The organism is Polaribacter septentrionalilitoris, assembly GCF_009832745.1.
In the GTDB taxonomy this organism is placed as follows: domain Bacteria; phylum Bacteroidota; class Bacteroidia; order Flavobacteriales; family Flavobacteriaceae; genus Polaribacter; species Polaribacter septentrionalilitoris.
The window spans coordinates 178015-293357 of the sequence record NZ_VRMJ01000041.1; the positions used below are offsets into that span (position 1 = coordinate 178015).

At 30.5% G+C, this 115343-nt stretch carries 108 protein-coding genes and 1 tRNA gene (2 of these 109 only partly in view); 69 read left to right on the forward strand and 40 right to left on the reverse strand.

From position 1 onward, the window contains the following. Nucleotides 1-284, reverse strand: partial view of a hypothetical protein gene (locus tag FP421_RS10965; protein ID WP_159950566.1) — the 5' portion only. 418 nt of this gene lie to the left of the window's left edge; 284 of the gene's 702 nt are visible here — the first part of the coding sequence; its start codon is at nucleotides 282-284; the stop codon falls past the left edge of the window. A 66-nt stretch (nucleotides 285-350) separates the two neighbouring features. Next, nucleotides 351-2261 carry a molecular chaperone HtpG gene (htpG, locus tag FP421_RS10970; RefSeq protein ID WP_159950568.1) on the reverse strand — a complete coding sequence of 637 codons (1911 nt, stop codon included), beginning with the start codon at nucleotides 2259-2261 and terminating at the stop codon, nucleotides 351-353. A 290-nt stretch (nucleotides 2262-2551) separates the two neighbouring features. Between htpG and FP421_RS10975 the strand changes: the two genes are divergently transcribed. Continuing rightward, nucleotides 2552-3559 carry a 3-oxoacyl-ACP synthase III family protein gene (locus FP421_RS10975; RefSeq protein WP_159950570.1) on the forward strand — a complete coding sequence of 336 codons (1008 nt, stop codon included), beginning with the start codon at nucleotides 2552-2554 and terminating at the stop codon, nucleotides 3557-3559. A gap of 190 nt (nucleotides 3560-3749) precedes the next feature. Then, complete coding sequence (locus FP421_RS10980) at nucleotides 3750-4568, forward strand: GLPGLI family protein (protein ID WP_159950572.1); 819 nt, start codon at nucleotides 3750-3752, stop codon at nucleotides 4566-4568. Between the two features lie 77 nt (nucleotides 4569-4645). On the opposite strand, the gene FP421_RS10985 is transcribed toward FP421_RS10980, so the two are convergent. The 4 genes from FP421_RS10985 to FP421_RS11000 form a co-directional block, all read right to left on the reverse strand. Continuing rightward, complete coding sequence (locus FP421_RS10985; protein WP_159950574.1) at nucleotides 4646-6271, reverse strand: dihydrolipoamide acetyltransferase family protein; 1626 nt, start codon at nucleotides 6269-6271, stop codon at nucleotides 4646-4648. A 3-nt stretch (nucleotides 6272-6274) separates the two neighbouring features. Next, nucleotides 6275-7264, reverse strand: coding sequence for a pyruvate dehydrogenase (acetyl-transferring) E1 component subunit alpha (pdhA, locus tag FP421_RS10990; protein ID WP_159950576.1), 990 nt, complete (start codon nucleotides 7262-7264; stop codon nucleotides 6275-6277). A 117-nt stretch (nucleotides 7265-7381) separates the two neighbouring features. Next, a complete protein-coding gene (locus FP421_RS10995; protein ID WP_201288838.1) occupies nucleotides 7382-8053 on the reverse strand; it encodes a hypothetical protein in 672 nt (223 codons plus the stop codon). 79 nt (nucleotides 8054-8132) lie between these two features. Further along, on the reverse strand, nucleotides 8133-8801 hold the full coding sequence (locus tag FP421_RS11000) for a M15 family metallopeptidase (RefSeq protein WP_201288839.1): 669 nt from the start codon (nucleotides 8799-8801) through the stop codon (nucleotides 8133-8135). A gap of 227 nt (nucleotides 8802-9028) precedes the next feature. Between FP421_RS11000 and ctlX the strand changes: the two genes are divergently transcribed. Both ctlX and FP421_RS11010 read left to right on the forward strand, forming a co-directional pair. Further along, nucleotides 9029-9964, forward strand: a complete 936-nt coding sequence (gene ctlX / locus FP421_RS11005) for a citrulline utilization hydrolase CtlX (protein WP_159950580.1) — start codon at nucleotides 9029-9031, stop codon at nucleotides 9962-9964. Between the two features lie 15 nt (nucleotides 9965-9979). Further along, the gene (locus tag FP421_RS11010; RefSeq protein ID WP_159950582.1) at nucleotides 9980-10654 is read left to right on the forward strand and encodes a PrsW family intramembrane metalloprotease; all 675 of its coding nucleotides are present in this window, start codon (nucleotides 9980-9982) and stop codon (nucleotides 10652-10654) included. On the opposite strand, the gene pafA is transcribed toward FP421_RS11010, so the two are convergent. Beyond that, on the reverse strand, nucleotides 10655-12295 hold the full coding sequence (gene pafA, locus FP421_RS11015) for an alkaline phosphatase PafA (RefSeq protein ID WP_159950584.1): 1641 nt from the start codon (nucleotides 12293-12295) through the stop codon (nucleotides 10655-10657). 110 nt (nucleotides 12296-12405) lie between these two features. Here pafA and FP421_RS11020 point away from each other — a divergent pair, with 110 nt between their 5' ends. The 5 genes from FP421_RS11020 (at nucleotide 12406) to FP421_RS11040 (ending at nucleotide 16213) form a co-directional block, all read left to right on the forward strand. Continuing rightward, nucleotides 12406-13146: an MlaE family ABC transporter permease gene (locus FP421_RS11020; protein WP_159950586.1), complete on the forward strand. Its 741-nt coding sequence runs from the start codon at nucleotides 12406-12408 to the stop codon at nucleotides 13144-13146. Between the two features lie 3 nt (nucleotides 13147-13149). After that, nucleotides 13150-13917 carry an ABC transporter ATP-binding protein gene (locus FP421_RS11025; RefSeq protein ID WP_159950588.1) on the forward strand — a complete coding sequence of 256 codons (768 nt, stop codon included), beginning with the start codon at nucleotides 13150-13152 and terminating at the stop codon, nucleotides 13915-13917. A gap of 61 nt (nucleotides 13918-13978) precedes the next feature. After that, a tRNA-Lys gene (locus FP421_RS11030) sits at nucleotides 13979-14051 on the forward strand. Between the two features lie 97 nt (nucleotides 14052-14148). Further along, nucleotides 14149-14688 (forward strand): CIA30 family protein, encoded by a 540-nt coding sequence (locus FP421_RS11035; protein ID WP_159950590.1) that lies wholly within the window; start codon nucleotides 14149-14151, stop codon nucleotides 14686-14688. A gap of 52 nt (nucleotides 14689-14740) precedes the next feature. Further along, nucleotides 14741-16213, forward strand: coding sequence for a DUF389 domain-containing protein (locus FP421_RS11040; protein ID WP_159950592.1), 1473 nt, complete (start codon nucleotides 14741-14743; stop codon nucleotides 16211-16213). Between the two features lie 12 nt (nucleotides 16214-16225). Here the strand turns inward: FP421_RS11040 and FP421_RS11045 are convergent, their stop codons facing one another. Together FP421_RS11045 and FP421_RS11050 are read right to left on the reverse strand one after the other, a co-directional pair. After that, nucleotides 16226-16819, reverse strand: coding sequence for a SprT-like domain-containing protein (locus tag FP421_RS11045; protein ID WP_159950594.1), 594 nt, complete (start codon nucleotides 16817-16819; stop codon nucleotides 16226-16228). A 3-nt stretch (nucleotides 16820-16822) separates the two neighbouring features. Beyond that, complete coding sequence (locus FP421_RS11050; RefSeq protein ID WP_159950596.1) at nucleotides 16823-17503, reverse strand: SDR family NAD(P)-dependent oxidoreductase; 681 nt, start codon at nucleotides 17501-17503, stop codon at nucleotides 16823-16825. A 65-nt stretch (nucleotides 17504-17568) separates the two neighbouring features. Here FP421_RS11050 and FP421_RS11055 point away from each other — a divergent pair, with 65 nt between their 5' ends. Then, a complete protein-coding gene (locus FP421_RS11055) occupies nucleotides 17569-18849 on the forward strand; it encodes a metal-dependent hydrolase family protein (protein ID WP_159950598.1) in 1281 nt (426 codons plus the stop codon). Between the two features lie 13 nt (nucleotides 18850-18862). Here the strand turns inward: FP421_RS11055 and FP421_RS11060 are convergent, their stop codons facing one another. After that, entirely contained in the window at nucleotides 18863-20380 is a 1518-nt protein-coding gene (locus FP421_RS11060) for a hypothetical protein (RefSeq protein ID WP_159950600.1), read from the reverse strand. A gap of 42 nt (nucleotides 20381-20422) precedes the next feature. Then, entirely contained in the window at nucleotides 20423-21466 is a 1044-nt protein-coding gene (locus FP421_RS11065; protein WP_159950602.1) for a glutaminyl-peptide cyclotransferase, read from the reverse strand. A gap of 177 nt (nucleotides 21467-21643) precedes the next feature. On the opposite strand from FP421_RS11065, the gene FP421_RS11070 reads away from it, so the two are divergent. From FP421_RS11070 to FP421_RS11080, 3 genes are all read left to right on the forward strand, one after another. Further along, nucleotides 21644-21895 (forward strand): type B 50S ribosomal protein L31, encoded by a 252-nt coding sequence (locus FP421_RS11070; RefSeq protein WP_159950604.1) that lies wholly within the window; start codon nucleotides 21644-21646, stop codon nucleotides 21893-21895. Nucleotides 21896-22121: 226 nt separating this feature from the next. Further along, nucleotides 22122-23627 (forward strand): FMN-binding glutamate synthase family protein, encoded by a 1506-nt coding sequence (locus FP421_RS11075; RefSeq protein ID WP_159950606.1) that lies wholly within the window; start codon nucleotides 22122-22124, stop codon nucleotides 23625-23627. After that, on the forward strand, nucleotides 23627-24589 hold the full coding sequence (locus FP421_RS11080; protein ID WP_159950608.1) for a YpdA family putative bacillithiol disulfide reductase: 963 nt from the start codon (nucleotides 23627-23629) through the stop codon (nucleotides 24587-24589). Before FP421_RS11075 ends, FP421_RS11080 begins: the two co-directional genes overlap by 1 nt. A 158-nt stretch (nucleotides 24590-24747) precedes the next feature. On the opposite strand, the gene gcvP is transcribed toward FP421_RS11080, so the two are convergent. Then, nucleotides 24748-27633: an aminomethyl-transferring glycine dehydrogenase gene (gcvP, locus tag FP421_RS11085; RefSeq protein ID WP_159950610.1), complete on the reverse strand. Its 2886-nt coding sequence runs from the start codon at nucleotides 27631-27633 to the stop codon at nucleotides 24748-24750. 186 nt (nucleotides 27634-27819) lie between these two features. Here gcvP and FP421_RS11090 point away from each other — a divergent pair, with 186 nt between their 5' ends. Both FP421_RS11090 and serA read left to right on the forward strand, forming a co-directional pair. Then, nucleotides 27820-28647: a UbiA prenyltransferase family protein gene (locus tag FP421_RS11090; RefSeq protein WP_159950612.1), complete on the forward strand. Its 828-nt coding sequence runs from the start codon at nucleotides 27820-27822 to the stop codon at nucleotides 28645-28647. Between the two features lie 134 nt (nucleotides 28648-28781). Next, on the forward strand, nucleotides 28782-30674 hold the full coding sequence (gene serA / locus FP421_RS11095) for a phosphoglycerate dehydrogenase (protein ID WP_159950614.1): 1893 nt from the start codon (nucleotides 28782-28784) through the stop codon (nucleotides 30672-30674). A gap of 79 nt (nucleotides 30675-30753) precedes the next feature. Here the strand turns inward: serA and FP421_RS11100 are convergent, their stop codons facing one another. Together FP421_RS11100 and FP421_RS11105 are read right to left on the reverse strand one after the other, a co-directional pair. After that, nucleotides 30754-31200: a KTSC domain-containing protein gene (locus FP421_RS11100; protein WP_159950616.1), complete on the reverse strand. Its 447-nt coding sequence runs from the start codon at nucleotides 31198-31200 to the stop codon at nucleotides 30754-30756. Nucleotides 31201-31280: 80 nt separating this feature from the next. After that, on the reverse strand, nucleotides 31281-32459 hold the full coding sequence (locus FP421_RS11105; protein WP_159950618.1) for a C40 family peptidase: 1179 nt from the start codon (nucleotides 32457-32459) through the stop codon (nucleotides 31281-31283). Nucleotides 32460-32566: 107 nt separating this feature from the next. Between FP421_RS11105 and kynU the strand changes: the two genes are divergently transcribed. The 13 genes from kynU (at nucleotide 32567) to FP421_RS11170 (ending at nucleotide 47325) form a co-directional block, all read left to right on the forward strand. Then, nucleotides 32567-33829: a kynureninase gene (kynU, locus tag FP421_RS11110; protein WP_159950620.1), complete on the forward strand. Its 1263-nt coding sequence runs from the start codon at nucleotides 32567-32569 to the stop codon at nucleotides 33827-33829. Then, nucleotides 33826-35037, forward strand: a complete 1212-nt coding sequence (locus FP421_RS11115; RefSeq protein WP_159950622.1) for a S41 family peptidase — start codon at nucleotides 33826-33828, stop codon at nucleotides 35035-35037. Before kynU ends, FP421_RS11115 begins: the two co-directional genes overlap by 4 nt. Continuing rightward, nucleotides 35021-36445, forward strand: a complete 1425-nt coding sequence (locus FP421_RS11120) for an FAD-dependent oxidoreductase (RefSeq protein WP_159950624.1) — start codon at nucleotides 35021-35023, stop codon at nucleotides 36443-36445. Before FP421_RS11115 ends, FP421_RS11120 begins: the two co-directional genes overlap by 17 nt. A gap of 145 nt (nucleotides 36446-36590) precedes the next feature. Then, a complete protein-coding gene (locus FP421_RS11125; RefSeq protein ID WP_159950626.1) occupies nucleotides 36591-37112 on the forward strand; it encodes a DUF1697 domain-containing protein in 522 nt (173 codons plus the stop codon). A 1-nt stretch (nucleotide 37113) separates the two neighbouring features. Then, nucleotides 37114-37518 (forward strand): RidA family protein, encoded by a 405-nt coding sequence (locus tag FP421_RS11130; protein ID WP_159950628.1) that lies wholly within the window; start codon nucleotides 37114-37116, stop codon nucleotides 37516-37518. A 52-nt stretch (nucleotides 37519-37570) separates the two neighbouring features. Next, the gene (locus tag FP421_RS11135; protein WP_159950630.1) at nucleotides 37571-40714 is read left to right on the forward strand and encodes a VPS10 domain-containing protein; all 3144 of its coding nucleotides are present in this window, start codon (nucleotides 37571-37573) and stop codon (nucleotides 40712-40714) included. Between the two features lie 4 nt (nucleotides 40715-40718). Next, nucleotides 40719-42224: a M20/M25/M40 family metallo-hydrolase gene (locus FP421_RS11140; protein WP_159950632.1), complete on the forward strand. Its 1506-nt coding sequence runs from the start codon at nucleotides 40719-40721 to the stop codon at nucleotides 42222-42224. A gap of 11 nt (nucleotides 42225-42235) precedes the next feature. Next, nucleotides 42236-43678 (forward strand): aldehyde dehydrogenase, encoded by a 1443-nt coding sequence (locus tag FP421_RS11145; RefSeq protein WP_159950634.1) that lies wholly within the window; start codon nucleotides 42236-42238, stop codon nucleotides 43676-43678. Further along, nucleotides 43671-43889, forward strand: coding sequence for a DUF6500 family protein (locus FP421_RS11150; RefSeq protein WP_159950636.1), 219 nt, complete (start codon nucleotides 43671-43673; stop codon nucleotides 43887-43889). Before FP421_RS11145 ends, FP421_RS11150 begins: the two co-directional genes overlap by 8 nt. 2 nt (nucleotides 43890-43891) lie before the next feature. After that, nucleotides 43892-44671 carry an SDR family oxidoreductase gene (locus tag FP421_RS11155; RefSeq protein WP_159950638.1) on the forward strand — a complete coding sequence of 260 codons (780 nt, stop codon included), beginning with the start codon at nucleotides 43892-43894 and terminating at the stop codon, nucleotides 44669-44671. Between the two features lie 152 nt (nucleotides 44672-44823). Further along, nucleotides 44824-45363: a 3-hydroxyanthranilate 3,4-dioxygenase gene (locus FP421_RS11160; protein WP_159950640.1), complete on the forward strand. Its 540-nt coding sequence runs from the start codon at nucleotides 44824-44826 to the stop codon at nucleotides 45361-45363. After that, complete coding sequence (locus FP421_RS11165; protein WP_159950642.1) at nucleotides 45356-46198, forward strand: metallophosphoesterase; 843 nt, start codon at nucleotides 45356-45358, stop codon at nucleotides 46196-46198. The genes FP421_RS11160 and FP421_RS11165 overlap by 8 nt, the downstream gene beginning before the upstream one ends. A 38-nt stretch (nucleotides 46199-46236) precedes the next feature. Further along, nucleotides 46237-47325: an amidohydrolase family protein gene (locus FP421_RS11170; protein ID WP_159950644.1), complete on the forward strand. Its 1089-nt coding sequence runs from the start codon at nucleotides 46237-46239 to the stop codon at nucleotides 47323-47325. Between the two features lie 81 nt (nucleotides 47326-47406). Here the strand turns inward: FP421_RS11170 and FP421_RS11175 are convergent, their stop codons facing one another. The 11 genes from FP421_RS11175 to dnaK form a co-directional block, all read right to left on the reverse strand. Further along, nucleotides 47407-48030 (reverse strand): tetratricopeptide repeat protein, encoded by a 624-nt coding sequence (locus FP421_RS11175; RefSeq protein ID WP_159950646.1) that lies wholly within the window; start codon nucleotides 48028-48030, stop codon nucleotides 47407-47409. A 38-nt stretch (nucleotides 48031-48068) separates the two neighbouring features. Then, nucleotides 48069-48497: a DUF2141 domain-containing protein gene (locus FP421_RS11180; protein WP_159950648.1), complete on the reverse strand. Its 429-nt coding sequence runs from the start codon at nucleotides 48495-48497 to the stop codon at nucleotides 48069-48071. Between the two features lie 96 nt (nucleotides 48498-48593). After that, a complete protein-coding gene (locus FP421_RS11185) occupies nucleotides 48594-50750 on the reverse strand; it encodes a TonB-dependent receptor (protein ID WP_159951108.1) in 2157 nt (718 codons plus the stop codon). Between the two features lie 96 nt (nucleotides 50751-50846). Further along, the gene (locus FP421_RS11190) at nucleotides 50847-51767 is read right to left on the reverse strand and encodes an AraC family transcriptional regulator (protein WP_159950650.1); all 921 of its coding nucleotides are present in this window, start codon (nucleotides 51765-51767) and stop codon (nucleotides 50847-50849) included. Between the two features lie 352 nt (nucleotides 51768-52119). Continuing rightward, complete coding sequence (locus FP421_RS11195; protein WP_159950652.1) at nucleotides 52120-52425, reverse strand: hypothetical protein; 306 nt, start codon at nucleotides 52423-52425, stop codon at nucleotides 52120-52122. Beyond that, nucleotides 52426-53718 (reverse strand): NAD(P)/FAD-dependent oxidoreductase, encoded by a 1293-nt coding sequence (locus tag FP421_RS11200; protein ID WP_159950654.1) that lies wholly within the window; start codon nucleotides 53716-53718, stop codon nucleotides 52426-52428. Then, a complete protein-coding gene (locus tag FP421_RS11205; RefSeq protein WP_159950656.1) occupies nucleotides 53715-54626 on the reverse strand; it encodes a hypothetical protein in 912 nt (303 codons plus the stop codon). The genes FP421_RS11200 and FP421_RS11205 overlap by 4 nt, the downstream gene beginning before the upstream one ends. Beyond that, a complete protein-coding gene (locus FP421_RS11210) occupies nucleotides 54626-56062 on the reverse strand; it encodes an MBOAT family O-acyltransferase (protein WP_159950658.1) in 1437 nt (478 codons plus the stop codon). Before FP421_RS11210 ends, FP421_RS11205 begins: the two co-directional genes overlap by 1 nt. 33 nt (nucleotides 56063-56095) lie before the next feature. After that, complete coding sequence (locus FP421_RS11215; RefSeq protein ID WP_159950660.1) at nucleotides 56096-56632, reverse strand: hypothetical protein; 537 nt, start codon at nucleotides 56630-56632, stop codon at nucleotides 56096-56098. Next, a complete protein-coding gene (locus FP421_RS11220) occupies nucleotides 56633-57517 on the reverse strand; it encodes a metallophosphoesterase (protein WP_159950662.1) in 885 nt (294 codons plus the stop codon). Between the two features lie 157 nt (nucleotides 57518-57674). Further along, nucleotides 57675-59579, reverse strand: coding sequence for a molecular chaperone DnaK (dnaK, locus tag FP421_RS11225; RefSeq protein ID WP_159950664.1), 1905 nt, complete (start codon nucleotides 59577-59579; stop codon nucleotides 57675-57677). Between the two features lie 245 nt (nucleotides 59580-59824). Between dnaK and FP421_RS11230 the strand changes: the two genes are divergently transcribed. Together FP421_RS11230 and FP421_RS11235 are read left to right on the forward strand one after the other, a co-directional pair. Then, nucleotides 59825-60166, forward strand: coding sequence for a DUF2853 family protein (locus FP421_RS11230; RefSeq protein WP_159950666.1), 342 nt, complete (start codon nucleotides 59825-59827; stop codon nucleotides 60164-60166). A gap of 89 nt (nucleotides 60167-60255) precedes the next feature. Beyond that, entirely contained in the window at nucleotides 60256-61680 is a 1425-nt protein-coding gene (locus FP421_RS11235) for an L-serine ammonia-lyase (protein ID WP_159950668.1), read from the forward strand. Between the two features lie 33 nt (nucleotides 61681-61713). Here FP421_RS11235 and yaaA read toward each other — a convergent pair whose 3' ends face one another. Continuing rightward, the gene (gene yaaA, locus FP421_RS11240; protein WP_159950670.1) at nucleotides 61714-62472 is read right to left on the reverse strand and encodes a peroxide stress protein YaaA; all 759 of its coding nucleotides are present in this window, start codon (nucleotides 62470-62472) and stop codon (nucleotides 61714-61716) included. Nucleotides 62473-62667: 195 nt separating this feature from the next. Between yaaA and FP421_RS11245 the strand changes: the two genes are divergently transcribed. From FP421_RS11245 to FP421_RS11285, 9 genes are all read left to right on the forward strand, one after another. Then, nucleotides 62668-63207, forward strand: a complete 540-nt coding sequence (locus FP421_RS11245; RefSeq protein ID WP_159950672.1) for an RNA polymerase sigma factor — start codon at nucleotides 62668-62670, stop codon at nucleotides 63205-63207. A gap of 41 nt (nucleotides 63208-63248) precedes the next feature. Further along, nucleotides 63249-63764 carry a hypothetical protein gene (locus FP421_RS11250; protein ID WP_159950674.1) on the forward strand — a complete coding sequence of 172 codons (516 nt, stop codon included), beginning with the start codon at nucleotides 63249-63251 and terminating at the stop codon, nucleotides 63762-63764. Nucleotides 63765-63834: 70 nt separating this feature from the next. Next, on the forward strand, nucleotides 63835-64710 hold the full coding sequence (locus tag FP421_RS11255; protein WP_159950675.1) for a hypothetical protein: 876 nt from the start codon (nucleotides 63835-63837) through the stop codon (nucleotides 64708-64710). A 43-nt stretch (nucleotides 64711-64753) separates the two neighbouring features. Then, on the forward strand, nucleotides 64754-65227 hold the full coding sequence (locus FP421_RS11260) for a hypothetical protein (RefSeq protein ID WP_159950676.1): 474 nt from the start codon (nucleotides 64754-64756) through the stop codon (nucleotides 65225-65227). Nucleotides 65228-65236: 9 nt separating this feature from the next. Next, a complete protein-coding gene (locus FP421_RS11265; protein WP_159950677.1) occupies nucleotides 65237-66139 on the forward strand; it encodes a hypothetical protein in 903 nt (300 codons plus the stop codon). A 62-nt stretch (nucleotides 66140-66201) separates the two neighbouring features. Beyond that, a complete protein-coding gene (locus FP421_RS11270) occupies nucleotides 66202-66528 on the forward strand; it encodes an ArsR/SmtB family transcription factor (RefSeq protein WP_159950678.1) in 327 nt (108 codons plus the stop codon). A gap of 11 nt (nucleotides 66529-66539) precedes the next feature. Next, a complete protein-coding gene (locus tag FP421_RS11275; RefSeq protein WP_159950679.1) occupies nucleotides 66540-67157 on the forward strand; it encodes an arsenate-mycothiol transferase ArsC in 618 nt (205 codons plus the stop codon). Nucleotides 67158-67166: 9 nt separating this feature from the next. Then, on the forward strand, nucleotides 67167-67637 hold the full coding sequence (locus FP421_RS11280; protein WP_159950680.1) for a DUF6428 family protein: 471 nt from the start codon (nucleotides 67167-67169) through the stop codon (nucleotides 67635-67637). Between the two features lie 65 nt (nucleotides 67638-67702). Further along, nucleotides 67703-67954: a hypothetical protein gene (locus FP421_RS11285; protein ID WP_159950681.1), complete on the forward strand. Its 252-nt coding sequence runs from the start codon at nucleotides 67703-67705 to the stop codon at nucleotides 67952-67954. A 14-nt stretch (nucleotides 67955-67968) separates the two neighbouring features. On the opposite strand, the gene FP421_RS11290 is transcribed toward FP421_RS11285, so the two are convergent. Further along, on the reverse strand, nucleotides 67969-69003 hold the full coding sequence (locus FP421_RS11290; RefSeq protein WP_159950682.1) for an RluA family pseudouridine synthase: 1035 nt from the start codon (nucleotides 69001-69003) through the stop codon (nucleotides 67969-67971). Between the two features lie 21 nt (nucleotides 69004-69024). Beyond that, nucleotides 69025-69582, reverse strand: coding sequence for a PASTA domain-containing protein (locus FP421_RS11295; protein ID WP_159950683.1), 558 nt, complete (start codon nucleotides 69580-69582; stop codon nucleotides 69025-69027). A gap of 93 nt (nucleotides 69583-69675) precedes the next feature. Here FP421_RS11295 and FP421_RS11300 point away from each other — a divergent pair, with 93 nt between their 5' ends. The 7 genes from FP421_RS11300 to FP421_RS11330 all read left to right on the forward strand — a co-directional run bounded on the left by FP421_RS11300 (nucleotide 69676) and on the right by FP421_RS11330 (nucleotide 77760). Further along, nucleotides 69676-70656, forward strand: a complete 981-nt coding sequence (locus FP421_RS11300) for a D-alanine--D-alanine ligase (RefSeq protein WP_159950685.1) — start codon at nucleotides 69676-69678, stop codon at nucleotides 70654-70656. 85 nt (nucleotides 70657-70741) lie between these two features. Then, the gene (coaD, locus tag FP421_RS11305) at nucleotides 70742-71200 is read left to right on the forward strand and encodes a pantetheine-phosphate adenylyltransferase (protein ID WP_159950687.1); all 459 of its coding nucleotides are present in this window, start codon (nucleotides 70742-70744) and stop codon (nucleotides 71198-71200) included. Nucleotides 71201-71225: 25 nt separating this feature from the next. Next, nucleotides 71226-72194, forward strand: coding sequence for an energy transducer TonB (locus FP421_RS11310; protein ID WP_159950689.1), 969 nt, complete (start codon nucleotides 71226-71228; stop codon nucleotides 72192-72194). 4 nt (nucleotides 72195-72198) lie between these two features. Further along, entirely contained in the window at nucleotides 72199-73944 is a 1746-nt protein-coding gene (locus FP421_RS11315) for a M14 family metallopeptidase (RefSeq protein WP_159950691.1), read from the forward strand. Nucleotides 73945-74006: 62 nt separating this feature from the next. Continuing rightward, nucleotides 74007-75050 (forward strand): lactonase family protein, encoded by a 1044-nt coding sequence (locus tag FP421_RS11320; RefSeq protein WP_236548101.1) that lies wholly within the window; start codon nucleotides 74007-74009, stop codon nucleotides 75048-75050. Between the two features lie 36 nt (nucleotides 75051-75086). Then, nucleotides 75087-75554 carry a (2Fe-2S)-binding protein gene (locus tag FP421_RS11325; protein WP_159950695.1) on the forward strand — a complete coding sequence of 156 codons (468 nt, stop codon included), beginning with the start codon at nucleotides 75087-75089 and terminating at the stop codon, nucleotides 75552-75554. Then, nucleotides 75547-77760 carry a xanthine dehydrogenase family protein molybdopterin-binding subunit gene (locus FP421_RS11330; RefSeq protein ID WP_159950697.1) on the forward strand — a complete coding sequence of 738 codons (2214 nt, stop codon included), beginning with the start codon at nucleotides 75547-75549 and terminating at the stop codon, nucleotides 77758-77760. The genes FP421_RS11325 and FP421_RS11330 overlap by 8 nt, the downstream gene beginning before the upstream one ends. Nucleotides 77761-77780: 20 nt before the next feature. On the opposite strand, the gene FP421_RS11335 is transcribed toward FP421_RS11330, so the two are convergent. Continuing rightward, nucleotides 77781-79442, reverse strand: a complete 1662-nt coding sequence (locus FP421_RS11335; protein ID WP_159950699.1) for a SulP family inorganic anion transporter — start codon at nucleotides 79440-79442, stop codon at nucleotides 77781-77783. A 48-nt stretch (nucleotides 79443-79490) separates the two neighbouring features. Beyond that, a complete protein-coding gene (locus FP421_RS11340; protein WP_159950701.1) occupies nucleotides 79491-80087 on the reverse strand; it encodes an NUDIX hydrolase in 597 nt (198 codons plus the stop codon). Between the two features lie 7 nt (nucleotides 80088-80094). Between FP421_RS11340 and pyrE the strand changes: the two genes are divergently transcribed. Next, entirely contained in the window at nucleotides 80095-80736 is a 642-nt protein-coding gene (pyrE, locus tag FP421_RS11345) for an orotate phosphoribosyltransferase (RefSeq protein WP_159950703.1), read from the forward strand. Between the two features lie 9 nt (nucleotides 80737-80745). Continuing rightward, nucleotides 80746-81135, forward strand: coding sequence for an SRPBCC family protein (locus FP421_RS11350; protein WP_159950705.1), 390 nt, complete (start codon nucleotides 80746-80748; stop codon nucleotides 81133-81135). On the opposite strand, the gene FP421_RS11355 is transcribed toward FP421_RS11350, so the two are convergent. Beyond that, a complete protein-coding gene (locus tag FP421_RS11355) occupies nucleotides 81132-81863 on the reverse strand; it encodes a biotin--[acetyl-CoA-carboxylase] ligase (protein ID WP_159950707.1) in 732 nt (243 codons plus the stop codon). The two genes, FP421_RS11350 and FP421_RS11355, sit on opposite strands and share 4 nt — an antisense overlap. An 86-nt stretch (nucleotides 81864-81949) precedes the next feature. On the opposite strand from FP421_RS11355, the gene rsfS reads away from it, so the two are divergent. The 10 genes from rsfS (at nucleotide 81950) to FP421_RS11405 (ending at nucleotide 91897) form a co-directional block, all read left to right on the forward strand. After that, nucleotides 81950-82318: a ribosome silencing factor gene (gene rsfS / locus FP421_RS11360; RefSeq protein WP_159950709.1), complete on the forward strand. Its 369-nt coding sequence runs from the start codon at nucleotides 81950-81952 to the stop codon at nucleotides 82316-82318. 18 nt (nucleotides 82319-82336) lie between these two features. After that, nucleotides 82337-84316, forward strand: coding sequence for an ATP-dependent zinc metalloprotease FtsH (ftsH, locus tag FP421_RS11365; RefSeq protein ID WP_159950711.1), 1980 nt, complete (start codon nucleotides 82337-82339; stop codon nucleotides 84314-84316). A gap of 15 nt (nucleotides 84317-84331) precedes the next feature. Then, on the forward strand, nucleotides 84332-84916 hold the full coding sequence (locus FP421_RS11370; protein WP_159950713.1) for an LUD domain-containing protein: 585 nt from the start codon (nucleotides 84332-84334) through the stop codon (nucleotides 84914-84916). Between the two features lies 1 nt (nucleotide 84917). After that, nucleotides 84918-85712, forward strand: a complete 795-nt coding sequence (locus FP421_RS11375) for a phosphatidate cytidylyltransferase (RefSeq protein WP_159950715.1) — start codon at nucleotides 84918-84920, stop codon at nucleotides 85710-85712. A gap of 2 nt (nucleotides 85713-85714) precedes the next feature. After that, a complete protein-coding gene (locus tag FP421_RS11380) occupies nucleotides 85715-86371 on the forward strand; it encodes a phosphatidylserine decarboxylase family protein (RefSeq protein ID WP_159950717.1) in 657 nt (218 codons plus the stop codon). A 2-nt stretch (nucleotides 86372-86373) separates the two neighbouring features. Next, on the forward strand, nucleotides 86374-86637 hold the full coding sequence (locus FP421_RS11385; protein ID WP_159950719.1) for an acyl-CoA-binding protein: 264 nt from the start codon (nucleotides 86374-86376) through the stop codon (nucleotides 86635-86637). A gap of 11 nt (nucleotides 86638-86648) precedes the next feature. Then, nucleotides 86649-87284, forward strand: a complete 636-nt coding sequence (locus FP421_RS11390) for a YceI family protein (protein ID WP_159950721.1) — start codon at nucleotides 86649-86651, stop codon at nucleotides 87282-87284. Between the two features lie 308 nt (nucleotides 87285-87592). After that, on the forward strand, nucleotides 87593-91195 hold the full coding sequence (locus FP421_RS11395; RefSeq protein ID WP_159950723.1) for a T9SS type A sorting domain-containing protein: 3603 nt from the start codon (nucleotides 87593-87595) through the stop codon (nucleotides 91193-91195). 8 nt (nucleotides 91196-91203) lie between these two features. Then, nucleotides 91204-91389, forward strand: coding sequence for a hypothetical protein (locus FP421_RS11400; RefSeq protein ID WP_159950725.1), 186 nt, complete (start codon nucleotides 91204-91206; stop codon nucleotides 91387-91389). A gap of 58 nt (nucleotides 91390-91447) precedes the next feature. Next, nucleotides 91448-91897 (forward strand): hypothetical protein, encoded by a 450-nt coding sequence (locus FP421_RS11405; protein ID WP_159950727.1) that lies wholly within the window; start codon nucleotides 91448-91450, stop codon nucleotides 91895-91897. Here FP421_RS11405 and FP421_RS11410 read toward each other — a convergent pair whose 3' ends face one another. Further along, nucleotides 91898-92779 (reverse strand): TIGR01777 family oxidoreductase, encoded by an 882-nt coding sequence (locus FP421_RS11410; RefSeq protein WP_159950729.1) that lies wholly within the window; start codon nucleotides 92777-92779, stop codon nucleotides 91898-91900. A 63-nt stretch (nucleotides 92780-92842) separates the two neighbouring features. Next, a complete protein-coding gene (locus tag FP421_RS11415) occupies nucleotides 92843-95464 on the reverse strand; it encodes a zinc-dependent metalloprotease (protein WP_159950731.1) in 2622 nt (873 codons plus the stop codon). A gap of 204 nt (nucleotides 95465-95668) precedes the next feature. Here FP421_RS11415 and FP421_RS11420 point away from each other — a divergent pair, with 204 nt between their 5' ends. The 5 genes from FP421_RS11420 to FP421_RS11440 all read left to right on the forward strand — a co-directional run bounded on the left by FP421_RS11420 (nucleotide 95669) and on the right by FP421_RS11440 (nucleotide 102856). Then, the gene (locus FP421_RS11420) at nucleotides 95669-96793 is read left to right on the forward strand and encodes a vWA domain-containing protein (RefSeq protein WP_159950733.1); all 1125 of its coding nucleotides are present in this window, start codon (nucleotides 95669-95671) and stop codon (nucleotides 96791-96793) included. A gap of 88 nt (nucleotides 96794-96881) precedes the next feature. Next, nucleotides 96882-98348 (forward strand): MoxR family ATPase, encoded by a 1467-nt coding sequence (locus tag FP421_RS11425; RefSeq protein WP_159950735.1) that lies wholly within the window; start codon nucleotides 96882-96884, stop codon nucleotides 98346-98348. A 250-nt stretch (nucleotides 98349-98598) separates the two neighbouring features. Further along, nucleotides 98599-100683 carry an HAD-IIB family hydrolase gene (locus tag FP421_RS11430; RefSeq protein WP_159950737.1) on the forward strand — a complete coding sequence of 695 codons (2085 nt, stop codon included), beginning with the start codon at nucleotides 98599-98601 and terminating at the stop codon, nucleotides 100681-100683. 15 nt (nucleotides 100684-100698) lie between these two features. After that, on the forward strand, nucleotides 100699-101973 hold the full coding sequence (locus tag FP421_RS11435; RefSeq protein WP_159950739.1) for a glycosyltransferase: 1275 nt from the start codon (nucleotides 100699-100701) through the stop codon (nucleotides 101971-101973). Between the two features lies 1 nt (nucleotide 101974). Next, nucleotides 101975-102856: a carbohydrate kinase family protein gene (locus FP421_RS11440; protein ID WP_159950741.1), complete on the forward strand. Its 882-nt coding sequence runs from the start codon at nucleotides 101975-101977 to the stop codon at nucleotides 102854-102856. Between the two features lie 45 nt (nucleotides 102857-102901). Here the strand turns inward: FP421_RS11440 and FP421_RS11445 are convergent, their stop codons facing one another. From FP421_RS11445 to FP421_RS11470, 6 genes are all read right to left on the reverse strand, one after another. Further along, complete coding sequence (locus FP421_RS11445) at nucleotides 102902-103477, reverse strand: YdeI/OmpD-associated family protein (protein WP_159950743.1); 576 nt, start codon at nucleotides 103475-103477, stop codon at nucleotides 102902-102904. Between the two features lie 98 nt (nucleotides 103478-103575). Continuing rightward, nucleotides 103576-104193 (reverse strand): hypothetical protein, encoded by a 618-nt coding sequence (locus FP421_RS11450; RefSeq protein WP_159950745.1) that lies wholly within the window; start codon nucleotides 104191-104193, stop codon nucleotides 103576-103578. 159 nt (nucleotides 104194-104352) lie between these two features. Continuing rightward, nucleotides 104353-105156, reverse strand: coding sequence for a M23 family metallopeptidase (locus FP421_RS15275; protein WP_159950747.1), 804 nt, complete (start codon nucleotides 105154-105156; stop codon nucleotides 104353-104355). Continuing rightward, nucleotides 105147-106469: a M28 family peptidase gene (locus FP421_RS11460; RefSeq protein ID WP_159950749.1), complete on the reverse strand. Its 1323-nt coding sequence runs from the start codon at nucleotides 106467-106469 to the stop codon at nucleotides 105147-105149. The genes FP421_RS15275 and FP421_RS11460 overlap by 10 nt, the downstream gene beginning before the upstream one ends. A gap of 4 nt (nucleotides 106470-106473) precedes the next feature. Next, nucleotides 106474-107811 (reverse strand): hypothetical protein, encoded by a 1338-nt coding sequence (locus tag FP421_RS11465; protein WP_159950751.1) that lies wholly within the window; start codon nucleotides 107809-107811, stop codon nucleotides 106474-106476. 95 nt (nucleotides 107812-107906) lie between these two features. Beyond that, nucleotides 107907-108287 (reverse strand): DUF6249 domain-containing protein, encoded by a 381-nt coding sequence (locus FP421_RS11470; protein ID WP_159950753.1) that lies wholly within the window; start codon nucleotides 108285-108287, stop codon nucleotides 107907-107909. A gap of 147 nt (nucleotides 108288-108434) precedes the next feature. On the opposite strand from FP421_RS11470, the gene FP421_RS11475 reads away from it, so the two are divergent. After that, nucleotides 108435-109019, forward strand: coding sequence for an RNA polymerase sigma factor (locus FP421_RS11475; RefSeq protein WP_159950755.1), 585 nt, complete (start codon nucleotides 108435-108437; stop codon nucleotides 109017-109019). After that, entirely contained in the window at nucleotides 109006-109419 is a 414-nt protein-coding gene (locus tag FP421_RS11480; RefSeq protein ID WP_159950757.1) for a hypothetical protein, read from the forward strand. Before FP421_RS11475 ends, FP421_RS11480 begins: the two co-directional genes overlap by 14 nt. A gap of 52 nt (nucleotides 109420-109471) precedes the next feature. Here FP421_RS11480 and FP421_RS11485 read toward each other — a convergent pair whose 3' ends face one another. Beyond that, on the reverse strand, nucleotides 109472-111028 hold the full coding sequence (locus FP421_RS11485) for an NAD(P)/FAD-dependent oxidoreductase (protein ID WP_159950759.1): 1557 nt from the start codon (nucleotides 111026-111028) through the stop codon (nucleotides 109472-109474). Nucleotides 111029-111259: 231 nt separating this feature from the next. Here FP421_RS11485 and FP421_RS11490 point away from each other — a divergent pair, with 231 nt between their 5' ends. From FP421_RS11490 to FP421_RS11505, 4 genes are all read left to right on the forward strand, one after another. Next, a complete protein-coding gene (locus tag FP421_RS11490; protein ID WP_159950761.1) occupies nucleotides 111260-112114 on the forward strand; it encodes a PPK2 family polyphosphate kinase in 855 nt (284 codons plus the stop codon). Further along, nucleotides 112111-112938: a 3'-5' exonuclease gene (locus FP421_RS11495; protein ID WP_159950763.1), complete on the forward strand. Its 828-nt coding sequence runs from the start codon at nucleotides 112111-112113 to the stop codon at nucleotides 112936-112938. Before FP421_RS11490 ends, FP421_RS11495 begins: the two co-directional genes overlap by 4 nt. A 34-nt stretch (nucleotides 112939-112972) precedes the next feature. Continuing rightward, the gene (locus FP421_RS11500; RefSeq protein WP_159950765.1) at nucleotides 112973-113458 is read left to right on the forward strand and encodes an ABC transporter ATPase; all 486 of its coding nucleotides are present in this window, start codon (nucleotides 112973-112975) and stop codon (nucleotides 113456-113458) included. Nucleotides 113459-113636: 178 nt separating this feature from the next. Then, a protein-coding gene (locus FP421_RS11505; protein ID WP_159950767.1) for a glycoside hydrolase family 3 N-terminal domain-containing protein crosses the window boundary here: on the forward strand, nucleotides 113637-115343 show its 5' portion. It continues 1212 nt past the right edge of the window; 1707 of the gene's 2919 nt are visible here — the first part of the coding sequence; it begins with the start codon at nucleotides 113637-113639; its stop codon lies beyond the right edge, outside the window.

A 115343-nucleotide genomic window follows, 5' to 3' on the forward strand; every position in this document is an offset into this window, starting at 1 on the left:
TTAAGATTTTTATCTATATCTATAAATAAATGATAGGGTATTTTATATGTTATATTATTTGTTAATAATCTTCCAATTTTCCTTTTAAAACTCCTAAATTTTTTCAAATCTGAACCTTTTAAAGAATCATCTTGAAAGCATTCTGTTATTTCAATACCAATTTTTTTAGAATTTAAATTAGCAATTAAGTCAGGCTGTTCTGTGAATCTCACATTTTCTAGCTTTGAAAAAGGTGTAAATAATTTAACTTTTTCAATTAGTAGTTTTTCTTCTTTTTTATTCATGTTTTAAAGTAGCAAAAAAAACCTCATTGAAAAGCAATGAGGTTTTATTACTAACAAATATATCAACTATTTTATCAACTCGTAACTTCTTTTAATAAAGTTTGTTAACTCCTCACCATGCAAAAGGTTTTGAGATAATTTTGCCAAATCAAAAGCTTGAGAAATTAAGCCTTTTTGCTTGTCTTCATCAGCAGCTAAAATTTCAGAAACTAATGGACTATTGGTGTTTACCACCAAGTTGTACATGTCTGGCATATTGCCCATTCCCATCATTCCTCCACCTCCAGAAGCTTGCATTTCTTTCATTCGACGCATAAATTCTGGTACAGTAATAATAAATGGAGAAGAAGCAGAATCCATAGCTTCTAATTGCACTGTATATGCAGAATTGTTCACTGCACCTTCAATTACTGGCTTTAATTTCTCTTTTTCTTCATCAGAAAGTTTAGAAATTACTTCTTCGTCTTTTTTAATTAAATTGTCAATATGATCTGCATCAACTCTTGTAAATTTAATTTTTCCTTCACCAGAAGTTTCTAATTTCTGCATTAAGTGTGATATAATTGGCGAATCTAAAATTAATACTTCATACCCTTTTGCGGTAGCATCTTGTATGTAACTATGTTGTGCATCTTTGTTCGCTGCATATAAAATTACATGATTACCATCTTTATCAGTTTGTGCATCTTTTGTTTTCTCAATCAATTCATCAAAAGTGAAAAACGTATCTGCTACTGTTGGGTATAAAGCAAATTTCTTCGCTTTGTCAAAGAATTTATCTTCAGACAACATTCCGTATTCGATAATTACTTTAATATCATTCCATTTTTTCTCAAAGTCTTCACGATCTTTTTTGAATAATGATGATAATTTATCAGCAACCTTTTTGGTAATGTAACCAGAGATTTTCTTTACAGCTCCATCTGCTTGTAAATAAGAACGAGAAACGTTTAATGGAATGTCTGGAGAATCAATAACACCTTTTAACATTTGTAAAAAGTCTGGTACAATTCCCTCTACATTATCAGTTACAAAAACTTGATTTTGATACAATTGAATTTTATCCTTTTGCATGTCTAAGTTTTGAGACAACTTAGGGAAGAATAAAATACCAGTTAAATTAAAAGGATAATCTACATTTAAGTGAATGTGAAATAAAGACTCCTCAAACTGCATTGGATACAATTCTCTGTAGAAATTATCGTAATCTTCTTTTTCTAAATCTGCTGGTTTTTTTGTCCAAGCAGGATTTGTGTTGTTGATGATATCATCTACTTCAATCTGTCTGTGAGGTTCTGTAGTTTCTTTACCTTCAGCATCTTTTGTAGTTTTTGGTTCGTGAGTAGGATCGTTTACTTTTTTAGTACCGAACTTAATTGGCACTTGATTAAAACGATTGTATTTGGTTAATAAACCTCTAATTTTACCTTCTTCTAAAAACTCCGTAGAATCTTCAGCAATGTTCAAAATAATTTCTGTTCCTCTGTCAGATTTGTCAGCTTCAACTAAAGTGTATTCAGGAGAACCATCACAGGTCCAATGTGCAGCAGGCTCATCTTTAAAAGATTTTGTAATGATTTCAACTTTATCAGCAACCATAAAAGCAGAATAAAAACCTAAACCAAAGTGTCCAATTACACCAGTTTCGTTTTTATCGTCTTTGTATTTATCTAAAAATTCTTCAGCACCAGAAAATGCAATTTGATTGATGTATTTTTCAACTTCATCAGCAGTCATTCCTAAACCTTGGTCTTTAATGGTCAGTTTTTTTGCTTTTTCATCAATACTGATTTCAATTTTTGCATCACCTAACTCAGTGTTTGCTTCACCAATAGAAATTAAGTGTTTTAATTTGGTAGTTGCATCAGTTGCGTTTGAAATTAATTCACGTAAAAAGATTTCGTGATCAGAGTACAAGAATTTTTTAATCAGTGGAAAAATATTTTCTACTGATACATTAATGTTTCCTTTGCTCATAATTTTATGTTTATTTTAGTTTTTGTTGATGTCACTTCGAGTGATTTTCTTTTTTGAAAATCGTATCGAGAAGTTATAATTGTTCTCGATAAAAATTTTTCATTCTTCAAAATTCACTCGAACTGACAGACAGTTATTATTTTATAATTTGATAAGTGTATAGTCAAAAAAAATACCAAATATTGTATTGTGACAAGATGACATAAATTGATGAGTTTCGTCAGTTTTCTATCCGTATAAAATTGCTTATTTTAGCTTATTACAACAAATAATTAACTAAAGATAAATATATGTACAGCTCAAAGATAACTGGTTTAGGGTATTACGTGCCAGATAACGTTGTTACCAACAACGATTTAAAGGAGTTTATGGAAACTTCTGATGAATGGATTCAAGAACGAACAGGAATTCAAGAAAGACGTTGGATAGATCCAAAGACAGGAGATACTACAGCAGTTATGGGTGCTAAAGCCGCAAAAATAGCGATTGAAAGAGCTGGTTTAACCAAAGATGATATCGATTTTATTGTGTTTGCAACCTTGAGTCCAGATATGTATTTTCCAGGTGGAGGTGTTCAGATTCAAGATATGTTAGAAATGCCAACTATTGGTGCTTTAGATGTACGTAATCAATGTTCTGGTTTTATTTATTCGATGTCAGTTGCAGATCAATTTATTAAAACCGGAATGTATAAAAACATTTTGGTGATTGGTGCCGAAAACCATTCTGGGGGGTTAGAAAAATCAACTAGAGGTAGAGGTGTAACTGTTATTTTTGGGGATGGAGCAGGAGCTGCAGTTTTATCAAGATGTGAAGAAAAAGGCAAAGGTATTTTGTCATCACATTTGCACTCAGAAGGAAAACATGCTAGAGAATTAATGCTAGATGGACCTTCAACTCAAAGATGGGTACCAGAAATTTTAGAAGCAAATGATCCTGATGACGTTTCTTACTATCCGTATATGAATGGTCAGTTTGTATTTAAACATGCAGTAACTCGTTTTTCTGAAGCGATTGTAGAAGGTTTGCAGACTAATAATTTACAAAAAGAAGATATTGATATGTTAATTCCGCATCAAGCTAATTTACGTATTGCACAATTTATCCAAAAGAAATTTAGATTGACAGATGATAAGGTGTATAACAATATTATGAAATATGGAAATACCACTGCAGCATCTGTAATTATAGCCCTAACAGAAGCTTGGGAAAAAGAAAAAATAAAAGATAATGACCTTGTTGTTTTGGCAGCTTTTGGTAGTGGGTTTACTTGGGGAAGTGTTATTATAAGATGGTAGTACTTTTACATTAATTATAAAATATAAGAGGCTTTATAAAATGGAGCCTCTTTTTTTATAGATTAATGTCTCTAGTTTAAAATATTATTCTATAATCTTTTGAATATCAGCTAAAAAAATGTTAAATGTTTTTTTTAGCAACAATTTCTGTTTAATTTTTATGTATGTTTGTTAAACATAAAATGTTATTATGAAATCAACTACTATTAAATCATTATTATTGTCCTTTACTGTTTTACTTTCTTTAAGTGCTTTTGCTCAAGGTTTTCAAGGAAAGGCAGTCTATATCTCTAAATCTAAAATGGAACTTGGGAATTGGGGAGCAAGATTATCAGAAGGTCAGAAAAAACAGATTCAAGCTCGTTTAAAAAACAGGTTAGAAAAAACATATGTGTTAACTTTCAATAGTTCAGAGTCTATGTTTTTAGAAGATGAACAAATAGATGCTATTTCTGGAGCAACAGATAGTTGGGGTGCATATTTTTCTAGAGGAGATCAATACAAAAATGTCAAACAAAAAACATTAACACAAGAACAAGAGTTTTATGGAAAACGTTTTTTAATTAAAGATAATCTATACAAAATAGAATGGAATTTAGGTTCTGAAACTAAAAAAATTGGGAATTATACTTGTTATAAAGCAAAAGCTTTTGTGCCAAAAAACGAATTAGATTGGTATAACTTTTCTTGGAGTGATTTACGTAACAAAGAAAAAAAAGAAGGTGAAAAACTAGAAGAAGACTTAATAGTTGTAGAGGCATGGTATACAACTCAAATACCTGTAACACATGGTCCTGGAGAGTATTGGGGTTTACCTGGTTTAATTTTAGAGGTGAGTAGAGGAAATACAACATTACTATGTACAGAAGTTGTAATTAATGGAGAGGAGAAAATTGAAATAGTAGCCCCAGAGAAAGGTACAGAAATAACCAAGGTTGATTATACACAAACTATACAAAAGAAAATGTTAGAAATGAGAAACAATAGAATGCGAAGAAGAAGTCGCTAGAGTGATATATAGATTAAAAAAACCGAAATTTCATTTTCTGAAATTTCGGTTTTTTTTTATTCAAAACGAATTGAAAACTAAGCTAACATTGTTACTGGGTTTTCAATAAATGTTTTTAATGTTTGTAAAAATTGAGCACCAACAGCACCATCAACAGTTCTGTGGTCACATGTTAAGGTTAGGTTCATTGTATTACCTACAACTATTTGTCCGTTTTTAACTACTGGTTTTTCAACAATAGCACCTACAGATAAAATAGCTGAATTTGGTTGATTGATAATAGAATTAAAATTCTGAATACCAAACATACCAAGATTAGAAACTGTAAATGTACTTCCTTGCATTTCTGTAGGAGCTAATTTCTTATTTCTTGCTTTACCAGCTAAATCTCTAACACCAGCACCAATTTGAGTTAAACTTAATTGATCTGTATGTTTAATAACCGGTACTAATAAACCATCATCTACAGCTACAGCAACACCAACATGAATATGACTGTGGTAAACTGTATTTGCATCTGTCCATGAAGTATTTACTTGTGGGTGTTTTTTCAATGCCATAGCACATGCTTTAACAACCATATCGTTAAACGATACTTTAGTATCCGGAATTGCATTAATGGTTTTTCTAGAGGCCATAGCATTGTCCATATCAACTTCAATATTCAAACTAAAATCAGGAGCAGTAAACTTAGAGTTTCCTAAAGATTTTGCAATTGCTTTACGCATTTGAGAATTCTTAACCTCTTCAGATTTTTCTTCACCAGCAGCTACTACGCTTGTAGTTGAACTAGCAGCCGAAGTTTCAACAGCTTTAGTAGCAGGAGTGTAGTTTTCTATATCTTTTTTGATAATTCTTCCATTTTCTCCAGAACCACTAACATCGGCTAAATTGATACCTTTATCGGCAGCGATTTTCTTTGCTAAAGGTGAAGCAAAAACACGTCCACCATTTGTGTTAGTACTTGCAGCAGCAGGTTTTGTTTCTTCTGTTTTTTTAGCAGCAGGTTTTTCTTCTTTTTTCTCCTCACTAGATGCTGGTTTTTCAGCAGTAGGAGCAGCTCCACCATTGGCAACAATTGCAGAAACATCAGTTCCAGCAGGACCAATAATGGCTAATAAACTATCTACAGGAGCAGTATCACCTTCTTGAACGCCAATGTATAATAAAGTTCCTTCATAGAAAGATTCGAACTCCATTGTAGCTTTGTCAGTTTCAATTTCGGCAAGCATATCACCTTCTTCTACAGTATCACCTTCTTTTTTCAACCAAGTAGCAATTGTACCATCAGTCATAGTATCACTTAAACGAGGCATATTAATTACTTGAACTCCATCAGGAATTGCAACTGTTTCAGAAGTAGAATCATTAGAAGTAGTTTCTTCTTTTGTTTCTTCTTCTTTTTTAGGTTCTTCTTTTGGAGACTCTGAATCATCACCACTCAAAAGTGCAGAGATATCTTCACCTTCTTCACCAATAATTGCTAATAATTTATCAACAGGAGAAGTTTCTCCTTCTTGAATTCCGATATGTAATAGAGTACCTTCATGAAAAGATTCAAACTCCATTGTAGCTTTATCAGTTTCAATTTCAGCTAAAATATCACCTTCTTCAATTTTATCTCCAACTTTTACTAACCATTTTGCCACAACACCTTCTTCCATGGTGTCACTTAGTCTGGGCATATTTATTACTGTTGCCATATTTTAACTTATAAAAGGGTAATCTTCTTGTTCATAAACCATATCATACAATTGTTGTACTGGTGGGAATGGAGATTCTTCTGCAAATTGCTCACATTCTTTTACCATTGCTTTTACTTCTTTATCTATAGCTGCAATGTCGTCTGTAGTACCATACTTTTTCTCTAAAATAACTTCCTTTACCTGAGTAATAGGGTCTATTTTTTTGTATTCTTCTACTTCATCTTTTGTTCTGTAGTGTTGAGCATCAGACATAGAGTGTCCTCTATATCTGTATGTTTTCATCTCTAAGAAAGTTGGTCCGTCACCACGTCTAGCTCTTTGTAGTGCTTCGTCAATAGCTTCTGCAACTTTAATAGGATTCATAGCGTCTACAGGTCCACATGGCATCTCGTAACCTAAACCAAGTTTCCAAATATCAGGATGATTTGCAGTTCTGTCTACAGAAGTTCCCATAGCGTAACCATTATTTTCACAAATGAAGATTACAGGTAATTTCCACAACATAGCTAAATTAAAAGCTTCGTGCAAAGATCCTTGTCTTGCAGCACCATCACCAAAACAAGTTAACGTAACACCACCTGTATTATTATATTTATCACCAAAAGCAATACCAGCACCTAATGGAATTTGTCCACCAACAATACCGTGTCCACCATAAAAACCAAACTCTTTAGAGAAAATGTGCATAGAACCTCCCATTCCTTTGGATGTTCCAGTTACTTTTCCAAATAATTCAGCCATTACGCGTTTAGGATCTTCTCCCATACCAATTGGTTGTACGTGGTTTCTATATGCAGTGATCATTTTATCTTTTGATAAATCCATTGCATGTAATGCACCAGCTAGAATAGCTTCTTGACCATTATACAGGTGTAAGAAACCTCTAACTTTTTGTTGAATGTAAACAGAAGCAAGTTTGTCTTCGAATTTACGCCAAAAAAGCATGTTTTTGTACCAATCTAAATAGGTTTGTTTGGTGATTTTTTTCATTCTAGTTGTTATTGTTTGTTTTTTGATGATTACTTTAATAATCGAAAAGCAAAAATAACTGTTTTAGGTAGAATAAAAAAACGTGTTTAATGTATTTTACGCAATTTTAATGAAAACTTATTTGTCTTTAGCAACCAACAATGTTGCCTTTGCACCAGTGGCAAGATTCCATTCATTAGAGGAGATAAGCATTCCTGAGTCATTAAAGACTTTAAAAGCAGCAGTGTTTGGGCCTGAAGTGCCTTGATTTAATGCTTCAATGGCTATTTTATTAATGCCAACTTCAAGCGGAATGTTAAATTTTTGATAGTGCTGTTGTAGAGTGATATTTACAATAACAGGGATGTCATTTACATAAATAGTAACTCTGTCTCCATCAGGGTATTGAAAGTCTCTGCAGATGATGTTTACACTTTTGGAGTTAGTTCTAATACTTCCTAAATCTTGATCTATTTTTGGATAAATATATTGTCCGTTTATTTTTTTAAAAGCTTTTAAAAAACGTTCTTCTGTTATTTTAGCTTTTGTTAAAATACCTTTGTTGTTTAGTGAGTTTTGAGCTTGTTGTTTCTTTAACTTTTCTTGTTCTTTTTTATAAGCATCTTTGAAACCATTATTATTTTTTGTGTTTAAAGAATTTGGTTTTTTAACTTCTTTTGAGTTATTTAGAACTAAAGCCTTAATCTTTCCTTTTTTGGAGTTATCAGAATTTTTATCTAATTGAGCGTACACGCTAAACATACAGAATACGCTAGCAAACAAAAAGATTAATTTAATTTTTGATTTCATTTTGTAAAACATTCTGATAATTATTGTACAAATATAATGCCGATTTATAATGGAGTCGTTGAAGTTTTGTTAAAACTTACTATTCTACTGGAAAATTAAAGTATGTTTTAGGAAAAGGTTCTTTTTTTAGTGTAAAATGCCACCATTCATTGTCATAAGGCTTAAAACCATTTTCTAACATTATTTTTCTTAAATAAAGTCTATTTTGTTTTTGTTTAGCTGTTATGTTTTTATAAAATGGATGAGATTGAACTCCGAAAAAATCATAAAGACTTCCCATATCCAATTCTTTTTTTGTTTTAAGATTCACTATGGTTAAATCAACAGTGCTACCTCTTGTATGTCCAGATTTTGATGCAATATATCCTAATTGAAATAGTTCTGATTTTTGAACATCAGGATAATATTCTTGCTTCATTAAAGTATCATTCAAAACTTTTGCCCATCTTACAAAATGATCAACTGCTTGTTGAGGTCTGTATGCGTCAAAAATTTTAAGACTTAGCTCTTTTTTTAATAAAAGTTGTTGGATTTTTTTTAATTGATTGGCTGTTTCTTTTGTAACAATAATGCAATCGTTTTTATATCCATCAATAGGTTTTCCAATAAAGTTATCATTACTCAAATACCTGAGTTCAGATTGAATGGTACTATCAATATCAGATAAATGAACAAATCCATCAGCTAAATTTTGACAGATAAATACATTTGATAATAAAAGAAAAACGATACTAAATATAACTTTCATGTTTGTAAAAATACAAAAAGCTTTAAAACTAAACTGACAAGATTAAAAGGATTATAATGTCTAATCAACAACCTGAAAATAAAAAATCAAGATAAAAAGGATTTTGAATAAAAATTCAATACTAATCATTTTAATAAAAAGTTTAACAATTTAAAAACAAATGAACTAAAAAGAAATACCGTTTCGAACTTAAAAAAAGAGTAATTTTGCTTTCCAAATTTTTATAAATGAGTCAGACTACAAATACAATTTTGATGATTCGTCCTGTTAATTTCAGAATGAATGAACAAACTGCTGTAAATAATTTTTATCAAGAAGAGCTTCATTTAGAGCATTCTAAAATTAATGCAAGAGCAATAGAAGAGTTTGATCATTATGTAACTACTTTAAAAAATCATGGCATACATGTAATTGTGGTTTCTGATAATAAAGAGTTTGATACACCAGATTCAGTTTTTCCAAATAATTGGATTTCTTTTCATCATGATGGAACAGTGGCTATTTACCCGATGTTTGCAGAAAATAGAAGGTTAGAAAGAAGAGAAGATGTATTGGTGACTTTAGAGGAAGAAGGTTTTATCATTAATAACGTTGTAGATTATACGTCTGCTGAAGAAGAAGAAATTTTCTTAGAAGGTACAGGAAGTATGATTTTAGATCGAGAACATCGCAAAGCTTATTGCGCACTTTCTCCTAGGGCAGATGAAGATCTGTTTATTGAGTTTTGTGAAGATTTTGAATATACTCCAGTTATTTTTACTGCATATCAATCTGTAGAAGATAGAAGAGAACCTATTTATCATACCAATGTTATGATGTGTGTAGCAGATACTTTTGTTGTAATTTGTTTGTCTTCTATCGACGATAAAAAAGAAAGAAAAAACCTCTTAAAACACTTTAAAGAGGATGGAAAAAAAGTAATAGATATTACTGAAGAGCAAGTTGCTTATTTTGCAGGAAATATGTTACAGGTAAAAGGTGAAAATGATGAAAAGTTTCTGATTATGAGTCAATCTGCTCATGACTGCTTAACTCAATCTCAAAAAGCACAAATAGCCAATCACTGTAAAATAATTTCTAGTTCTTTAGAAACTATCGAAACTTGTGGTGGTGGCAGTGCACGTTGTATGATGGCAGAGGTTTTTTTACCAAAAAAGAATTAAACGTATATTTCTGCTATGGAATTACTTCTGCTAGCTATTGCTCCTGTAACAATTGTAATACTCTATATTTATTTTAAAGATAAATTTGAAAAAGAGCCTATTGGTTTCTTGTTTAAGAACTTTCTTTTAGGAGCCACTGTAAGTATTATATTAACTGCAATTCTTGGTAGTTTAGGAGGAAGATTAATTCCTCTGACAAATGAAACAAGTATTATTCAGCAATTTTTACAAGCATTTATTGTGGTTGCTTTGGTAGAGGAGTTTTCTAAGTATATTATTGTTCGGTTTTATGCGCAAAGAAATATAGAATTCAATGAGCCTTTTGATGGAATTGTATATGCGGTAATGGTTTCTATGGGATTTGCAGCTTTAGAAAATGTGCTTTATGTTTTTCAATACGGATTTGCAACAGGAGTTACAAGAGCATTTACAGCGGTTCCAGCTCATGCTACTTTCGGAATATTAATGGGGTATTTTATGGGAAAAGCAAAATTTTCTAAAAACAAAGTAATTTTAAACCTAACAGGATTGATACTTGCAACACTCTTTCACGGAGCCTATGATTTTTTCTTATTCATAAACTTTATTCCTGGCATTTCAATAGGTGCTTTTATATCACTAATAATAGGGATTTTTTTATCTAAAAAAGCAATAAAAAGACATCAGCAAAACTCTATTTTTAAATTTTAATTACTTTTTTAATACTTCATCAATAACAATTCCGTTTGTACTGTTAGGTGCTTCAATACTTAATAAATTAGCTATAGTTGGTGCAATATCAGTAATGTTATATCTTTTTGTTGAAGTACCTTTTTTGATGCCATTTCCGTAAAACAGAATAGGAACATGTGTGTCATAAGAATAACCAGAACCATGGCTTGTACCTGTTCTTCCACGAATTAATGATGCAGGGTAAGGTATCATTAAAACATCACCAGATAATTTCTGATTGTACCCATTTTGGAGAGAATTAAGAATCCCACTTGAAAAATGAGTAGTCTGCATAGTTCTTGCAGTAACAGCTTTGTAGATTCCATCAAAATGTACAACTTCGTCAGCTAATTTCTGAGCAACATCATTTAAATTAAGATTTAAAGCTTCAATTTTTTCTTTATTCAAAAAAATCTGATAATTAGACACATTTTCAATTAGTTCTGATGATTTGTAATACTTTTTAGTAATTCCTAAAAGAAAATTTCTAAAATTTTTAGTGCTAAAATAATGAGCAGGAATTTTTAAAGATTGCAAATATGCAGGAACATGAACAGCGGCATGATCAGCTGTTAAAAAAACGGTATAATTCCCATTACCAACTTGTTGATCTAAGAAATTAAAAAAGTTTTCTAAGTCTTTATCCAACCGCAAGTAAGTATCTTCAATCTCAATTGATGCAGGGCCATATTTATGACCAACATAATCAGTAGAAGAATAACTTACAGCTAAAAAATCAGTAAAATCACTTTTACCTAAATTTTCTCCAATTATGGCTGCTTTTGCAAAATCTGTGGTTAAGGTATTACCAGCAGGAACTGTTTTTATAATGCTAAAATTTCCATTTTTTATTCGTAATTCTTTTAAGTTCTTAGGGAAAACAGGTGATTGCTCTCCTCTAAATTTCCCTTCAAAGACGTTGTCATCAACTCTACTTTTAGTATAAGTATCAATATCATGTAAAGTTTCCCAACCTGCATTTATATATTGATCTGCTTTGTTGTTGTTATTGAAATCAGTTACCCATTGTGGTAGCTCTTCCATATAATAAGAACTTGTAATCCAATTGTTGAAATTCCCAGCAGAATACCAGTATGCAGCATTAGCTGTATGGCCAGCAGGTAAAACAGAAGAACGATCTTTTATAGCAATTCCAATAGTTTTTCCGTTCATGTTTTGCGCCAAATGTAATTGATCAGTTATGGTTGTTGTAAATAATCGTTTAGGTGATTTTTTACCTTCATCACTTTTGTTTCCAACTGTAGTATATTCAGAGTCATCAACACAATAAATGGATTTCTTTAAAAATTTATCGTACCAATTATTTCCAATAATACCATGTTCACTAGGTGTTGTTCCAGTATAAATAGCTGAATGTCCAACAGCGGTATAAGTGGGTATGTAATTGTAGTGTGCATTCTCTAAAGAAAACCCATTTTTAAGTAAGCGTTTAAACCCATTTTCTCCATATCTATCTTGGAAACGTGTTAAATAATCATACCTCATTTGATCAACAACAATACCAACAACTAATTTTGTTTTTTCAGTTTTTTTTGGCTCTTGGTTACAAGATAAAAAGACAAATGTTATACAGAAAAAGAAAATAATTTTAAGTTTCATAAAAGTAAATACCTAAGTTAAGTACCAAAAGTAATTATTTTTTGCGTTGATGTCTTCTATTTAACTTACTATTAATGATATTTTAATACTTTAGCATAAAATTTAATTCTATGAATTATATAGAGCATATTGGTAAATATTTTTTGATGTTGAGCAGGGTTTTTAGAAAGCCACAACGTTCAAAAGTGTTTTATCAAGCTTTTATGAAAGAGGTTGAAGATTTAGGGTTAAAATCTTTAGGGATAATTATGTTTATATCCTTTTTTATTGGAGGTGTTATTGCGCTTCAAACAGCTTTAAACTTAGACAATCCTTTTATTCCAAAATCTTTGGTAGGTTTTGCAGCAAAACGTTCTATAATTTTAGAATTTGCACCAACATTCTGTTCTATTATTCTAGCAGGAAAAGTTGGTTCTTACATAACATCTAGTATTGGTACAATGCGTGTTACAGAGCAGATTGATGCTTTAGAAGTTATGGGGATTAATTCATTAAATCATTTGGTGTTGCCTAAAATTTTAGCAGCTGTTTTCTTTTATCCGTTTTTAATATCCTTAGGGATGTTTTTGGGTATTTTTGGAGGTTGGACTGCTGGTGTTTTGTCAGGCTTGTTTAATGGGTTAGATTATATAGAAGGTATTCAACTAGATTTTAAACCATTTTTACTTTTTTATGCCATTGTAAAAACCTTAGTTTTTGCTTTTTTAATTGCAACTGTACCTTCTTACCATGGGTACTATGTAAAAGGAGGTTCTATAGCTGTTGGAAGGGCAAGTACACAATCTGTAGTTTGGACTACCATTTTAATAGTTATAGCCAATTATTTTTTAACTCAAATGCTATTGACATAACCTATGATAGAAGTAAAAGACTTACATAAAGGATTTGGAGACGTAAAAGTTTTAAAAGGCATTTCAGCTACTTTTCATCCAGGGAAAACAAATTTAATCATCGGTCAAAGTGGTTCTGGAAAAACAGTTTTTTTAAAATCCTTAATAGGATTACATACTCCAGAAAAAGGGACAATTTCATTTGACGGGAGAATAAACACGCAGTTTACACAAGATCAAAAACAGCAGTGGAGGCAAGAAATTGGTATGGTTTTTCAAGGGAGTGCTCTATTTGATTCGCAAACCGTAGAAGATAATGTAATGTTTCCTCTAAAAATGTTTACAACAAAGTCTGAGGATGAAATGTTAGAAAGAGTAAACTTTGTGCTAAATCGTGTGAATTTAGAAAATTCGAATAAAAAATTACCAGCAGAACTCTCTGGAGGTATGCAAAAAAGAGTTGCCATAGCTAGAGCAATTGTCATGAATCCTAAATATTTATTTTGTGATGAGCCTAACTCGGGTTTAGACCCAAGAACTGCTATTGTAATCGATAATTTAATCCAAGAAATTACAGATGAATATAAAATAACAACAGTAATTAATACACATGATATGAATTCTGTTATGGAAATTGGAGAAAAAATAGTTTTTTTAGAGAACGGTAAAAAAGCATGGGAAGGTACTAGTGATGATATGTTTAAAACTGATAATGAAGCTGTTGTGAGTTTTGTGTATTCTTCTAATTTATTTAAAAAAGTTAGAGAAGCGTATTTAAGAGAAACAAAATAAAAAAAGGTTTGTTTTTTATAAAATAACTTATATATTTGCAGCCGCTAAAACGAAAAAGAATGACCTGGTAGCTCAGTTGGTAGAGCATCTCCCTTTTAAGGAGAGGGTCCTGGGTTCGAGCCCCAGCCCGGTCACATTTTAAGACTCCATACAACTTGTATGGAGTCTTTTTTTATTCAACATTTTTTACAACATTGAGAATCTTAATTTTTAATTTGTATTTTTAATGATATGCAAAAAATCTATTTCTTAATCATTTTACCAATTCTTATGGCTACTCAAGATAATATCATCTTCGATTTTACTACTAATGCTAATACATCAAATTGGAGGGTTGTTGATGATGTTGTTATGGGAGGAAAGTCTAATGGAGATTTTAAACTGAATAAAGATGGTTTTGGTGAATATTCAGGTAAAATTTCTTTAGAAAATAATGGTGGATTTTCATCGTTAAGATATCGTTTTAAAGAAAAAAGTATCAAAGGTTTTTCAAAAGTAATCTTAAAGATCAAAGGTGATGGTAAGAAATATCAGTTTAGAATAAAAAAAGATAGCAATGACTCCCATTCATACATTTCGTCATTTTCCACAAATGGAAATTGGCAAACCATTGAAATTAATTTATCAGAAATGTATCCTGCTTTTAGAGGTCGTGTTTTAGATATGGAAAACCTGTCATCAGACTCAATAGAAGAAGTTGCTTTTTTAATTGGTAATAAAAAAGAAGAAGATTTTAGACTTTATATCGATAAAATATCTCTTGAGAAATAATAAAATTTTCTGAAATCTTTTTTTGTATCTTTCCCTTGTAAAATAACCTTTGATGGAAGAAGATATTCAAAAAAACAATCCTCAAAAATTAGGAAAGGACGCTAAAAACAATTTGCAAGAAGAAGCAAAAGGTTTTTTTGAGAGCGTTAAGATTTATTTAAAAGAACTCTTAGATTTTAGAGATGATACAGATCACGAAGCCACAATAGATGCAATTAAAGCAGACATTCCTTTTAAAGGAGCTACAGCTTGGATTCTCATTTTTGCAGTCTTTGTTGCATCTATTGGTTTAAATGCCAATTCTACAGCAGTTGTTATTGGAGCCATGTTAATATCACCTTTAATGGGGCCAATTTTGGGTATTGGAATGTCTTTTGCATTAAACGATATCAATACATTTAAAAAGTCGTTAATTAACTTGGGGACAATGATTGTTCTAAGTTTGTTTGCATCATTTTTATTCTTTTATTTCTTTCCATTAAGCGAAGATAATTCTGAATTATTAGGGAGGGTTAGTCCAGATATTCGTGATGTTTTAATTGCTTTTTTTGGTGGTTTAGCATTAATGGTGGCTAGAACAAAAAGAGGTACAGTAGCTTCTGTTATTTTTGGTGTTGCTATTGCAACTGCATTAATGCCTCCATTATGTACAGCTGGTTATGGTTTGGCAAAAGGAAACTGGCCTTATTTTTTTGGAGCATTATATTTATTTACAATTAATACTATTTTTATTGCTTTGGCAACCTTTATTGTGTTAAAGCTTTTGCGTTTTCCTATGCATAAATACGCAAATGCAGCCAAAAGAAAACGTTATGCAACAGTAGCTACCGTAGTTGGAATTGCAGTAATGATTCCAGCTATTTTTACTTTTTTAAGAGTGTTTAATGATAATCAAGTAAATACTCAAATTAATGGTTTTATCAATAATGAAATTAAATCTAATAAGTATTTACAATTAATAGATTGGGATAAAAATTTAGATAAGAAAGAAATTTATTTGAACTTCTTTAATGAAATTACTGAAGCTACAGAAAACGATTTAAATAATGAATTAACTGATGTCAAAGAATATCCAAATTTAGGGGAGTTCAAATTAAGAATTAAAGGAAGTGATACAAAGAGTTTTGCTCTAATTACAGCAGCATATAAAGAAAAACGAGAAGAACTACAAGAAAGTAAAAATATCATAGCTGGTTTACAAAAACAAATAACAGAGTTGCAGCAAACCATTACTACTTTAAATGATAGAATAGAACAAGATGCGCTTAACAAAAATCAAAAAGTAGTTGCTTTTAGTAGGATAGCAAAAGATGCCAAAATTAGATATGTTGATATCGAAGCAATTGGTTTTGCAAGTGTTTTGTCCTCTAAAGATTTTATAAAAATAGATACTATACCAGTAGCAACTATAAAATGGAATATTAAATTACCTGATAGCATTATCAATCCAAAAGAAAAAGAATTAAGAATTTGGCTTCAAAAAGAATTGGAGTTAGATACCCTTTTTATTAAAAGAGAAAAATAAAAAAAATAATTTTTAGTGATTGTATTTAGAGACTTCAACATTTTGGTTGAATAAGTATACTCTTTTATTGGTCATGTTTAAGCATTCAAATCGAGTTCTTCTTTTCTCACCTCGCTTGTAAATGGTGTTTTTAAATTTAAACAAATTACCAACTGGAATTTCAAAAATAAAATTTTTTCCGGCTTCAGCAATGTTTCCACGTAGCGCTAAAGAGAGATTTACATCAGCATCAGTACTAGCTTTTGGGTTTTTTAGATATTTGGCAAGATGTGGTAAAATTTCATTTGGATAAATTTCTGGTCGTAAAAAAGGCAACATCAAATGCTGAAAAACAGCTTTCCATTCTTTGCCATGAGGTTGAACTCGCCCAAATTTTTGATGCGTAACATGATGAGCAATTTCATGAACTAAAGTCAATAAAAACTGAAAAGGATTTAAATTATTATTTACGGTAATTTGAAATCTTCCATTTGGAAGTTTTCTAAAATCACCATGTTTAGTTTGTCTCTGATTTACAATTTTTAATGTAAAGTGATGTTCATTAATTAAAAATTGAACAAAAGGAATTGCTTTTTGAGGTATGTATTTTTGATATTCTTGTTCCAAAAATTAAGGAGTTGAAGAGGATACTTGTAAGACTTTTCCGTTGTAAAATTTATTTCCAGTTAGTGCAAAATCATAGATGTAATTGGCCATTTCTTTTGCCGAAATTGGAGCTTGATAACCAGGGAAAGCTTCTTCTAGCATTTCAGTTTGTACAGCTCCTAAAGCTAAAACATTAAATGCAATTTGTTGTTCTTTATACTCTTCAGCAAGTAATTCAGACAATGTAATTACAGCACCTTTTGCTGATGAATATGCTGCTAAACCTGGAAACTTCATGCTTCCTTGAATTCCTCCCATACTACTTATAGTAACTACATGAGCGCTTTTGGTCATTTTCGGAATTAACAATTTTGTCAATTCAGCAACCGCAAAAACATTTACTTTATACACTTCTAAAAAATCTTCTGAGGTCAGTTCTGTAAAAGCTTTATTAATTAGTTTTCCTGCATTATTGATTAAAACATCAACATGATTCCAGTTTGTATTAATGAAATCAGTTACTTTATTAAAGTCAGAAGTTTTAGAAATATCAACAGAAAGTGAAGTGATATTTTTATGATTAATATCTGATAGAGGCTTGGAATTTCTAGAAATAGCCAAAACTTGATGTCCGTTATTCGCAAATTGCTGAGCCAATTCAAAACCAATTCCTCTGCTTGTTCCCGTTATTACAACATTCTTCATTATTCGTTCTTTAGAGAAAGCAAATTACTTAAAATTTCATACATTTAAAGACAAAATCCAATCAAATGAAAAAAATTATCCTATCACTTATTACGGTTTTCTTTTTACAAAATGTTTTAGCACAATCAACCTATATTTTATGTGGTAAATTAATTGATACCAAATCTGGTAAAATAGAATCAAAAAAAACAATCTTAGTTCAAGGTAATAAAATTGTAAATGTTTTTGATGGATATATCATGCCGAAAAGTAAAACAGCCAAAAAAATAGACTTAAGAGATAAAGTGGTAATGCCTGGTTTGATTGATATGCACGTTCATATAGAGATGGAATTTGATGCTAAAACTAGATTAAGAAAGTATATTGCTAATGAGGCTGATGTAGCTTTTAATTCAGTTGGTTTTGCAAAGTCTACTTTATTAAATGGATTTACAACCGTAAGAGATTTGGGAGGAACAGGAGTTAATATTTCTGTAAGAAATGCTATAAATGCTGGTAAAATCGCTGGACCAAGAGTTTTTACAGCAGGTAAATCTTTAGCAACTACAGGAGGTCATGCAGATCCTACAAACGGAAGTAGTAGAAAATTAATTGGTGATCCTGGACCAAAAGAAGGTGTTGTAAATTCTGTAGAAGATGCTAAAAAAGCAGTAAGACAACGTTATAAAAACGAAGCAGATTGTATAAAAATTACAGCAACAGGAGGTGTGTTAAGTGTTGCGAAATCTGGTGATAATCCACAATTTACAATAGAAGAAATAAAAGCAATTTGTGATACTGCAAAAGATTACGGAATGCACGTTGCTGCTCATGCACATGGTGATGAAGGTATGCAAAGAGCTATTATTGGTGGTGTAAAAACAATTGAACATGGAACTTATATGAGTGATGAAACCATGGACTTAATGAAAAAACACGATGCGTTTTTAGTACCTACAATTACGGCAGGAAAAGAAGTAGAAGAGAAAGCAAAAATTAAAGGATTTTATCCAGAAATTGTGGTTCCAAAAGCGTTAGCAGTTGGTCCACAAATTCAAGGGACTTTTGCTAGAGCTTATCAAAAAGGTGTTGGAATTGCATTTGGTACAGATGCAGGTGTTTTTAAACATGGAAATAATGGAAAAGAGTTTGGTTATATGGTAGAAGCAGGAATGCCTGCAATAGAAACCATTCAATCTGCAACCATTACCAATGCTAAAATCTTACAAATGGAGAATGAAATAGGGCAAATTAAAAAAGGATTTTTTGCTGATATTATTGCGGTTGATGACAATCCTACAAAAAAAATCGAAACTATGGAAAATGTAGTTTTTGTGATGAAAAATGGGGTGGTATATAAGCAATAATACAAAAGGGTTGCTAATCCTCATCCTTAAAAATAATATGTTGATACGCTCCAATATCTGGAGCATTGGTTCTGTTTACGCCTAAAATATCTAAAGAAAAAGGAGTGGCTACTGCTTTATTAATTGCATCTGAATCTTGCCCAATAATAAAATCGTTTTTTTGAGAATCTCTAAAATTAGGGTTGCCGTTTAAAATATTGTTTTGATAAAAGAAGTTTGAAAAATCCATTTCTGGTACATCTTTAAAAGTATCGTTGGTGTCGTTAAATTTAATTAAAGAGTTACTAATGTTGTAATTAAATAACACGCCTGCATCTAGTTTATCTAAAACAAACTCGATATTGTTGTTTCCATCAAAAATACAATTGGTAAAATTGGCTGCTTTTAAATCTCTTACAATAGCAGTTTCTTGTCCGTTATCATCTGTAAAAGTGATAAAATTATTTACCAAAACAGCAGGTAATTGGCGTAAACTATTATTCCAATAATTGGCAAAAGTACAATGCGTAAAATTATAAGTGCCTCCAATTGTAGCAGCTAATGAAGTTTGTCCTGCATCACCAATCACTAAATTGTGTCCCTCAACATTGGCTTCTCTAGCTAGAATTCCATAATTTGAATGATTGTAAATTTCTGAGTTTTCTAATTTTAAAGTAGGTGTTTTTTCAGCTCCAATGCTATCTACTAAAATGCCAATAATTCCGTTTTTAATAATGGCATGTTTAATTTCATTGTCTTTGCTTCCTGCTCGCATCCAAATAGTCCCCCATTGTCCTGGGATATCATCAAAACTGTTTTCTAAACGATCTCCTTGAAAGGTAACTTTTTCAGCCAAAGTACCGTTGACTTTTAATGTGGCTTTGTTGTCTATAATTAATCCTGAATTATCATGGAAATGAATGTTTGCTCCAGCTTCTATTGTTAATGTTTTATTAGCGGGTACAGCAGCAAAACCATAAATAACAGTAGGTTTTGAGTTTGTAAAGGTTAGCTCAGAATCTGTTAAAAAACGACCTTTTAAAGTGGTTGGTTGTCCGTCTAAAGTTAAACTATCAATTTTCATAGTAACTGCATCTTTATCAGGATAAATGAAGTTAGCATCATTGACTAAGGTTACTAAATCAACGTCTTGTTGGTTGTCTCCATTGTCAAATAAAATTCGATCTGTATATAAAGGGTTTGATACGGCATTAATATCAATAGTCGTTTCTACAAAAACAAAAATGCTGTCTTTGGCAAGAATATCTACATCTGTAAATTCTTTTCCAGGAATTCCATCTACATTTAAACGGTAATTAGAGCTTGTTCCGTTTTCTAACTCAATTCTTGGAATAGTAATGGCTTGATTAGTTTTGTTATATACTTTTAGGTTATAAGTTGCAGAACCAATGTTGGTGAAGACAGTATCTAAATAAACAGTGTCTTTTGAGAACTGTAATTGACCAAAACTAGGCACGGTTTCAAAATCTTTTCTACAAGAACTTATGGAAATAAGTAAAACACACGCTAAAAAAGTCAGTAAATATTTCATAAAATCAATTTGTTATAAAAGTAAAACTTTTTATGAATACAATTATTGTTTTTTTATCAATTCAATTTCGAATAATTTTCCCCAGTTTTTTCCTGTTACAAAAAGTCTATTGTTTTCAGTATCGTAAGCTATTCCGTTTAAGACTTCGTCTTGCGATACTAGTTTTTGCGTTTTTTTCATTTCTTTTTCTAAAGGTCTTAAATCAACCAAACCTTCAACAATACCTGTATTTGGGTCGATAATAGTTATCGTGTTTTTTTGATATTTGTTGGCATATAGTTTACCATTTACTAATTCTAACTCGTTCAAATCACCAACAGCATATTTATTGGTATATGCTTGAATCGATTTTTTTTCTTTCAATGTTTCTGGATCTAAAAACCAAATTTTATTTGTCCCATCAGATTTTATCAATTCAGAACCATTATGTGTCAATCCCCAACCTTCTCTACTATTATTGTATGTAAATTCTTTCTCTTGTTCAAAAGTATCTAAGTTATAAACAAAACCTTTTTTAGCTTGCCATGTTAACCAATAAATTTTATTGTTGAAGATGGTCATTCCTTCACCAAAATATTGTTTGTCTAAAGCTACTTTTTGTAATACTTTTCCTGTTTTTACTTCTACTTTACGTAAGGTTGATTGTCCTCTGCGTCCTGTAGTTTCGTATAAATAACCATTATGGTATTCTAGTCCTTGAGTATAAGCTTTATTATCATGAGGATATTCATTGATAATGTTATAGTCATACACAAGAGGCGCTTTATTGGCAACAACTTCAAAAGAATTGTTTACCTTTTTACTTTTACCATCAAAAAAAACTAACGCAGAAATAGAATGTTTCCCAATTCCGTAATCTTTAGTATTTATAGTTAATGAACTTCCTTTTGCTTTAACTTCTTTTCCGTTGACAAAAAACTGCATATTTTTTACAGGTTTGCCTTCTTTTTCTTTTAAAGTAACTGTAATATTTTCATTTAGTTTGACTTGTTTTTTATGTTGTAATGTAAATTTATACACATCAGAACAAGAAATCATCATTAAAATTGAGAACAAAAGGGCAGTTACATAGGTAGAAAGCTTCATTTTAGGCATTTTATTTTTCATACTTCAAATAAAAACAAATTATTTATTTGTAAATTAAAAATTATCGTTAAATTTGCATCCTCAAAATAGTAAATAACAACTATTTAGAGATTTGAGTAAAACCTTACCAACTTTACTCAGTGCAAACATAACATTAAAGTATTAAAATATTATAAAATGAAAAAAGGAATTCATCCAGAAAATTATAGAATGATGGCTTTTAAAGATATGTCTAATGGAGATGTATTTATAACTCGTTCTACAGCAGACACTAAAGAAACTTTAGAAGTTGATGGTGTTGAGTATCCTTTAGTAAAATTAGAGATTTCAAGAACTTCTCATCCATTTTACACTGGTAAATCTAAATTGGTTGATACAGCAGGACGTATTGACAAGTTTAAAAACAAATACGCAAAATTCAAGAAGTAATTCTTTAGAATTTTCAAAATATTTAAAACCTCAACTCATGTTGGGGTTTTTTTATTGCTTTTTTCGGGCGTTTCCTTTCAGGTCAGGCTTTTCGTTACAATCTTTTTATTCATCCTTCATAAAAAGGATTTTCACTACAATCCTTAACGCAACTTATTTGTAAGCTATTGTTATAAATTTAGACGAAAAGCGTATTTTTAGCATCCTTTACATTAAAAATTTGATAATGAGAAACACTATTTTAGCCATACTTATAATTACCACAATTTTATTTGGAGTTTTAGTTTATTTCATTCCACAGATAGGAACAATTATATTATTGTCAATTTCAAGTGTATTAACTTTGATTGCTATTTACGATAGTTTACAAACCAAACATTCTTTGTTAAGAAGTTTTCCTTTGGTTGCACGATTACGGTGGTTTTTTGAAGAAGAAAGAGAGAAAATACAACAGTATTTTATTGAAGACGATTTAAGCGGAACACCAATAAACAGAGAAAAGAGAAGTATAGTTTATCAACGTGCAAAACTAGAAAAAGAAACTATTCCTTTTGGAACACAACACGATGTTTATAAAAAAGGATATGAATTTGTAAAACATTCTTTGTTTCCAAAAGATCATCATCAAATAAAAGGAGAAAAAGTACTTTTTGGTTCAGACAAATGTAAGCAACCATATAGAAGTTCTATTATTAATATCTCTGCAATGTCTTTTGGCTCTTTAAGTAAAAATGCAATAAAAGCACTAAATCAAGGTGCAGCAATGGGTAATTTTGCACATAATACAGGAGAAGGAGGAATATCACCTTATCATTTACAAGGTGGTGATTTAATTTTTCAAGTGGGTACAGGGTATTTTGGAGCAGGAAAAACCGTAGAAGGAAAACGCGTTTTTGATGATGCAATTTTTAAAGAAAATGCTATTAGACCACAAGTAAAAATGATTGAAATTAAATTCTCTCAAGGTGCTAAACCAGGTCATGGAGGAATTTTACCAGCTCAAAAAAATACCCAAGAAATTGCAACCATAAGAAAAGTTGAACCTTTTACGCAAGTAGATTCACCTCCAAGTCATTCTGCATTTTCGAATTTTGAAGAAATGATTACTTTCATACAAAAAGTAAGAGATTTATCGGAAGGAAAACCAGTAGGAATTAAATTTTGTGTTGGAGATACCGATGAAATTGAACAAATGATTCAAACTTTTGCAAAGGCTGATAATTATCCAGATTTTATAGCGGTAGATGGTGGAGAAGGAGGTACTGGTGCAGCTCCTCCAGAATTTACAAACTACATTGGTACACCTTTACAAGAAGGATTGGTTTTTGTAAATACACTTTTAAAGAAATATAAATTAAAAAATCAAATAAAAATTATTGCTAGCGGAAAAGCCATTGATGCTTTTGATGTTATTAAATACTTAGCATTGGGAGCAGATGCCATAGCAATGGCAAGAAGTTTTATGCTAAGTTTGGGCTGTATTCAGGCTAGAGAATGTAACTTAGATACCTGCCCTGTTGGTGTAGCAACCCAAGATGATGATTTGGTAAAAGCTTTGGTGGTTGAAAAGAAAAATGTACGAGTTAAAAATTATCATGATAAAACCATAAAAGCAGTAAAAGAAATGACTGCCGCTATGGGGTTAGATTCAATTGCTGATATTGAATCTAAACACATTTTTAGAAGAGAAAAGAAAGATATAATTGAAAACTTAGAAAATATTTATACTTAATGAAGAACATTGATGTTGTTATTATTGGTGGAGGACCTATTGGAATTGCTTGCGGATTAGAAGCGCAAAAAAAAGGATTTTCATACATCATTTTAGAGAAAGGACCTATTGTGAACTCGCTCTATAATTATCCTATAAATATGCAGTTCTTCTCATCATCAGAACGTTTAGAAATTGATGATATTCCGTTTATTAGTAAAGAGGCAAAACCGAGTAGAAGTGAAGCTTTAGAATATTATAGAAGAATTGCAACCTCAAATAAACTCAATATTCATTTGTTTGAAAAAGTAGAAAAGGTAGTTAAAAACGAAGGTTTTTTTTCTGTAGAAACTACAAAAGACAACTATCAAGCAAAAAATGTAATTGTAGCTACAGGTTTTTATGATATCCCAAATAAGCTAAATGTTTTTGGTGAAGATTTACCAAAAGTAGCTCATTATTATAAAGATCCTCATTTTTATGCAGGACAAAAATTAGCGATTGTTGGTGCCAGTAATTCAGCGATTGACGCTGCGTTAGAATGCTGGCGAAAAGGTGCTGAGGTAACTTTAATTATTCGTGGAAATGAAGTTGGGCAGCGTGTAAAATATTGGGTAAGACCACATATCATCAATAGAATAGAAGAAGGAAGTATCAAGGCTTATTACAATGCGAATATTTCGGAAATTAGGGAAACAGAAATCGATATCAAAACTAAAAACGGAATAGAAACTATAGAAAATGACTTTGTTTTAGCTTTAATTGGCTACAGACCCAACTTTTATTTTTTAACCCAATTGGGTATTTCACTTTCTAACGAAACAAAAAAACCGACTTACAACCCAGAAACTATGGAGACAAATGTAAAAGGTGTTTATTTAGCTGGAGTAATTTGTGGAGGTATGGAAACTCACAAATGGTTCATAGAGAACTCTCGTATTCATGCTAAAATGGTTGTGGATGATATTCTAGAGAAAACTTAAATTTTTAATTTTGCTAGCATATCACGTTTATGATACGTTTTGTAAACGAAACTATCAAATTTCGTTTTTTTAAGTTGCAAAATCAACAATAAAAATTACTTGTTTTAATAAAAAAACCACCTCAAAAAAATGAGGTGGTTTACAATAGACTATTTGTCCTACATATAATCTTCTATTGGGTTACAAGAACAAATTAAGTTTCGATCACCAAAAGCATCATCTACTCTTCTTACAGAAGGCCAAAATTTATTATCAGCAATGTATTCTAAAGGAAAAGCCGCTTGTTTTCTTGTGTATGGTAAATCCCATTCATCAGATGTTAACATGGCTTGTGTATGAGGAGCATTTTTTAAAGGATTGTTTTCATCCTCTTTTGTAGCAACTTCAATTTCTTTTCTGATAGAAATCATGGCATCACAAAAACGATCTAATTCTGCTAAACTCTCAGATTCTGTAGGTTCTATCATCATAGTTCCACCTACTGGAAAAGATACTGTTGGTGCATGAAAACCATAATCTATCAAACGTTTTGCAATGTCTACTACTTCAATTCCATTTTGTTTAAAATCTCTACAATCAATAATCATTTCGTGAGCTGCACGACCTTTTTCTCCAGTATACAAGGTATCATAATGACCTTGTAAACGTTCTTTGATGTAGTTTGCATTTAAAATAGCATTCTTGGTAGAATTGGTTAATCCTCTAAAACCAAGCATGGTAATGTATCCGTAAGAAATTAAACAGGCTAAAGCAGAACCCCAAGGTGCAGCAGAAATAGCTGTAATTGCGTTTTCTCCTCCAGTTTCTACAACAGGATTTGTTGGTAAAAACGGGACCAATTGAGGTGCGACACAAATAGGGCCAACTCCAGGGCCACCACCTCCATGAGGAATGGCAAAAGTTTTGTGTAAGTTTAAGTGACAAACATCAGCACCAATTGTAGCAGGATTTGTCAATCCAACTTGAGCGTTCATGTTTGCGCCATCCATGTATACTTGTCCACCATTATCATGAATAATTTTGGTAATTTCTTGAATAGCACTTTCAAAAACTCCATGAGTAGAAGGGTATGTTACCATTAACGCAGCCAAATTGTCTGAATGTTCTTCAGCTTTTGCGCGTAAATCTTCTACATCAATATTACCGTTTTCATCAGTTTTAGTTACCACAACTTTCATACCTGCCATAACTGCTGAGGCAGGATTTGTTCCGTGTGCAGAAGCAGGAATAATACAAATATTTCTATGATAATCTTTTCTAGATTGATGATACGCTCTAATAGTCATTAAACCAGCAAACTCACCTTGAGCACCAGAATTGGGTTGTAAAGATGTGCCAGCAAAACCAGTAATAATATTTAATTGATGTTCTAATTTTTTTAAAACTTCTTGATATCCTTCAGCTTGATTTAAAGGTACAAATGGGTGAATATTTCCCCACTGTGGATCACTTAGAGGCAACATCTCTGAAGCTGCATTCAACTTCATGGTACAAGAACCTAAAGAAATCATAGAATGATTTAATGCTAAATCTTTACGCTCTAATTTCTTGATGTAACGCATCATGTCTGTTTCAGATTGATACGTGTTAAAGATGTCATTGTCTAAAAAGGATGTATTTCTTTGTATGTTTTCAGAAATTACTTCAAAATCAGAATGAAAAGGCTCTTGCGTTAAAATTTGAGAAAACGTATCGTAATTCTCTTCTTTCACTGGGTTTGGACGTTTTTTTACTTGACCTAAAAGTGTAAATAAGGTCATTAAGTCTTTTTGAGTAGTTGCCTCATTTAAAGAAATAGACACTAAATTATCAGAAATATAATTAAAGTTTACTTCAAAAGATTCAGCTATAGGTCTTAAACGAATAGCATCAATCTCAACTAAAAGAGTATCAAAATAAGAAGAATTCAATTGTTTAAAACCAGCTTTTTCTAAATAATTAGCAACTAGTTTTGTTTTGTTGTGTACGGTATCTGCAATGTATTGTAAACCACTTTTACCATGATAAACCGCATACATTCCTGCCATTACTGCCAATAAAACTTGTGCAGTACAAATGTTAGACGTTGCTTTTTCGCGTTTAATGTGTTGTTCGCGTGTTTGTAATGCCATACGTAAAGCTCGTTCTCCGTTTTTGTCTTTGGTTACACCAATAATACGTCCAGGAATACTTCTTTTGTATTTTTCTTTAGTAGCAAAATAACCTGCATGAGGACCTCCGTAACCTAAAGGAATTCCAAAACGCTGCGTGGTTCCAACAACTACATCAACACCAAATTCAGCAGGTGCTTTTAATTTTACTAACGATAAAATATCAGCAGCAACTGCTACTTTTATATTTTTTTCATTTGCTTTTGCTACAAAATTGGTGTAGTCGTATACTTGTCCGTGTTTTCCAGGATATTGTAAAATTGCTCCGTAAAACTCATCAGAAAAATCAAATTCTTCATGATTTCCAATAACAAGCTCAACACCAATAGGAGTAGAACGTGTTTGTAAAACCGACAAAGTTTGAGGTAGAATTTCTTCAGAAACAAAAAACTTACAAACTCCAGCTTTTTTCTGAGCTCTTTCTCGCACATCAAATAACAATGCCATGGCTTCTGCTGCAGCTGTAGATTCGTCTAGCAAAGAGGCATTTGCCAACTCCATTCCTGTTAAATCACAAACCATAGTTTGATAATTTAACAACGCCTCTAGACGTCCTTGAGCAATTTCTGCTTGATAAGGTGTGTAGGCAGTATACCACCCCGGATTTTCTAAAATATTACGTTGAATAACACTAGGTACAATCGCTTCGTGATATCCTAAACCAATATAACTTTTAAAAACTCTATTTTTTTCTGAAAGTTTTTTAATATGTGCCAAGTATTCGTATTCGCTCATAGCAGGCGCTAAATCTAAATCCTCTTTTAGGCGAATATTATCTGGCACAGTTTCTAAAATTAACTGATCTAAACTGTTAGCTTTAATAGTAGCTAGCATTTTTTCTTGCTCCTCTTTGTTAGGGCCAATATGTCTAAGTTGAAACGAATTTGTGTTCATTAAATAAAGTTTAATTTAGGCTTATTTCAATCGATTTAGTTATGTTAAATTATAGTTGGTAAATCGTTAAAATTTTGCGCAACAAAAATACGCAATAAAAGAAATATGTAAACCCTGTTTTTATGCAAAACAATGTTAATTATTAACTAAATAGATTAATTATAAACAATAGGTTATTTTTGTGAGATGAAGGGTATTAAATTAATTTTTAATTTTTACATCAACACAAGTATTCATGTTGCTTTAGCTGTGTATGCTTTTTTAAGAATTACAGAATTGTATTTTGATTTACCATACAATCAAAATTTATATTACTTTGTGTTTTTTGGAACTATTACAGGCTATAATTTTGTAAAATATGCTGGTGTAGCAAAGTTACATCATAGAAGTTTGACAAAAGGTTTGAAAAATATTCAAATTTTTTCATTTTTTTCATTTTTAGCGTTGTGTTATTATGCCTTTAAAATTTCTTTAGAAACTTTATTTTTCACCATCCCTTTTTGTTTGTTAACAGTTTTATATGCAGTTCCTTTTTTAAGTGGATTTGAAAAAAATCTAAGACAAATCAGTTATCTTAAAATCATTGTAGTAGCTTTAGTTTGGGCAGGGTTTACGGTGTTAATTCCAGTACTTGATGCAGGAAAAGGAATAGAGTTTAACACTGTTTTAATGCTTTTGCAACGTTTTTTAATTGTAGTAGTTTTAATCTTGCCTTTTGATATTAGAGATGTGAAATATGATGCGATTTCTTTACAGACAATTCCTAAGAAAATAGGAGTAGAAAAAACAAAAAAAATAGGCTTAATATTGTTGGTTTTCTCTCTAGTTTTAGAGTATTTAATGCCTTTTTCTAATTGGGTAAAAACACCTTTTATGTTGTTCTTTTTTATCGCTATTTTATTGTTAATGAGAGCAAAAATTAATCAATCTAAATACTTCAGTTCTTTTTGGGTAGAAGCACTACCCATTGTTTGGTGGTTACTTCTTTTAGGATTTGATAATTTTTCACACTAAAAGTTATTTTTTTTATGCTATTTTTTGATATTTCAGACAAATAAAACAGATATCGTAAAACTGTAAATTTACTTCTTAAATCTCTACTATATTTGTAGATTTACACACTTAAATCAACCAAGGTTTTATAAGTAATGATTACTACAAAAAGAAATTACATTTTTGATTTTGACAGCACATTAACTCGTGTAGAAGCTTTAGATGTTTTAGCAGAAATTACGCTAGAAAACAATCCTAAGAAAGATGAAATTATTCAAGAAATAATAGATATCACTAATTTGGGGATTGATGGAGAAATCTCTTTTACAGAGTCTTTAGAAAGAAGAATCAAGTTGTTAGAGGCAAACAAATCTGACTTAGATGATTTGGTAGTTGCATTAAAAAAGCAAGTATCTAAATCTATAGAAAGTAATAAAGAATTCTTTGAAGAATTTGCAGATGATATTTATGTGATTTCCTGTGGATTTAAAGAGTTTATAGATCCAATAGTTGCAGAATATAACATTCCATCAGAAAGAGTATTTGCAAATACTTTTGAATTTGATAAAGATGGAAAAATTGTAAGTTTTGATAGTGCTAATCCACTGTCTCAACACAATGGAAAAATCAAGTGTTTAAAAGACATGAACCTTGAAGGAGAAATACAAGTTATTGGCGATGGTTATAGCGATTATGTAACTCGTGAAGCAGGTGTAGCTGATAAGTTTTTTGCTTACACAGAAAATGTTTCGCGTGACAAAACAACACAAAACGCAGACCATATTGCCCCGAATTTAGATGAATTTTTATACGTTAACAAGTTGCCAAGAAATATAAGTTACCCAAAGAACAGAATTAAGATTTTATTATTAGAAAATGTACATCCAGATGCGTTTGCCAAACTTTCATCAGATGGATTTTCAGTAGAAACTGTATCTAAAAGTTTGTCTGAAGACGAACTGATAGAAAAAATAAAAGACGTACACGTTTTAGGAATTCGCTCTAAAACTAACGTAACCCAAAAAGTGGTTGATGCTGCAGAAAAATTGATGGTGGTTAGTGCATTTTGTATTGGTACAAAACAAATCGATTTAGAAGCGTGTAAAGAAAAAGGAATTGTGGTATTTAACGCGCCTTACAGTAATACACGTTCTGTGGTTGAGTTAGCTATTGGAGAAATTATTATGTTAATGCGTTCTGTGTTTCAAAGAAGTACAGAAATTCATAATGGTCTGTGGCAAAAAACTGCTGAAGGTTCAAGAGAAGTTCGTGCAAAAAAATTAGGAATTGTTGGTTATGGTAACATTGGTAAGCAATTATCTGTTTTAGCAGAAGCTTTAGGAATGGATGTGTATTATTATGATGTTGAAGATAAATTAGCCTTAGGTAACGCAACAAAAGTTAGTAATTTAGAAGAGTTATTGTCTATTTCTGATGCAGTTAGTTTGCACGTAGATGATAATGCAGCTAATAAAAACTTCTTTGGAGCTAAAGAAATTGCTGCGATGAAAGATGGAGCAGTATTAGTGAATTTAGCTCGTGGTTTTGTAGTAGATATTCCTGCGTTAGTAGATGCTTTAAAATCTAAAAAATTAGCAGGTGCAGCAATAGATGTGTATCCTTCAGAACCAAGAAAAAATGGTGAATTCATTACAGAATTACAAGGCTTACCAAATGTAATTTTAACACCTCACGTAGGTGGAAGCACAGAAGAAGCACAAAGAGATATCGCTGATTTTGTACCAAATAAAATTATGGCATATATCAATTCAGGTAATACAGTTGATGCTGTAAACTTTCCTAATATTCGTTTGCCAAGACAAACTAATGCACACCGTTTTTTACACATTCATAAAAATGTGCCAGGTGTGATGGCAAAAATCAATAAGATTTTAGCAAAATATGATTTGAATATCAATGGACAATTTTTATCTACAGATCCAAAAGTGGGTTACGTTATTACAGATTTAGATAAAGAATATAATAAAGAAGTAATCGAAAAACTAAGAAAAGTAGAAGGTACAATTAAATTCAGAGTACTGTATTAGACTTCTTAATTAATAAAACACAAAACCCTTCAAAATTAACGTTTGAAGGGTTTTGTGTTTTATTAAAATAGCTTATTTGTTAAGCCATTACTGCAGCTTTTTTAGACTTTCTATACAAAAAGGAATTGAAAATATTTCTTTTTCCAAAATTGTTTATAGATTTTGCATTTATAAATTTTCCGAAAAGAATTTTATTCACTCCAAAATATTCATATGTATTTCCATCAGAAAATGTTACTTCTAAGGTCATACTTTTGTGATGCCAATCTGCAACTTGAAACTCAGTAATTGTTTTTTTATAAGATTCTAAGTTTGCTTCTTTAGTCTCTGGAGCAATACTTACTAAAAAATGATAACCATCAATAATTTTAGTGCTTACAATTTCTGCTTCAGCTTTTTTGGTTTCATCTGTAAATTTATCTGGATGCCACTCTTTAACCAAGCCTCTATAAGTAGATTTTAATTCTTTTAGATTAATTGAACCTTCAACATTAAACAGCTTTTTGTATTCTTTTACTCGTTTCATTTTGTATTATTTCAAATTGCGGGCAAAAGTATTGTAATTAAATGGATAATGAATTGAATTTAAGCTAAATAATTATAGTATTATTTCTTCTTTAAATCAATAATCATTTTATCTTTAAAACCTAAATAACGTCTGCTTCCTAAGTATCTATTTTTATTGAATTCATCATAGTGAGGTTGTTTTTCATTCACAGAAGAAATATGTACATTTCCAGAAGCGTGAATAAATTCTTTTTTGTCATTTCCTAACCAAATAGCAACATGAGTTACTCTTTGTTTTTTATCTGGAGTCGCTTTTTTTCCAAAGAAGAGCAAGTCTCCTTTTTGCAAATCAGAAAAATTTAAATTTTTATCAATAATTTTTCCTGCATGTATTTGTTGTGAGGCATCTCTAGGAATGATAAATCCGTTCATTAAGTATACCATTTTTGTAAAACCACTGCAATCCATTCCTTTGGCAGAAGTTCCTCCCCATAAATATGGAAATCCACTCATTTTTTTTGCAATTAATTCTATATTTTCTTGTGATGGAATAAGGTTTTGCAACCAAGAATGATATAATACCGCTTCATTTTTTTTGATGAAACCTGTTCTGTTATCAGGATATGCTACTTCAAAATATTCATTACTTTCTTTAATAAACTTTAATTTTCCTCCAAGTGTAATATCAGAAATAATTTCTGAATCTTCGTTTTTATCTTTATAGACGTAACCAAAATTTTTATTAAAAATCACCTTTTCAGTTGAGTTCCATGCATCAAATTCGCCTTTATTCATCTTAGTAATTCCTCCTTTATCAACCCAGGAAATATAATTATCAGGAGTTTGTATTCTATAAAAATCTCCTTTTTTATCTAATACTTTTAAAGACATTCCTAATAAACCTTGTGTGCCTAATTCTGCAGAATGTTTGGGTTCAGAACGAATATTGATTACAGAATTTCTAGCGACAGCGTACATATTATTGCCAATAACTGTGTCTGGTAAAACTCTAACTTTACTGATAAAATTAATTTCAAAACTTTTTAAACTATCTAACAGTTTTTCATAGGCAGCTTTAGAGTTTGTCTCTCCAGTAAGTAAAATGTTATCATCATAACTATCAATTTTTATATCATAAATAATAACTCTTTTGTCGGGTGCAAACTCTTTTTTTATATTTTGATTTACACCCTCTAATCCAATCTCTATAATTGAACTGTTACTACAAGAAACAAGTAAAGAAAGTAAAAAAAACAAAGAATACTTTAACAATCTCATAAGTCGTTTTTTTAGTTTTAAAAAATAAAGATAGTAATTTTTGAACTCAAATAATTCATTCTCAAAATCAATTGTTTTATCTTTGAGAAAATCATTTTTCTAAATTAATGAAGTATCAAAATTCGTTGGCTTTTGCCAAACAATTAGATAAGGAGGATAAACTTTCTTCTTTACGAAATCGATTTCTTATTCCAAAAGATAAAAATGGAGATGACTGGTTGTATTTTACGGGAAATTCTTTGGGTTTACAGCCAAAATCAACCAAAGACTATATCAGTCAAGAATTAGAAGATTGGGCAAATTTAGGTGTAGAAGGGCATTTCGAAGCAAAACATCCTTGGATAAACTACCATGAGTATTTAACTGATAAAATGGCAAAAATTGTTGGAGCAAAACCCCCTGAGGTTGTGATAATGAACACATTGACAACCAATTTGCATTTGTTGATGGTTTCATTTTATCAGCCAACAAAAACAAAGTATAAAATTGTTATTGAGAGTGATGCATTTCCATCAGATAGATATGCTGTAGAATCTCAATTAAAATTTCATGGATTTGATGCAGATGAAGGTGTAATTCTTTGGAAACCAAGGGTGGGTGAAGAGTTATTAAGGATAGAAGATTTAGAAGAAATTCTTACCAATCAAGGTGATGAAATTGCAATGCTGTTAATTGGAGGCTTAAATTATTATACAGGTCAGTTTTTAGATTTGAAGAGAATTGCTGAAATTGGTCATGCTAAAGGTTGTGTAGTTGGAATTGATTTAGCGCATGGAGCAGGAAACGTTCAGCCCAATTTGCACGATTCTGGGGTTGATTTTGCAGCATGGTGTACCTACAAGTATTTAAATTCGGGTCCAGGTAGTATTGCAGGGTTATTTGTTCATGAAAAGCATGCATACAAAAAAGACTTACCACGTTTTGCAGGTTGGTGGAATCATAACAAAGAAACACGTTTTAATATGCGTCAACCTTTTGATGTGTTACCGGGAGCTGAAGGTTGGCAATTGAGTAATCCTCCAGTTTTAGCGATGGCACCTATTTTGGCTTCGTTAGATTTGTTTGAAGAAGTTGGTATGGATGCTTTAAGAGAAAAATCGGAAAAATTAACAGGTTATTTTGAGTTTTTAATTAATGAAATTGGCTCTGATGATATTAAAATTATTACTCCAAAAAAACCAAAAGAAAGAGGTTGCCAATTGTCTATTCAAGTAAAAAATGCCGACAAAAGTTTACATAAAAAATTAATGGAAAATCATGTGATTACAGATTGGAGAGAGCCAGATGTTATACGCTGTGCACCTGTGCCAATGTATAATTCTTTTGAAGATGTTTATCAAATGGTTGAAATTTTAAAGAAATATTTATGAGTAAAAAATTAATGGGTTTTCTTTTTGTGATGCAAGTATTTTTTGTGCAAGCGCAAAGTAAATACCAGCAAGATTTTAATTTTTTCTGGGAAACCATCAACATAGAATATGCCTATTTTGATGCCAAACAAACCAACTGGAAAAATGTAAAAGAAGTTTACAAGAAAAAATTAGCCTCTATAAAAGAAGATTGGGAATTTACCTATTTAATAGAGTTGATGAAACATGAACTTTATGATCCACATTTTACGTTAAATAGAAATTTAGCTTTTTCTTTTCGGTTAATTCCTAATGATTTAGATGCGCATATTACTGTAAAAAATAATAAATATTATATTGATGATATAAGACAAGATTATAAAATTACAGAATCAATATTAAAAATTGGTGATGAAATTTTAAAGGTAAATGGAGAGGATTTAGAAGTTATTTTGAAAAGAAATTATCCAGAATCCATTAAAAATCCAAATGATGAAGTAAAAGAATATTTTGCCAATTTAATTTTTACAGGAAGACATAATGAGCCTAGAAATATTACTGTGCGTCAAAATGGAAACATAAAAACAGTAGCTTTAGAAAAAGCAACGGCTATTGTAAAAAGTAATAAATTACTAGAGTTTACAACTTTAAAAAATAATATTGGTTATATAAAAATCAATAATTCTTTAGGCAATAATAATGTAATTAAACAATTTCCAAAAGCTGTAGACCAATTGCAAAATACAAAAGCAATTATTATCGATTTAAGAAATACACATAGTGGAGGTAATACAGATGTAGCAAAGGCAATTATGGGGAAATTCATTCAGAAAGAAATTCCCTATCAAATTCATGAAAGAGTTGGTTTAGAAAGAGAGTTTGGTATTAAAAGAAAATATATTGAAATTCTATCGCCCTTAAAAAAACCTTATTTAAAACCTGTGTATGTTTTAGTAAGTAGATGGACAGGAAGTGTGGGTGAAGCAATAGGACAAGGATTTTCTAATATTTCCACAGCTACAGTTGTTGGTACAAAAATGGCGCAACTTTTAGGAGCAATTAATTGTAGAACATTACAAAACTCTAAGTTGAGATATTGTTATCCTTTTGAGAAGCTTTATAGCACAAGTGAAATTCCAAGAGAGGATTTTAAACCTCAAATTCAGACGAAAAATTACAAGGAAACCTATTTAAAAGTGATGCAAATAATTCATGGACAAAAAAGATAAAATACTAATTATAGGAGCGGGTTTATGTGGAAGTTTACTGGCTTTAAGATTGGCACAAAGAGGCTACAAAGTTGAAGTTTATGAAAGCAGACCCGATTTAAGAAAAGTAGATATTTCTGCAGGTAGATCTATCAATTTAGCACTTTCAGACAGAGGTTTAAAAGCCTTGCGTTTGTGTGGAATGGAAGAAAAAGCTAGAGAAATTTGTATACCTATGTATGGCAGATTAATGCATGACAAAGATGGCAATACATTTGCTTCTAATTATTCTGGTAGAGAAGGTGAGTTTATCAATTCCATTTCTAGGGGAGATTTGAATGCCATTTTATTAGACGAAGCAGAAAAACATGAAAATGTAAACATTCATTTTAATAAAAAATGTAAACGTGTTGATATAGAAAATACCATAGCTCATTTTAAAGATTACAAAACCAAAGAAGAATTTTCTGTGGATGCAACTGTTATTTTTGGTGCAGATGGTGCAGGTTCCTCTTTACGAAAAAGCTATATCTCTGAGCGTAAATTTTTATTTAGTTACTCTCAGAATTATTTAAATCATGGGTATAAAGAACTAGAAATTCCTGCTGATACAAATGGAAATCACCAAATAAGTAAAGGGCATTTGCACATTTGGCCTCGAGGCGATTTTATGTTGATAGCACTTCCAAACATGGATGGTAGTTTTACAGTAACTCTATTTTTAAGTTATGATGAAGGTGGATATAATTTCAATAATTTAACTTCCGAAGAAAAAATCACTCAATTTTTTGAGCAAGAATTCCCAGATGCTTTGGCTTTAATTCCGAATATAAAGGAAGAGTTTACAAACAATCCAACAGGACCTTTAGGAACCGTAAAATGCAGTCCTTGGAGCTATCAAAATAAAACCTTGTTAATGGGAGATGCAGCACACGCAATTGTACCTTTTTACGGACAAGGTATGAACGCTTCTTTTGAAGATGTTTTTGTTTTTGATGAAGTTCTTTGTCATTTCGAGCGCAGTCGAGAAATCTTTAATTGGGAATCCGTTTTTAAAGCCTATCAAAAAGCACGTAAAAAAGATACAGATGCTATTGCAGATTTAGCGATTGACAATTTCTATGAAATGAAAGACCATGTTGCAAATCCGTTGTTTAAAGAAAAACGAAAAATAGAAATGGACTTGGAAAAAAACTTTCCAACTCAATATTCCTCTAAATACTCTTTGGTAACTTTTAATGAAAATATGGGGTACAATGAAGCTATGAATCGAGGTAGAGCACAAGATAAAGCACTATTAAATTTAATTGCAGATGATGAAGTTCATACACATTTAAACATGTCAAAAGACGAACTAAAGGTTATTTTAGAAAAGGTAAAAGTAGAAACAGAAGAAATTTTAAGAGAAGATAAAATTGCGGGATTATAATTTTTTTTAAAGCTAATCCTGCTTTTCGCACTCGCTTTTTTTGCTGAAAAAGCAAAAAAGAGCTCAAACAAATGCTGCAATCAGGGCTAAACTCGTTTATAAAAACATTGAATAAGAATTAAGATACAGCAAGTTTATAACATTAATGAAAACATACATCATTTTACTTCGCGGAATTAACGTATCAGGAAAAAACAAAATTCCGATGGCAGATTTGCGTGAATTGTTAAATGATTTACAATTCAAAAATGTGCAAACATACATTCAAAGTGGTAATATTATTTTAGAATCAGCTTTAGACAAAACAGCCATTTGTAATCAAATTAAAAACGGAATACAAGACAAATTTGGTTTCGATGTTCCAGTTTTAGCAAGAACCATTTCAGAATGGGAAAATGCGATTGAAAAGTATCCTTTTTCAACTGAAAACGAAAAAATAGTTGCATTTGCATTTTTGAATCAAGTTTCAAATGAAAAAACAATTGATATTAAAAATATAGGAGGAGACAAATACAAAATAATCGATGATATTGTTTATTTATACTGTCCATCAGGTTTTGGAAAAACAAAGCTAACAAACAACATTATTGAGAAAAAATTAAATTTAATAGCAACAACAAGAAATTTAAGAACAACTATAAAATTACTAGAGATAGCAACAAAATAATATGTCAGAAAAAAAAGTAACACCCAGAGGCGCTTATCCACATATAAAAGTTGTGGGCGATTTTATTTTTGTTTCAGGAACAAGTTCAAGAAGAGCAGACAACACTATTGCAGGTGTTGTTATTATTGATGAAATGGGAACAAAAAAATTAGATGCATACTTGCAAACAAAAGCAGTTTTAGAAAACATCGATAAAAACTTAAAAACTTTCGGCTCAAGTTTACAAGATGTGGTAGATGTTTCTTCTTTTTTAGTAAATATGAATGATTTTGCAGACTATAATAAAGCGTACGCAGAATTTTTTGAGAAAGAAACTGGCCCAACAAGAACCACTGTTGCTGTGCATCAATTACCACATCCAGATTTGGTGGTTGAAATTAAAGTTACTGCTTATAAGAAACAATAGATGAATAAAGTTGCTTAAAGAAATATTTCTATTAATTATTAAATACCAACCAATGAAAATACTCAAACTACTTCTTATTTGTATTTTTTTTATACCATTATCAAGTAATGCGCAAAAAAGAAAAAAGAAAAGAAAAGAACCTGCTATAAAAATTACAGATTCATTATTTCACGGATTAAAATGGAGAAATATAGGCCCTTTTCGAGGAGGAAGAAGCGTAACTTCTACAGGTGTTATTGGGCAACCTCACACCTATTATATGGGTTCCACAGGAGGTGGAGTTTTTAAAACTACAGATGATGGTATTTCATGGAAAAATATTTCAGATGGATTTTTTAAAACAGGTTCTGTGGGTTCAATTGCAGTTTCTGAAAGTGATGTTAATATTGTTGTAGTTGGAATGGGTGAACATGCTGCTCGTGGAGTAATGACTTCTATGGGAGATGGAGTATACAAATCTATGGATGTAGGAAATACTTGGGAGCATTTAGGTTTAGAAAAAACACGTCATATTTCTGATGTGATTATTCATCCTACAAATCCAGATGTAATTTATGTAGCTGCACAAGGAGCACAATATGCTTCCTCTGAAGAAAGAGGAATTTATAAAACTACAGATGGAGGAAAAAATTGGGAGAAAGTATTATATGTAAATGAATTTACAGGAGCTTCTTCTTTAACTATGGATATGAATAATCCTAGAATTTTATACACTTCTATGTGGCAACATAAACGTTATCCTTGGTATATGGAATCTGGAGGAGAACATTCAGGATTGTATAAATCTATTGATGGTGGAGATACTTGGCAAAAAATGAAATCAGGATTACCTAAGGCATTTGGTAAATCAGGAATTTCTGTGTCACGAGCAAATTCTAAAAGAGTATTTGCTGTTATTGAAGCAGAAGGAAAAAAAGGAGGAGTTTATAGGTCAGACGATGCAGGTAAAAAGTGGATTCAAGTAAATAGCAATCGAGTTAATATTGCTAGATCTTGGTATTACATGGAAATTTTTGCTGATCCTCAAAATGAAAATGTAGTGTATGTGTTAAATGCACCAGTTATGAAATCTATTGATGGAGGAAAAAGCTTTACCAATATTCCTGTTCCTCATGGAGACAATCATCATCTTTGGATTAATCCTTATGATAATAAAAATATGATTAATTCGAATGACGGTGGAGTAAACATTTCTTTTAATAGCGGAAAAAGTTGGAGTACGCAGCAGAATCAATTGACATCTCAATTTTATAGAGTAATCACTGATAATTTAGTTCCTTATAATTTGTATGGTGGTCAACAAGATAATTCAGCAATTGCAATTGCAAGTAGAACTAATGATGCTGGAATTGATTGGAAAGATTGGTATTCAGTTGCTGGTGGTGAAAGTGCATTTATTGCTTTTGATCCAAATAATCCAGAAATTGTTTATGGAGGAACTTATCAAGGAAATATAAGTAAGTGGACAAAATCTTCAAGAACACAAAAATCAATTAAAGAATATCCAGAATTAGGCTTAAGTATTGCTCCAAAAGATGCTAAATATCGTTACAATTGGAATGCACCAATTATTACATCACCTCATAATAGAAAAACAATTTATCACGCAGGAAATGTAGTTTTTAAAACCACTGATGAAGGAATAAATTGGACAAAAATTAGTGCTGATTTAACAAGAAATGAAAAAGACAAACATGGTGCAGGAGGTGGACCTTACACAAATGAAGCTGCAGGAGGTGAAAATTACAATACGCTAACTGCTTTAGTAGAATCGCAACATCAAGAAGGAGTTTTGTATGCAGGGAGTGATGATGGTTTGGTACATATTACAAAAAATGGAGGTGCAACTTGGGAAAACATCACACCAAAAGAAATACAAGGTGGAATTATAAATAGTATTGATGTTTCCGAACACGATCCTGCAACAGCTTATATTGTTGTGATGCGATACAAATCTATGGATTTGAATTCTTATATCTTTAAAACTAATAATTATGGACAATCTTGGACAAAAATTGTAAAGGGTTTAAACGATCCAAATGGTTTTGTAAGAGTAGTTAGAGCTGATAAAAAACGCAAAGGTTTGTTGTATGCAGGAACTGAAACAGGATTATATGTTTCTAATGATGATGGCGCTTTTTGGCAAAGGCTCAATCTAAATTTTCCAATAGTTGCCATTAATGATTTAATTATTCAGGATAACGATTTGGTGGCAGCTACTTCAGGTCGTGGATTTTGGATTTTAGATGATTTAGCAGTCTTACAAAATATGGTTAATAATAACAAGGATGTTGAAATTTATAAACCAAAAAACACCTATAGAATAATTGGAGGACAATCTAAAGCAGTGGGTCAAGGTCAAAACCCAAAAAGTGGAGTCACGTTTGATTATTATTTGGGTAAAGATGCTGATACTTTACAATTAAAATTAGAGGTTTTAGAAGGTTCAAAAGTGATAAGAACTTACACCAATAAAAAGCCAAAAGGATTTAAATCTTGGCCTGGGGGACCCTCAAAACCTCAGGTTTTACCTTCAAAGAAAGGATACAATAGATTTACTTGGGATTTTCAAAGAGAGGCGATTCCATCAGTGAATGAAGTATTTGTTTTTGGAGGTCATGCAGGTTCAACTGTTGCTCCAGGGAAGTACACATTACGTCTGACTTTAAACCAAGAAACTGCAGAAACTGAAGTGACTATTTTGCCAAATCCTGCAATTAAATCAAATACTAAAGATTTTGCTGAACAACAAGAAATGTTAGTGAGTATTGATGCTATTTTAAAAGACATGCACAGTTCTGTAAATGAAATGCGATCTGCAAAAAAACAATTGAATCACTATGCAAAACTTTTAAAAGATAAAGACGATAACAAAGCACTTCTTGAAAAAGGAAAAGCTTTATTAAAAAGAATTAATAGCTGGGAAGAAAACTTGATTCAAGCAAAACAAAAAACATTTCAAGATGTCATCAATTTTAATAATAAATTGAATGCACAGTTAATTCAATTGAAAAGTTATATAGATGAAGCAAATCCTAAAGTTACATCAGGCGCAAAAGAACGCTATAAAGATTTACTTAAAGATTGGCAAGTCTATAAAACAGAGCGAGATGCAATTATTAAAACAGATATGAAAGCCTATAATGATTTATTTAAATCGTTGCATATTCCTGCTTTGATATTGAAGAAAAATTAAAATCATGAAAAAATATCAAATTTTAATATTGTTGTCTTTTGTATGTTCTTCATTTTTTGCGCAACAAAAATGGGACAATCAAATTGATGTTAAATTATATTCTGTTTTACAAAATCATAAGGAATTTGTAAGCATTCCCAATTTACCACAAGATGTACAAAATATGTACAAAAATATTGCTTGGGTAAAAAAGCATTATAAAAAAGTTGGTTTTTCATTCAAAACTTTAGAAGCAACAACATTACCTGTTTTGTTTGCAGAAAAAGAAGTTAATCCAAATTACAAAACGGTATTGTTTTATTTTCATTTAGATGGACAAGCTGTTGATCCTGCAAAATGGAATCAGAAAGATCCATTTATTCCAGAACTAAAAGAGCAGTCAAAGAATGGCAATTGGAATTCCATTTCTTGGGATAATTTACAAAATGAAATTAATGATAATTGGCGCATTTTTGCTAGAGCAGCAGCAGACGATAAAGCACCAATTACAATGTTTCTATCTGCTTTAGAACTCTTACAGACCAATAACCAAAACCCTAAATTCAATATTAAAATAATTTTTGATTTAGAAGAAGAGTATGGTTCTAATGCATTTTTATCAACCCTAGATAAATATAAAAATGCCTATGCATCAGATTATATGATTATTATGGATGGTCCTGCACACAATTCCAATCAGCCAACCTTAACTTTTGGTTGTAGAGGAATTGCCACTTGTAGCATTACTACGTATGGTGCAAAATTGCCTCAACATAGTGGACATTATGGAAATTACACACCAAATCCTGTGTTTACATTATCAAGACTTTTAGCAAGTATGAAATCTGAAGACGGAAAAGTGTTGATTGAAGATTATTATAACGGAATTTTCATTAGTGATGAGGTACAACAAATACTAAAATCAGTTCCAGATGATACAGAGTTTATTAATAAAGGTTTGGTGATAACTGAGGCTCAAAAAGTAGGGAATACTTATCAAGAAGCACTGCAATATCCATCTTTAAATATCCGTCAAATAGGAACGTCTTGGAAAGGAAAAGGATTAAAAACCGTAATTCCAGAATATGCCAAAGCAGATATTGATGTAAGATTAGTATCAGAAACAGATGGAAAAGCACAATTAGAAAAGATAAAAAAGCACATTAAAAAACAAGGTTTTTTAGTGTTGGATAGAAAACCAACAGATGAAGAACGATTAGCGCATAAAAAAATAGTAACTTTTATAGCAAATTCTGGAGTAAATGCATTTCGAACTCCACTAAATTCTCCTTTTGGAGAAAAATTAAGAACAAGTTTAACCACAACTTTCGGAAAACCGCCTGTAAGTATTAGAACTATGGGAGGCACAGTACCTATTATTCCTGCCATAAATAAATTGAAAATTCCTGCCATTATTGTACCTATGGTAAATATGGATAACAATCAACATAGCCCGAATGAAAATATTAGAATAGGCAATATTAGACAAGGAATAAAAATTTGTTTATCGATTTTAGAAACGGAATTTTAAAATATTTTCAAATGAAAATTAAAAACTACATCAATAGAGAATTTGTAAATCCAATTTCTAATAGTTGGTTAGATAACTACAACCCAGCAATTGGAGAAGTATATGGGCAAATTCCAAATTCCTCAAAAGAAGATGTAGAAAAAGCATATCAAGCTGCAGCAAAAGCATTTCCAAAATGGAGTAATTTCACATTAGAAGAAAGAAGTAAAATCTTATCAAAAATAGCCGATTTAATTTTAGAGAAATTAGATTTCTTGGCAGAAGCAGAATCTAAAGACAATGGCAAGTCGATTTCTTTGGCAAAACAAGTTGATATTCCAAGAGCAGCAAGTAATTTTCGTTTTTTTGCAAATGCCATTACTCAATTTTCATCAGAAAGTCACGAAAGCGTAGGATTAAATGCCATCAATTTTACTTTACGACAACCAATTGGTGTTGTAGGTTGTATTTCTCCTTGGAATTTACCACTCTATTTATTTACTTGGAAAATTGCACCAGCCATTGCAGCAGGTAATTGTATAGTTGCAAAACCAAGTGAAGTAACACCAATGACAGCCCATTTATTAGGAAAAATTTGCAACGAAGTTGGTCTCCCAAAAGGCGTTTTAAATATTGTTCATGGATTAGGTACAACCACAGGTCAAGCAATTGTAGAACACCCGAAAATTAAAGCAATTTCATTTACAGGTGGCACAAAAACAGGAGCGCACATTGCACGAGTTGCAGCACCTATGTTTAAAAAATTATCTTTAGAATTAGGCGGAAAAAACCCAAATATCATATTTGCAGATTGCGATTATGAAAAGATGTTAGCAACGACAGTGCGTTCTTCATTCGCAAATCAAGGACAAATTTGTTTATGTGGAAGTCGTATTTTAGTTGAAGAAAGTATTTATGAGAAATTCAAAAAAGATTTTATTCAAAAAGTAGCTGACTTGAAAGTTGGAAATCCATCAGATTCATCAACAGATATTGGAGCATTAGTTTCTAAACAACATTTAGAAAAAGTGAAAAGTTATATTGATATTGTTGAGCAGGAAGGCGGAAAAATTTTATCTGGTGGTTTAGAAGTAACCTTACCTAATTATGAAAACGGATATTACTTTCAGCCAACTGTCATAGAAATAACAGACAATAAATGTCGTTTAAATCAAGAAGAAATTTTTGGTCCAGTTGTAACCATAATGTCTTTTAAAACTGATAAAGATGCCTTAACTTTAGCCAACGATGTAAAATATGGATTATCGGGAACTCTATGGACAAACAATCTAAATAGAACGATGCAAATTGCAAAACAATTACAAACAGGAATTGTTTGGGTAAATACATGGATGTTACGCGATTTAAGAACACCTTTTGGTGGGGCTAAAGAAAGTGGAGTAGGACGTGAAGGGGGTTTTGAAGCACTCAGATTTTTTACAGAACCTAAGAATATTTGTATCAAATATGAATAAAGAAATAAAACAAAAAATCATCCAAGTTTGCGATGAAAAAATTGCTAAAAAAGGAGAAAATGTTGGGTTGTCATTCTATGCGTTTTTCAAGAATAAAAATGACAATCCTAAATTATTAATGGAAGTTGCCACTTGGTGGATTGAAACACATGCGTTAGATCACTTTGAAAAAGCTGTTAAGATTAAACAAATGATTTTAGAAAATTTATAAACATGAATTTAAACATACAAAACAAAAACGTATTAGTCTGTGGTAGCACACAAGGTATAGGCAAAGCAACTGCAATTTTATTGGCAGAAGAAGGAGCAAACGTAACTTTAATAGCCAGAAATGAAGAAAAGCTAAAAAAAGTTTTATCAGAATTAAAAAATAATGGACAACAATGTCATGGTTATTTGGTTGCCGATTTTTCAAAACCCAATGAGTTAAAAAGTGTATTAGCAAATTCAGAATTACAATTTCATATTTTAGTGAACAATACTGGAGGTCCTGCAGGAGGCCCTATTTTTAATGCTAAAATAGAAGAGTTCGAAAAGGCATTTACTCAACACTTAAAGTGCAATCATATTTTAGTACAAAATTTAGTTCCGTTTATGAAAACGCAATGTTTTGGACGCATCATTAATGTCATTTCAACTTCTGTTAAACAACCTTTAGACGGTTTGGGAGTTTCCAATACCATTAGAGGTGCTGTGGCTAGTTGGTCTAAAACCATGGCAAACGAGTTGGGCGAATTCGGCATCACCGTTAACAATGTATTACCAGGGGCAACAGCCACAGAACGTCTAAAAGAAATTATGAATAACAAAGCTCAAAAAACAGGGAAACCTTTTGATGAGGTTGTAAAAGCTATGAAAAATACAACACCAGCAAAACGATTTGCAAAACCAGCGGAAGTGGCTGCTGCTATCGTGTTTTTAGCAAGTGAACAAGCAAGTTATATCAACGGAATTAATATTCCTGTAGATGGCGGAAGAACAAAAAGTTTGTAAATTTATAACAAAACTTGCGTTAGGGATTGAAGTGACATCCTTTTTATGTCAGTTCGAGTTAATTTGTGAAGTATGAACAAATTTGTATCGAGAACAAATAAAAAGATATAACGAAAAGCCCGACCTTTAGGGAACGCCCAAAAAATAATAATATGAGCAAACTAGTACAGCCTTTAAATTTTAAAAAGTGGATTGATGATCATCGACATTTATTAAAACCACCAGTTGGTAACAAACAAGTTTGGGACAATGGCGAATATATTGTAATGGTGGTTGGTGGACCAAACAACAGAAAAGATTATCACTACAATGAAACTCCTGAGTTTTTTTATCAAATAGAAGGAGATATGATTTTAAAAATTATAGATGATAAAGGAGAAATGATTGATGTAGAAATTAATGAAGGAGACATTTATATGTTACCTAGTAAAGTGCCGCACTCACCTCAAAGAAAACCAAATACAGTTGGCTTGGTAATAGAATATCCAAGATCTGAAGGCATGTTAGATGCCCTAGAATGGTATTGCGAAAATTGTGGAAATCAATTGTATAGAGAAGAATTTAAACTAGAAAATATTGAAATAGACATGCCAGTAATTTTCGATAAGTTTTACTCTGATAAAGAAAAATGCACTTGTAATAAATGTAGAACTTTTATGGAAAAACCCCAAAAAGTAAAAATAAATGAATAGAAAAACTTTTTTAAAGAAAAGTATGTATTCTGTTTTAGGACTTGGTCTTTTTACCGGTTTTTATTCATGGCAGTTAGAACCTTTTTGGTTAGAATTTGTTACCCTTAAAATGCCCATTAAAAATTTGCCCAAACATTTAATTGGTAAAAAATTAATGCAAATTAGCGATATTCATGTAGGTAATCGATTTGATTATAATTATTTAATAGATTCATTTAAAAAAGCTCAAAAGTTAAACCCAGATTTTGTGGTTTATACTGGTGATTTTATAGATTATGAAAACCAAGAACAGTTTACGCAATTACGTACTGTCTTTAAACACGTTGTAACAGGAAAATACGGTACAATTGGCGTTTTAGGGAATCATGATTATGGAAAAAATTGGGCAGAAGAAAAAGTAGCTCAGAATGTAATTTCAATTTTAAAAGAACATAAAATAGATGTGCTTAGAAATAGTAAAACTAGTTATCAAGGTTTACATTTTATTGGAATAGATGATTATTGGAGCTTTAATTTTTATCCTAAAAAAGCCACAGCCAACTTAGATAAAAACAAACCTTATGTAGCGCTATGTCACAACCCAGATGTATGTGATTTAGACGTCTGGAATGGTTATGACAGTTGGATTCTTTCTGGGCATACACATGGTGGTCAAGTAAAACCCCCTTTTCTGCCACCACCAATTTTACCTGTAGAAAATGAAAAATATTCGGCTGGTAAAATAGATTTAGATGATGGTAGAACTTTGTATATTAATAGAGCTCTTGGTTGTTTAAGACAAGTTAGATTTAATGTTAGGCCAGAAATTACCTTATTTGAATTAGAACAAGCCTAAAAGAAATCCTTTTTTAGTAACTTCATAATCAATTAAAGATGAAAAAAAGAAAATTACGCATTAACGGTCATTCTCATTTATTACCTTATCCAGAAGAAATTCCACAGTTTATGAAAGACAAGGAGATTTTTTGGGTAGATGATGAGCGCAAGCATATGTTGCAAAAAGGATGGAAACGCCCTGTAACCGATTCTAGTTTTTTTTTGGATGAAAAACTAAAATGGATGGAACGCAACAAAATAGATCATGCAGTTGTGTTGAATTTGTCTCAACTGTATGGAAATGGTTTGCGTTTAGAAGAAATGAAAAAAGCGTTACGTTTTCAGAACGATTTTAATGCAAAAGTGCAAAGAGAACATCCTTCTAAATTTACTTGTGGTTTTGTGGTGCATCCTGGTTTTATTTATGGGGCATTAGATGAAATGAAACGTTGTGTAGAAGAATTAGATTTAAAAGTATTGTGTTTACCAACCCATTTTATGGATTCAATAGGGCAATGGCGTTGCGTTTTTGATGAAGAAAATGATCGGATTTTTGAGCTCGCAGACAAATACAAACTAGCTATAGAAATTCATCCTTATGATGGAGATAAAATGATAAAATTAGAAAATACCAATTGGCGTTTTCATTTAATTTGGATGTTGGCACAATGTGGAGATGCGTATCATTTTTATACGTTAAATGGAATGCAAGAGCGTTTTCAAAATATTAGAACTTGTTTTGCTCATGGTGGTCAATTGGCTCAAATGAATTTAGGAAGACGTATTCAAGGTTTTGATGGAAGACCAGATTTGTTTGAAGGAAAATCACATCCAAGAAAAGCAGTAGGACATAAAAATATCTTTTTTGACACTTTGGTTCACGATACAGATTCATTAGGGTTAATGTTTAAAAGACAAGGTCCTAAACAAATTTTAATGGGATTAGATGATCCTTATCCATTAGGTGAAATGGAGAGTGACAAACAATCTTCTTATCCTGGAAAAATTTTAGATTTAGCGATTGAGAGGAATATTCTCTCTCAAGAAGAAAAAGACGAAATCTGGGAAGATAACGTCTTACAATGGTTATTTGGTGATGATGAAGTTGCAAAACAAAATCTGGTGAATAAGATTTTGAAAGTATAATTGTCATTTCGATAATAGGAGAGATCTCTTTGTAAATTAATTAAAATTTCTCCTCATTATTTATTCGAAATGACAGATTTATTACCCTTGACACTGTTTTAATACTTCTTTAGCTCTTTTTTGTTGAAATTTAGGGTAAAATTCGGTTTCAATTTTCTCTTTTTTTCCTAGTTCAATGGCGCGTTTAATTTGCTCACAATATGGTTTTGTTGATTTTCCAAAGAATTTAGCTGCACCCATTTCCCATTCCGCTTTTCCTAAAATAACTCTTGGATTATTTGGTGCGATTTTTAAAGCCTTTGCATATAACATATTGTTTTTTCCAGACAATGTCATTCCATATTTTTGACCATCAAAAGCGATATATCCTAAGTTTAATAAAGCTTGAGTAATGATGATTTCTGGATTATTCTCAGAGTTTGCCTTGGCTTCATCTAAAAACGCTTGTGCTTTGTTTAGTTTTGCCGTTAATTTAGCTTCATCTTTCAAACCAAAGCTTCCTAAAATTTCTACTGTGGCAGCATAGTATGCAGGCAACCATTTTGTAGGTTCTGCCTTTGAGATTCTTTCAAATAATTGAGAAGCTTCAGTAAGTTGTCCTTTTTCCCATAATCCGAATGCTTTTTGCATTCCTTTCTGATATTTTGTTTGCGCATTTACATTTAAGGACATAACTATCCCAATGAATAAAAGTATTTTTTTCATAATTAATTGATATTTAAAAAGTTAAACTTTTTTTTTATTTAATCTACAGAGATTGAAATTGTCTTGTCTGAATTAAGAATAAATTTGGCATCCTTAAATTTTGGAGGCCCCATAAAGCCAGTTGCATCATTAGAAAAACCATAAGGTTCTTTTGGAATCCCAAATATTCTAGTGTCCATTTTATTGTTATCATTTTCATCATGAAACAAAGAGACTGCATATTCACCTTTTTTTAATCCTTTAAAATAAGCAACTGCTTTTTTGTTTTTAACAACTGCATTTGTTCCTTTTGTGTCTTTACTAGATTTTAAAAAGTTCTCTTTATTGTTGTATAATGCAATAAAAACTTTTCCTGTATCTGTATCCATTCCTGTGATTTCAATAGTTAAATCGAAAGTTTCTTCTTGAGCTTGGGTAGAGAATACACCACTCAAAATAAAAATTGTAATTAAAAATAATTTCTTCATAGTTTGTTTATTGATGATTCAAATATCTGATGTTTTTGTGAGTATTACACAAGAACAATACCGAATTGTTGTTTTTTGTTTCTGAGTTGTAAAATACTATAAATTATCTAACTGATTTGATTTTTTATCATCACTAATTGTCCAGAAAAATCCAACAAAAAAGAACGTATCTGCATTAGGTACTATAGCTTGTCTATCAAAATTTCCGTTCATATCTGGTGTGTTTTTATAATTATAACCAAAGACATTTTTTCTCCCTAAAGCATTGTTTACAGAGAAATACAAAATCTTTTGTTGATCAATTAAATATGCCCAATTTAGACTCACAGAATGATAAGGTGCTGTTTTGTTGTTTAAAAAACCTTGTTCATTTGGGTTGGTATAGGTTCTTCCAGAGGCAAAATTATAAGTAATTCCTAATTGACTTTTCCAATCTTCTACCCAATGTTTTGCTACAAAAGAAAAGTTATGAGTTGATGCAAAATTTGGTGTTGCTGTAGTTGTGTAATTTCTGTAATCTCTCTCAGTGTCTAAATAAGAATATGAAATCCAATAATCTGTATTCTTTATTTTACCATTTTGTCTCCAAAAAACATCAATTCCTTTTGCATACGCAGTTCCATCATTTGAGAAATTCGAATTGAAATTAGGCATATCAGTATCATACTTTACCAAATCATTATAACCTTTATAATAGGCTTCAATTCTAAAGATTTGATTTTTTTTGGTGTGTTGAAAGTTTGCAATTAAATGTGATGCATTTTCTGCTTTAAAATCTTGATTAAACTTCAAATAGTTATTACTAGGATTTTGATAAAACTGTCCATAAGCCAAGGAAAACTGTGAGTTTTTACTTGATTTGTAAGATAATGATGCTCTTGGAGATAACGTAAATTCATTAGAAAAACTTGAATGTTCTGCTCTTAAACCTATTTTTGTAGCTAAATTTTTAGAAAAAAAGAGATCTGTTTCTGCAAAAGAAGCAAATAGTTTATTATCAAAACCATAATCAAAAGATTGACTGTTAATAGGAGTATAGTTTTCATTGAATTTGGTAATAAAATATTCTGATCCAATAGCAACTCTAAATCTGCTTGAAAATTGCTTTCTTAAATTTACTTTAAAATGAGCTGAATTTTCATTGTTGTTAATCTCGTCATCAATTATTTTTACAGTTGAATTGTCGTTTGTAAAACTCATTCCAGTTTCAATTTTCCAATTGTTGCCAAATTTGTTTTTATATGAACTATTGATGTATAGGTTTCTGTTTCTTAATCCAAAACGGAATCCATCAATAAAATTAATATCATCTTGAATAACATCTAAATCCGTGTAACTGAATGCACAATAAACTTTTAGCATAGAATCATCTTTAAAACTATGCCTGTAAACAGCTTCACCACTTGCAGATTGAAAAGGACTTAACCATGTATTTCTATCAGGAAAAAGTTCTGTATACGGTTGTAAGTTGATATAAGATGTGTTGATGCTCAATGAGTTATTACCCCAAATTTGTGTATTACCAACACCAACACCAACTGTCATTAATGAAATATCAGTTTTTTCTTGATCTGGTTTGTCAATTGTGGTTAAGTCTAATACTCCTGAAAGTGCTTGTCCGTATTCAGCAGAATATCCTCCTGTAGAAAAAGTAATTCCTTTGAATAAAAACGGAGAATAACGTCCACGAGTTGGCGTATTATTTGGTGATGGGCTATAAGGTGTAAAAACACGCATACCATCAATAAAAATTTGCGTCTCTTCAGCATTACCACCTCTAACAAATAAGCGTCCATCTTCAGCAGCAGCTGAAGTTCCTGGTAGTGTTTGTAGAGCTCCTAAAACATCACCAACAGCACTTGCAGTAGTTACAATATCTAAAGGTTTTAAAACGGTAACTTTAGCTTTATCTCCTGCTCTAAATGTTCCTGCATTTATAGTTACTGCATCTAAAGTATTGACATCTTCTCTTAGTTTTACTTTTAAATTACTGAGTTTTGAAACATCATCCATTTTTACAAAGGGTTCAAAAGAGACAAAAGAAATGACTAAAGTTTGTGTTCCTTTTTCTTCTGTTTTGAATGAAAATTCACCTTTGTTATTTGTTGTATCACCATCGTAAGTGCCATCTAAATAAACATTTGCTCCAGTGACAGGTTTGTTTTTTGCATCAATTACTTTTCCTGAAATGGTAGTTTGTGCAAAACTTGAGATTTGACTAATTATAAATAGTAAAAATAAAATTCGTTTCATCATTATTGATTTTTTGATGATACAAAGATTTGACGATTATCTCTTTTTGAATAAAAAGAAATACCGAGTTGTGAATTTTAAACGATGAGTTGTACGTTAAAGCACAGGAATACATAAATCTACAATAAACCTATTTTCTGGATGTTCATTGCCGTTATTGTAGTAAATTTCAAAAGGATCAATATCTGATTTTTTATAACCATTTTCTGTCATCCAAACAAAAGAAGATTCCCATGCTTGTTGAAATTCTTGAGACTCAATTTCAAGACGATTTACAATGCATTTACCAGGGTTAATTGATTTTAAATTTACTTCTCCTTCAACTTTAATAGGAGCATTTAAAACAATTGCAATACTAGTTCTAATGTTTTCTGGACTCGTAATTTTAGGGCTATCGTGGTAAATGGTAAGCAATCGTAAATTTTCTTGATTCATTAATCCTTTTGGAGTTGCCCATTGAATTAAGCGATTAAAAACCATTCCAATTTTTTCTAATTCTCCTTGATGCGAAATGCAAGCAATATTTAATTCTTCAATTTGTTTAACCTCTGTTTTAGCATTCATTTGTAACCATTTTAGTGCGTTATTGATATTACAAATGTATTGCTCAAAAGTAATTTTGGGTTGACCATTCTTGCTTTCGTTTTTACAAATCTTGCTATATTTCTCTGGGCTTTCTTTTTTAAATTGATTGGGTGAAAGTCCGTAAAATTTTTTGAAAGCTCTAGAAAATGAAGATAAATCACCAAAACCAACTTGCTCTGCAACTTCTGTAATTGTTACTTCTTTATGATACAATAAATGTATAGTAGCTTTTTCAATTCTCTTTCTAATGATATAATTGGTTAAAGTTTCTCCAACTGCAACAGAAAATAATCGATGAAAATGATAAGGAGAAAAATAGGCTTGTTTTGCAATGATAGATAATGTGAGTTTTTGAGATATATTTTTTTCAATAAAATCGATAGCTTTATTTAATCTTGCAATATTTTCCTTAGTAGTTGTTGAAAAGTTCAATGTGTTGATTTTTGTAATCGATAAAATAAGAATCCGCTTGCAAAATATAAAAATACATCTATAAAGTCTTTGGTATATCTTGCTAAATATTTAGGTAAAATAAACTCAAAAAATAAACTGTATAAAAAACAGATATATAGAATTATAGATAACGAAAGCATATATTTTTTATCATTTTTAGACCATTTTAAAACCTGCAAACTGATAAAAAGAATAATTGGAATAATTAAAAAATCATTCAAGTAAAATTGAATAATATTTGGAAGTTCAACAGAAAAATACTGTAAAAAATAGACAATTGTCCCTGTAATAAAACAGAATATAAAATAATATGTGAGTTTTGTGTTCAATGTTAACCAGCTGCTACCATTGCTATAAACCAAGCTAATCCTGCTCCAATAGCACTAACTACTAGTATAGCTGAGTATAGAATCCAACCAAAAATTCGATATATTAAGAATGGATGTTTTTTGAGACGTTCAGCTAAATTTGGGTTTTCTAACTCTTTTTTAACCTCCTTAATTTGAGCATTTTTAACTTCTTCCGCTTTTAATACTCTCTTTTTAGCATCAGAAATTAGGCTGTTACAAAACGAACAATAATCAGTGTTTGTATTGATTGTTCCGCATTCAGAACATTTTATAATTCGTGTACCCATTTAAAAATTAATCTGCTTGTTTTTGGATTTATAAGGACGAATAATTAATCGAGTTTCTCTATCAAAACGAATGTAATTATACACCCAGTTTAGAAAAACAATAGCCTTGTTTCTAAAACCTATTAATGAAAAGAGATGCACAAACATCCAAACAAACCAAGCAAAAACACCTTGAAATTTCCATTTAGGCAAGTCAACTACCGCTTTGTTTCTACCAATTGTTGCCATGGATCCTTTGTCATTATATACAAAAGGTTTTTGCTTTTTCTTTCCTAGTTTTAAAAGAATGTTTTTAGCAGCTAATTTTCCTTGCTGAATAGCAGGTTGCGCCATCATTGGATGTCCATATGGGTTTTCTATAGATGACATACAAGCTACATCACCAATAGCATAGATATTTTGATAATTGATGACCTGATTGAATTCATTAACTTTAATTCTTGCAGCTCTTTCAATAATACATTCTGTATCTAAGCCATCAATAGTTTCTCCCTTTACACCAGCTGCCCAAATAACTGTTTCTGCTCTAAAATGATCTACACCATTGGTTTTTACAATTTTACCATCATAGTCTAAAACACGTAAGTTTTTCCAAACATTTACCCTTAGTTTAATTAGGAAATCTTCAGCTTTTTCTGATGCTTTGGCACTCATTCCTTTTAGTAAACACTCAGAACTTTGAATCAAATTAATTTGCATTTGACGAATATCTAAATCTGGATAATCTTTAGGTAAAATCCCTTTTTTCATTTCTGCTAAAGCACCAGCTAATTCTACACCTGTTGGTCCACCACCAACAATTACAAAATTCATTAAAGCATTTCTTTCTTCAATATTTGAAGTTAGCAAAGCTTCTTCAAAATTTTCTAAAATAAGACTTCTAATATTTAAAGATTGTGGAACAGACTTCATTTCCATAGCAAACTTTTGGATGTTTGTGTTTCCAAAAAAGTTTGTGGTTGATCCTGAGGCTATGATTAATTCATCATAATCTAAGTCTCCTATAGAAGTTTCGATTAAATTTTGATCAGGATGAATTTTCATTACTTCAGCTAACCTAAAATAAAAATTTTCTACATCGTTAAATCGTTTTCTAAGCGGAAAAGCAATAGAATCTGGTTCTAAACCACCAGTAGCAACTTGGTAGAGTAGAGGTTGAAATGTATGGTAATTGTGTTTGTCAATTAAAACAACTTGTAATTCTTGTTCTTCTAATCCTTTTGCTGCAGCTAAACCAGCAAATCCACCACCAACAATAACGACTCTTGGAAAACTTGTTTGTGGTATGTTCATTCTTTTTTGTTTTTATAATTGGTAGTCGTAATTTTAGTTTTTAGATTAAAATCTCTGATTAACATTTTAGTGAATTTATCAGCGCCATATTTGTTTAAATGACCAGCATCTTTAAATAACTTAGGGTTTGTAACAGAATCAATATAAGGGAAAATATTTTCTTTTTTTAATACTTCTTTAAAAGTTGTTTCATTTTTAACATTGTAGTAAGGTGAGGTATAAAAAATTAATTCTATTTTTTTTTCTTTTGCAAAAAGTGAAATCTCATTTAATAATTCAGTATCATATTTTTTCTTAAAATCACTACTGATTGTATCAGTTTTTAAAACATTCTCAAGTCCAATATAAAACTTTTTTACTCTTTTTTTATTACCTAATTTCAATAATAATTCTCGATAACCAATCTTATATCCATAATTCATATATCTATAAAAAGGAATTTTTGTGTCTTTAAAATAATCTAAATCATATTCTTTTAAATGATTATTAATTACTTTATTTTTAATAAATGGTAAAAAATAACTAACTCCACTAAATCTTTTTTTAGATTTTTCTACTAAGTCAGCCTCATCAATATTTATAAAATATTTTTTAGCACTAATATTTTGTTGCTTTAAAAGTTTTAGTGTTAAAAAAGTTTCAGGTAAATTCTGTCCAGAGATACCAAAATTAATACTTTTTTTACCTGTTTCTTTATCTATCATAAAAGTATTAATGTGAAACTCAACCCTAGAAGAGCCTAAAAATATATAATCATATTTTTTACCTTTATTTTGAAATATATATTCAATTTTTGTTCTTATGGTATCTTTATTTACATAAATATAAGTGTAAGAAAAATCTAGTACAATTAATATTATACCAAAAATCAGAATTCTTTTAACTAAATAAATTATAAATTTTTTCATTAAAACTGAAAGTATATGAAACTTGAATGGTTTGTAAACTGACCAAAAACTAGTAGCATTAGAATTATTATTAATTCATTTAAATTTTTAAACCTCCCTTCAAAAGGAGTTTCATTAACTCTATAAAACCACTCAAAACAACAAAAGATGGGTATTAAAAATAAAACTTCAAAAGAGAATCTTTCTAAACCACTTATATAGTCTATTTTAAAAGTATTTTGGTTATTAAAAATACCTAAAATATATTTCCATGCATGATTGACGGTTTCTGCTCTAAAAAATATCCATGCGAATGTGGTAAATATAAAAGTTGAAAATATTTGAAATATTTCTTTTATGTTAGGGATATAGTTGTTTTTAGCAACAGAATCTGTATGTATTCTATTTTTATTTGTTAGTAATAGCGGTAAAAAGAAAAGAGCATTTAGCCCACCCCAAACAATAAAAGTCCAATTAGCTCCATGCCAAAAACCACTTACTAAGAAAATAATAAATACGTTTCTTAGTTGTTTCCATTTTGGCCCTTTTGATCCTCCTAATGGGATGTATAAATAATCTCTAAACCAGGTTGACAATGATATATGCCATCTTCTCCAGAATTCAGCAATATCTCTTGAAAAATATGGGTAATTAAAGTTACGCATTAAGTTAAATCCAAATAATCTTGATGTACCAATAGCGATATCTGAATAGCCTGAAAAATCACCATAAATTTGAAATGCAAAATAGATGGCTCCTAATATTAAAGTTAAACTAGATTGATCTTGATAAGTATCAAAAATTTCATTCACATAAATTGCACAATTATCTGCAATTACAATTTTTTTAAAGAGCCCCCATAAAATTAACTTAATCCCAGAAACGGCTAAATCGTAATCAAATTTCCTTTTTTGATAAAACTGAGGAAGTAAGTTTGTTGCTCTTTCTATAGGACCAGCAACTAATTGAGGGAAAAAAGAAACAAAGCTTGCAAATGCAATAAAGTTTTTTGTAGGTTCTAGTTTATTTCTAAAAACATCTATAGCGTAACTCAATGTTTGAAACGTATAAAATGAAATTCCTACTGGCAGAATAATATTTAATGAACTTTTATTCATTTGTATCCCTAAATTAGACCAAGCAAGAATCCAATTATCAACAAAGAAATTATAGTATTTAAAAAAGCCTAATATACCAAGATTGAAAAGCAAACTACACCATAATAAATATCTTCTTTTCTTTTTGTTATCTGTTTTTCTTAGGAGTAAACCAATTGTATAATCAAGTATTGTGCTTAAAAAAATTAAACCTAAAAATTTCCAATCCCACCAACCATAAAAAATATAACTAGCAATTAAAATAAGTGAATTTTGTAATTGTATTTTTTTAAATACAAACCAATAAAGAAAAAACACTATTGGTAAAAAAAATAAAAATTCAAAAGAATTAAACAGCATTTAGAAAGTTGTTTTTTTACAAAAGTACATTTTTTATTGGCTATGTTTTCTTTTTATTTCTTGTAGTATTTTGTTTGAATTGATGAATTTAGAGATGACTTTATATTGTAATTCTTCTTTTTTGATATCAAAATAGTGTGTCCATTTATCATCTTTAAATAAATGATGTATTTGTTGTATTCTTTTTTGAGCCTCAGAATAGGTGAATAGATGTTGATGAAGTTCTTTTCTAAGAGGATGAATTTTTGCAGATTTTAATTCGTAATCAACAGTTATAAAAAAGTTTTTTTGTGATGAGTTGATGGGGTAGAAGTCTATCCATTTTGCAAAACCAATAACTGTTTTTTGATTTTTATATTTCTGATTTGTGATTAATTTCCATCTACAATTGGCAACTCTTCCCCAATGATTGGATTTTCGATACACACCTTCATCATTATAAAAATACAAGCTATCAGATTTACTTTTATAATTGGTGTCTTCAGGAAAATCAAAATCATCAACTTGTGTATATTCACAAAAAGTGTGTTTAAAAAAGTTAGTGGAATTATATTTTTTAAATCCAGGCATTTATTTGATAACTAGTTTTCTAGAAGGTTCTCTTTCAAATCCTTGAACAAATATAGTGTCTTTTGTAAATTTAACTTTAGCAAAAGCAGAAGTGTTTTTGGTATCTACCATTCCTTTAAAAGTTAAATAATGCACTTTGTCTACAAGTTGATAAGCACCATTATGATTGTGACCATTAAAAAATATTTTCACATTTTTATAAGGTTTGATCAATTTTAAAAATTGATCTCTATTCCATAAGTTATCATTATCTATAGGATAAATAGGAAAATGACAGTAAAAACCTACCTTTTGATTTTCTTTAATAGCTGTATCTAATTCCGTTTTTACCCAATTAATTTGTGCATTACTTAAACCACCATTCCATTTTTTTAAATAGGGTAAATTTTTATCTTTTAAAAGATGAAACAAAGAATCTGTTTGTTGTTCTTTTACTATTGATGTTGTTCCGTAAAAACTTAAATCATTACCGTCTAAAACAATAAAACGCCAATCATTTTCCACAAAACTATAATATCTAGATGTTAAGTTTAATTTAGAAATGATTTTTTCTTTATTGGTTTGACCAACATCAAAATCATGGTTTCCTAAAACATGGTATTTTTTTGATTTTAGCTTGTTCCAAGTGGGTAAAATACTGTCTAAACTCCAAATTTGTTTGTCAATGAAGTCACCTAAATGAATGGTATAAGTTAACGAATCTTTATTAAATGTTGTAACTGCTTCTTTTAGTCTTTTAGGAGCTTTTTTATAATGTCTTCCCCATTTTGCATCACAATTACAATATTGACAATCTGCTATGATTCCTATTTTAAATGAAGAACATGAATTTTGCCCATAATTTGACAATGAGATAGATAACAGTAAAAAAAGGAACTTTTTCATATTTGTAAAAATAATCAAAAAGTTGACTTTTTTTATAAAAAAAAACGCAATCAATTTAATGATTGCGTTTTAGATATATATAGATTCTGAACACAGTTCAGAGAGTGGACTTATTTCAATTCCTCAAAATCTATACTTCGACTTTGCTTAGCAAAGGCTACTTAACTTCTTCAAAGTCTACATCTTCAACATTGTCTCCTTGATCAGCATTTCCTTCAGGTTGACCTTGTTGTGCTCCTGCATCTGCACCAGCAGCTCCTTGTTGAGCAGCATACATTTCTTCAGAAGCAACTTTCCATGCTTCGTTGATTTTCTCCATAGCAGCATCAATTTGAGCTAAATCTTTAGACTCGTGAGCAGCTTTTAACTCTACTAAAGCAGCTTCAATTGGTTCTTTTTTATCCGCAGATAACTTATCACCAAATTCTTTTAATTGCTTTTCTGTTTGAAAAATCATGGAATCTGCACCATTTACTTTTTCTGCAGTTTCTTTTGCAATTTTATCAGCATCTGCATTTGCTTCTGCTTCTTGTTTCATTTTTTCGATTTCCTCTTCAGACAAACCAGAAGACGCTTCTATACGAATATCTTGAGATTTTCCTGTAGCTTTATCTACTGCAGAAACTTTAATGATTCCGTTTGCATCAATATCAAAAGTTACCTCAATTTGTGGTACACCTCTTTGTGCTGGTGGAATATCAGTCAATTGAAAACGTCCAATTGTTTTGTTATCAGCAGCCATTGCTCTTTCTCCTTGCAGTACGTGAATGTCTACAGAAGGTTGATTATCTACAGCAGTAGAAAATACTTGCGATTTTTTAGTTGGGATAGTTGTATTCGCATCAATTAATTTTGTGAATACATTACCCATTGTTTCAATACCTAATGATAAAGGTGTAACATCTAATAACAATACATCTTTTACATCACCAGTTAAAACACCACCTTGAATTGCAGCACCTAAAGAAACAACTTCATCTGGGTTTACACCTTTACTAGGTGCTTTTCCAAAGAATTTTTCAACAGCTTCTTGAATTGCAGGTATTCTTGTAGAACCACCTACTAATATAATTTCATCAATATCAGAAGTTGATAAATCAGCATTTTTTAATGCAGTTTTACAAGGCTCAATTGTTCTTTTTACTAAATCATCAATTAATTGCTCAAATTTAGCTCTACTTAGTGTTCTTACCAAGTGTTTTGGTCCGCTTGCAGTAGCAGTTACATAAGGTAAATTAATTTCAGTAGATGAAGAGCTTGATAATTCAATTTTTGCTTTTTCAGCAGCTTCTTTTAAACGTTGTAAAGCCATTGGGTCTTTACGTAAGTCCATATTTTCTTCAGACTGGAATTCATCTGCCAACCAATTGATGATTTTTTCATCAACGTCATCACCACCTAAATGTGTATCTCCATCAGTAGCTAATACTTCAAAAACACCATCACCTAATTCTAAAATAGAAACGTCATGCGTACCACCACCAAAGTCAAAAACTACAATTTTCTTATCGTCATTAGCTTTATCTAAACCATAAGCTAATGCAGCAGCAGTAGGCTCGTTAATAATTCTTTCTACTTTTAAACCAGCAATTTCACCAGCTTCTTTAGTAGCTTGTCTTTGTGCATCGTTAAAATATGCAGGTACCGTTACTACAGCTCCTGTTACATCAGTTCCTAAATAGTCTTCTGCGGTTTTCTTCATTTTTTGAAGAATCATTGCAGAAATTTCTTGAGGTGTATATAAACGACCATCAATATCTACTCTAGGAGTATCATTATCTCCTTTTACTACTTTATAAGGTACTCTTTGTACTTCTTGAGAAGATTCAGAGAATTTATTACCCATAAAACGTTTAATTGAATATACTGTTTTTGTTGGGTTAGTTACTGCTTGTCTTTTTGCAGGATCACCAATCTTACGTTCTCCTCCTTCTACAAAGGCAACAATAGATGGTGTAGTTCTTTTTCCTTCAGCATTAGGAATTACAACTGGCTCATTACCTTCCATTACAGAAACACACGAGTTGGTTGTTCCTAAATCTATTCCTATAATTTTACTCATAATATTTATTTTTATTAAATTCTATTTTTCAATTTTACACTTTGTATTAGTCAAATGCTGTGCCAACAGGTTTTTAGCAGTAAAATGTCAGTTTTTTTAAAAAATAAAAGAATTCATGTGACATATTGACACAAAATGTATCTAATAAAATAGAAACACTCTTAGATTTGAAAACAATCAATATTTTCTTATATTTGAGAGGTTCAACAAATAATGAATAATACTTAAAACTAAAAAACAAAATCATGAGTAAATTTGACGAAAAAGTTGCTTTGTACAAAAAATTTATGGACGATAGAAATCTACGTTCTAACACTGAATTATTAGCAGCCGTTACTAAAGGTTTAGGACCTTCTATCTACAAAAAAGATGCAGAAACAGTTTCTGGTTCTGATGCTAAAGAATTGGCAACTGTTAAAAATAACTTTTTAATTAAAAAATTAGGATTAGCTGATAGCAAAGAACTTGACGAAGGAATTGAAGAAGTGATGGAGAGAATTGGAAAATCTGAAAGAAACAAGTACAGAGCATGTGTTTACTATATGTTAGTGAAGAAATTTGATAAAGAATCTGTTTACGGATTCTAAAAATTAACACTTTATTAATACTATAAAAAATCCAGCTCATTGAGTTGGATTTTTTACATTTACAGCAAAATATGTAATCAACTTTAAGAATGTCGCAATTTATTAGTGTTTTTGATATGTTGAAAATTGGTGTTGGTCCATCAAGTTCACATACATTAGGTCCTTGGAGGGCTGCCCAAGAATGGATTCAGAAATTAAGAGACACGTCTCTTTTTGTGTTTATTGATGCTGTTAAAGTTGATTTATACGGTTCTTTGTCTTTAACCGGAAAGGGGCATGCAACAGACTTGGCTATTTTGTTGGGATTAAGTGAAGCTGATCCAGAATACATCCCTATTGAAGATATTTATACGATTGTTGATAGGATAAACGTACAGAAAGAATTGCATTTTAAAGGAGGAAAAAACATTGTATTTCCAAACGATTCAATTCAATTTCATAAAGAGTTTTTACCATTTCATGCAAACGGAGTAACCTTTAGAGGGTTTTCTGAGGGCAAAGAAATTTCAACAGAAACGTATTATTCAATTGGTGGAGGATTTATCATTCAAGAAAATGACAGTTTAGAAGAAGAAATAGAAATCAACAAGCAAAATTTTCCTTATCCTATAAATCGTGCTAAACAATTGGAAGAGTATTGTGAAAGAGATGGTTTATTGATTTCAGAAATTGTTTTTAAAAATGAATTGGAAATCAATTCAGCATCAAAAATCGATCTAGAGTTAGATCGTATTTGGGACACCATGCTAGAGTGTATGTATATTGGTTGTCATACTAAAGGAATACTTCCAGGAGGATTAAATGTAAAAAGACGTGCTTATGATACACATCAAAAGCTTATTAAAGATGGCGAATACTCAAACCCAAAAGAATGGATTACTGCTATTAGAAGTATAGAAGTAAAGTTTAGAGAGATTTTAAAATGGGTGAGTTGTTTTGCTCTGTCAGTTAATGAAGTAAATGCTTCTCTAGGAAGGGTTGTTACAGCACCTACAAACGGAAGTGCAGGTGTAATTCCTGCAGTTTTAATGTATTATTTAGTGATAGAAAATCATGATGCAGATTTTAAAGAAATCAAGCAGTTTTTATTAACAGCTGGAGAAATTGGCAGTATTTTTAAAAAGAATGCCACAATTTCAGCGGCAATGGGAGGCTGTCAAGCAGAAATTGGTGTTTCCTCTGCAATGGCAGCAGGAGCATTAACAGAATTGTTAGGAGGTACACCTGCACAATCTTTGGTGGCAGCAGAAATAGCAATGGAACATCACTTGGGTTTAACTTGTGATCCTATTGGAGGTTTGGTACAAGTACCTTGTATTGAGCGAAATTCTATGGGAGCCATTAAAGCCATAAATGCAGCAGAAATGGCGTTAGAAACTGATCCAAAAGAGGTAAAAGTTCCTTTAGATAAAGTTATTGATACCATGTGGGAAACTGCAAAGGATATGCACAAAAACTACAAAGAAACCTCTGAAGGTGGTTTAGCAATTAATGTTGGTTTAGCAGATTGTTAAAATAATTACGAATTCGTAATTATCAATTTAAAATTACCTCGTAAACACCAAATCAGTTTCAGTAGATAGTTCCTCAGAAAAACCATAACCCTCAACATTAAAACCTTTTAAATCTTCTATGGTTTCCACATTATTTTCTACAATATATCTAACCATATAACCACGTGCCATTTTTGCATACGTCATAATGGTTTTATATTGTCCGTTTTTAAAATCTTTAAAAACAGGTGTAATCATGGGTGCTTTTAATGCTTTTTTAGGTAATGCTTTAAAATATTCTGTACTCGCCAAGTTAATAAGTAACTCATCATCTTCTAATTCTTCATTTAAAGATTTTGCTAAAGTATCGTCCCAAAACTTGTATAAATTATCTCTTCTTCCTACTTTTAAACGTGTTCCCATTTCTAAACGATAAGGCTGAATTAAATCTAAAGGTTTTAATAATCCATACAATCCAGAAAGAATTCGCAAGCGATCTTGTAAAAGAGGTAATTTTTCTTCTGCCAATGAGTTGACATCAATTCCTTGAAAAACGGCACCTGTAAATGCATAAATTGCTTGTTTTGCGTTTTCTGGAGTAAAAGGTGTTGCCCAGTTTTGGTTGCGTTCGTAGTTTAATCTTGCCAAGTCATCAGAAATAGACATTAAATCTGATAGTTTATTTTTTGATAATGTTTTTAACTTTTTGTTCAGTTTTTCTGATTGGTCTAAGAAACGAGGTTGTGTGTGTAAATTTGTAGGTACTTTGCTTTCAAAGTCTAAAGATTTCGCTGGAGATATGATTATTTTCATTAGAAATAAGGTGCTTTTATATTGTGATATAAAAATACAAATGATTTCAAAAACAGGTAAGTGATATCGCAAATTAATATCAATAAAACTATTTATAAAATTGATACAATCCTTAGAAATCAAATTAATTTTATAAATTCATCAAACTAATGTGAAAAATTAGGGTCAAAAGAATAGAAACTAATAACCCAATACTTGAGTAAAGACGCTGAACTTGTAAAAAAGTTAAAAGATCCTACACTAAAAGATAAAGCTTTTAGTGAGTTGCTAGACGTCTATCAAGAGCGTTTGTATTGGCATATTAGAAAATTGGTAACTACACACGAAAACGCAGATGATGTCTTGCAAAACACCTTTGTAAGAGTGTACAAAAGCATCCATAAATTTGAGGAAAAAAGTACATTACATACTTGGATGTATAGAATTGCTTATAATGAATCTATGCGTTTATTAGAGAAAAACAATAAGAAATCGTTTGATGATATTGATGAGATTTCAAGCAGTCATTTAGAAGTTTTATTTGAAGACGAATATTTTGATGGAAATGAAATTCAGCGAAAATTACAACAGATTATAGACGGATTAAAAGAAAAGCAAAAAAGGGTTTTTCAAATGAAATATTTTGATGATTTGAGTTTTCGGCAGATATCCGAAATTTTAAGTATCTCAGAAAGCACATTAAAATCGACCTATTATACAGTGGTCAAAATTATAGAAGAAAAAATAGTGATATAAATCCAAACTATTTTTAAAAAGTAGGGTCTAACTATTAAATTATGGAAAAAACATCAGAAAATAACAACAAGAACAACTTTCTAAAAGAAGGTATGCAAAATGATGTTTCTAAACATCATAAAGATTATTTAGGAACAACAATTCCAGAAGGATACTTTGTAAAGTCGAAACTTTCGATTTTAGAGAAAATCAAAGAAGAAGAAGGAACTGAAGTTCCTAAAAAGAAAAAAATATTTTGGATGCATGCTAATTTTAAATATGCTGTAGCTGCATCTTTGGTTTTTATATTGAGTTTAACCATTTGGTTACAAAGTTCTAATACAAGTAATGAAACACAAGTTCAAGTAGAATTATTGTCTTTTAATGATGATGTTTTAATCAACTCATTATTTGTAGAGGATGACGAATTAGAAGCGTATGCAAAGACTACTTTAATAAATGAAGTAGTGATAAAAGCAGAACTATCTGAACAAAAAATGGATGACTTAATCTTAGATTCTATGATTTTAGACGACTCATTATCAGATGGTAAGTTTATTGAAACATTAATTTTATAATTTTTTTCAAACTATTTTAGAAAATGCAGTTCTAAGAAATAGAAACAATTATTAATTAAACATTTACATTATGAAAACTTCAATTTCAAAAGAGAATATCTTAAAATCTAGTATTTTATTTTTCTCAATTACAGCGTTTGTTTTATCAGCTTTAGTATTTACCTCTTGTTCAGAATCAGAAGGATTAGAATCTTCTTCTAGTGACGAGGTATTAATATCAAAAATTGAAACAGCAGCAAAAGTAGCGGTATCTGAATCAGTTTTACCAGCAACAACTCAATCAAGTTTTAACGGAGAATTGGCTGACAGTACTCCTGAGTCCATTCAATTCGCAGAGGGTTTAGGTTACAAAGTTTCATTATATACTTTTAATGAATCTAGAGAAGAATTTAATAGTGATGTCTATTTTTCTTTACAAGGAAGACAATTAGAGGATACAAATGAAAAAAGAGGAAAAAAGAGACGTAAATGTTTTGAGTTTGTTTTTCCAATTGATTTTATCATGCCAGATAATTCATCAATCACTTTAAATAGTAAAGAAGACTGGACTTTAATTAGAGATTGGGTAAAAGCAAATCCAGATGCTACAGAACGTCCAGAATTGGTTTTTCCAATAGATGTTACTTTAAAAGATGGCACAGTACAAACTTTGTTAGATAGAGATGAGTTAAAAGCAGTGAAAGAAGCATGTAGAAAAGGAAAAGATAAAAGAAAATGTTTTAGATTGGTATTGCCTGTAAGTTTCACTATGCCAGATGCTACTGTTATAACAGTAGATGAAAGAAAAGATTTTAGAGAAATTAGAAGATGGCACAAGGCAAATCCAGATGCAACAGAAAGAGGAATGTTAAATTTTCCTGTTGACATTACTTATAAAGACGGAACTACTGCAACAATTAATGATGCAGATGAAATGAAAGCAGCCAAACAAAGCTGTAGAGATTAATTAAAATTTAGTATTTTAGTAGTTGAGCAAATTAAATAAAAAAATGAAAATCAAAACCATCATTTTACAAGTTAGCTTTATGAGTTTGATGCTTTTTGGAGGTGCAATTTTTGCTCAGGACTCTAACTACAAGTTAATTACAAAAGAACTTACTGCTGCTCAAAAGACTTTGTTGCAAAAAGAACGAGAGGTCATGAAAGCAAATAGAGAAGCTTTTAAAGCCACATTAACTAATGAGCAATTGGCAATTCTAAAAGATAAAACAATCTCTAAAAACGAAATTAGAAAACGGTTGGTATCTACATTCACCAAAACACAAAGAGAGTTGGTGAGAAATCAACAAGTTCGTTTAAGAAAAACAAGAGAGAGTTTTAGAAAAACCTTAACTAGAGAGCAAAGAAAAATGCTAAAAGAAAGGATAGATAAAATTAGAAAAGCGAAAGATAGAGGTGAGTTAAAAAATGGTCCTAGACAAGACAATCCTAATGGAAGAAAAATAAGACCAAAAAGGAATTAACGTACATTAATGATTAATTTTTATCAAGAAATAAAAATAAAATTACAAGTTTTAGGGTTGCTATTGTTTACAATGGCAACCTCTTTTTGTTCTTATGCGCAAGATAATAGAAGTGATGAGGATATAGATATTATTCTAGATGATTTGTTTTTTAGCGACCAACAATTTATAGACGAACTTATTGAAGGAGGAACCTCTTACAATTTCCTATACACCTCAATAGGGTACAGTACCAATACTTTTTTTTCAGGTAGAGATTCTGGTACAGATCAGTTTAATGTCATTCCACAAATTTCTTATTATCACTCTTCAGGATTTAACGCTAGTATTTCAGGGATTTACTATCAAAATTTTGACCCACACTGGGATTTTACAAGTGTTTCTTTGGGGTACTTAAATACACTCGGAAAAAAAGATAATTTTATTTACAATGTTGGATATACCAAGTTTTTTTATGCTGATGATTTTGATGATTTTACGAATTCTATTGATGTAAGTTTTGGGGTTAGAAATAAAAAAAGAACTTTAGGAACAACACTTTCAGCATCTTATTTGTTTGGATCAGATGAATCTTACCAAATTGTTTCTAGTTCTTTTGCAAGAATAAATTTACTAAGAAAAGCTACATATGCCTTAAGGTTAAGGCCTACCATAAGTTTTATTGCAGCAAAACAAACCTATACTTTTTTGCAACGTTTTAGAACTAGACCTTTTTTAAGACCAGTTTCTTTAGAGGTTTTTAATGTTTTAAATACGCAGATTTCTATTCCTTTATCATTTACAACAAAATCTTGGGATTTTGAACTAAGCTACTACTTAAATTTACCCAATGCAGTAGCTAACGAAAGTGATTTGTCAAACACTAGTTTCTTTAATTTTTCTGTTGGTTATTTATTTGATTTGAGTAGATAAATTTTAAATAAATATTTTTTGCATTTAATTATTAATCGTAATATTGCAATAAATAAATTAATATGGGTTTAACCAAGTCAGAAATATTTACCAAAGAACAAAATCAAATTGCAGAAATTGCAAAAGTTTTAGGACATCCTGCAAGAATTGCCATTTTAGATTTTCTAATAAAATTACAATCGTGTGTTTGTGGAGACTTAGTAAAAGAAATTGGTTTGGCACAACCCACAATTTCTCAACACTTAAAAGAGTTGAAACGAGTAGGAATCATCAAAGGAAAAATAGAAGGAACTAGTGTTTGCTATTGTATTGATGAAGAAAACTGGAATCAAATTAAAGCGACTTTAAACCACTTTTTAAATAAAAATCCAACAGAAAACTGTTGTTAACTAAATATAGAATGAGCATTAACAAGCAAATAGAAGAAACAATTTCTACTTTAAAAACGGAAAGTATTTCTCAAGAAAGAAAACAAGTATTACAACCTTTAGTCGATTTTATTCAAGAAAAGAAAACTGCTAAAAAGACGATACATCTTAATTTTATTTGTACCCATAATTCAAGAAGAAGTCATTTAACTCAGATTTGGGCAAAAACAATGGCAGCATACTTTGATATTAAGAATGTAAACACCTACTCAGGAGGCACAGAAGCCACAGCAATGTTTCCAAAAGTAGGAGAAACTTTAGTGAATCAAGGGTTCAAAATTCAGAAAATAGCTGAAGTTAAAAATCCTATTTATGCCATTAAATATAATGATAACTCACAGCCTATTATCGGTTTTTCAAAAAAATATGATGATGAATTCAACCCAAAATCAGAGTTTGCTGCAATTATGACTTGTTCTCATGCTGATGGAAATTGTCCTTTTATATCTGGAGCAGCAAAAAGAATTCCAATTACATATGAAGACCCAAAACTATTTGATGAAACTCCACAACAAGCTGAGAAGTATTTAGAAAGAAGTATACAAATTGCAACAGAAATGTATTATGTATTCTCAACTATTAATAAATAACATACAATTATGAAATTATCAGAAATAAAAAATCATTTACAGAATTTAGATCAAATAGCATTTCAGTTGCCTAATGGTAAATTAGTTCCTAGTCATTTTCATGTAACTGAGGTTGGTAAAATTACCAAAGATTTTATTGATTGTGGAGGCAAAGTTAGAAACGAAACTGTAATTAATTTTCAACTTTGGGAAGAAAATGATTACGATCACAGATTGCATCCAGAGAAATTATTAAAGATTATTGAATTGTCTAAAAAAACATTCAATTTTGATGATTTAGAAATAGAGGTAGAATACCAAGGAAAAGAAACTATTGGCAAATACAATTTAGATTTTGATGGCAAACACTTTTTACTAACTTCTAAAGTAACAGCTTGTTTGGCTTTAGATGCTTGTGGAATACCTGCTCAGAAACCAAGAATCAGAATTTCTGAATTAGGGCAAACCTCTTGTTGTGATCCTAGTTCTGGCTGTTGTTAAATTATTTGCTAACTTTTTTCTTATTTAATGTTAAACATTTAAATTTAAAGAGTAAATAAATAGAGATGATAGTTGTAAAGGCAGTAGAGGTGGCTTCAGAATATTTAAAAAGGTATTTTCCAGACGTCAAAAATATACGAATGGAAGAGTTTGAATTGACAGAAGATAAAGAATTTTGGTTTATCACGTTAAGCTATACAGAACAAACTTCGCCTGATAAATCTGTACAGGAAAACACAAAATTCAAGATATTTAAAATAGAAAACGAAACTTTTTTGGTGTTTTCTATGAAGACAAAAGAATTTAAATCAGTCTAAATTTTACAATAGAACTAAAATTCATCTTTAGAATGCTCAGAATAGGTTCTCCATTTATCTAAGCAATCAGTAATATCTTGAGGAACTTCTGAGTTAAATTGCAAAAATTCTCCAGTTGTTGGATGTGTAAAACCCAATGTTTTAGCATGTAAAGCTTGTCTTGGTAATACTTTAAAACAGTTCTGTACAAACTGTTTGTATTTGGTGAAAGTGGTCCCTTTTAAAATGTCATTACCTCCATAACGCTCATCATTAAAAAGTGTATGACCAATATGTTTAAAATGTGCTCTAATTTGATGAGTTCTACCAGTTTCTAATTTACATTGTACTAAAGTAACATAAGTTAAACGCTCTAGAACTTTAAAATGAGTTACTGCATGTTTTCCAAAATCACCATCAGGGAAAACAGACATTTGCAAACGATTTTTTAAACTACGTCCAATATTACCTTCTATTCTACCTTCATCTTCTTCAATATTTCCCCAAACCAAAGCATAATACAAACGTTCTGTAGTACGATCAAAAAATTGTTTTGATAAATGTGCAAGAGCATATTCAGTTTTTGCTACCACTAACAATCCACTGGTATCTTTATCAATTCGATGCACCAAACCTGGTCTTTCGTTAGAATTTGTTGGTAAATTTTCTATATGATGAATAAGACCATTTACCAAAGTTCCAGAATAGTTTCCATGACCAGGATGAACCACCATTCCTGCAGGTTTGTTTACAACAATTACATCATCATCTTCATGTACAATGTCTAAAGGAATATCTTCTGCAACCAATAAGTTTTCATGGGGTGGATATGCCAAAACAACACGAACAACATCTTTAGGTTTTACTTTATGATTGGATTTTACTGCAATATCATTCACTAAAATATTGCCTGTTTTTGCAGCTTGCTGAATTTTATTTCTAGTAGCGTTTTCTATAAAATTCATTAAAAATTTATCAACCCGTAAAGGTACTTGACCATCACCAGCAACAAATTTGTAATGTTCATACAAATCGTCGTTTTCTATATCTTGAGGTTTATTTTCCTGCATTATAACTTCTCCTAAATCTATCTAATTTCCTTTTCCATCACCTAAAACCAAATCTACAATAGAATTTAAAGGGAGTTTGTCTCCTGGGTTAATCACCTTATTTTTATAACGTAATCCACGAACAACATCTTTACCAATATCATGTACATATGTAAATTCTGTTCCTACATTTAAACCAATAGAACGCAATTGAGAAGTTGCTTGTCTTTTTGTACGCCCGTTTAAATCAGGAATTGTAATATCTCTATACTTCGATGGATTTAAAGTTAAGTAAATTTTTCGTTTTTCTTTCACAAAACCTCCTGCCTCTGGACTTTGTTCTATTACAGATTTTTTTGGATATTCAGGATTATAACTTGCGCTATCAATTACTATAAAATCTAGATTCATTTCCTTCAATTTTAAATCAACATCCTCTAAACTCATTTTATGCAAATTAGGAACTTGTATTTTTTGATCATGATTAGTTGTAATTCCTAACCAATATTTTAATGCAAAAACAAAGATCAACAAACCAATAATTGCAAAAACAACTTGTTTTAAGAAAGACTTACTTATTAAAAATTTAAAAAGACTCATTTTTTGATTTTAAGAACATACAAAGATATAAAAACTAAACGTTGCCTTTTCTATTATTATTTTGATAAATTTGTTTTATTATTCTAGTTTTTTATGAAGAAGAACATTGCAATTGTTATGGGCGGATATTCATCCGAAGTTAATATTTCTTTAAAAAGTGGAAATGTTGTTTACAATCATTTAGATAAAGAAAAATATAATCCTTATCGAGTTCATATCCTAGAAGAAAAATGGGTTGCTTTAGATGCTGATGATAATGAATTCTTCATTAATAAACATGATTTTTCTTTTACAAAAAACAATAAGACAATCACTTTTCATTGTGTTTTTAATGCAATTCACGGAGCTCCAGGTGAAAATGGGAAGTTATTAAGTTATTTAGAACTTTTAAATATTCCGCATACATCTGCACCATTTTATCAAATGGCGCTAACTTTTAATAAGAGAGATACCTTAAGCGTTGTAAAAGAATATGGCATTAAAACGGCTGTTTCTGTGTATTTGAATAAAGGTGATGAAATAAACCTTCAAAAAATTATCAATAAAGTAGGATTACCTTGTTTTATTAAGCCAAATAATGCAGGTTCTAGTTACGGAATTTCTAAAGTACATACTTTAGAAGAAATGATGCCCGCAATAGAAAAAGCCTACAAAGAAGATTCAGAAATATTGATAGAATCTTTTTTAGATGGTACAGAAGTTTCTGTAGGGGTAATTCAATACAAAGGAGAGTTAAAAGTTTTACCAATTACAGAAATTGTTTCTGAAAATGATTTTTTTGATTATGAGGCCAAATATGAAGGGAAATCTCAAGAAATAACTCCTGCAAGAATATCTAAAGAAGAACATCAACAAGTAGCAAAAACTGCTAAAAAAGTATATTTAATTTTAAATATGTCAGGATTTTCACGTTCTGAATATATTTTAGTAAATTGCGAACCATATTTCTTAGAAATGAATACTGTTCCAGGGCTAACAGAAGAAAGCATTTTGCCGCAGCAAGCACAAGAAGCAGGAATATCATTAAAAGAACTATTTGATAATGCAATAGAAAGTTCCCTCAATAGATTATAACAGAGCACTTTTAGTTCTAGTATAAAATATTTTTCTATTTTTATTGATTATTATTAACTATACTTTACAGTATAAAAGAGGGAACATGAAACGAGCAATTTTTCCGGGATCTTTTGATCCAATTACTTCTGGACATCATGATATTATTACTAGAGGAGTAACATTATTTGATGAATTAATCATTGCTATTGGTGTGAATTCTGAAAAAAAATATATGTTCTCTCTAGAACAACGTAAAAAGTTTATCGAAGACTCTTTTGCAGATAATCCAAAAATAAAAGTAGTTACTTACAAAGGTTTAACTGTTGATTTTTGCCAAGAAAATAATGTTGAATTTATTTTACGAGGTTTAAGAAATCCTGCAGATTTTGAATTCGAGAAATCCATAGCCCATACAAATAGAGATTTAGCGCCCATAGAAACTGTGTTTTTATTAACAGCAGCAAGTACATCATATATCTCATCATCAATTGTAAGAGATGTGATAAGTAATAATGGAGATTACACAAAATTAGTACCCAATAGTGTTAGAATTAATAAATAAAACAATTAATAGTAAATTAAATAAAATGAAGAAAAATTTAGTTATGATCATCTTATTGATGATATCCTTTGTTAGCTTTTCTCAGTCTTCTTATCATAAAGCAGGAGATACTCTTTATTACTCAAATAATAGAGCAACCCCCGTAAAAACAAGCACTTTAGTAATTATAAAAGAAACTAATGTTGGAAAAAACAGCAATGTTTATAAAGTAAACAAATTTGTATTGGATAACTCTAGAAACGAATATGTTTTAGACTCTAAATTTACTACAAATGGCTTACAGGTTTTAAAAGCTAATGGTCATTTCGAGTCTTATTATGAAAACGGGAATAAAGAATCTGAAGGAGAAACTGTAAATGGTAAAAAAACTAATGGGATTTGGACATATTACTATGAAAACGGTAAGAAAAAATCCGAAGAAAAATTGTCATCAGGTACTTATTTTAGCGATAAAACAGAAAATTTAATCATAAGTTATTGGGATCATAATGGAGAGCAAACAGTAATTGACGGAAATGGTTTTGCAGAATACCGAGATAAAGAAGGTTTAATTGAGAAAGGAAGTTATAAAAAAGGCCTAAAAAATGGGCTATGGACAGCTTTTGATGGAGAAATAAAAAAATATGAAGAAACTTATAAGAAAGGAAAACTTACCAAAGGAAAAAGCTGGAACCTTGAAGGAGAAAGTTTTTCTTATAAAGAGGTAAGTTCATTAGCATATTATAAGAAAAAAGATAATAACAATGCTATAAAAAAGTATGTTGACAAACAATTTAACTCAAATACGGCAGGAATTGCAGGAAATATTCATGCACATTTTTTAGTTACTAAAGAAGGTTTTGTGGGTAATGTTAAAATTGTAAGAGGGATAACGCCAGATTACAATACAGAAGTTGTGCGCATATTATCTGGAATGAGTGGATGGACACCAGCTAAAAAAAGAGGTCAACCTTACAATTCAACTTACAGTTTAAGTTTACGTTTTACAGAATAGTTTTATGAGAAAAGTAATCGTATTACTTCTTTTTTTAAGTGTTTACTCCTGTAATAAAAGTAATAATAAAAAGAAAGATTTTACAACACTTTTCGAAAAAACAAAAGGATCTGAAACTCCAGAATACAAAGCTGTTATTTCTTATTACAAAGATTTGGCATCAGCATATTCTGGAGTTTCGTTATTTTCTTTTGGACAAACAGATTCAGGAGAACCTTTACATTTGGTGGTATATAGCCAGGAAGAAATCTATAATGTCGATGAAATTAAGACTTCATCAAAGAACAGAATTCTAATTAATAATGGAATTCATCCAGGAGAATCAGATGGTATTGATGCTTCTATGATGCTAATTAGAGATATTGCTCAAAATGATTCTCTTAAAGAAAAATACAAAAACACACTTATTTGTATTATTCCAGTTTACAATATTGGAGGTGCTCTAAATAGAAATTCTCATACAAGGGCAAATCAAAAAGGACCAAAAGAATATGGTTTTAGAGGAAATGCCCGAAATTTTGATTTAAATAGAGATTTTATAAAGCAAGACACTAAAAACGCAGCTACTTTTGCAGAAATTTTTCATACTGTAAATCCAGACGTCTTTATAGATAATCATGTGAGTAATGGTGCAGATTATCAATATGCAATAACTCACTTGTTTACTCAGCATAATAAACTTGGAGGTAGTTTAGGAAAGTTTTTAGAAACTGAAATGCGGCCTTATTTAGAAAAGTCATTGGTAGAAAAAGAGATTCCAATTACTCCTTATGTTAATGTTTGGGGAACAACTCCAGAAACTGGCTTTTCTCAGTTTTTTGATTCTCCAAGATATTCAACAGGATATACAACACTGTTTCATACCTTAGGATTAATGGTAGAAACACATATGTTAAAACCTTATAAGATTAGAGTTGAACAAACCTATGAATTAATGTTTTCTGCATTGGATTTTACCAATAAAAAATCCAAAGAAATTAAAGACTTAAGAAGTAAAGCTCTAGATGAAATTTTATCAAATAAAACATATCCAATTGCTTTTAAAGTAGATAGAGGTAATCCAACAGAACTTCAGTTTAAAGGTTACGAAGGAACTGTTATTGATAGTAAAGTTACTTCTGGTAAACGTTTGTTTTATGATAAAACGAAACCATTTACAAAAGCAACTAAATATTTTAATAATTTTCTAGCGACTAAAGAAGTAAGAATACCAAAAGCCTATATTTTACAACAAGGATGGCATAAAGTAATTGATCGATTAAAACAAAACAAAATTACGTTTACAAGATTTAAAAAAGACACTACAATTAAAGTTGAAGTGAATCATATAGATGATTTTAAAACAAGAAATACAGCTTACGAAGGGCATTATTTACATTATAATACAACCATAAAAAAATCTTCAAAAGCAATTCAATTTAGAAAAGGAGATCTGTACATTCCAACGAACCAAAATGGTGTGCGCTACTTGTTAGAAACTTTAGAAGCAGAAGCTACAGATTCATTTTTTAATTGGAATTTTTTCGATTCTGTTCTACAACAAAAAGAAGGTTACTCAGCTTATGTTTTTGAGGATGTTGCAGAAGAGTTGTTGGCTAAAAATCCATCACTAAAAAAACAGTTTGAAGAGAGGTTACAAAATGATGAAGCCTTTGCTAAGAACTCAAGAGCACAACTGAACTTTATTTATAAAAGTTCTTCTCACTACGAAAAAGCGCACTTACGATTACCCATTTTTAAGGTAAATTAAATATGATAAGATTTTTAATAGTTGTAGTTTTAGTAACTTTTTTTAGCTGCAATAAATCAGAAATGAAAAAAGAAAAACAAATTGATTTCTACATAGGCACATATACAAATGAAGGTAGTGAAGGTATTTATAAGTACTCTATTGATGAAAAAGGAATATTGTCCAAAATAGGTTTAGTAGCTAAAACCGAAAACCCTACTTTTTTAGCAAAATCTGATGATAAAAAAACACTATTTGCTGTAGCAGAAACAAATATAAATGGAACTGGTTTTGTAAAGTCATATAGAATTGAAAAAGATACTTTACACTTAATTAGTAAAGAAGAATCTGGTGGTGCAGGACCTTGTTTTATTACAATCAATAAAGATAATTATGTATTAACTGCAAATTATGGTGGTGGAAGTGTTGGGTTATTAAAAGCTAATAAATCAGGAAAATTATCAAAATTATTGGATGTTCAAAAGCATTATGGAAATGGAACAACAGACAGACAAAAATCACCTCATGCTCATTCAACTTGGTTTCATCCTGCTAAAAAAGAAATTATATCTGTAGATTTAGGAACAAATGAATTGTGGTTTTCTACTATTGATGAAAAAGAAAAAACCTTAGTATTATCTAAACAAAGTAAACTAAAAATGGCAGATGGTTCAGGTCCAAGGCATTTAACTTTTCATCCAAATAACAAATGGATTTATGTATTAAATGAACTAAACAATACTGTTTCTTTAGTGAAAGAAAATGAAAGTTTTTATAATATAGATGCTACAGTTTCAATGTTGCCAGCTAATTATTCTAAATATGCAAAAGCAGCGGATATTCATATTTCGAGTGATGGTAATTTCTTATATGGCTCTAATAGAGGGCATAATTCAATAGTTATTTATAAAGTAAACCCTAAAGATGGATCTTTAAGTTTGATTGGTTTTGAAAAAGTAAGAGGAGCTAATCCTAGGAATTTTTCATTAACTCCAGATAATAATTTTTTGTTAGTAGCCAATCAAGACACAAATAATATCATTTCTTTTAAAAGAGATGCTAAAACAGGAGAACTTACATTTGTAAGCGAAATTTCTGCACCAAATCCCGTTTGCATTTTGTTCTAAAATTTGTGTAACTTGTAGTTTTTAAAAAAATTATAAGTGAGCAAAATTTTATCAATTAACGGAAAAACATATATTGTTGACGTACAAGACGAAATGTCTTTGTTGTGGGCTATCAGGGATATTGTAGGATTAACAGGAACTAAATTTGGATGTGGAGTTGCACAATGTGGTGCTTGTTCTATTTTAATTGATGGTAAACTCACAAAATCTTGCAGTATGCCAGTTTCTTATGGCATAGGAAAAGAGATTTTTACTATTGAAGGAACTTCAGAAAATTTAGAGTTTTTAAGAAAAACTTGGAATAATGGAAATGTGCCACAATGTGGATATTGTCAATCTGGTCAACTCATTGCAGCAACTGCTTTATTAGATAAAATTGATAACCCAACAGACACAGATATTGATAATGCCATGTCTGATAATATTTGTAGATGTGGTACATATACAAGAATTCGAAAAGCAATTCATAAAGCTGTTGAACTTAAAAATGAAGAAAATGAGTAAGATTCAACAAATTCATCGTCGAGATTTTATAAAACTTTTAGGAGTAGCTTCAACAGGAATTCTTTTGGGTTGCAATGTTACTTCTGATAAAAAAGATTTTATTCCACAAGTAGCAGGTGTCTTTAATCCCAATGTATTTATTCATTTAGAAAAAAATGGAAACGTTACCCTTATCGCTTCTCGATCAGAAATGGGGCAAGGAATTAGAACCTCTTTAGCATCAGCAATTGCAGATGAACTAGAAGCTGATTGGAAATACATTTCTGTAAAACAAGCCACTGGAGACGAAAAATATGGCAACCAAAATACAGATGGTTCAAGAAGTGTTCGTACTCGTTTAGAGCCTATGCGTAAAATGGGAGCAGCTGCAAAAATGATGTTAATTACCGCAGCTGCAAAAAAATGGAAGGTTACTGAAGCTAAATGTAAAGCCGAAAATCATTTTGTGATAAATACAGTTACAAATGATAAAATTTTCTATGGTGATTTGGTTGATGAAGCCACGAAAATTCCTATTCCAGATGATGAAAAAATTCAATTAAAAAAAGTTGAAGATTTTAATTACATAGGCAAAACATTAAAAAGTGTCGATTTAAAAGACTTTACTCATGGAACAGCAACTTATGGAATTGATGTTCGAATTCCAAATTTAAAGTTTGCTGCAATAGCAAGGTGTCCAGTTACTTTTGGAACCTTAAAAAGTGTGGATAAATCTGATGCCAAAAATACTCATGGAGTAGAGCAAGTTATAGAATTGGAAAGAATTGTTCCTCCAATTGGTCAGTTTTTTGGAGCTTTAGGTGGAGTAGCTGTAATTGCAAATAATACTTGGTCTGCAATTCAAGGAAAACTGAATTTAAATTTAAAGTGGAATTATGGCGAAAATCAATCTTTTGATACCGATAAATTCAAGAATAAGTTAACAGAAAGAGTGCACCAAATAGGAAAAGTAGTTCCTGGAAGTAGAGGTAATGTTTCTAATGCTTTTAAAAATGCAGAAAAGATAATAGAAGCCACTTATCATGTACCCTTTTTAGTACATGCACCCATGGAAGTTCCTAATGCTACTGCTTGGTTTCAAGAGGATAAAATAGATGTTTGGGCACCATTACAAGATCCGCAAACTGCTAGAGCAGAATTAGCTCATTTTTTTGATATTCCATTAAAAAATATTACTATTAATGTTACTTTTTTAGGAGGAGGTTTTGGACGAAAATCTAAGTCAGATTTTGTAGTAGAAGCTGTAGCTTTATCCAAAAAGATAAATAATCCAGTACAAGTTGTATGGACTAGGGAAGATGATATTAAACACAGTTTTTATCATGCTTGTAGTAGTCAATATTTAAAAGGTGCTATAGGTAAAAACGGACAAGTTTTAGGCTGGTTACAGCGTGTTGGGTTTCCATCAATTGTATCGTCATTCAAACCCATGTCAGAATATGCATCTGGTTTAGAGTTGAATCAAGGTTTTACCAATAACCCTTATCGTTTACAGAATTTTAGATTAGAAAATGTCAAGGCTGAATCGCATTTAAGAATTGGTTGGTTACGATCAGTTGTGCATATTCATAGTGGTTTTGGAAATAATTCTTTTGTGGATGAAATGGCGTTTGCAGCTCAAAAAGATCCAGTAGAATTTCATTTAGATTTAATTGGAAAAGATAGAGTTGTTAAAGGAAGATCAAAATTTCCTTACGATTCAAAACGAATGAAAGATGTGTTAAAAAAGACAGCTAAAAATGCCAATTGGGGAAAGAAATCATCAAAAAATCATGGTTTAGGAGTGGCAATTCATTATAGTTTTTACAGTTATGTAGCCACAATAGTTGAGGTTTCGGTAAAAAATGAAAAAGTTAAGATTGAAAATGTTTGGACAACTATAGATTGTGGATTGGCATTAAATAGAGACAATATAAAAAACCAGTTAGAAGGTGCTGCTATTTTTGGAATGTCGATTGCGTTATATGGTAAAATTTCTACCAAAGAAGGCGCTGTAGAACAAAACAATTTTTTCGATTATCAAATGACCAGAATGAAAGACGCACCTAAAATTCATATTGAAATTATGGATAAAATGCATGAACCTCCAACAGGTGTTGGTGAACCAGGTGTTCCTGTAATTGCACCAGCCATTTGTAATGCTGTTTTTAATGCCACAGGAAAAAGAGTTAGAAGTTTACCTTTAATCGATGAAGGCTTGGTGTAAAACCTATTCTAAAAAAAATCTTAAAGCTTATACTCACCAAGTGGTTTAGGAAAATCTTCAGGATTTGCTGCTAAATGATAGCGTGGATCATCTATATCTTCTACAATAACATCTTTAAAAATAGGATTCGCTTTATAAAGCAAAATTTTACAATCTTCACTTAAATGCTTTAGTGATATTTTTTTATTTGCAGCTTTGTATTTTTCAACTAAGGCTGTAATAGCTTCTATAGCTGAATGATCAGATACACGCGCTTCAACAAAGTCAATTTCCACAATATCTGGATCATTTTTTATATCAAACTTTTCATTAAAAGCAGAAATGCTTCCAAAGAACAAAGGTCCCCAAATTTCATAGATTTTTGTTCCGTCTTCTTTGTAGCGCTTTCTTGCTCTAATTCTTCTTGCATTTTCCCAAGCAAAAACTAAGGCAGAAACAATTACACCTAAAAACACAGCAACTGCTAAATCAACAAAAACAGTAACAGCAGAAACTAAAATTAAAACAAATGCATCAGATTTAGGTATTTTCTTTAATATTCTAAAACTAGACCAAGCAAAGGTTTCAATAACCATCATAAACATAACTCCAACTAAAGCTGCAATTGGTACCATTTCTATATATTTATCAGCAAAAAGGATAAAACTTAATAAGGTTAATGCCATCATTACACCAGACAAACGCCCTCTACCACCAGCATTAATGTTAATTACAGTCTGTCCAATCATTCCACAACCACCAGTTCCACCAAACAAACCAGAAATAATATTTCCAGAACCTTGTGCAATACATTCTCTATTTCCATTTCCTCTGGTTTCTGTTAATTCATCAACCAAGTTCATTGTCATTAGTGTTTCTATTAAACCTACAGAAGCTGCTAAAAAAGCAGGTAATGCAATAAATTGTAAAGTATCTAAGTTAAAAGGTAAATTTTGCCATAGCTCCATACTAGGAGTTGGGAATTCACCTTTTAAACCTGTTCCTCCTCCTTCTATAATATAAGAACCAACAGTAGTTGTATCAATATCAAAACCAATAACTAGTAAAGAAGTTACAAGAATTGCAGTTAAAGCAGCTGGGAGTTTTTTAGTGATTTTTGGTAATAACCAAATAATTCCCATGGTTAGCAAAACCAAACCAAGCATCGTATACAATTCTGTTCCTTGCATAAAAGTACTTTTGTATTCATTTACTCCTTCAGCAGAAACTGACAATGATTTGTGTGAAAACATTTTTACCTGAGCAATAAAAATCACGATAGATAAACCGTTTACAAAACCCATCATCACAGAATGAGGAATTAAACGAACAAATTTCCCTAATTTAAAAACTCCGGCAAAAATTTGAATAACTCCCATTAAAACCACACAAGCCATTAAATAGAAAAAGCCCATGTTTTCTATAGGTTGATCTAGTAGCATCCCTTTTGTATGACCTTCTGAAATCATATGAACAAAAATTACAGCAACAGCTCCAGCAGCACCAGAAATTAAACCAGGTCTACCTCCAAAAATAGCTGTAATTAACCCAATAATAAAAGCACCAGAAAGTGCCATTAAAGGGTCTATTTGAGCCACAAAAGCAAAGGCAACTACTTCTGGAATCATTGCAAGAGAAACAGTTACACCAGCTAAGACATCGTCTTTGGCATTAGGAATAATTTTTCTGAAATATTGAGTCATTCTATGTCGATTTTCAAGTGGGCAAAGATAGAATGTTTTTTTAGAAAACTATCCTTGTTGATAATTATCATACACTAATTTAATATTTGCATAAGAATTTTGTAAAATTTCATTGATTTCACTTACTTTTTTAAAAGCAACTTTAGTGATTCCTTCTTCAGTTTGAGGTGTTAGCTTTTTATTGTTTTCAGACTTCATTAAAAACCAGTAAGTTTTTTTAAGGTTTATGCCTTTATGATAATAAATATGATAAGTAGTTACTATGGGTTTTACCAACTTTAAATTAGAAATCCCACATTCTTCTTCAACCTCTCTAATAGCGGCAATTTCTTTTGTCTCTCCTTGTTCTATCCAACCTTTAGGTAAATCCCAAATGTTATTTCTGTATATAAACAATAATTCTTTTTTTTGATTTACCACTAAACCTCCAGCAGCTGGAATAATATTTAAATGAGAACAAAATATCTTCCAATCACGCAGTAAATCAGTGCAGTATAAGTTTATTCCATCAATTTTTAGATTATTTATTTTATGTAAAACATCATCAAATGAAATATCGTCAAATGCATAAATTGGAAAATTATTTTCTTTTTTTTGTGAAGAAGTAAAAATTATTGGGCTATCATTTACAAAAACTTTATACATTTGTGATATGATTTTAAACAAAGATACGGCAAAAAAAACAGCCGAACTTTTGTTGCAGATTAAGGCAATAAAGTTAAGTCCAAGTGAACCATTCAATTGGGCATCAGGCTGGAAATCGCCAATATATTGCGATAACAGAATTACGTTATCATATCCTCCAGTTCGTGTTTTTTTAAAAGAAGAAATTGCAAAAATTGTAGAAAAAGAATATGGTAAACCAGATGTAATTGCGGGTGTAGCTACAGGCGCAATCGCTATCGGAATTTTAGTGGCTCAAGAACTTGGTGTTCCGTTTATTTACGTTAGACCAGAACCGAAAAAACACGGTAGACAAAACCAAATAGAAGGTCATTTAGAAAGTGGTCAGAATGTGGTGGTAATAGAAGATTTAATAAGTACAGGGAAAAGTAGTTTAAATGCTGTAGAAGCATTAAAAGAAGCTGGTGGAGTTGTAAAAGGTATGGTAGCAATTTTTTCTTATGGATTTGATTTAGCAACCGAAAACTTTAAAGAAAAAGGAGTTGGGTTAACTACATTAAGTGATTACGAGAGCTTATTAGACCAGGCTTTAGATAGTACCTACATTACTCAAAAAGAACTCCGTACTTTAAATGATTGGAGAAAGAATCCAAGTGAATGGAATCAATAAATATAAAAAATGAATATAGAAGGAAATAAAGTTTCTGTAAAAAAATCAGCTCAAGAAGTATTTAACTATTTTTCAGATTTAAAGAATTTTAAAACTATAATGCCAGAAAATATCCAAAAATTTGAAGTTGATGGAGATTCATTCTTATTTGGTTTACCTGGAATGCCGGAAATTAGATTAGTTTTAAAAGACAAAACAGAATTCTCTAACATTACATTGGGTGCAGCAAGTAGCAAATTACCTTTTACATTATCTGCTGATATTGATGAAGTTTCTGAAGATAAGTGCGAAGTCCAATTAAATTTTGATGGAGATTTTAATCCTATGATGGCAATGATGATTAAAAAACCATTAACAAAATTTGTTGGTACTTTAACAGAAAATATAAGCAATTTTTAAAGAAATGAAATTTCTTTAAGACCAAATTCATGGATAGATTCATCTTCCAATTCAATTAAAAGATTACCAAGGTTAGAAATACCTATAATTTTACCCATAAAAATTTTATCCTGACTATCCTTAAACATAGTTGGGATGTTTTTTTTGTATAAAACATCTAAATAGCGTTTTTCTAAATAAAGAAATTCCTCTAATTCTAAACAATATATTTTTTCTTGAATATTTTTTAATACTTCTTGCAAAAGGTTGTCTAAATCAAAATCAATACTAGTTTCTAGTTTTAAAGAAGTAGTGTTGGGTAAGCTTTTAGGAAATAATTCCTGGTTTACATTAAGGCCAATTCCAATAATCGAATTTTTAATAGTACTGCCAATAAAGGTGTTTTCTATTAAAATACCACAAATTTTTTTGTTAGCTGACAGAATGTCGTTAGGCCATTTTATGGATAATTTCGGGATTTTTTTTTCAGAAAGTACATCAAAAATAGCTAAAGAAACCGCAAAATTCAAGTATTTTTTATGCTTAATATTGAAATTTTTAAATCTTATAAAGGTGCTGAAAGTAAGGTTTTTAAATGGTTCTGAAAGCCATGTAGCCTTTTGTTGTCCTCTACCTTTGGTTTGATTATTAGTTGTAACTGTAGTGTAATTTTCTTCATTAGAATTTAACACCAAATCTTTTAAAAAAGAATTAGTAGAATCAATGGCATTAAGTTTGATTATTTTCAAGTGTTAAATAAAGTGTAAACTACTGTAATAATACACAAAATACTCGCAAAAAAATAATAACTTTGCGAAAAATTAGAAAATAGTTAATGACAAAAAAACAAGTAAGTACAGACAATCTAATAGCTGTAATATTAAAAGGAATTGATGACGTAAAAGGAGATGATATTCAATTACTTGACTTACGAGAAATAGAGAACACAGTATGCGATTACTTTGTAATCTGCTCAGGTAACTCAAACACACAAGTAAATGCAATTTCTGGTTCAATCCAAAAAATAGTTAGTAAAGAACTTCAAGACAAACCTTGGCATGTTGAAGGAGAAAGCAATGCAGAGTGGGTTTTGATGGATTATGTGAACGTTGTAGTGCACATATTTCAAAAGCACGTTAGAGATTTTTATGATATAGAAAGTCTCTGGGGTGATGCAAAAATAACAGAAATAAATCCAGTTTAATTTTTTGATTTTAAATAGATGAGTGATTCAAATAAAGATAATAATTCCAATATGCCTAAGTTTAAATTTAATGCCTACTGGATTTATGGTGCAATATTTTTAGTGATTATTGCGGTACAATTTTTAGGAAGTGGAGATTTAGCTTCAAAAAACATTTCTAAAAATGAGTTTAACGAAATACTAAAAGAAAACGACGTTAAGAAAATTGTTGTTGTAAACAACAATTTAGCTCAAATTTTTATAAAAGATGAGGCTTTAAATAAAGATCGTTATAAAAAATTAGTAAACTCAACATTTTATTCTAGGGGTTCATCCTTATTTGAATATGATTTTGGAGACTTACAAAACTTTGAGAATAATATAGAAAAAGCAAGAAAAGAAAAAGACTTGAATTTTGATTTAAAATATGAATCAAAAACAAGTATGTTTGAAACTATTTTAGGATTCTTACCATTTATAATTCTAATTGCAATCTGGTTATTTTTTATGAGAAGAATGTCTGGAGGTGCTGGTGGAGGTGCAGGTGGAGGTCAAATTTTTAGTATTGGAAAATCCAAAGCAAAATTATTTGATAAAGACACAAAAGTAAAAACTACTTTCGAAAATGTTGCTGGTTTAGAAGGTGCAAAAGAAGAAGTTCAAGAAATTGTTGACTTCCTTAAAAGTCCAGAAAAATATACCTCTTTAGGTGGTAAAATTCCAAAAGGAGCATTATTAGTAGGACCTCCAGGAACTGGTAAAACTCTATTAGCCAAAGCAGTTGCAGGTGAAGCAGGTGTACCTTTTTTCTCTTTATCAGGTTCAGATTTTGTTGAAATGTTTGTTGGTGTTGGTGCTTCAAGAGTTCGTGACTTATTTAAACAAGCAGCTCAAAAATCACCTTCAATTATTTTTATTGATGAGATTGACGCCATTGGTAGAGCTCGTGGAAAAAACAGCATGACAGGTGGTAATGATGAGCGTGAAAATACATTGAATCAGTTGTTAACAGAAATGGATGGTTTTGGTACGGATACAAACGTTATTGTTTTAGCAGCCACAAATAGAGCTGATGTTTTAGACAAAGCATTAATGCGTGCTGGACGTTTTGATCGTCAAATTTATGTGGATTTACCTGATATTAAAGAAAGACAAGAAATTTTTGAAGTTCATATTAAACCACTAAAATTATCAGATGATGTAAATGTTGAGTTTTTAGCACAACAAACACCAGGTTTTTCAGGAGCAGACATTGCAAATATGTGCAATGAAGCAGCGTTAATTGCAGCAAGAAACAGTAAAAAATTAATTGAACATCAAGATTTTTTAGACGCAGTTGATAGAATTGTAGGTGGTTTAGAAAAGAAAAACAAAGTAATAACTCCAAAAGAAAAGAAAGTAATTGCGTTTCACGAAGCGGGTCATGCAACAGTAAGTTGGATGTTAGAACACGCAGCACCATTGGTAAAAGTTACTATTGTGCCAAGAGGACAATCTTTAGGTGCTGCTTGGTATTTACCAGCAGAAAGATTGATTGTACAAACGGAACAAATGCTAGATGAGATGTGTGCAACCTTAGGAGGTAGAGCAGCAGAGAAAATTATTTTTGATAAAATTTCTACAGGAGCATTAAGCGATTTAGAGAAAGTTACCAAGCAGGCACGTGCCATGGTTACGGTTTATGGTTTAAATGATGAAGTTGGTAATATTACCTATTATGATTCTTCAGGAAACGATGCCTTTGTAAAACCTTACAGTGAAGAAACTGGACAAAAAATTGACAAAGAAATTTCTAAGATGATTGAAGAACAATATGTGAGAGCTATCAATTTATTAGAAGAAAATAAAGAAAAGTTAACAATACTTGCGGAGTTGTTGTTAGAAAAAGAGGTTATTTTTAAAGGTGATTTAGAAAAAATATTTGGTAAAAGATCGTTTGAAGATGTAGATGAAAAAATAGAAAGAATAATTGAAGAAAAAGAAGATATTCCCCCAGTAACTAAAAGTACTGAAAAATAAAATATCTTTAATTGAATGAATTTTTTTAAGAAACTTTTCAATATTCCTGCAAAGGAAGATAAGGAGGTTCGTAAACAAGAAGTAGAACTATCTCTAGATGATCTTTTTGTACATAATTTTGTAGAAAAAGGTGGTAAATTTTTGTATTGTATTCAAAAAACAGAAGTTGCGGAGAATTTAAGGAATATACTTAAAGAGAATAATTGGTCAGATCTAACCCTATTAGATTTAGACTTGTCAACATTTTTTAAAAAGAAAGATGTAAAAGTTAAAAAAGATTTCATTACTGATGTACCAATTTTAACCAGTTGTGAGCATTTAATAGCAGATAATGGAAATATTTTATTTTCTTCAAACCAATTAAAAAGTGTAAAATTATCTGAAATGCCAAAAAACTTTATTGTCTTTGCTAAAACAAGCCAGTTGGTAAAGGATATGGGTCAGGGACTTACAGGAATTAAAATAAATCATAAAGAGAATTTGCCAACAAATATATCTGCCATAAAAAATTATGGAATAGATAAAAATGACGATAATTTTTTAAACTACGGTAACAATAACTCAAAAAACTTATATTTGCTGCTATTAGAAGATTTATAGTATGCGCAACCTTTTTAGAAGGAGTTTTTCAGGGATTATTTACGTTTTAATATTTTTATCTGCTATTCTTTTTTCAAAAGAATCATATATAGCTCTTGTTTCTTTGTTTTCCGTGTTATGTATTTGGGAGTTTTCTAGATTGATAAACTTTAAGAGTATTGTTGGTTATGTTTTCTTTCTATTAGCAATGTTTTTAATGTTAAAAAGACCAGAGAATTATGCAATAACTGGTATTTTAATAATCACATTATTGTCTGCCATATACTTGATGTATCAACTCTTTACAAAAAAAGAAATTAAGTTTTCTAATGATAGATCAAAATTAGGTTTATTAATTAGGTATCTTGTTTTTTCAATGCTATTTTTAGTGTTTTTGCCAATATATAAAGGAGCATATCATCCTAACTTAATGATTTGTATATTGATTATGATTTGGGTTAATGATAGTTTTGCATTTTTAGTAGGTAAGAATTTTGGAAGAACCAAACTATTTGTTTCAGTATCTCCCAAAAAAACAATAGAAGGTTTTCTAGGAGGATTTGTATTTGCATTATTAGCTGCTTTTGCAATAAGTAAATTCAATAAAGAGTTTACTGTTTTAAATTGGCTCATAATTGCCGTTATTATTAGTGTAATTGGAACTATAGGAGATTTAATAGAATCGAAGTTTAAAAGACAAGCTAACATAAAAGATAGTGGTAATATTATGCCCGGTCATGGAGGTATCTTAGATCGATTAGATAGTTTGTTGTTTGCTGCTCCGTTCGTATATTTGTATATTAATTATATTATTTAATTATGATTCGTTTTCACAAAGAAGGATATAAAATTATTGTTATTGCATTGTTTATATCAACAGCTGGTGTTTTATTAGCTGAAAAATTTATTGATATTCCTTGGTTGGTGAAAGCTATTCAAATTATCATTTTAGTTTTGTTAATTATTGTTCTTCAGTTTTTTAGAAACCCTAGGAGAAGTACAATTTTAAATAATGATACTATTGTTGCTCCAGTAGATGGTAAAGTTGTTGTAATAGAAGAAGTTGAAGAGCCAGAATATTTTAAAGGCAAAAGATTACAAGTATCTATTTTTATGTCACCTGTAAATGTTCATGTTACAAGATATGCAATGAGCGGAGTTATAAAATATAGTAAATATCATCCAGGAAAATATCTAGTTGCATGGCACCCAAAAGCATCAACAGAAAACGAAAGAACAACAGTTGTTATTAATAATTTATCTTTTGGGGATGTACTTTACAGACAAATAGCAGGTGCATTAGCTAAAAGAATAGTGAATTATGCTAAAGAAGGAGATAAAGTAATACAAGGAACCGATGCAGGGTTTATAAAGTTTGGTTCTAGGGTAGATTTGTTTTTACCTCTAGAAACAAAATTAAATGTTGCTTTGGGCGATAAAGTAAAAGGAGGAGTTCAAGTAATTGCTGAAAAATAAGAATGACAGATTCTGATTTAGACAAAGAGTTTAATGAAGCTTTCGAAAAAATATCAAAGTTAAAATGGACAATTGCACCAGATGTAATGTTGAAGTTTTATGCCTACTACAAACAAGCTAGTTTTGGTAACAATTTTTCTTTCGAAAGTGGTTTAGATCTTAGAAGTGGTTTTAAGTTTAACGCATGGATGCAATTAAATGGAATGACTTCAGAAGAAGCAAAGAAAGAGTACATAGATTTAGCAAATAAAGTATTAAACACATAAATAATAAAAAAATGAAAAAAGTATTTACAGTAGCAGTTTTAGTTGTTTTAGCTTTAAATTTTTCAGCATGTAAGTCAGAAAAAAGACCAGATTATAGTAAAGAAACACCAAATGAGGTAGTTAAAAAGAAAAGTACAGCACCTTTTGCTGTAAAAAATGCAAAAAATGAAATTAATTTCACTGCATACAAAACTACAGATAAAGTTCCTGTTGGAGGACAATTTAAAAAAGTAGATGTTATTTCTGGAGGTGAAGGGAACTCTGTAAAAGAAGCGATTCATAATACAGAATTTTCAATACCAGTAAGTAGTATATTTACCAAAGACACTAGTAGAGACTATAAGATTAAAAAGTTTTTCTTTGGTGTGATGGATAAAACAAAGTTATTGTCAGGAAAGTTAGTTATAGAAAATGACTCAACTGGTTATACCAATTTAAAAATGAACGGAATAACCAAAAAAGTTCCTTTTTCTTATACAATAGAAGGAAGAATATTTTCAATGGAAGCTACAATGGATGTTAATAGTTGGAATGCTTTAGAAGCATTAAACTCATTAAATACTGTTTGTAAAGACTTACACAAAGGTGCAGATGGTGTGTCTAAAACTTGGAGCGAAGTAGCTTTAAATATTACATCAAAATTTTAATATTATAAATTTCACATCTTTTAAATTAGGCTTTTAAGAAATAGTAACTTATTAAAAATCGAAAATTATAAAAATAATTTTCGATTTTTTTTTAAATTTTATTTGGTATTATTAAATATTTGTACATATATTTGAAGCAATTAATAATTAATTAACCCCTAAAACCTAATGATTAAGTATTAATTTTATACTTTTTTACCCCTAAAATGACTAGAAAATTTTCCCCTAAATTTTTGAAACTTTTATTGTTACTTATATTTGTTTCACTACCGTTATCTTCTTTTGCACAGAATAATGTTTACATTAATGTGAATTGGCCTCAGTGGTCTAGAGAAAATAAAGTAGATATTATAAATTCTTCAAATACCACAGTATTATCATTTGATAATGATTATGGAACTTCAGGTAATACTTCTTTTTTAAACCAAAACTCTAATACAGTAAATTTACCAAACGGAGATTACACAGTTAGAGTGTATGATGGTTATGGAGATAGTTGGAATGGCTCTACTTCTTATGCAAGAATTTTTGTGAATGGTAGTCAAGTATTTGATTTTGATGGGAATTTTAATAGTAACCCAAATAATGGAACAGAAGTAAAGCAAGATTTTTCTTTAACTATTGGTTCAATAGACGATGCTTCATTTAGTTATGCACAATCAGGATATTGCCAAACATTATCAGATCCAATACCAACAATTACAGGAGAAACTGGCGGAACTTTTGCATCTACTTCTGGTTTGGTTATCAATTCATCTACAGGGCAAATAGATTTGTCAGCATCAACTTTAGGTAGTTATGTTGTAACATATACAACTACAGCACCAGATCAAAATTCATCTACTCAGAATATTACAATTTCTGATGGTGATGTTGCTACATTTGCGTATGCAAGTTCTTTTGCAACACAAAATGAAAATGATATTTCACCAACTACAACAGGTCAAAGTGGTACCTATTCATCTACATCAGGGTTAAGCATTAATTCTTCTAACGGTACAATTGATGTTTCAGCATCTACACCAGGATTATATACAGTTTCTTATACCACAAATGGGAGTTGTCCTAAAATTTACACAGATTCTGTACAGATTATATCATCAACATATTATAGTAATTCAAAAAAATATATTGAATATATTCCAGGCACAATGCCTGTTATTATTTCTGCACCACATGGAGGTACACTTACAGGTAGTGAGCTAGCTACAAGACGATGTGGTACTGGAGAAATGGATGATAATACAGATATTTTAATCAGAGAAATACAAAAAAAGTGTTTTGAACAATTTGGGGTATATCCTTATATCATAATTAACAATTTAAGAAGAAATAAATTAGATCCTAATAGAACCGAGAGTGTTGCTACTTGTGGTAATTCGGCTGCGAAGCCTTATTTTGATGCCTATCATAGCTTTATAGATCAGGCAAGCGCAGATGTAACTACTAAATTTGGAAAAGGGTTGTACATTGATTTGCATGGTCAAAGTCATTCGATACCAAGAATTGAAGCGGGTTACAATTTACCTAGTAGCTCTTTTGAAGAGAATTTAAATAATACTACTACCAATGTAACAGAATTAGCAAGAGTAACTATTAAAAACTTAATAGATAATAACATACAAAATTTAACTTTTGAGGATTTAATTAGAGGTTCACAAAGCTTTGGTGGTTTAATGCAAACTACTGGAGGTGCAGAATATGCAGCCCTTGGGCATGCAGGATGTAGCAGAGGCGTGGGGTATAGAACCGTTCCGAGTCATGTGAAAACAGGCTCGGATCAAGGTTCTTGTGATGACACAAATCCTGGTGGCAATTCCTATTTTGCAGGAGATTATTACAGTAATATTAGACATGGTTCTGGTACTACAAGCTATGCAAACTCCGTAGTTGGAGGAGGTGGCTCTGTTAATGGAGGTGGTGGTACAATTGATGGCATTATGACAGAAGTTAATAGACGTGTTAGAGATTTAGGATCTTCATATTCATCGATTTATGGAAGGTCTGACAGCAGAAGTGCTACAATACCTTATTTTTCAAGAGATTACGCAAGAGTTATTGAAGATTTTATTCAGAAGCATTACAATGATTTTTCTAACTTTTCTTACAACACAGCTATACATTCAATCTATGGTTTAGATCCTTCACCAACAATTACAGGAGTTTCTGGAGGTACATTCTCTAGTTCATCTGGATTAAGTATTAATTCGTCTACAGGAGTAATTGATGTATCTGCTTCATCACCTGGTTCTTACACAGTTTCTTATACAGCACCTAATGTTGGAGAGTTTTATAGCAAAGAATTTTCTATAACTATAAATTCAGATCCAGTTACAAATACTTTTACGGCAAGTTCAGGTAATTGGTCAGATTTGTCAAATTGGAGCTTAACAAGAATACCTTTAATAACAGATAATGTTTCAATACCATCAGGGAACACTGTAAATTTAGACCTATCAAACGTTTCAGTAAATGACATTTCAGTTGTAGGTACATTAACAATAAATTCAGGAAAATCATTAACCGTTACTGGAAATTTAAACAATACAGGAACTACTATAATAAATTCTGATGTCACTGCTAGCGGATCTTTGATTGTTCAGGGAAATGCAACAGGAAATATTATTTATAATAGATATATTAAAGATAATAGCAATTGGTATATGATTTCTAGCCCAGTAGAAAATCTAGATATTGATACTTTTGTTACATCAAATCCAATACTTACAGGTTCAGGTAGTAATGTAGGCTTATCAAATTATAATAATACAACATCAACTTGGGAATATTATCAAAAAGAAACTACAGATTCAGGAGATTTTATTTTGGGTGATGGTAGAGCAGTAAAAAGAACTACACCTGGAAGCTTAGTATTTACTGGAAATTTAAAAACAGACGATGTCTTAAAACCTGTAAAGTTAGGGTCTGATGGTTGGAATTTAATTGGAAATCCATATCCTTCTTTACTCAATGTGAACACCAATGCAAATAGCAGTAATAATATGGTTAGTGTTAATTTTGCTAATCTATCTGCAGGTTTCAAAGCATTGTATTTCTGGGATGCTGTAAATGGTTCTTATATTCCTTTTAACAATGCATCAGACGCAAAATATATTGCACCAGGTCAAGGTTTCTTTGTTAAAATAGATGGTAATACTAGCATTTCTTTTAACGAAAATATGCAAACACATCAATTAGGTGATAATTTTTTAAAAAGTCAAAATACTTTTAATATCAAGCTAAAAGTAAATAACGGAACTTCAGGTAAAGAAACCGATATTAAGTATATAAACAAAATGACTTTAGGCATAGATGAAGGGTATGATGCTCGTTTGTTTGATGATAAAACTCCTTTTTCTATTAGTACTTTTATTTTAGATGAAAGTGATAATCATAAATATGCAATTCAGGTTTTACCTACTTATAACTATGATTCAATGGTAATTCCTGTAAGTATCAATACTAAATCTAACACAGAATTAGTGTTTACAGTAGAAGCAAATAATATTCCTGATGGATTTAATATTTATTTAGAAGATAGAGAGTTAAATATATTTACAAAGTTTAATAAATCAGAGTTGAGTTATAAGGTAAACATATCTAATGAGATGAATGGAGACAAACGTTTTTACCTCCATACAACTTCAGGAGTACTGTCTGCAGAAAATGTTACGTATGATTCATCAATAAGAATTTATCAAAATACACAGAATACTCTAAAAATTGAAGGCTTAAAAAAAGAGGATGCAAAAATAAAACTAATTTCAATATTAGGTAAAGAAGTTTTTAAAGAGGCATTAAAAAATACCTTAAACCAAGAAGTTAAAGTTAACAATATTAGCAAAGGAATTTACATTGTACAAATTAGTTTTGCTTCAGGAAAAATAACAAAAAAAATAATTTTTGATTAACCCCTACAATGAAACAAATTAAAAATAAACCTCAAATAGAGATAGAAAACATTACTAGAAAAGAAGCCTTAAAAAAGCTTGGGAATTATGGTAAATATGCAGCATTAACCTCATTAGGCACATATTTGTTACTGAACCCCAAAACTGCTCAAGCAGCTTCCTTGCCAGCTAGTCCTGGTGGTGATAGCTTTTAATATATAAGAATAAATTAATAACCCCTAAATATTTTTTTAACCCCTAAATCTTATCAAAATGAAAAATTTCAAAAACAAATTATTTTTAGTACTAGTATTATCTTTTGCTATTTATGTAAATGCGCAAGATTATTTAATGACCTTAAATCCAACGTCTTTAAACTTTATAGATAAAAATGCCACGGAATATAAAGGAGAACCTCTGATTAAAGATAAATCTTTTACCTACAATTATAACGGAGGAGAAGTGTTTGTAACTTTTAAAGGAGATGAACATATTGAGTTTCATAATAATAAACAACATTTTATTAAATCTAAATTGTTTTGGGTATCTAAAGACTTAGTTTACGTGACAATAGAAGATTATACATTACCTAATTTCCCTTTTAAAAGAGGAACAAAAATGAAAATAGAATTTACAAAAGTTAAAGATGGCTTTGTAGAGTATAAGTCTACTTTAGGTGGGAGAACATGGCTAGGAAAAATGAAAGAGAGTAAGTTAGAGTAATTATTTTAATTCATTTAACGCCTCATTAAGTTTTGAAAATCGGAAAGAATAACCCCCATTCTTTTCGATTTTTTTTGATGAAATTCTACTTCCTTCTAGAAGAATAATTGCCATTTTTCCAAATAAAATCTTCAACAAAAAACTAGGAACACCAAAGGCTAAATATGGTTTTTTAATACTTTTTGCTAATGCTCTAGAAAAAGTTTTACTTGTATGATGTTCTGGAGCCACAGCGTTAAAAATCCCATTTATATTCTCTTCAACAGCATGTGTGTACATTGTACATAAATCTTCTAAATGTATCCAAGGCATATATTGTTTTCCGGAGCCTAATGGAGAAATAATTGGAGTTCTCATTTTATCTAAAGCACCCCCTTTTTTAGATAAGACAATACCAGTTCTTAATATAGAAACAGGTATTTTATTTTTTTTAAACTGCAATGCAGCATTTTCCCATTTTACACAAACATCGGCCAAAAAATCTGTTCCAGGTTTATCAGTTTCTTTAAAAATTTTGTCTGAAGTAACAGCTCCGTAATAGCCAATTCCAGAAGCTGATATAAAACCTTTTAAGTCAATGTTTAATTCATTTATTTTGTCAAATAATAGGTTGGCGGTTTTAACTCTACTATCAATTATAGTTTGTTTTCTCTCTTCTGTCCAACGTTTATCAGCAATGCCAGCGCCAGCTAAATGAATAATGTATTCTGTTTTTAAAAGTGCTTTTTCATCAATGAAATTAGAAGAAATATCCCATTTAAATTCATTTTTATTTTTTGGATTTCTACTAAGAATTACAACTTCATGATTATGTTTTGATAACATTTTTACAAGTTGAGTTCCTACCAAACCAGTACCTCCTGTAATTAGAATTTTTGCCATATTGTAAAAATAAAAAAACCGCAATCATTATGATTGCGGTTTGAATAGATATATCTTATAAGATTATTTAATCTCTTTCATTGCATTTGTAATTAATGTTTTTAAGTGATTTTTATGTGCTTTTGTAGCTAAATTACCTTTGCCATTACTTACCCAAGATTTTATATTTTTTAAGTTGTAGATTGCCATAGATTTGGCAGCTACAGTAAACCTACTGCTAGTTCTTCCAGAAATTATTTCGATTAATCTTTTTGTATAAACTGCTTGTAAGTTTTGACGGAAAGAATTAATGCTACCATATACATCAGGTTTAAACATCATATTGTTTAAATCTGTCATGAAAGATGATAATTTATATTCATTACCATAAATTTCTGAATTTGATATTCTTTGTAAAGTATTTGGATGCATTAAATGCGATAATGTTCTTGTTTGATACCCTAAAATTTGTTCATGAATTTTTGGATCTTCTGTATTGCCAAAAAAGTTATATCCTCTTCTTTGTCTTGCTAAGTGATTGTAAACTTCTTTTGGTGCGTCAAATGCGTTTGGTGCAAAAATATATTTTTTCATAGCAGCCATTGCTCTTTTTTGATCTTTTAAACTAACAGGAGTGTAAGGTTGTTTTCCACCTTCTTGTCCAAAGGTTGATCTGTCTACATAAACACCTCCTATAAACCTAGAAATTACTCCACCAGCAATAGCAGATTGACTTTGTAACGTGTAATATGCTCTTCTTAAATCTTCATAAGTTTTTCCTTTTTTAGTAAATTTAGTTTTAATATTTTTCATCATATTGTTAACCAATTCAAACCTATTTATTGAATAAGTAATCTGATCGTTAGATAAATCACCAATCATTACTCTAGGGTCAATTCCATTACTAGAAGAACGCATATCATCAGCGTCATTTCCAAAAATTAATTCTGGTTCTGTAGACCTATTTAAAAGAGTGTTTTTTTCTACTTCACCTTTAAAAGGAGTATATCCAAATTGAATAGCCCAAATATCATAAGGCCCAACAGCCATATCTGCATATTGTCCTTGCTTACTTCTGTCATTAGTAATGTTGATACCTGCATAATCCATCACAGATCCTGTTAATGCCTTTCCTTTAATGAATTCTTTATCTGCTAATTGTTCTGGAGAAAATAATTGACTAGCTTTCATATTGTGGTTTAACCCTAAAGTATGCCCAACTTCGTGCATAATTAAAGATTTCATTCCTTCTTTTTTCAAGGTTTCCTTATCTAAATCAGAAGCACCACTTGCTTGTAATACAGCAGATCCTAATTGCATATTATGGTGCACTACATGTCCCATTGAACAAAATTTAGGATTATGTTTTTCAAATAATTGTTTATTCTTTATTTCTTCTAAAGTTTCTAATTTCATGTTAGAAGCAGCGTCATTGTATAATTTATCAGCAAAAACTCTATTTGTAAAATGCACAAATTCTAACATAATATCTGCTCCTAAAATTTCTCCAGTTCTTGGGTTTACAAAACTTGGTCCGTAACCACCAAAAGGCGGGTTAGGAGAAGATGTCCAACGTAAAACATTGTAGCGTACATCACCAGCATCCCAGTCTGCGTCATCAGGTTGTACTTTTACAACCATTGCATTTTTGAATCCTGCTTTTTCAAAAGCTTCATTCCAAGCTAATACACCTTCTTTAATTGTTTCTCTCCATTTTAAAGGTGTTGTATTTTCAATCCACCAAGTAATAGGAGTAACAGGTTCAGAAATAACTGCATTAGGATTCTTTTTCACCAACTTCCATCTATGAATCATATCTCTATAATTTATAGTATTAGTGGTGGTCATATCATTTGTTTGCGTTAAGAAATAACCAACTCTGGCATCATCCATTCTTGGTTTGTAATCTTCTTTAGGCATATTCATAAATGTATGAAATACCTTAATAGAAACATTTCTACCATCTGTAACTGCAGCAGAACCACCATTTAAAACAGATGGATTGCTGTATACATATTCTGTTTTTACATTTGTATTTTCTGGATAGTTTTTAATTTCATTTATTTTAGATTTATTCTTGTCAAACCTACCTAAGCTAAATGCAAATGGTGATGATCCAGGTCTACGTGGATTTTTAACTCTAGTAAAAGTTTCTGATAAGAACAATCCGTTTGCGTCAATTAAATATTCTCCTTTTTTATCATCAGAAGCTAATATTTTTCCACTTGCTATTACTGCATCACTAATATTCGCTTTTGCAGATTTAGAAAGCGCACTGTTTTTATCGAAATAAAAAGAAGTATTTGGAGCATAAAAATCAAGTTTGTTAAAGTATTTTTTTACATGAAATACACTAGAACCTTGATATGAACCTCTAAATTGTCCAGCTTCAGTAACTCCATCTGCAATTTGAGAAAAGTATATAAAATCTTTATTTAATTGGTCTTGTTTTATTAATAATTTGACAGAACCAGTTACAGTATCTTGATAAATGGTAAATAAACCTTCTATTTTTTTACTACTTTTTGTTAAACTTTTTATTGAATTACCTTTTGTTTTTGGTGGGTTTTTTTTAACAGAAGTTGTTTTTACTTGTTTCTTTTTTTTCTTCCAAAATTGTGCATTTGCATCTTGTATACCTAATACGGAAATAGTTAAAAATAAAGTGCAAAGCACTTTTAATTTACCTGGATTGATTTTTTTCATATGATTATAAGTTGATTAAATAGATTTACAATTTAGTTTTTGGTGATGAGATTAAATGTTAATTTTATGATAAAGTTATATTTACCTAAAGCTACATTTAAAAATGAGATTTATTAATGCACAATAAATTTTAACAACACCTCAATATATTAAAGCAATGTTAATCTTTTTTTGTAAAACAATTAAAGCCGTATTTTTATAGTGATGAAAGATAATACAAAAAGAAAAGGTTTTGTTTTTAAAACTTACGAAGCAAAAAATCAATCTCCTTTCGAGAAACTTTTTGAAATTTTTAAGGAGCTAATTACGTATACTTCAGGAGATTTTGATGAAGCCATAGATTGGTTACGTTCTTTAGATAAAGAGTATAAATTAACCACTCCAGAATATACTATAGACGATTTTGTTGAAGATCTAAAAAAGAAAGGTTACATCAAAGAAGAAATTGATGGAGATGGAATTGGAGGTACAAAAATAACAGCAAAAACAGAACGTGCAATTCGTCAGCAAGCCTTAAATCATATTTTTGGTAAAATTAAAAGAAGTGGTGCTGGGAATCATAAAAGTAAATCACCAGGTATTGGAGATGAACATACAGGAGATTTTAGAGCTTATCAATTTGGCGATAATCTAGACAAAGTTTCGATGACTGAGAGTATCAGAAATGCACAAATTAATAACGGAATTGGAGATTTTACTTTGTCTGAAAATGATTTGGTTGTAGAAGAAACTCTTCATAAAAGTCAGATGAGCACTGTGTTAATGATAGATATTAGTCACTCTATGATTTTGTATGGAGAAGACAGAATTACACCTGCCAAAAAAGTAGCTATGGCTTTGGCTGAATTAATTACAACTCGTTATCCAAAAGACACCTTAGATATTTTAGTTTTTGGTAATGATGCTTGGACCATCAAAATTAAAGATTTACCTTATTTACAAGTGGGTCCTTATCATACAAACACTGTGGCTGGTTTAAATTTAGCTATGGATTTGTTACGCAGAAAGAAAAATACGAATAAGCAAATTTTTATGATTACAGATGGTAAACCAAGTTGCCTAAGAATGCCAGATGGACAATATTATAAAAACAGTAATGGTTTAGACAAATACATTGTAAACAAATGTTATGGAATGGCACAACAAGCTAGAAAATTACATATTCCTATTACCACATTTATGATTGCACAAGACCCTTATTTAATGCAATTTGTAAGAGCATTTACACAAGCCAACCAAGGAAAAGCGTTTTATACTGGTTTAAAAGGTTTAGGAGAAATGATTTTTGAAGATTATGAAACCAACAGAAAAAAAAGAATTAGAGGATAAATAAGAAAAGAGAAATTAGAATAAAGATTAAAGAGCATGGGTTAAATCTCTTTTCTTTCGTCTTTTTTCTTACATCTAAAACAAAGAAATGAATTTAGAAAACATAAAAACACTAGGAGAATTAAAGAAATCAGGGTATCAATCAAAATCTATTAAAGACGAGTTACGCGAAAATCTTATTAGTAAAATGATGAGTAAAGAAACGGTTTTTAAAGGCGTACATGGTTATGAAGATACAGTAATCCCTGAGTTAGAAAGAGCCATTTTAAGTAAACACAATATCAATTTATTAGGTTTACGTGGGCAAGCAAAAACACGTTTGGCTAGACTAATGGTAAATTTATTAGACGAATATATTCCTGTTGTAGCAGGTTCAGAAATTAATGATGATCCTTTAAATCCAATTTCAAGATTTGCTATTGAAACCATTAAAGAAAAAGGTGATGAAACACCTATTTTTTGGCTACACAGAAACGAACGTTTTGCAGAAAAACTAGCAACACCAGATGTTACTGTAGCAGATATTATTGGTGATGTAGATCCTATAAAAGCAGCCAATTTAAAATTGAGTTATGCAGATGACAGAGTTATTCATTATGGAATGATTCCAAGAGCCAACAGGTGCATTTTTGTAATTAATGAGTTACCTGATTTACAAGCTAGAATTCAAGTTGCCTTATTTAATATTTTACAAGAAGGTGATATTCAGATTCGTGGTTTTAAATTACGATTGCCTTTAGATATGCAATTCGTGTTTACAGCAAATCCAGAAGATTATACCAATCGAGGAAGTATTGTTACACCTTTAAAAGATAGAATTGGTTCGCAAATTTTAACACATTATCCAGAAGATATAGAAACTGCCAAAACAATTACGCAACAAGAAGCTAATAAAGCAAATGCCCAAAAAGATTTTATAGAAGTACCAGAATTGGCTAAAGATTTGTTAGAACAAATTGTTTTTGAAGCTAGAGAAAGCGAATATATTGATGCAAAAAGCGGTGTAAGTGCACGTTTAAGCATCTCTGCATTTGAAAATCTTTTAAGCACAGCAGAAAGACGTGCCTTAATTTCTGGAGACGAACACACCATGATTCGTTTGAGTGATTTTGATGGCATTATTCCTGCGATTACAGGTAAAGTAGAGTTGGTTTATGAAGGAGAACAAGAAGGCGCAAAAACAGTTGCAGAGCGTTTAATTAAAAAAGCTATTAAATCATTATTTCCTATCTATTTCCCAGAAATTAAAAAATTAGAAAAGCAAACCGATGAATCTCCTTATGATGAAATTGTTTCTTGGTTTTTTAATACCGAAGATGATTTTGAACTTTTAGAAGATTATACCAATTATCAATACCAAAACGAATTGGATAAAATAAAACCATTGCATCAATTTTTACAAGAGCATCAACCAAACATGAGTACAGATGATGCGTATTTTGTAAAAGAATTTTTGTTGTGGGGTTTAGTTGAATTTAAAAAACTGAGTAAATATAGGTTTGCAGAAGGAACCCAATTTAAAGACCCTTATGGAAACTTTATTAGTGGATTATAAACGTCATATTCTATAAAAGTAAACCTCATAAATTTAATATTTATGAGGTTTTTTGTTAAAATGTAGATTAAGAAATATACAATAGAAGTTCTTTTAAATTACAAATCCATATTTGTAGTTCTTAATTTTTATCACTCTCATAAAAATAATTTTCAAACTATCATTTGACATGTATTGCTAAGGTCATCAACTTAATTTTTACTATTTTAGGCTAAATAGTTGTCTTTAAAATATTAAAAAAACACACCTTATGGATAAAAACATTAGTAGTAATGAGAACATTAAATTACTATCTTTTGATATAGATAATACATTGATAGACTTCCATACTTTTCATAGTAATTTTGGTAAAATATGGGAGAAATACAAAGATAAAACTAATGCTTTATTAACATTTAATACGGGGCGTTTAAAAGACGATGTGTTAAGTTTAATAGACAGAGGAATTTTACCAAAACCAGATTATATTATTTCTGGAGTAGGGACACATATTTATGATTATAACAATAAAACACTTGTTAAAGAATTTAATGATGTCCTTGATGAGGGATGGGATTTAAAATCGGTAGAAGATATTATTACCAGTGTAAATCATCCTGTAAGTGAGCAACCTAGTAGATTTCAACATTCTTACAAAAGAAGCTACTTTTTTCATGATGCTACAGAAGAATTAATTACAGATATTGAAGAAAGTTTTGTAGAAGCTGGTATGGAGGTTAACGTAATTTATTCTGGAAATAAATTTCTAGACATTCTTCCTAAATTCGCCAACAAAGGTAATGCATTACAATGGTTGTTAAAGCGACTAAAAATTAAAACAAATCAGGTTTTAGTTGCTGGAGATAGTGGTAATGATTCTGCTATGTTCGACCTAAAAGATGTATTGGGTATTGTGGTTGCCAATGCACATGAAGAATTATATGCTTATACAAAGCATAAAAAAGTATATCACTCAGAAAGAGAAAAAGGAGATGGAATTGTAGAAGGATTAGTGTATTATGACATACTTCCAGAAGAAGCAATGGTAGATACAAACGTAGACCATTCAGAAGACTTCTTTATTCAACAAGAACTAAATAATATTGCTTTAGAAGATGATAACGAAAAGATTGCGTTAATTCAAGAAGGATATACTAAAGCGGTTGAAGCTTTAAAAAAGAACATTACACCTTTAGGGTTTTCTGCTTGTTCTATAAAAGATAATGTAGCACATGGTACAGATGAAAATTATTACAGTGTTTGGGCTAGAGATGGTGCAATTACAGTAATAGGTTCTTTGCCTCTTATTAATGATAAAGAGATTCATACCTGCCAAAGGCAAACCTTAATCACTTTATTAGAACATATTACAAAAAATGGACAAATCCCCTCTAACGTCCGTATAAAAGATAATACCCCAGATTATTCAGGCGTTGGAGGAATTTGCTCTATTGATAGTGGTATTTGGGTGATCATTGCGTTTTATGAATACATCAACGTAACAAAAGATATTGAGTTTTTAAGACAATATTTTCCTGATGTAAAAGAAACAATGCGTTGGTTATCTGCTCATGATAGTAATAATGATGCTCTTTTAGAAATACCAGAAGCAGGAGATTGGACAGATCTTTTTGGTAGAAGTTATAATATATTATACGATGAAATATTATGGTACAGATCTAATGTTTGTTTTGGTAGAATGTTAGAAATGTTAGGTAACAATGAAGAAGCAGGAGAATATATTAGGTGGTCTCAGGTAATTAAAAAAGAAATTGTTCAAAACTTTTGGCCTTCAACAAAACAACAATTATTTCAATCGGTTTCATTTGCAGAAAAACAATTTACCTTAGGTGATACTTCTTACTTAATTGCACAAACTACACCTTTCGATTTTAGTTGGAGGTGTGATACCTTAGGAAACATTTTAGCTTTCTTATACGGGACTTTAGATTCAGAGAAAGCGCATCAAACTTTTAAATTTATGTTAGGTGTTGGTGTAAACGATCCTTATCCTGTTACAAATGTGTATCCAGTTGTTAGTCCTGGAGATCCAGATTGGAGACCTTATTATACAGTTAATTTATTAAACTTACCAAATCATTATCATAATGGAGGAATTTGGCCTTTTGTAGGTGGTTTTTGGGTGAGGTTTGTTCATAAATTAGGATTTAGAGAAATGGCAATTTCTGAGTTGCACAAACTAGCGTTAATAAACAAAGAAGGTATTAACGAAGAATGGGAGTTCACAGAATGGGCTCATGGTACCACAGGAAAACCAATGGGTAAAGCATACCAAGCTTGGTCAGCAGCACAGTATATATCTGCTTGTCACGATTTAAAAATTATAAACAATTAATTAAAAGAAACAATTATGAAATCGATATTAATGATCTCTTTACACGGTTATGTCGCCGCTAATGCAGAATTGGGGAAACCAGACACTGGAGGACAAGTAGTTTATGTATTAGAGCTAGCAGAAAGGTTTAGTAGATTAGGGAAAAGAGTAGATTTAGTTACACGTCAGTTTGAAGATCAACCAGAGTACGATCACGTAAACGAAAATTATGATGTCTGGAGAATTCCTTTTGGTGGAAAAAAATTCATCAGAAAAGAAGACATGCATGATCATCTTAAAAAATTTGTTACTAATACCTTAGCAGCAATTAAAAAAGAAAATAAGAAGTACGATGTAGTATATTCTCATTATTGGGATGCTGGTTGGGCTGGACAAAAAATTGCTGAAGAATTAGGTATTTGTCACGTTCATACTCCTCACTCTTTAGGTTGGTGGAAACAGCACACTATGGGTAGTGATATGGATGAAAAAGAAATGGAAAAAACCTATAGATTTAAAGAAAGAATTAGAAAAGAATACTTTGTGTACCAAATGTGTAATTTTGTGATTGCAACGACTTTACCTCAGGTAGATTTATTAACACAACAGTATGATGTATTGCCCAAAAATTGTAGTATGATTCCTCCTGGAATTGACGAAAATCGATTTTTTCCTGTACCATCAAAAGAAAATGATAAAATTAGAGCAAAATACGATATACAACCTACAGATGTTCTAGCCTTAGGTAGAATGGCGCATAATAAAGGGTATGATTTGTTAATCAATTCTTTACCTACACTTTTTGAACTTTGTCCAGAAGCAAGATTAGTTGCGGCAATTGGTGGAGACTCTAAACAAGATAGGGATGGAATTGAAAAATTGAAAAAAGTAGCCTCAGAAATTGGAGTAATGGATAAAATAAAATGGAAAAATTACATAGCAGATGAAGATTTAGCAAATGTGTATAGATCAGCAAGTATTTTTGCAATGCCTTCTAGATATGAGCCATTTGGTATGGTTGCCATTGAAGCTATGGCTTGTGGAACGCCAAGTGTTGTGACTGTTCATGGAGGTTTATGTGATTTAATAGATTTTGGTAACCAAGCATTATTTGCAGATCCTCACAGACCAAAAGAGTTTGGAGCAATGATGGCAATGCCGCTTTTATATCCAAATTTAAGAAACGAAATGTCTGTAGAAGGTGCTCGTTTTGCAAGACGTAATTTTGGTTGGACAGGGATTGCAAAACGCATGCTAAGCATCTTTGCGAGTTCTATAAATCAACGAACATCAGAATCTAATATTTATTAAAATGAACAAATTTGTTTCTTTTGGAGAAGTTTTATGGGATGTTTTTCCGAATGAAAAGAAAATTGGAGGTGCACCTTTAAATGTTGCATCTCGATTAAATTCTTTTTCAAATGAGGTTACCATGATTAGTGCTATTGGTAAAGATGAGTTAGGGAAATTAATTATTGACTATTTAGAAACACAACATTTAAGTACTGCTAATATTCAAGTTTTAAATGATTTTGAAACAGGAAAAGTATCAGTTACTTTAAATAAAAAAGGAGCAGCAAGTTACGTTATAGAACATCCAAAAGCTTGGGATAAAATACAGTTTACAACAGAAGCATTAGAAAAAGTAAAAAATTCTGATGCTTTTGTTTTTGGGAGTTTAGTGACTAGAGATGAAATTTCTAGAGAAACATTATACCAATACTTAAAAGCTGCTTCTTACAAAATTTTTGATGTAAACATCAGAAAACCGTTTTATGATATTAAAACATTATCAGATTTAATGCTTAAAGCTGATTTTATAAAATTTAATGACGAAGAACTGTATGAAATTGCTGCAGATTTAGGCTCTCCTTACAATAATTTAGAACAAAACCTTCACTTTATGTCATCAAAAACAGCAACCAAAAGAATTTGTGTTACCAAAGGTGAACATGGAGCTGTTCTACTATTTAATGATAAATTGTATTATAATAGTGGATATTTAGTTGATGTGGTAGATACAGTTGGTTCTGGGGATTCTTTTTTAGCCACTTTAATTCATAATTTAACAGCAAATGTACCACCTCAAAAAGCTTTAGATTTGGCTTGTGCTTTAGGTGCTTTAGTAGCTTCAAATAAAGGAGCTAATGCAATAATAAAAAAAGAGAGTATTGATAGTTTTATGCATCTTTAGATAGCTGAAAAAGTAACTATTTTAGTAATTAGAAAGAAAAACTTCTCATCTTGCATCTCTAGACTTTATATTCTCACTGCAGAGTTGAATAATTTCTGTGATTCTTTTTTGTCTTGTGGCTTCTCTTTTTGCTTGCTTTATCCAGTATAAGTAACTTTTTCTGTACGAAGGTGCAAAGTTTTTATAATTATCGAAAGCTTTTGTATTGTTATCAAAAGCTACTTGTAAATCATCAGGTATAATTCCTTTTTCAACATCATCTAAAGCCGACCAAGAACCATTTTGTTGACCAATTTTTATGATTTCTAATCCGCTTTTATGCATCAGGTTATCAGCAGTTAATTGTTTGATGTATTTTTTATTTAATGCACTCCAAGCGCTTTTTTGATTTCTAGGACAGAAATATTGATGTCTTTTTCTATTTCCTAAACTTTTAACTGTAGAATCTATCCATCCATAACACAAAGCAACTTTTACAGCTTCTTCCCAACGCATGGATGCTTCGTTATTTTCTACTTTATAAAAAATTAAATAAACACCTTTTGAATTATTATGGTTCTTAGACAACCAATCTCTCCATTCATCATCATTTTTAAAATATAGTTCTATTTTTTTATCCATCTATAAGGCTGAAATTGTTGTAAATTAAAATTGGTATCTCAACGAATTGAGATACCAATATAACCAACCTAACAAAAATTAACAAATGAAAAAATGTGTTACCAGTTAACAACTAGTAAATTAATACTGTTTCTAAGTGTTTTGTCTAATTCAGATTTATATATCTTATTGATATATTTATAAATATTTTGACCAATTTCTATATTGATGTTATCATCAATATCTATTTTTTTATTGAGTTTGTCTTGTTTTACTAAAACATGATAATCTAAATAATTGTTTTTATTTGTCTTTTCAATTTGCTCTAACGAAATTTTATAATTTTTAGATTCTTTTATGTAGGCTTCTGTGATAATTTCATTGATGAATTGAGTGTAACTTTCTATGACAATAGATGTTGCTTTTTTAGAGGTTTTTATAATTTCTTTTTTAACTGTTTTTCTGTTATCTATTGATAATGTATACTGGGCTTCTAATAATTCTTTTTGGTATGTATCGTATATGGCAAACTTACCTTCGGAATTATTTGTGGGAGCTATGTAGATAGACTTTAGAATATCTTCAAAAACTAAATAATCAGGAGTTTTTTCATTATTGTTAATTTCAATAACTGGATTAAAAATTTTTAGATGTAAATTATTGTGATTGTTTTCATCATTTTGAGCAAATGAAAAAAACTGACTGATCGAAATAAGTATTATAAGTATTTTTTTCATGACTTGGAGTTTTATATTGCAAATATAATAGTATTACTTTTATTATAGAAAATTAAACTATTAATTTAACGCATGTTTAACAAAATATTAAGATTTCAATTCTTTGTTAGTCAGTTAAATAGAAGTGTTGATTCAATAAAGAAAAGGAAACTACAATTATTAGTTTTTTAATGCAAATTTACCTTTAGTATATTTTTGAGTGGGAATAGAATCTAAAATATATGGAATTGAGATAAAAGTTTTAGGAGTTGCTTTGAAAACGCCAAAATGAAGATGAGGTTCTGTACTCATCCCAGTATTACCTGAGTAGGCAATAGGTTGATGTTTTTTTACAGAGTCACCAAGTTTTACAATAACTCCGTCTTTTTTTAAATGTACATATTGCGTAAATAAACCGTCATTATGGTATAGCATTACATAATTACCATCATTTAGGTAAGACTTGCTTCTACCACCTTTATTAGAGTCTTCTTTTACAGCTACAACTACACCATCTTTCATGGCACAAACAGTTTGACCGATATTCATTTTAAAGTCGATAGCATACTTTGATCTTGCTCCTTTATGCGTAAAGTTGGTATTTTGACCTTGTAGAACTTTATAGCGTTTTCCTTTTAAAAAGGGTAAAGCATAATTGTATAAAGTATCGTATTTTTTTAATGGAGTAGAGGAGCCATAGCGCAATCGAAAATTAAATTCATTAAGTATTTGGGTACTATCTTTTTCTTTTTTTGAAAAAGACAATATGAGCTTTTCTTCAAGAGGGTTGAAATCAATTGTCCTATTTTCTTTAGTTTTTATTTTGTAAAATAAATGTGTTTTACAAGCAAATTTGTTTTTTGCAAAAACATGAATACTATCTTCTTTTATTTTAAAATTAATAAAAGACGGTTTTTGTTGACCTTTAGAACAGGAAACAACAAATAAACAAATAACAACTATTCTAAGTACTGTTATCTCCATATTTTATTTGGAAAAACTACTACGCTTTCATGACCATTTTCTCCTACTGCAGAAACACCAAAAAAGAAATTGTCAATTACAATACCTTCTAATGTAAACTCAGTACCTTCTACATATCTACTGTGATCCCAAGTTGGAGATGTAGTATCTCTCCAATAAATTTTATATCCTTTAGCACCATCAACTTTACTCCATCTTAATTTTGCAGATGGTTGTACAATTCCACCAATTTCTACAACTTTTGGAGCTTCTGGAGCCCAAGCTAAAGAAGCCAAATTTATGGTATTAACAGTAGTAAGTTTTTTAGCGTATCCAAAATTTACATGTTCAAAAGTATCTCCATATTTTATACCATTTTCAGTTCTAATGTCTTGATGTTGTTGTGTGTAATTTTCGTGAGCTTCCATAATTCTAATTCCAGCAAATCCTAAATCGTTAAAAGGTCTATGGTGTCCTCCTCGTCCAAATCTATCCAGTCTGTATATCATCATTGGATTCATTTCTGGCATATATGTTTTAGTAGTTTTATGCACATATCTGGCTAATTGACGTGAAATTCCATCAACTTCACCTCCATAAAACCTGCGCATTCTTCTTTGTCTTTCTGTCTCGTTTGCTGGTACAGGTTCACTAAAAATTCTGAAAGAGCGATTGTCTATTACACCATCTACACCTTTGATATTCCCAATCATATCATTATTTAAAATTCCGATAATATCCCAGCCTTTTTCTTTTGCATATTTAGCTAGTCCTGCTCCACCAAAAAGACCTTGTTCTTCTCCAGAAAGACCAACATAAATAATACTACTTTCAAATTTATATTTACTTAAAACTCGAGAAGCTTCGATAGTTCCTGCCATACCAGAGGCATTATCATTTGCACCTGGTGCATCTGTTGTATAATCCATTGTATTACTTGCACGTGAATCTATATCACCACTCATAATGATAAATCTGTTTGGGTATTTTGTGCCTCTTTGAATTGCAACAACATTTACTACATAAGCATCATGAGGAACTCTACTACCCATTTTTGTAGTAACTAAATCTTTCTGATAAAAAACGTTAAGACAATTATTACAATTTTTAGAAATGGTTTCGAATTCAGATTTTATCCATCTTCTTGCAGCTCCAATTCCACGAGTATTAGAGATGGTGTCAGAGAATGTATTTCTTGTTCCAAATTCCGTCAAAGTTTTTACATCAGCTTTAATTCTATCAGCAGAAACTGAATTGATAATGTCATAAATTCTTGTATCTGTTTGAGCAAATGTTGAACTTGAGATAAGTAAAAAAAGTAAGAAGTGTTTCATGTTTTTATTGTTTGAATTTCCAGAAAGGTATTGTAACTACATTTAATAAGATAGTGTCTTTCTTTTTATTGATAAATTTTCTGTTGATTTTTAGATGATGATTGCCGTTTTTTAAACTATCAATATTTACATAAGTTTCAAAACCCATGTTTTTATTTTTATTGGTTGTAAAAAGGTAATTAGTTTTATAATAAGTGTTGTTAATTTTTGTTTTATATATTTCATTAAAAGTTTTGTAATAGACTTTTACTAAACTATCTCTTTTTTTAAATTCTTTGGTGGTAAAGTTATTAGAAAAGAAAGCATCAGATTGTAGTCCACGTCTGTCATTTATTGGTTTTAAACCCGGATTATAATCATATAATCTGTTTTCTAAATTATCTGTGAAAACAATAAAAACTTTTAAGTAGTTATCTGTAATTACTTTAGATTGAATTGTAACACGGTTTATAAAATCATCTTCTTTAATCAATAAGTCTTCGTAATTACCAGCATTAGCAACAAATTCTGATGAGTTTTTTTTGATGTCTAAAAAGTTTGAATCAACATAAGAATAGGATGTTAAATATAAAACTCCAATATAAATAGGAGCTAAGATAAAGCTTAGTCTTTTCCCGAATTTATTATCTAAAAAATTATAAACTAATGGTCTATATAAAAACGATAGGGTAATAATATTGAATACTCTGTAAATTGGAAAATAGATTTTACTTGTCCATTTTTTTCTTTTTAAAAAACCTTGAGTAACAAAGTCAATAAAGGTTAGCAACATTCCAAATAATGTAAAAAGGATTAAACCTATCCCTGTAAAGGTGAAGATGTCGTCCCAGACTCCATTAAAATCATTCTCTAAAAAGATAACAACTATTAAAATTATGCTAACCACACATAAAAAACTGGCAAGAAAATAAAAAATAAATAGGAAAGAAATGGCAAAAAGAATACTACAATAATCTTCTAAAGTAGCAATGTATTTGTCAAAAGAACCAATTCTTTTTTTTAAATATTTGGTGAATTTTGGTGAGTAATTTAATACTTCGTAGTCAATATCTCCAGAAACATATCGCAGTCCTAAAGCTCCAATCCAAAGACCTCTTAAAATAACATGAATTAGCAGGTTTGCCAATAAAATCCAACAAGAAATATTAATAGCAAACCAAATTAAACTTTCAACCAGATGCTTATCATGTTGTGCAATTTGAAACTTTAAGGCTAAGGTATCTGTAGCAGTAAATAAGCCAAAAATAGCAAAACCAGAAATAAGCAGTTCTAATTGCCAGCTTTCTTGCTGAAGTTTATCTAAAAGTTCTTTAAAAGTAGATTTTTGATATTCTTGACTCATTCTAATTTTGTCTTTTATAAATATACTGACCTTTTTAAAAATAAAAAAACCACTTCACGTTAATGAAATGGTTTTTAACATTATTTGTTGTTTATTTATTCTTTATCTAATTTTTTAGTTTGATTGAAACCAATCAACAAAGCTCCACCAGCACATAAAAACACAGAAGCTGCATAAAAAACACCAGAGTCTATTGCATTATCTGGTCTATTTTCCCAAGATCCATCATAACCAAAATAATATCCTAGTATACTTCCTAAAAGAATTCCAATTCCAATTCCCATAGCCAATAAGCCTAAGTTTAAAATAAATACTTTCCAAAAAGGAGCAGCATTTTTTGGATTTCCTTTCATAAAGATACTTGCTTCAGCCCCTTTTTCTATTAATGCCATACGCTCTTTGTTTCTAGTTGAAAAATATAGATAGAAAACTCCAAAGATGCTTCCAAATATTATTGCTAAAACTGCGATTTCCATAATTTATAATTTTAAAGTTCAAATGATTAATTTTATTGTGTTTGTAGCTTTGACTATAGTACTATAAAAAAGGTTACAAAAAATTAAAAAATTATTTTTATTGATAAATTTTGTAACCTATATAAAGAAGTAACAGTCAAAGATAAAATGACTAACAAAAACGACCAACTATATATTACTAAAGTCATCAATGGAGATACAAATGCATTTGCGTATCTAGTTGATAATTATAAAGGCATGATATATACTTTGGCGTATAAAATGACAAAAAGTAGAGAAGAGGCAGAAGAAATTAGTCAAGATACATTTATAAAAGCATACAGAAATTTAAGTAAATTTAAAGGAGATTCTAAATTTTCAACTTGGTTATATAGAATAGGATATCATGCAAGTTTAGATGCAATAAAAAAGAATAAGAAGAGTAATAATACGTTTGAAATTAATGAAGTAACCTTTAATCAAATAAAATCTGTAGAAGATGTTTTAGAAGGAATAGAACGAAAAGAACGAGCTGAAATTCTAGATAAATGCTTAACGCAATTGCCAGAAGATGAGTGTTCTATGATTTGGATGTTTTATTATGATGAATTAAGTTTGAAAGAAATTATAGAAGTTACTCAATTATCACAAGCAAATGTAAAAGTAAAGTTACATAGAGCTAGAAAACGATTATTAAAAATTGTAGAAAATACTGTTGAACCAGAAATTATAAATCATTATGGGAGAAAATAAACATATCGAAGAGTTAGATGCTTTTGCAAAAAAGTATGTAAAAGAGATAGCACAAGAAAAGCCGTCTATAGATTTCACTGCTTCAATACTAGATAAAATAGCATTAGAAAAATCACAAAAAAGTGTATTTAAAACTAAAGCTTTAATCTCCAAAAAATCATGGTTTGCTATTTTTACTTTACTATTAGCAATAGTTTTATTATCAAATAAATATTCAGAGAAAAGTGTTTTAGAATTTCCTGAGGTTGATTTTTCTTTTTTAGATAAAATTCAAATTCCTAATTTGTTTGAATCTTTAACAATATCAAACTCGGTTTTAATTTCAGTGTTTCTTTTTGGTTTAATGTTTATTGCTCAAGTAGTTTTTTTAAAAAAACATTTTGATAAACGATTTGATTAGAAATCAAGATGATAAACTTATCTTTACTAGTGTGTTTTAAAGAATAGCTTAATTACAAATTCTCAATAGCAGCTTCTGCACAACGTTCACCATCCATGGCAGCAGAAACTATGCCACCAGCATAACCACCACCTTCACCACAAGGATATAATCCTTGGATTTCTGTATGTTCTAAATTCTCTTTTCTTGGAATATTTACAGGTGATGAAGTTCGAGACTCAACCCCAATAATATTGGCTTGGTTAGTATAATAACCATGCATTTTTTGTCCAAAAGCAGCAAAACCTTTTCGTAATCTTCCACCAATAATTTTTGGTAATAAAGAGTGTAAAGGTGCAGATTTTAACCCAGGTTGATAAGAGCAATCATTTAAAGTTGGTGAAGGTTTGCCTTCTACAAAATCAACTAGCCTTTGTGCAGGTGCAGTTTGATTTCTACCTCCAGCAGTAAAAGCTAGTTTTTCTAAATCTTTTTGAAATTGTAATCCTTTTAATGGACCTAAATGTTCATATTTTTTAAAATCTTTATCGATATCTAATTCTACTACAATTCCTGAATTCGCAAATTGATTATTTCGCTTAGAAGGAGACATTCCATTAACCACAACTTCTCCATTTGCAGTTGCTGCAGGAACTATAAAGCCTCCTGGACACATACAAAAAGAATAGACTCCTCTGTTATTAACTTGTTGTACCAAACTATAAGCAGCAGCAGGTAATAATTCATCTCTTTCTCCAGAACAATGGTACTGAATTTGATCTATAATTTCTTGAGGATGTTCTACACGTACACCCATTGCAAAAGACTTTGCTTTTAAAGCAATATTTTTTTTGTGTAATAACTCATAAATATCACGAGCAGAATGACCTGTAGCTAAAATAACTGAATTAACAGTCATTTCTTTTCCATTCTGTAACTGAATAGCTTGTAGTTTATTGTTTTTAATAACAAAGTCTGTAACTCGAGTTTCAAAATGGATTTCGCCACCAAACTCTAAAATGGTTTCTCGAATATTCTGAATAATCTTTGGTAATTTATTAGTACCTATATGTGGATGGGCATCAATAAGAATTTGTTCTGTTGCACCATGAAAAACTAAGTTTTCAAAAATACGCCTTACATCTCCACGTTTTAAACTTCTTGTATAAAGCTTTCCATCAGAATATGTACCTGCACCACCTTCGCCAAAACAATAATTAGAGTCTTCATTAACTTCATGAAACTGATTGATGGCTCGTAAATCTCTACGTCTGTCGCGTACATTTTTCCCGCGTTCTAAAACAATTGGCTTATAGCCTAATTCAATACAGCGTAATGCTGCATACATACCTGCTGGACCAAAACCAACAATGTGAATTTCTTTAGCATTAGAAACGTCTTTATACTCAAATTCGTAGTCAGATTTTTCAGGAACAACTTCATTGATATATACAGCAACCTTGTAATTAAAAATAATGTCTTTTTTACGAGCATCTATAGATTTTCGTAAAACTTTTACGGCAGAAATTTCATTTTTGTCAATATTTAATTGTTTTGAAGCTTTAAACAAAAGGATGTTTTCTTTGCGCTCTTCAATTAAATTTATACGTAGCTGAATTTCTTTTACCATAAGACAAAAGTAAGGAAATTAAAAATTGAAAGTAGTAAACAATTTATGGATATAAATCTTTTAAATAAATGAAATCGTATTGATAATTTTATGCCTTTAGGTTTAAGATCATACTTTTATAAGTAGAAGTTTTAAGTCAAACTAGCTAAAACATAAAGACTTCTTAAAACTTTTTAATATTGTAGGTCTTACTTTCTATTTTTTCTATCTTTAAACATTATTTACAGTTCAATGAATCAGGATAAATATAAAGTTAAAAATACCATTCAATTAGATGATTTTAATACAAAAGAAATCATTGAGAATGCTAAAAGAAAGCTGAAAAAAATCAGAAAAAAAATTAGCAAATTGCAAGATACAATGTATGCAGAAAGCAAATATGGTATGTTAATTTGTTTACAAGGAATGGATACGTCAGGTAAAGACAGTTTGATTCGTGAGGTTTTTAAAGACGTAAATGCAAGAGGAGTTGTGGTGCATAGTTTTAAAGTACCTACAGAAAAAGAATTAAAACATGATTTTTTATGGCGACATTATATTGCTTTACCTCCAAAAGGTAAGATAGGTGTGTTTAATAGAACTCATTATGAAAATGTTCTGGTAACTAGAGTGCATCCAGAATATGTGTTTTCAGAAAACATACCAACTGTAAGAAGTTTAGATGATTTAAATGATGAATTCTACCATAATAGAATGGACAGAATTAATGCTTTTGAAAATCATTTGGTCGAAAACGGAACCATAGTTTTAAAATTCTTCTTAAACTTATCTAAAGAAGAGCAAAAAAATAGATTGTTACGAAGATTGAATCTTCCTGAGAAAAACTGGAAATTCTCTTCTGGCGATTTAAAAGAACGTAAATTATGGGATAAATACATGTTCTGTTATGAAGATTTACTCAATAGAACCTCTAAAGAAGAAGCACCTTGGTTTGTAATTCCTGCGGATGATAAACCTACTGCAAGACTACTTTTAGCAGATATTGTTCTACAAGAATTAGAAAAATACAATTTTAAAGAACCCTCTTTATCTCAAAAAGATTTAGATCAATTAGACGAATTTATAGCACAATTAAACAACGAATGAAATTAAACTTAACAAAGCCAATTGTATTTTTTGATTTAGAAACTACAGGAGTTAACATTGGTACAGACAGAATTGTAGAGATTTCAATTTTAAAAGTGTTTCCAAACGGAAACAAAGAAAGTAAAACGTGGTTGGTAAATCCAGAAATAGAGATTCCAAAAGAAGCGACTGATGTTCACGGAATTACAAACGAAGAAGTAGTCACAGAACCTACTTTTAAAGAACTAGCACCAAAAGTTAGTGAGATGATTGCAGATTCAGATTTGGCAGGATTCAATTCTAATAGATTTGATATTCCACTTTTAGCAGAAGAATTAATGCGAGCTGGTATAGATTTTGATATGAAAACTAGAAAAGCGATAGATATACAAGTAATTTTTCATAAAAAAGAACAAAGAACACTAAGTGCAGGGTATCAGTTTTATTGTGGTAAAGAATTAGAAGGTGCTCACGGAGCAGAAGCAGATACCAATGCTACTTATGAAATTTTGTTAGCTCAATTAGAAAAATACGATGATATAGAAAATTCTGTTGATGCGTTGAGCGAATTTTCTACTCATGGAAAACGTGCGGATTTTGCTGGTTTTATTTTAATGAATGATGAGGATAAAGAAATCTTTTCATTTGGTAAGTATAAAGGCAGAACAGTAGAAGAGGTGTTAAAAGAAAATCCAGGATATAACAACTGGATACAGAATGCAGATTTTCCATTGTATACAAAAAAGGTGTTAAGAGAAATTAAGGAAAGAATGTCAGCGCCTAAAAAAAAGATGACAGATGAAGAAAAGTTACAGGCCTTACAGCAGAAATTTAATTTGAGATAGATAGTTTGTCAAACTAAAAATAAACATTAAAATTATGTTTACAGAATATAAAAATTTACCAGATAATTCGAGAGTTTGGATTTACCAATCAGATAGAGAATTTACCCCAAATGAAGTTGAATTCATATCAACAAAAGCAGAAGATTTTATCAATCAATGGACACGTCATGGAGATGATTTAAAAGGCTCTTTTACAATTAAATACAATCAGTTTCTAATATTGGCTGTAGATGAAAGCTTTAACGACGTTTCTGGGTGTTCTATAGATAGCTCAGTGCGTTTTATTCAAAAAATTGAGCATGAATTGAAATTAGATTTAATGGATAAATTAAATGTTACTTTTAAAAATGAGGATCATATTAATTTAGTGAAATTAGCAGATTTTCAAAAGTTTGCAAAAGCCCAAAAAATTACTCCAGAAACTATTGTTTTTAATAATATGGTAAATACCAAAGAAGATTTTGAAAAGAATTGGGAAATTCCAGCAAAACAAAGCTGGCACAAACGCTTTTTGGTATAAAATTAGTTTCTAAAAATACCCCTAATATTTAATAAGTTGCGTTAAGGATTTAAATGACATCCTTTAGTTTTTAGTTCGAGTTAATTTGTGAATAATGAACAAATTTGTATTGAGAGCATAAACTAAAAGAAATAATAAAACCTTGTTAAAACGCACTAAACAATATTTTAAAAATAATATGAAGAAAGAGTTACTTGTTGTTTTTTTATTAAGTCTTGTTTTACCGTTATCAGCACAAAGAATAGATCCTTTAGCCACAAAAGATTTAGGAGTGCAAACAATTTGGGTAGATAGTATTATGAATAACATGACTTTAGATGAAAAAATAGGTCAGTTATTTATGGTGCAAGCCTATTCTAATTTAGATCAAAAACATGAAGATTTTATTACTGAAATGATTACCAAATATCATGTTGGAAATCTAATTTTTATGCAAGGAACTCCAGAAAAACAAGCGGAGTTAAATAACAAGTACCAAGCTGCTTCAAAGTTACCATTGCTAATTGGTTTTGATGGAGAATGGGGTTTAGATATGCGTTTAAAAAACACGTATAGATTTCCTTGGAACATGACTTTAGGTGCCATTAAAAACGATTCTTTAGTCAAACAGTTTGGAAAACATATTGGTGAACATTGCAAACGATTGGGAATTCACATTAATTTTGCGCCAGTTGTAGATATTAATGTAAATCCAGAAAATCCAATTATTGGAAATCGTTCTTTTGGAGAAAATAAAGACAATGTTACGCAAAAGGCAATAGCATTTACTCAAGGAATGCAAAGTCAAGGAGTTTTAGCCAATGCAAAACACTTTCCTGGTCATGGAGACACTGCAGCAGATTCTCATCATACCTTGCCCGTTTTAAATTTTGATATGGCTCGTTTAGATTCAATAGAATTATATCCTTATAAAAAACTATTTGATAAAGGTGTAGCAAGTGTTATGACTGCACATTTAAGCATTCCAAGTTTAGAGTCTGACAGTAGATTGCCAACATCACTTTCTAAAAGTGTAACTACAGATTTATTACAATATAAATTAGGTTTCAATGGATTGATTATTACTGACGGATTAAATATGAAAGGAGCCACTAATTATGCAACATCTGCAGAGATAGATTTGGCAGCGATACAAGCAGGTAATGACTTGTTGTTAATTCCGCAAGATGTACCTGCAACTGTAAGTTTAATTAAAAAAGCCATTGAGCTTAAAACACTAACAGAAGAACGAATTAATTTTTCTGTTCGTAAAATTTTAAAAGCAAAATATTGGGCAGGTTTACATAATTATCAGCCTATAAAAATACAGAACCTGCAACAAGATTTAAACAGACCTAAAGACGAGTTATTGCATAGAGAATTGGTAAAAAACTCATTAACGGTTATCAAAAACAGAAAAGCAGATATACCAATAAGTAATTTAGAGAAAAGAAAAATTGCATATGTAAAATTGGGTGATGATTCTGGAAATCATTTTGTAAATATGATGCAAAATTACACCAAAGTTGATGTGATTTCTGATGCTAATTTAGATGGATTACTAAAAAAACTAGAACGTTATAATTTGGTGATTATCGGTTTTCATAAATCTAATGCGCATCCTTGGAAAAGTTATAAGTTTAAAGACAAAGAGTTGGTTTGGCTGCAAGAAATTGCGAGAAAGAAAAGAGTAATTTTAGATGTTTTTACAAGTCCTTATAGTTTGTTAAAGATAAAAACGTTTGAAAATATTGAAGGATTAATTATTTCATATCAGAATAGTAAATTAGCCCAAGAACTTTCTGCTCAACTACTTTTTGGAGCCTTTAAAGCGAATGGAAAACTCCCAGTTTCTATTAAAAATATATTTCCAGAAGGATCTGGTTTAGTAACAACAAATCTCAGT

Coding starts and splice junctions, on each gene's coding strand:
- FP421_RS10980 (WP_159950572.1), top strand. CDS start 3,750: ATGAAATCAACTACTATTAAATCATTATTATTGTCCTTTACTGTTTTA.
- FP421_RS11090 (WP_159950612.1), top strand. CDS start 27,820: ATGAAGGGTATTAAATTAATTTTTAATTTTTACATCAACACAAGTATT.
- FP421_RS11100 (WP_159950616.1), bottom strand. CDS start 31,200: ATGAAACGAGTAAAAGAATACAAAAAGCTGTTTAATGTTGAAGGTTCA.
- FP421_RS11375 (WP_159950715.1), top strand. CDS start 84,918: ATGCGCAACCTTTTTAGAAGGAGTTTTTCAGGGATTATTTACGTTTTA.
- FP421_RS11340 (WP_159950701.1), bottom strand. CDS start 80,087: ATGTATAAAGTTTTTGTAAATGATAGCCCAATAATTTTTACTTCTTCA.
- FP421_RS11335 (WP_159950699.1), bottom strand. CDS start 79,442: ATGACTCAATATTTCAGAAAAATTATTCCTAATGCCAAAGACGATGTC.
- yaaA (WP_159950670.1), bottom strand. CDS start 62,472: ATGAAAATAATCATATCTCCAGCGAAATCTTTAGACTTTGAAAGCAAA.
- FP421_RS11115 (WP_159950622.1), top strand. CDS start 33,826: ATGAGTAAAAAATTAATGGGTTTTCTTTTTGTGATGCAAGTATTTTTT.
- FP421_RS11140 (WP_159950632.1), top strand. CDS start 40,719: ATGAAAAAATATCAAATTTTAATATTGTTGTCTTTTGTATGTTCTTCA.
- FP421_RS11445 (WP_159950743.1), bottom strand. CDS start 103,477: ATGGATAAAAAAATAGAACTATATTTTAAAAATGATGATGAATGGAGA.
- rsfS (WP_159950709.1), top strand. CDS start 81,950: ATGACAAAAAAACAAGTAAGTACAGACAATCTAATAGCTGTAATATTA.
- coaD (WP_159950687.1), top strand. CDS start 70,742: ATGAAACGAGCAATTTTTCCGGGATCTTTTGATCCAATTACTTCTGGA.
- FP421_RS11485 (WP_159950759.1), bottom strand. CDS start 111,028: ATGGTAAAAGAAATTCAGCTACGTATAAATTTAATTGAAGAGCGCAAA.
- FP421_RS11270 (WP_159950678.1), top strand. CDS start 66,202: ATGGGTTTAACCAAGTCAGAAATATTTACCAAAGAACAAAATCAAATT.
- FP421_RS11330 (WP_159950697.1), top strand. CDS start 75,547: ATGAGTAAGATTCAACAAATTCATCGTCGAGATTTTATAAAACTTTTA.
- FP421_RS11400 (WP_159950725.1), top strand. CDS start 91,204: ATGAAACAAATTAAAAATAAACCTCAAATAGAGATAGAAAACATTACT.
- FP421_RS11315 (WP_159950691.1), top strand. CDS start 72,199: ATGAGAAAAGTAATCGTATTACTTCTTTTTTTAAGTGTTTACTCCTGT.
- FP421_RS11260 (WP_159950676.1), top strand. CDS start 64,754: ATGAAAATCAAAACCATCATTTTACAAGTTAGCTTTATGAGTTTGATG.
- FP421_RS11490 (WP_159950761.1), top strand. CDS start 111,260: ATGAATCAGGATAAATATAAAGTTAAAAATACCATTCAATTAGATGAT.
- FP421_RS11290 (WP_159950682.1), bottom strand. CDS start 69,003: ATGCAGGAAAATAAACCTCAAGATATAGAAAACGACGATTTGTATGAA.
- FP421_RS11205 (WP_159950656.1), bottom strand. CDS start 54,626: ATGAAAAAATTTATAATTTATTTAGTTAAAAGAATTCTGATTTTTGGT.
- FP421_RS11010 (WP_159950582.1), top strand. CDS start 9,980: ATGGAATTACTTCTGCTAGCTATTGCTCCTGTAACAATTGTAATACTC.
- FP421_RS11265 (WP_159950677.1), top strand. CDS start 65,237: ATGATTAATTTTTATCAAGAAATAAAAATAAAATTACAAGTTTTAGGG.
- FP421_RS11430 (WP_159950737.1), top strand. CDS start 98,599: ATGGATAAAAACATTAGTAGTAATGAGAACATTAAATTACTATCTTTT.
- FP421_RS11415 (WP_159950731.1), bottom strand. CDS start 95,464: ATGAAAAAAATCAATCCAGGTAAATTAAAAGTGCTTTGCACTTTATTT.
- FP421_RS11295 (WP_159950683.1), bottom strand. CDS start 69,582: ATGAGTCTTTTTAAATTTTTAATAAGTAAGTCTTTCTTAAAACAAGTT.
- FP421_RS11380 (WP_159950717.1), top strand. CDS start 85,715: ATGATTCGTTTTCACAAAGAAGGATATAAAATTATTGTTATTGCATTG.
- FP421_RS11475 (WP_159950755.1), top strand. CDS start 108,435: ATGACTAACAAAAACGACCAACTATATATTACTAAAGTCATCAATGGA.
- FP421_RS11460 (WP_159950749.1), bottom strand. CDS start 106,469: ATGAAACACTTCTTACTTTTTTTACTTATCTCAAGTTCAACATTTGCT.
- FP421_RS11275 (WP_159950679.1), top strand. CDS start 66,540: ATGAGCATTAACAAGCAAATAGAAGAAACAATTTCTACTTTAAAAACG.
- FP421_RS11425 (WP_159950735.1), top strand. CDS start 96,882: ATGAATTTAGAAAACATAAAAACACTAGGAGAATTAAAGAAATCAGGG.
- FP421_RS11215 (WP_159950660.1), bottom strand. CDS start 56,632: ATGCCTGGATTTAAAAAATATAATTCCACTAACTTTTTTAAACACACT.
- FP421_RS11025 (WP_159950588.1), top strand. CDS start 13,150: ATGATAGAAGTAAAAGACTTACATAAAGGATTTGGAGACGTAAAAGTT.
- FP421_RS11435 (WP_159950739.1), top strand. CDS start 100,699: ATGAAATCGATATTAATGATCTCTTTACACGGTTATGTCGCCGCTAAT.
- FP421_RS11185 (WP_159951108.1), bottom strand. CDS start 50,750: ATGAAACGAATTTTATTTTTACTATTTATAATTAGTCAAATCTCAAGT.
- kynU (WP_159950620.1), top strand. CDS start 32,567: ATGAAGTATCAAAATTCGTTGGCTTTTGCCAAACAATTAGATAAGGAG.
- FP421_RS11470 (WP_159950753.1), bottom strand. CDS start 108,287: ATGGAAATCGCAGTTTTAGCAATAATATTTGGAAGCATCTTTGGAGTT.
- FP421_RS11060 (WP_159950600.1), bottom strand. CDS start 20,380: ATGAAATATTTACTGACTTTTTTAGCGTGTGTTTTACTTATTTCCATA.
- FP421_RS11120 (WP_159950624.1), top strand. CDS start 35,021: ATGGACAAAAAAGATAAAATACTAATTATAGGAGCGGGTTTATGTGGA.
- htpG (WP_159950568.1), bottom strand. CDS start 2,261: ATGAGCAAAGGAAACATTAATGTATCAGTAGAAAATATTTTTCCACTG.
- FP421_RS11150 (WP_159950636.1), top strand. CDS start 43,671: ATGAATAAAGAAATAAAACAAAAAATCATCCAAGTTTGCGATGAAAAA.
- FP421_RS11050 (WP_159950596.1), bottom strand. CDS start 17,503: ATGAAGAATGTTGTAATAACGGGAACAAGCAGAGGAATTGGTTTTGAA.
- FP421_RS11130 (WP_159950628.1), top strand. CDS start 37,114: ATGTCAGAAAAAAAAGTAACACCCAGAGGCGCTTATCCACATATAAAA.
- FP421_RS11230 (WP_159950666.1), top strand. CDS start 59,825: ATGAGTAAATTTGACGAAAAAGTTGCTTTGTACAAAAAATTTATGGAC.
- FP421_RS11350 (WP_159950705.1), top strand. CDS start 80,746: ATGAATATAGAAGGAAATAAAGTTTCTGTAAAAAAATCAGCTCAAGAA.
- FP421_RS11465 (WP_159950751.1), bottom strand. CDS start 107,811: ATGAGTCAAGAATATCAAAAATCTACTTTTAAAGAACTTTTAGATAAA.
- FP421_RS15275 (WP_159950747.1), bottom strand. CDS start 105,156: ATGGAGATAACAGTACTTAGAATAGTTGTTATTTGTTTATTTGTTGTT.
- FP421_RS11235 (WP_159950668.1), top strand. CDS start 60,256: ATGTCGCAATTTATTAGTGTTTTTGATATGTTGAAAATTGGTGTTGGT.
- FP421_RS11175 (WP_159950646.1), bottom strand. CDS start 48,030: ATGAAAAAAATACTTTTATTCATTGGGATAGTTATGTCCTTAAATGTA.
- FP421_RS11000 (WP_201288839.1), bottom strand. CDS start 8,801: ATGAAAGTTATATTTAGTATCGTTTTTCTTTTATTATCAAATGTATTT.
- pyrE (WP_159950703.1), top strand. CDS start 80,095: ATGATTTTAAACAAAGATACGGCAAAAAAAACAGCCGAACTTTTGTTG.
- FP421_RS11320 (WP_236548101.1), top strand. CDS start 74,007: ATGAAAAAAGAAAAACAAATTGATTTCTACATAGGCACATATACAAAT.
- FP421_RS11180 (WP_159950648.1), bottom strand. CDS start 48,497: ATGAAGAAATTATTTTTAATTACAATTTTTATTTTGAGTGGTGTATTC.
- FP421_RS11390 (WP_159950721.1), top strand. CDS start 86,649: ATGAAAAAAGTATTTACAGTAGCAGTTTTAGTTGTTTTAGCTTTAAAT.
- FP421_RS10985 (WP_159950574.1), bottom strand. CDS start 6,271: ATGGCAACAGTAATAAATATGCCCAGACTAAGTGACACCATGGAAGAA.
- FP421_RS11495 (WP_159950763.1), top strand. CDS start 112,111: ATGAAATTAAACTTAACAAAGCCAATTGTATTTTTTGATTTAGAAACT.
- FP421_RS11080 (WP_159950608.1), top strand. CDS start 23,627: ATGAAGAACATTGATGTTGTTATTATTGGTGGAGGACCTATTGGAATT.
- FP421_RS11055 (WP_159950598.1), top strand. CDS start 17,569: ATGAAAAAAATTATCCTATCACTTATTACGGTTTTCTTTTTACAAAAT.
- FP421_RS11220 (WP_159950662.1), bottom strand. CDS start 57,517: ATGAAAAAGTTCCTTTTTTTACTGTTATCTATCTCATTGTCAAATTAT.
- FP421_RS11160 (WP_159950640.1), top strand. CDS start 44,824: ATGAGCAAACTAGTACAGCCTTTAAATTTTAAAAAGTGGATTGATGAT.
- FP421_RS11410 (WP_159950729.1), bottom strand. CDS start 92,779: ATGGCAAAAATTCTAATTACAGGAGGTACTGGTTTGGTAGGAACTCAA.
- FP421_RS11170 (WP_159950644.1), top strand. CDS start 46,237: ATGAAAAAAAGAAAATTACGCATTAACGGTCATTCTCATTTATTACCT.
- ftsH (WP_159950711.1), top strand. CDS start 82,337: ATGAGTGATTCAAATAAAGATAATAATTCCAATATGCCTAAGTTTAAA.
- dnaK (WP_159950664.1), bottom strand. CDS start 59,579: ATGAGTAAAATTATAGGAATAGATTTAGGAACAACCAACTCGTGTGTT.
- FP421_RS11280 (WP_159950680.1), top strand. CDS start 67,167: ATGAAATTATCAGAAATAAAAAATCATTTACAGAATTTAGATCAAATA.
- FP421_RS11210 (WP_159950658.1), bottom strand. CDS start 56,062: ATGCTGTTTAATTCTTTTGAATTTTTATTTTTTTTACCAATAGTGTTT.
- FP421_RS11440 (WP_159950741.1), top strand. CDS start 101,975: ATGAACAAATTTGTTTCTTTTGGAGAAGTTTTATGGGATGTTTTTCCG.
- FP421_RS11165 (WP_159950642.1), top strand. CDS start 45,356: ATGAATAGAAAAACTTTTTTAAAGAAAAGTATGTATTCTGTTTTAGGA.
- FP421_RS11105 (WP_159950618.1), bottom strand. CDS start 32,459: ATGAGATTGTTAAAGTATTCTTTGTTTTTTTTACTTTCTTTACTTGTT.
- FP421_RS11255 (WP_159950675.1), top strand. CDS start 63,835: ATGAAAACTTCAATTTCAAAAGAGAATATCTTAAAATCTAGTATTTTA.
- FP421_RS10975 (WP_159950570.1), top strand. CDS start 2,552: ATGTACAGCTCAAAGATAACTGGTTTAGGGTATTACGTGCCAGATAAC.
- FP421_RS11070 (WP_159950604.1), top strand. CDS start 21,644: ATGAAAAAAGGAATTCATCCAGAAAATTATAGAATGATGGCTTTTAAA.
- FP421_RS11040 (WP_159950592.1), top strand. CDS start 14,741: ATGGAAGAAGATATTCAAAAAAACAATCCTCAAAAATTAGGAAAGGAC.
- FP421_RS11065 (WP_159950602.1), bottom strand. CDS start 21,466: ATGAAGCTTTCTACCTATGTAACTGCCCTTTTGTTCTCAATTTTAATG.
- FP421_RS11300 (WP_159950685.1), top strand. CDS start 69,676: ATGAAGAAGAACATTGCAATTGTTATGGGCGGATATTCATCCGAAGTT.
- FP421_RS11125 (WP_159950626.1), top strand. CDS start 36,591: ATGAAAACATACATCATTTTACTTCGCGGAATTAACGTATCAGGAAAA.
- pdhA (WP_159950576.1), bottom strand. CDS start 7,264: ATGAAAAAAATCACCAAACAAACCTATTTAGATTGGTACAAAAACATG.
- pafA (WP_159950584.1), bottom strand. CDS start 12,295: ATGAAACTTAAAATTATTTTCTTTTTCTGTATAACATTTGTCTTTTTA.
- FP421_RS11450 (WP_159950745.1), bottom strand. CDS start 104,193: ATGAAAAAAATACTTATAATACTTATTTCGATCAGTCAGTTTTTTTCA.
- FP421_RS11500 (WP_159950765.1), top strand. CDS start 112,973: ATGTTTACAGAATATAAAAATTTACCAGATAATTCGAGAGTTTGGATT.
- FP421_RS11420 (WP_159950733.1), top strand. CDS start 95,669: ATGAAAGATAATACAAAAAGAAAAGGTTTTGTTTTTAAAACTTACGAA.
- FP421_RS11145 (WP_159950634.1), top strand. CDS start 42,236: ATGAAAATTAAAAACTACATCAATAGAGAATTTGTAAATCCAATTTCT.
- FP421_RS11480 (WP_159950757.1), top strand. CDS start 109,006: ATGGGAGAAAATAAACATATCGAAGAGTTAGATGCTTTTGCAAAAAAG.
- FP421_RS11135 (WP_159950630.1), top strand. CDS start 37,571: ATGAAAATACTCAAACTACTTCTTATTTGTATTTTTTTTATACCATTA.
- ctlX (WP_159950580.1), top strand. CDS start 9,029: ATGAGTCAGACTACAAATACAATTTTGATGATTCGTCCTGTTAATTTC.
- FP421_RS11405 (WP_159950727.1), top strand. CDS start 91,448: ATGAAAAATTTCAAAAACAAATTATTTTTAGTACTAGTATTATCTTTT.
- FP421_RS11310 (WP_159950689.1), top strand. CDS start 71,226: ATGAAGAAAAATTTAGTTATGATCATCTTATTGATGATATCCTTTGTT.
- FP421_RS11250 (WP_159950674.1), top strand. CDS start 63,249: ATGGAAAAAACATCAGAAAATAACAACAAGAACAACTTTCTAAAAGAA.
- FP421_RS11155 (WP_159950638.1), top strand. CDS start 43,892: ATGAATTTAAACATACAAAACAAAAACGTATTAGTCTGTGGTAGCACA.
- FP421_RS11285 (WP_159950681.1), top strand. CDS start 67,703: ATGATAGTTGTAAAGGCAGTAGAGGTGGCTTCAGAATATTTAAAAAGG.
- FP421_RS11020 (WP_159950586.1), top strand. CDS start 12,406: ATGAATTATATAGAGCATATTGGTAAATATTTTTTGATGTTGAGCAGG.
- gcvP (WP_159950610.1), bottom strand. CDS start 27,633: ATGAACACAAATTCGTTTCAACTTAGACATATTGGCCCTAACAAAGAG.
- FP421_RS11370 (WP_159950713.1), top strand. CDS start 84,332: ATGAATTTTTTTAAGAAACTTTTCAATATTCCTGCAAAGGAAGATAAG.
- FP421_RS11075 (WP_159950606.1), top strand. CDS start 22,122: ATGAGAAACACTATTTTAGCCATACTTATAATTACCACAATTTTATTT.
- serA (WP_159950614.1), top strand. CDS start 28,782: ATGATTACTACAAAAAGAAATTACATTTTTGATTTTGACAGCACATTA.
- FP421_RS11035 (WP_159950590.1), top strand. CDS start 14,149: ATGCAAAAAATCTATTTCTTAATCATTTTACCAATTCTTATGGCTACT.
- FP421_RS11200 (WP_159950654.1), bottom strand. CDS start 53,718: ATGAACATACCACAAACAAGTTTTCCAAGAGTCGTTATTGTTGGTGGT.
- FP421_RS11385 (WP_159950719.1), top strand. CDS start 86,374: ATGACAGATTCTGATTTAGACAAAGAGTTTAATGAAGCTTTCGAAAAA.
- FP421_RS11195 (WP_159950652.1), bottom strand. CDS start 52,425: ATGGGTACACGAATTATAAAATGTTCTGAATGCGGAACAATCAATACA.
- FP421_RS10995 (WP_201288838.1), bottom strand. CDS start 8,053: ATGAAATCAAAAATTAAATTAATCTTTTTGTTTGCTAGCGTATTCTGT.